Origin of the sequence: Roseomonas haemaphysalidis, from assembly GCF_017355405.1 — a bacterium.
In the GTDB taxonomy this organism is placed as follows: Bacteria; Pseudomonadota; Alphaproteobacteria; order Acetobacterales; family Acetobacteraceae; genus Pseudoroseomonas; species Pseudoroseomonas haemaphysalidis.
Map to the genome: position 1 here is coordinate 1,730,826 of NZ_CP061177.1, position 109,951 is coordinate 1,840,776.

Genomic DNA, 109,951 nt, shown 5'->3' on the forward strand with positions numbered 1-109,951 from the left:
GCTCCCAGGACAGCGCGCCGCCCAGCTGCCGCTCGCCCGCGCGCAGCCGCACCGGCAGCAGCGGGTCGGGGTTCTCGGCCAGGCGCGGGCCGGCAAAGCGCAGCAGCGTGCCGCCGGCCCGCACCCAGCGGTCCAGCGCCTCCTGCTCGCGCCCCGTGGCCACGGGGCGGTCGGCCAGCACCAGCACGGACAACTGGCGGGACAGCAACTGCTCGATGGAGCCGGAGCGCAGCTCGGCCGTCGGCTCCAGCGCGCGCTGCAGGTAGTACAGGGCGCCAATCAATGGCGTGTCCGTGCCGGCCTCCGTGGGGCCGATCAGCCCGACCGGGCGGCGGCGGAAGCGCTCGTCCAGCAGCACGCTGGTGCCGGCGCTGTCCTCGCCGTCGAGATCGAGCCGCACCACCTGGTTGCGGATTTCCAGCGGCAAGGGCAGGGCGACCTCCCCCGCCGTGGCGCCGGCCGGCAGGTCGATCGCGGCGGATGCCAGGGCACGGCCGTCGCCGGTGCGGGCCAGCACGGTGGCGGAGCCCGCCAGCGCGGCCGGTGTCTGGCGCAGGGCCAGCAACAGCCGGTCCGGCTCGGCGCGCGGCGGCAGCAGCAGGCGGGTGGGGCGGCCCTCGGCACGGGCCAGGGTCAAGGGGCCGGCGGCGGCCAGGGCCTCGGCCAGCGGGGCGCTGTCGGCGCCGATGCCGTCCGCCAGCCAGAGCGGCGACAGCGGGCCGGGATTGGCCTGCCGCCACGCCTGGAAGCCGGCCAGCGCGGCGGCGCGGTCAGTGGCCCAGGGCCTGGGGCGCAGGGCGGCCAGGCGGGTGCGCAACGCTTCCGCCGGCATCACGGCGCTGGGGCGGGGCGGCTCGGTGGCGGCGGCGGTCAGCAGCAGGGCGGCGCGGCGGCCCTGGCGGGCGGCGCCGTCCAGTGCCGCCTGGGCGGTGGCCATGCGGGCGGGCCAGTCGGCGGCCGAGGCCCAGCCGTCATCGACCACCAGCAGCAGTGGGCCTTCCCCGGCCGTGCCCGCTCCCGGCCCCCAGACCGGGCGGGCCAGCCCCAGCACGATCAGCGCCGCCGCCGCCAGCCTGAGCAGCAGCAGCCACCAGGGCGTGCGGCTGGGCGTCTGCTCCGGGGCCGGCAGGTCGCGCAACAGCCGCACGGCGGGAAAGGGCTGGCGGCGCGGCGCCGGCGGCGTGACGCGCAGCAGCCACCAGATGGCGGGCAGCAGCGGCAGCGCCAGGAGCAGCCAGGGAACCACGAAGCCGAGCGGGCCGAGTTGCAGCATGCGGGGCGCGGCCTATGCCGGAGACAGGGATTGCCACAGCGCCAGCAGCGCCCGTTCGGGCGGCGTGTCGGTGCGGTGGGTGGTGAAGCGCCAGCCGGCGGCGGCGGCGATGGCGGCAAGGCCGGCGCGGTGCGCGGCCAGCCGTTCGGCATAAAGCGCGCGGATGCCCTCGGTGCGCGGCAGCAGCACCGCCTCGTCGCCGCCCAGGGCTTCAAAGCGGATGCGGCCCTGGTAGGGCAGGGTTTCCTCTGCCGGGTCCAGCACCTGCACCAGCTGGCCGGAGACGCCGCGCGCGGCCAGGGCCGCGACAACGGCGCGCGTGTCTTCCAGCGGTGCCAGGAAATCGGACAGCAGCACGGCGCGGGCGTGGCGGGGCAGGCTGTCATCGGCGGCGGGGGCGGTGTGGCGGGACAGTGCCTCGGCCAGCGGCGGCAGCACGCCGCGCCCGGCCCAGGCGCGTCGCTGGCCCAGCAGCCGCACCCGTTCGCCGCCGCGCAGGAGCAGGGAAGCCAGCGCCAGCAGCAGCAACTCGGCGCGCTCGCCTTTTTCGGGCTGCCCCTTGGCGGAAGCCCAGCGCATGGTCTGGCCGGAGTCGCGCCACAACGCCACGCTTTGCGCCGCTTCCCATTCGGTTTCGCGCACGAACAGCCGGTCGGACTTGGCGCTTTGCCGCCAGTCCAGGCGGTTCAGCGCATCGCCGCGCGCATAAGGGCGGAACTGCCAGAAGGCATCGCCCTGGCCGGCGCGGCGGCGGCCGTGCACGCCTTGCATGACCGTGGCCGCCACCCGCTCGGCCGCCACCACCAGCGGCGGCAGCCGGGCGCCTAACGCCTCGGCGCGAAGGGCGGCGTCAGCCAAGGCTGGCCTTCAGCGCCCCGATCACGTCAGGGAGCCGCACGCCATCGGCGCGGGCGGAGAAGTTGAGCGCCATGCGGTGGCGCAGCACCGGCTCGGCCAGCGCGATCACGTCCTCCACGCTGGGGGCCAGGCGGCCATCCAGCACGGCGCGCGCCCGTGTGGCCAGCATCAGCGCCTGGGCGGCGCGCGGGCCCGGGCCCCAGGCCAGGTGCTGCTTGACGGCAGGCAGCGCGCCCGTTTCCGGCCGCGCGCCGCGCACCAGCTTCAGGATGGCGTCCAGGACCTGCTCGCCCACCGGAATGCGGCGGATCAGCGCCTGGGCGGCCAGCAGCTCGGCGGAGGTCAGGGCGGGGCGGGCGCGGGCCTCGGCAGCACCCGTGGTGGCCAGCAGCATGGCGCGCTCGGCCGCCTCGTCGGGGTAGGACACCTCGACCTCCAGCAGAAAGCGGTCCAGCTGCGCTTCCGGCAGCGGGTAGGTGCCTTCCTGCTCGATCGGGTTCTGCGTCGCCAGCACGTGGAAGGGGGCGGGCAGGGGATAGGTGGTGCCGCCCATCGCCACCTTGCGCTCCTGCATCGCCTGCAACAGCGCGGACTGGGTGCGGGGCGAGGCGCGGTTGATCTCGTCGGCCATCAGCAGCTGGCAGAACACCGGGCCCTGGATGAAGCGGAAGGCGCGGCGGCCGCCTTCGCCTTCCTCCAGCACCTCGCTGCCCAGGATGTCGGCGGGCATCAGGTCGGGGGTGAACTGCACGCGGCTTTCCGCCAGCCCCAGCACGGTGCTCAGCGTTTCCACCAGCTTGGTCTTGCCCAGGCCCGGCACGCCCACCAGCAGCACGTGGCCGCCGGCCAGGATGGTGATCAGCACCTGCTCCACCACCTCGGGCTGGCCGAAGATCACCTCGCCCACGGCGGCCTTGACGCGGGCCAGCCGCGTCCCCAGGGCTTCCACCTCATTCACCAGGATGGTGGGATCAATCGGCTCCGCCACTTCAACCATGCCGGTCGGGCTCCTTATATAGCCTGGATATGGGACGCCGGCCTGTTTCCGCCAGCCGATCCCGATCCAGGAGCGAGACTTGGAAAGCGTATGACCAGTGGCCGCACGGACAAAGCATTGAATGCGATGCAACAGGAGGACGTGATGCCCGCCGATTGCTGCCGGCCCCAGGCCACCGACCCTTGCGGCATGCCCGCCGACCGCAAGGCCCTGCCCCTCGCCGGGCTGCGGCCGGGCAAGCGCTCCGGGCCGCCCGGGCCGCGCCATGACTGCGGCCCGCTCGGCATGCGCATCGCCAAGGACGGGTCCTGGCACTACCGCGGCAGCCCGATCGGCCGGAAGGAGCTGGTGTGCCTGTTCGCTTCCGTGCTGAAGCGCGAGGCCGATGGCAGCTACTGGCTGGAAACGCCGGTCGAGCGCGGCATGGTCGACGTGGAGGACGTGCCCTTCGTGGCGGTGGAAGTGTTCTGGGACCAGTGCGCCGGCCGGCAATGCCTGACCTTCCGCACCAACCTGGACGAGATGGTCACCGCCGACCACGACCACCCCATTCGCGTCGCCATTGATCCCGAAACGCGCGAGCCGCGCCCTTATGTGTCCGTCCGCCCGGGGATCGAGGCGCGCATCAACCGCGCCGTGTTCTATGAGCTGGTCGCCCTGGCCGAGCCCGAGACGGTGGACGGCCGGGATCTGCTGGGCGTGTGGAGCGAGGGCGTCTTCTTCCCCATCGACGACGCGCCCACCCGCAAGCCCACCCGCCGCCGGGTGAGCATTCCCCGTGCCGCCGCCGTCGCCGAGCGACCCGCCGCGAAGTGAGTCCCGCCACCACGGCATTGTCGGCCGGGGACCTCGCTGCCCGGTTGACCGATCCCCTTCGGCTGGCCCGTGCCGACGCCACGGAAACCGAGGGCTGGGACAGCGGCGGACCTTTGCGGGACGCCGCCGTGCTGGTGCCGCTGGTGCTGCATCCGGAGCCCACCGTACTGCTGACGCTGCGCACCACCAAGCTGTCGTCCCACGCCGGCCAGGTGGCGTTTCCCGGCGGCCGGATCGAATCCGGCGAAAGCCCGGAACAGGCGGCGCTGCGCGAAAGCTGGGAGGAGGTGGGCCTCGGCCCCGCCTTGCCGCAGGTGCTGGGGCGCTTGCCGGATCACCTGACCGGCACCGGGTTCCGCATCACCCCCGTGCTGGCGCTGCTGCGCCCGCCGCTGCAGCTGATCCCGGAGCCGGGGGAGGTGGAGCTGATCTTCGAATACCCGTTGTCCCGCCTGCTGGACCCGGCCTTGCCGCAACAGCAAAAGGCCCGCTTCCGGGGTGCGGAGCGGGCCTTCTGGGTTTGGCCGCATGAGCGGCACTACGTCTGGGGCGCCACCGCCGCGATCCTGCGCAACTTGGCGCTGGTGCTGCGGTAGCACGCCCCGCCGTGCATCAGAGGATGCGCAGGCGGCCCAGCACGTAGCCGATGGCGGCGCCGATGAACACGGCGGTCAGCGGCTGCTCGCGCACGCTGTCGGCCAGCTGGCCCAGCGCGTTCTCGGTCTGGCCCTGCGCCTGGTTGTACATGCCACGCGCCTGGGTGTTGCGGTCGCCGGTCAGGCCACCGACGGCCTCCTGCACGCGCCCGAAGGCGTCGCGGGCGGTGCCGGTCACGCGGTTTTCGTCAGCCATGGGGGTTCTCCTGTCTCGATGCCGGCGTGCCGCCGGCCTGCCCCCCATCAACGCCGCGATTCCGGATTGGATGCGGGGCCGATTGCGCTGTTTCTTTCCGCATGCTGCCTTGCGCCGCCATGACCGATCCCACGCCCGATCCCCCTGCATTCCACATCGCGCCGCCTGCCTGGCTGGGCGAGGGGGCGCCCGCCGCCGTGCTGGCGGCCTTGCCCGGCGCACGGGTGGTGGGCGGCGCGGTGCGCGACCTGCTGGCCGGCCGCGCGGTGCAGGACGTGGATGTCGCCGTCGCCCTGCCGCCCGAGCAGGCGGCCGCGCGGCTGCGCGAGGCCGGGCTGAAGGTGTTCGAAACCGGACTGGCGCATGGCACCGTCACCGCCGTGCTGCTGCACCAGCCGGTGGAGGTCACCAGCCTGCGCCGCGACCTGCTGACCGATGGCCGCCATGCGGAGGTGGCCTGGAGCACCGACTGGCGCGAGGACGCGGCGCGGCGCGACTTCACCATGAACGCGCTGTCGATGGATGCCACCGGGCAGGTCTGGGATTACTTCGGCGGCCGCGCCGACCTTGCCGCCGGGCGGGTGCGCTTTGTTGGCGACCCGGCGACGCGCATGGCGGAGGATTACCTCCGCGTGCTGCGCTTTTTCCGCTTCCAGGCGCGCTACGGCCAGGGGGCGCCGGACCCGGCGGCGCTGGCCGCCATCCGCGCCGCGGTCCCGGGCCTGGCCCGGCTGTCGGCCGAGCGGGTCTGGATGGAACTGAAGCGACTGTTGCAGGCACCCGATCCGGTGCCGGCGGTGGCGCTGATGCGCGACACCGGCGTGCTGGCCGCCGCCCTGCCCGAAGCCGCGGCGGACGAGGCGGCATTGCGGCGCCTGCCCGCCGATGCCGGCCCCCTGGCACGGCTGGCCGCCCTGCTGCATCCCGACACTGATGCCGCGGCGCTGGCCCGGCGCCTGCGTTTCTCGGCACAGGAAGACACCGTGCTGCGCCGCCTGCTGGACCCCGCCTTGCGCCCCGAAGCCGGCCTCGACGGCGCCGCCCTGCGCCGTTGGCTGGCCGAGGCCCCCGCCGGACTGGAAACCGACCTCGCCAACATGGCCGAGGCCGCCGATGGCCAGGACCGCGCCGCGCTGCGGGCGCGCATCGCCGCCACGCCGCGCCCGGTGTTTCCCCTGCAGGGACGGGACGCGCTGGCCGCCGGCATTCCGCCTGGCCCGGCGGTGGGGCAGGCGCTGGGGCGGGTGCGGCAATGGTGGCTGGACGGCGGATGCGTTGCCGGCGTGGCGGAATGCCGGGCGCAGTTGCCCTGAGGGTGCGGCAACGAAAGCGCCTGGCCCTCCAGATCTCTCGGGCGCGTATCCACCACGCCATTCCGGGGCGTGAGCACGCCTCCGTGTAACCGGCGTGGTGTGACCATCGTCGGGTCCGGGTGTTCCTTGGCATGAACCCCCGGACAGAAAGCCGATCCATGCCGCAGGACCCGCGTACCGCCTATCCGCAGCCGCCCTATTCGGACGCCAAGCAGGCGCCCCCGGGCGACACCGCCGCCATGAACCCGCAGCCTGACCACGGCGAAACCAGCTACAAGGGCAGCGGCCGGCTGGCCGGCAAGGTGGCGCTGATCACCGGCGGTGATTCCGGCATCGGCCGCGCCGTCGCCATCGCCTATGCGCGAGAAGGGGCGGACGTGCTGATCTCCTACCTCGACGAGCATACGGACGCCGAGGAAACCGCCCGCTGGGTGCGCGAGGCCGGCCGCAAGGTGGTGCTGGCGCCCGGTGACATCACCGACCCGGCGCATTGCCGCGCGCTGGTGGAGCGCACCGTGTCGGAACTGGGCGGCATCCACATCTTGGTCAACAACGCCGCCTTCCAGCGCACCCATGAGTCGATCGAGGAGATCAGCGACGAGGAGTGGGACACCACCTTCCGCACCAACATCCACGCCCAGTTCTACCTGTGCAAGGCGGCCATCCCGCGCATGCAGCCGGGTGCGACCATCGTCAACACCACCTCGATCAACGCCAAGACACCCTCGCCCTCCTTGCTGGCCTACGCGACCACAAAGGGCGCCATCGCCAACTTCACCGCCGGCCTCGCGCAGTCGGTGGCGGAAAAGGGCATCCGCGTGAACTGCGTGGCACCGGGGCCGATCTGGACGCCGCTGATCCCCTCCACCATGCCGGCTGACGAGGTGAAGGACTTCGGCGCCACCACGCCGCTGGCCCGCGCCGGCCAGCCGGTGGAGCTGGCACCGGCCTATGTGCTGCTGGCGTCCGACGAATCCTCCTACATGACGGGCGCGCTGATCCCTGTGACGGGCGGCAAGCCGATGCTGTGAGGGGAAGGAGGCTGGGGGAATGAATTCCCCAGACCCCCATCTTCTTTTTGACCTGCCGTTGGTCCCGTGGGTGTCCGCCTTGCGCTTCGGCGGCACCGGTCAGCGGGCAAACTCTTTCGGATCGAAACAAAAGAGGTGGGGGTCCGGGGGAGAATTCATTCTCCCCCAGTTCCACGCTCCGCCTTCCGGGTTACGATTCCACCGGCAAACACCGGATGGGCTGACCGATGACGCTTGCGATGAGCTGGGACGAATGGGCGCGCCATGACGCGGTGGCGCTGGCCGGCAGGGTCCGCGCCGGCGAGGTGACCGCCGCCGAGCTGGCCGCCCAGGCCGCCGCCGGCATTGCTGCCCTCAACCCCACGCTCGGCGCCGTGGTCGAGGTCTTCGAGGACGTGGTGGCCGACCCGTTGCGGGACGGCATGGACGCCGATGGCGCCTTCGCGGGCGTGCCCTACCTGATGAAGGACCTGGGCCCGACGCTGGCCGGGCGGCTGCAGGAGATGGGCTCCCACCTGATGCGCGGCACCCGCGCGGCGGCGGACAGCCATCTCACCGGCCGTATCCGCAAGGCCGGCCTGAACGTCATCGGCCGCAGCACCACCCCGGAATTCGGCTGCTGCTCTTCCGCCGAGAACCCGGCGATGTATGTGACGCGCAATCCCTGGGACGTGGCCTACACCACCAACGGCTCTTCCGCCGGCACGGCGGCGGCGGTTTCCGCAGGCGTGCTGCCGATCAGCCACGCGACGGATGGCGGCGGCTCCATCCGCATTCCCGCAGGCGCCACGGGCAATATCGGGCTGAAGCCCTCGCGCGGCGTATTCTCCATCGCACCCTACGCGTCCGACCTGACGGGTCTCGTCTCCATCCAGGGCTGCCACAGCCGCACGGTGCGCGACACGGCGCTGTTCGTGGACCAATGCCGGGGCGGCGCTCCCGGTGAGTTCATGCCCTACTGGACCACGCCCGAACCCTATTCCGAGCTGATCCGCCGCGACCCGGGCCGGCTGCGCATCGCGCTGTCCCATGAATGGGGCGACTACCGCGCCACGCCGCATTTCGTGGCGGAGCTGGAGCGGGTGGGCAAGCTGCTGGAGGGCCTGGGCCACCAGGTGGAATGGGCGCTGCCGGCGGTGGATTTCCGCGCCGCCTTCGCCGCCCAGACCACCTGCTACATCAGCAACTTCGCGCAGACGGTGAACAACCTGATCGCCGCCAAGGGCCTCGACCGCCCGCCCGCCGATCTGGTGGAGCCCATCAACATCCGCATCTGGGAAGCCGGCATCAACACCAGCTTCACCGAGCGCGCGCAGATGCAGGCGGTGTTCAACAAGACCTCCCGCGACTTTGGCGCTTTCTTCGAGGACTGGGACATCATCCTGACGCCGATCACCGCCCTGCCGACGCCCAGGCTCGGCACTACCGAATACCTGACGATCAGCGACAACCCCGATATCTACGACTGGTTCGGCAACCTGTGGCGCAACTTCGCCTATACGCCGCTGTCCAACCTGTGCGGCATTCCCGGCATCTCGCTGCCGCTGGGCTGGCAGGACAGCGGCCTGCCGCTGGGCATCCAGGCGCAGGCCCGGCAGGCCAATGACGGGCTGCTGCTGCAACTGGCGGCACAGATCGAGCGCGCGATCGGGGGGCGGTGGAACGATGGCCGCCGGCCGGGGGTGCATGTGGCGGCGTAGGAGAAGGCCAGGGGAAGGAATTCCCCCGGACCCCCATCTTTTTTCTGATGTGAAAGAAAAAAAGGGCGCGCGGGTGGAACCCGCGCGCCCTTTTCAAAAAAATCACTGTTGCAAGCTGGATTGTTTCAGCCCGGACCCAGACCCGGAAAAATGAAAGAAGGGGGCCTGGGGGAATTCATTCCCCCAGCCTTGCTGGCTTTCAGTGCCCCGCGTTCTCGCCCGAGAAATCCGGCGCCTGCAGCCCCGACGCCTCGACCTGCTCGGCCAGCAGCTTCTTCAGTCGGTCCAGCCCTTCCTCGGTCTTCGCCTCGGCGCGGGCCACCAGCACCGCCTGGGTGTTGGAGGCGCGCAGCAGCCACCAGCCGTCCTCGGTCAGCACGCGCACGCCGTCCACGTCGTTGACATTGGCGCCGGACGCCGCGAGGCGGGCCTTCACTTCCTGGATCACGCCGAACTTGCGCTCGTCCGCGCAGTTGAATCGCAGCTCGGGGGTGTTGAGCACCTTGGGCAGCGCGTCGCGCATCTGGGCCAGGCTCTCGCCGGCGCGCGCCACGATGCCCAGCAGGCGGATGGCGGCGTAGGGCGCGTCGTCGAAGCCATACCACTTGTCGTTGAAGAAGATGTGGCCCGACATCTCGCCGGCCAGCGGCGAGCCGGTTTCGGCCATCTTGGCCTTGATCAGGCTGTGGCCGGTTTTCCACATCAGCGACTGGCCGCCGGCCTTGTCCACTTCGTCGAACAACACCTGGCTCGCCTTGACGTCGGCGATGATGGTGCCGCCCGGGTGGGCCTTCAGCACGTCGCGCGCCAGCACCACGAGAAGCTGGTCGCCGAACAGCATGTTGCCCTCGCCGTCCACGGCGCCGATGCGGTCGGCGTCGCCATCGAAGGCGATGCCGAGGTCGGCGCCCTGCTTGGCCACCTCGGCGATGATCTGCTCGAGGTTCTTCAGTACGGTCGGGTCGGGGTGGTGGTTGGGGAAGCGGCCGTCGATCTCGCCGTTGATGACGGTGTGCTTGCCGGGCAGCTTGGCGACGAGACGCTTGGTGATCTCGGCGCCCGAGCCGTTGCCGGGGTCCCAGACCACGTTCAGCGCGCGGTCGCCGCCGTCGTAGTCCTTGAGCAGGCGGGCGACATAGGCATCCGACACGTCCACCTGGGTGGAGGAGCCGGAGGCCTCGGCCACCACGTCGCCGCTGGCCGCCATCTGGCCGATCTGCTGGATCTGCTGGCCGAAGAACGGCTTCTTGCCCAGCATCATCTTGAAGCCGTTGTAGTCCGGCGGGTTGTGGCTGCCGGTCACCATCACGGCGCCGTCGGCCTTCAATTCGTAGGAGGCGAAGTAGAGCATCGGCGTGGGGCCGCAGCCGATGCGCGCCACTTCCAGCCCGCAGGCCACGAGGCCGGCGACCAGCTGGGTTTCCAGCTCGGGCGAGGACAGGCGGCCGTCATAGCCCACTGCCACCTTCCGCCCGCCCTGCTTGGCCACGATGCTGCCGAAGCAGCGGCCGATGGCGAAGGCATCCGCGCCGGACAGCGTCTGGCCGACAATGCCGCGGATGTCGTACTCGCGCAGCGAGGTCGGGTGGAAGTCGTGGCGGAAGGCTGTCATGGGAATCAGTTGTCCTGTGGTCGTGTCTTAGAAATCAGGGGCGGCCGATGGAGGAATAGCTGAAGCCGGCCTCGCGCATCTGGGCGGGGTCCCAGACGTTGCGCAGGTCGCAGACCACCTTGCCCTTCATCGCCGCGCGCAGCTTCTCGGGCGACAAGGCGCGGAACTCGTTCCATTCGGTGATCAGCATCACCGCATCGGCGCCCTGCACCGCGTCCATGGCGGAGCTGGCGAAATGCAGATCGGCCGGCAGCACCTGCCGCGCGTGGCCCGGCTGCGGGTCGTAGGCCCGCAGCTTGGCGCCGGCGGCGATCAGCGCGGGAACGATCACCAGCGAGGGCGCGTCCCGCATGTCATCCGTCTCGGGCTTGAAGGTCAGGCCCAGGATGCCGATGGTCTTGCCCGCGACCGAGCCACCCAGCGCATCGATGACGCGCTGCGCCATCTGCTCCTTGCGGGTGTCGTTGGCGGTGATGGTCTGCTCGACGATGGTGACGGGCGCGCCCAGCTCCTGCGCCGTGCGGGCCAGCGCCAGCGTGTCCTTGGGAAAGCAGGAGCCGCCGTAGCCGGGGCCCGCGTGCAGGAACTTGCGGCCGATGCGGCCATCCAGCCCCATGCCGCGCGCCACGTCGTGCACGTTGGCGCCGGCCTTTTCGCACAGGTCGGCCATCTGGTTGATGAAGGTGATCTTCACCGCCAGGAAGGCGTTGGCCGCGTACTTGATCAGCTCCGCCGTTTCCAGCGAGGTCTGCACCACCGGCGTCTCGATCAGGTAGAGCGGGCGGTACAGGCGCTTCAGCACCGCCGCCGCGCGCTCCGACTCCACGCCGATCACCACGCGGTCCGGACGCATGAAATCGCCGATCGCGCTGCCTTCGCGCAGGAACTCGGGGTTGGACGCCACCTCGATCTGCCCGTCGGGGCGGGCGTTGCGCACGATCTCCTCGATCTTGCGGCCGGTGCCGACGGGTACGGTGGACTTGGTCACCAGGACCAGCGGGCCCTCGGCTGCCTTGGCCACCTGCTCGGCGGCGGCGAAGACGTAGGTGAGGTCGGCGTGGCCGTCGCCCCGGCGCGTCGGCGTGCCGACGGCCAGGAACACGGCGTCGGCGCCGCGCATGGCTTCCTTCAGCTCGGTGGTGAAGGTCAGGCGACCGTCACGGGCGTTCTCCTCCACCAGCCGGTCGAGGCCCGGCTCGTAGATGGGGATACGCCCCTGCTTGAGGGCCTCGATCTTGGCCGGGTCGGTGTCGACGATGCAGACATCGACGCCGAACTCGGCAAAGCACGCACCTGAGACGAGGCCGACATAGCCGGCCCCCAGCATCGCAATCCGCATGTCGAATAAGCCTTACACGTAGCGGGGCAGGAAGCCGCGCACGGCTTCCGCAAGGTCGGGGCGGGCCAGCGCGAAGGCCAGCTGCGCCTCCAGGTAGCCGATCTTGTCGCCGCAGTCGAAGCGGCGGCCTTCGTAGCGCAGCCCATGGAAGGGCTGGGTCGGGATCAGCTTGGCCATGGCGTCGGTCAGCTGCACCTCGCCGCCGGCACCCTTTTCCATCAGGGCCAGAAAGGGCACCACCTCGGGCATTAGCACGTAGCGGCCGATGACGGTGAGGTTGGACGGCGCCTTGTCGACCGGCGGCTTTTCCACCAAGCCCTTGACGGACACCAGCCGGCCCTTGTCCTCGGCGATGTCCAGCACGCCGTACTTGTTGACGCGCTCCATCGGCACTTCCTCGATGGCCACCACGTTGCCACCGGTTTCGCGGTAAGCATCGGCCAGCTGCTTGGTGCAGGACACCTCGCACTGCATCAGGTCGTCGGGCAGCAGGATGGCGAAGGGGTCGTCGCCGATAAAGGTGCGGGCGCACCAGATGGCGTGGCCGAGGCCCATGGGCACCTGCTGGCGCACGGTGGAGATGGAGCCGGGGGCCACGGCCTGGGCATGCAGCTCGGCCAGCTCCTTGTCCTTGCCGCGCTCCTTCAGGGTGCGCTCCAGCTCGTAGGCCACGTCGAAATGCTCGACGATCGCGGTCTTGCCGCGGCCGGTGACAAAGCAGAACTGCTCGATGCCGGCGGCGCGCGCCTCATCGACGGCATACTGGATCAGCGGCTTGTCGACGACCGGCAGCATTTCCTTGGCCAGCGCCTTGGTGGCGGGCAGGAAGCGCGTGCCAAGGCCGGCAACGGGCAGCACGGCCTTCTTCAGCGGTTTCGTCACCGGGGCTGGTTCCTCTTCGTCACTCTGGTCGGTCGTCGGCCATTCACCATGCCGGGGCGGCAGGATTATGGCCGGCGCCAGCATTGCCACGCGGGCGGGGCAGGGGCAATCGCCACGTGGGCTCGGGACGCGCCGTCAAGAGGTGAATTTTACGCGGGTGGCGCCATAACCACGGCGATCACTCGCCAAGCAGCAGGTCGCGCGCTTGGTTCAGCCGGGCGGCCTGCCCCGGGTCGCCGCCATGGTCGGGATGCGCGGCGCGCATCAGCCGGCGGTGCGCCGCGCGAATCTCGGCCGGGCTGGCGCCTTCAGAAAGCTGCAGCAGGGCCAGGGCTGCGGCGCGGGCCGTGGCGGCGGGCGACATCGGGTCCGGCGTGACCCGCCAATGCGGCGCCGTGCGGTCCAGCCAGCTTTCCAGCAGGGGCACGCTTTCCGGGTCGGCGGCATGGCAGGCGGCCAGTAATTCGCGCGCTTCCTGCAGCGACAGCTCGGCCAGCTCCCGCCCGGCCATCGGCCCGGCCAGCACGCGGCCGGACAGGGTGCCGCTGGCCGGGTCCAGCCGCATGGCCAGGGTGGCGGTGGTCAGGGTGGTGGCGGCGTCCCCGGCCGGGGCGGCGGCGGCGAAGCGCCGGCGCGCCCAGCGGCGCCGCAAGGCGGGCCACAGCCAGGGCAGCACCGGCAACAGCAAGCCCAGCAGGGCCGCGCCCCGGCCGCTGGCCACCAGCAGCACCACGCCAATGAGCGCCAAGCCCGCCACCAGCCACTTGGCCCCCTGCTTCACCCGCGCCACGCCGGAATGCGCGAAGGCGTGCAGCAGCCAGCCGATCGCCGCCACCACGGCCAGGCCGCCCAGAAACCAGCTCACGCTCCCGGTGCCGGCAACTGCGCCAGCAGGGCCCGCGCGCCCGCCGTGTCCAGCCGCGCCAGCGCCGCATGGCCGCCCGCCGCGAAAGCGCCCACAGCCCGCAGCAGGTCGCGCAAGGCCGCCGCGCTGCCAGCGCCGAACGGCGCGTGCGCACCACCCGAAAGCCGCGCCAGCTGCCGCATCACCGTGCCCGCCGTCGGGTCCGAACCTTCCTGAAAGGCGAAGACCGGGGTGCCGCGCACGCCCAGCTGTCCAGCCAGGTGGCACAGGGTGTCGGCATCCTCCTCCACCGCGTCGCCCACCAGAACCAAGGCATGCAGCCGCGCCCTGGCGGCCTCGTTCACCGCGTGCCGCAAGGCGCGTTCCAGCTGCGTGCGGCCGCCCAGGCAGGTCACTTCCGCCATGCGGCGCGCCAGCGTGGCGGCATCGGCGATAAAGGGCGTCGCGGCGAATTCACCGAAGCCCCGCCAGTAGGCCAGGCTGACTTCCAGCCCGCCCAGCCCGGCGGCGGCCTGGAACATCTCGGTTTGCAAATGGCTGGCCAGGTCCCAGCCCGCCTGGCGGCTGGCCGTGGCATCGACGGCGAACAGCAGCCGCCCCGGGCGATGCGCCACGGGGCGCAGCGCGGGCACCGAATCGGCCTGCTTCAGAAAGGCCGCGACGGCGGCGGTGACGGGCTTGGCCGGAAGGTTCGCCATGATGGCGGAGACATGGCGATGCGGGGTGGGGGCGTCCAGGGTCCGCAAAGCGAAGGCGGAACCGGAAGCCCCCCCCGGGCCTCAGTTCCCGCTGGCCGGCCCTGCCACCTGCGTCACCGCCAGGGCCGTGAGGTTGGCGATGCCGCGCGCCGTGACGCTGGGCACCAGCACATGGATGGGCTTGCGCATGCCCAGCAGCACCGGCCCGAGCTGCAGGCCGTCGCCGGTGGCCTTGACCAGGGAATAGGCGATGTTGGCGGCATCCAGGTTGGGGAAGACCAGCAGGTTGGCGCCTTCCGTCAGCGGGCTGTCCGTCACCTGCCGCTCGCGCACCGCCTGCACCAGCGCGGCGTCGGCGTGCATCTCGCCATCCACCTCCAGCGCGGGGTCGGCGGCGCGGATCAGCCGCAGAGCCTCGCGCATCTTGCGGGCGGAGGGGGCTTGGCTGGCGCCAAAGGAGGAATGCGACAACAGCGCCGCCTTGGGCGCCAGGCCGAAGGCGCGCACCTGCTCGGCCGCCAGCAGCGTCATCTCCGCCACCTGCTCGGCCGTGGGGTCCACCAGCAGGTGGGTGTCCACGAAGAACAGCGTGCCGGCGGGCAGGATGACGCTGGTCAAGGCGTAGACGCGCTTCACGTCGTCGCGCTTGCCGATCACGTCATAGGCCTGGTGCCATTGCCGCATCCACTCGCCCAGGCCGCCGACCAGCGCGGCGTCCACGCGGCCGGTTTCCAGGAGCAGGGCGGCGGCGGTGGCGGGGCGGGTACGCACCACGCGCTCGCAGCTATCGGCCGGCACGCCGCGGCGGGCGACCTTGGCGCGGTAGACCTCCGTCAGCTCCGCCAGCAGGGCGGTGTCCTCGGACGGGTCCACGACCTTGACGCTTTCCGTCAGGTCCATGCGCAGGCCCATGGCGCGGACCTTGCTCTCGATCACCTCGCGCCGGCCGATCAGCACGGGCTCGGCCAGCTCGTCGTCCAGCACGGACTGCACGGCGCGCAGCACCCGCTCGTCCTCGCCCTCGGAATAGGCGATGCGGCGCGGCTGCTTTTTGGCGGCGAAGACCACCGGGCGCATCAGGTCGCCGGAGCGGTACACGAAGCGCTCCAGCACCTCGCGATAAGCGGCGAAGTCCTCGATCGGGCGGGTGGCGACGCCGCTGTCCATGGCGGCGCGCGCCACGGCGGGGGCGATCTCCAGGATCAGCCGGGGATCAAAGGGCTTGGGGATGATGTAGTCGGGGCCGAACACCGGCGCGTGGCCGCCATAGGCCGCCGCCACCACCTCCGACGCCTCGATCCGTGCCAGGCGCGCGATGGCCTCCACGGCGGCGACCTTCATCGCCTCGTTGATGGTGGTCGCCCCCGCGTCCAGCGCGCCGCGGAAGATGAAGGGGAAGCACAGGACGTTGTTGACCTGGTTGGGGTAGTCCGACCGGCCGGTGGCCACGATGGCGTCCGGCCGCACGGCGCGCACCGCCTCCGGCAGGATCTCCGGCTCCGGGTTGGCCAGCGCCAGCACCAGGGGCTTGGGCGCCAGCAGCGGCAGCCACTCGGCCTTCAGCACGCGTGGGGCGGACAGGCCCAGGAACACGTCGGCGCCGGGCAGCGCGTCCTGCAGGGTGCGTTCCGTCGTGTCGCGGGCGTAGCGGTCCTTGTAGGGGTCCATCAGCTCGGTGCGGCCGGTGTAGACCACGCCCTTGATGTCGCAGACCGTGATGTTCTCGCGCTTGGCGCCCATCTCAACCAGCAGGTTGAGGCAGGCCAGCGCCGCCGCGCCGCCACCGGAGGTGACGATCTTGGCGTCCGCCAGCTCCTTGCCCTGCACCAGCAGGCCGTTGCGCACGGCGCTGGCCACGATGATGGCGGTGCCGTGCTGGTCGTCATGGAAGACGGGGATGTTCATCCGCGCCCTGAGCTGCTCCTCGATCACGAAGCACTCGGGGGCCTTGATGTCTTCCAGGTTGATGGCGCCGAAGGAGGGCTCCAGCACCGCCACGGCGTCGATGAACTTCTGCGGGTCGCGCTGCTCGACCTCCAGGTCGATGGAATCGATGCCGGCGAACTTCTTGAAGAGCACCGCCTTGCCCTCCATCACGGGCTTGGAAGCCAGCGCGCCAATGGCGCCGAGGCCCAGCACGGCGGTGCCGTTGGTGATCACCGCGACCATGTTGCCGCGGGCCGTCATCTCGTAGGCGGCCTGGGGATCGGCGGCGATCGCCTCGCAGGCGGCGGCCACGCCGGGGGAATAGGCCAGCGCCAGGTCACGCTGCGTCGCCATGCGCTTGGTCGGCTCGATGCTGAGCTTCCCAGGCCGCGGCAGGCGGTGATAGTCGAGCGCGGCTTTGCGGAAGTCTTCGTCCATCGGGCACCTGCTGAAGCCCCGGGACCGGGATCTAGCGGGGCAAGGATGGGAAATATGCGGCCAAGAAGATTCGAACTTCCACGGGGTTGCCCCCACCAGCACCTCAAGCTGACGCGTCTACCATTCCGCCATGGCCGCATACGGGTTAGTCAACGGTAGGCGGCGGGCTATACCGCAGCTTTCCCCCCGCATCAACAACCCGACCGAGCATGACCGACGATAATCTCACGCAAACGCTTCCGCTGCTCGACTGGCGGGTTGAGGACGGGCTGACCGACTACCCCGCCGCCCTGGCCGCCATGGAAGCGCGCATTGCCGCCATCCGCGCCGGCACGGCGACGGAGCAGGTCTGGCTGGTGGAGCACCCGCCCACCTACACCGCCGGCACCTCCGCCACGCCGGAAGGGCTGGTGGATGCCCGCTTCCCGACCTTCAAGGCCGGGCGGGGCGGGGAATGGACCTATCACGGCCCCGGCCAGCGCACCGGCTACGTGATGCTGGACCTGACCCGGCCGCACGGCCGCGTGCCCGCCCGCGACATCCGCGCCTTTGTGCAGGCGCTGGAGGAATGGATGATCCGGACGCTTGCGCGCTTCAACGTGCGGGGCGAGCGGCGCGAGGGCCGCATCGGCATCTGGGTGGCCGACCCCAAGCGCGGCGGCGAATCCAAGATCGGCGCCATCGGCGTGCGGGTGACGCGCTGGGTGAGCTGGCACGGCATCGGCCTGAACGTGGAGCCCGACCTGTCGCATTTCGGCGGCATCGTGCCCTGCGGCATCCGCGAGCATGGCGTCACCAGCCTGTGGGACCTGGGCGTCACCGCGACCATGGACGAGGTGGACGCGGCGCTGAAGGGGTGCTGGGACGAGGTGTTCGGCGAGGGCTGACCGGCGGGCGGCGCCTTCCCCCCCTGGCCGAGCCCGCGCATCCGGTGCCATCCTTTCGTTCGAGGAAACACCACAAGGACGACCCGCCGCATGACCACCGACCCGCGCTTCGACGCCGCCGCCATGCGTGCCTTCGCCACCGACCTGTTCGCCGCCGCCGGCATCGCGCGCGGCAAGGCGGCGGTGATGGCGGAGATCCTGGTGGAGGCCGACCTGCTGGGCCACGTCACGCACGGGCTGGCGCTGGTGCCGAAATACCTGGACGACGTGCCCGGCGGCATTCTGGCCCGTGACGGCGAGCCGGAGGTGATCTCCGACCGCGGCGCCTGCGTCGCCTGGAACGGCCACGGGCTGCCGGGGGCCTGGCTGGTGACGCGCGCGCTGGATCTGGCCTTTGAGCGGGTGGCGCAACACGGCACGGTCAGCATCGCCATCGCCGAAAGCCACCACATCGGCGCGCTGGCCGTATACCCGCTGCGCGCGGCGGAACGCGGGCTGCTGGCCATCCTGCACAGCAGCGCACCGGGCAATGGCAGCGTCGCGCCCTTTGGCGCGCGCACCGGCGTGCTGGCGCCGGACCCGGTGGCGGCGGCCTGGCCCACCGGCGGGGACCCGGTGGTGCTGGACATCAGTGCCTCCATCACCACCGCCAACCTCAGCGCGCGCATGGCCAAGGAAGGTGCGCAGTTCGAACATGAATGGCTGCTGGATGCCGAGGGCAACCCGTCGCGCGACCCGGCGGTGCTGGGGCAGGGCGGCACCATCCTGCCGACCGGCGGGCTGCATCATGGCCAAAAGGGCTATGCCCAGGCCCTGCTGACCGAGGCCCTGACCCAGGGCCTGTCCGGGCGCGGCCGCAGGGAGGGCGCGGCGGGCATGCGCGCGGCGCTGTTTCTGCAGGTGATCGACCCCGCCGCCTTTGCGGGGCTGGACGCCTTCCAGGCACAAACCGGCCACACGGCGGCGGCCTGCCGTGCCGCGTCGCCACGCCCGGGCTGGCCCGCCGTGCGCCTGCCGGGCGAAAAGGGGCTGGGGCTGCGCCGCGCCGCACTGGCCGGGGGCGTGCCGCTGGCCGAACGCATCACCGCGCCGCTGGCCGAGCTGGCGGCGAAGCACGGCCTGAGCATGCCGCAGCCGATGTCATGATGTGAGGAGAGCCGGATGGTGGGCGCGACAGGGATTGAACCTGTGACCTTCCCCGTGTCAGGGGGACGCTCTCCCGCTGAGCTACGCGCCCATCCGGCAGGGCGCGGTCTCTAGCGCGGCGGCGCGCGGCGGGCAAGAGGCCGTCGCACCGGAATCGTATGCGGCGCGGCGTGACAAGAACGTGACTCTCTGGCTTGATCGGGCCGACCCATGGACCTTCCGCTTTCCACCCTCGCCGAGGCACAGCCCGGCCCCGTCTCGCTCCGCCGCCCGCCCCGCCAGACGGCGCCGGTGGTCTTCGCCTCGCCGCATTCCGGCCGCTGCTACCCGGCCGAGTTCCTGGCCGAAAGCCGGCTGGACGCGCTGGCCGTCCGCCGCTCGGAAGACAGCTTCGTGGACGAGCTGTTCGCCGCCGCGCCCGAGCATGGCATGCCGCTGCTGGCCGCCACCTTTCCCCGCGTCTATTGCGATGCCAACCGCGAGGCCTGGGAACTGGACCCGGCGATGTTCGATGGGCCGCTGCCGCCCTGGGTGAACAGCGCCAGCCCGCGCGTGGGCGCGGGACTCGGCACCATCGCCCGCATCGTCGCCAATGGTGAGCCGGTGTACCGCAGGCGCCTGTCCTTTCCGGCGGTGGAAAGCCGCATCCAACGGTGCTGGCACCCCTACCACGCGGCGCTGCGCCGGCTAATTGAGGAAACCCGCGCCGAGTTCGGCTGCTGCCTGGTGATCGACTGCCATTCCATGCCGACGCACCCTCTGCTCGGCACCCAGATGCCGGACATGATCCTGGGCGACGCGCACGGCACCGCCTGCGCGCCGCGCGCCGTGCGGCTGGTCGAGGAACACCTGGGGGAGCGCGGCTACCGCGTCCGGCGCAACGACCCCTATGCCGGCGGCTTCGTGACCCGCCACTACGGGCGCCCGCGGGAACAGGTGCATGTGCTGCAGATCGAGCTGGCGCGCGCGTTGTACATGAACGAGGCGACCATCGAGCGGGTGCCCGGCATGGCGCGGCTGCAGGCGGACCTGGGCGGCCTGATCGCGGCGCTGAGCGTGACGGACTGGTCGTTCCTGCGGGCCTAGGACCACGCGGCCCCCGCCTTCCGTCAGCGCCGGTTGTGCGGCATCGGGCGCATTGGCCTGCCGGGCCGCGGGCAAAAAAAAGGCGGTGCCGAAGCACCGCCGAGTTTAGGGAGGAAACGTCCAAGAAAGACAACAACTCAGCGTACTGGGTTGCTGCGAGACGAAACATACGCATCTGTTCATACGTGCGCAAGCGGAATTTCGCGCTGCAACACAAAAAACGGATGTGCCCAGCGCAGGGCGGCCCGGTGTTTCCGCATACCTTCAGGTGATATTCCGGCGCCCAAACGCAACAAACCCCGCCAAAGGCGGGGTTTGCGTATACATGCCCAGGATGCAGGCAGGTATTTTATGCCGCAATTGCGTCCTCAGCCGTCAGGACGCTGGCGGCGGCATTCACCACGGAAGCGACGCGCACGGCGGCCTGCACCTGCTCGGTCGTCACGCCGCCGTGCTTCACCACCTTCTCGTGGCTTTCCATGCACATGCCGCAGCCGTTGATGGCCGACACGGCAAGCGACCAGAGCTCGAAGTCGACCTTGTCGACGCCCGGCTTGCCGATGACGTTCATGCGGAGCTTCGCCGGCAGGGTCGCGTAGTCGCCGCCCACTAGGTGCACGAAGCGGTAATAGACGTTGTTCATGCCCATGATGCCGGCGGCGGCCTTGGCCGCCGTCAGCGCCTCGGCCGACAGCTTGGGACCGAACTCGGCGACGATCGCCTTGATCACCTCGGCATTGCCGGTGGCCATGGCGCTGGCCACGAAGGTGCCGGCGAGCTTCTGCTGGTCCAGCACCGGCTCGGTCGCCAAGCTGCCCAGGTTCAGCTTCAGGTCTTTGGCATATTCGGGCAGGCGGTTGCGCAGGGCGTCCAGCGACATGCGAAGGGGTGCTCCGGTCAGAAGGGGGGGGCGAATCGAAAGGGGCGGCGCAAGGCCGCCGGGCGCAGGGAGCGCCAGAAAAGCCCGGCGGGGCAGGGCGCCCCGCCGGAAGCCGCCTCAGGCGGCCTGGAACAGCTCGTCCGGCTTCAGGGTGTCGCTGCCCTTGGTCCAGTTGCAGGCGCACAGCTCGTCGGTCTGCAGCGCGTCCAGCACGCGCACCACTTCCTGCGGGTTGCGGCCGACGTTCAGGCCGTTCACCGAAGCCCACTGGATGATGCCGTCCGGGTCCACGATGAAGGTGGCGCGCAGGGCGACGCCCTCGTTCTTGTCCAGGATGCCCAGCGCCGCGGACAGCTCGCGCTTGGTGTCGGCCAGCATCGCGAAGGGCAGGTCGTTGATGTCCTTGTTGTGCAGGCGCCAGTTCAGGTGGACGAACTCGCTGTCGGTCGAGGCGCCGTAGACCACCGCGTCACGGTCGGCGAACTCGGTGTTCAGCTTGCCAAAGGCCGCGATTTCGGTCGGGCAGATGAAGGTGAAGTCCTTGGGCCAGAAGAACACGATCTTCCACAGCCCGGCGTCGGACTCGCTGGTCACCTCGGTAAAGGACTTGCCAGGACCTTCCAGACCCTCGGGGCCGCCCTTGACGGCGGTCAGCTTGAAGGAGGGGAACTTGTCGCCAACGGTCAGCATGGTCTTATCCTTCGAAAGGCGCGGTTCAATAAGCATAAGCGACAGGCCAAGCCGAAGCTTTGCCCACCGGCAGTGGAATTATGGTGTGCAGTGCACACATGTGCCAATGAATTGTTTTCGATAAAACGAGTGGCCCTGTCGATGACCCCGCTGCCCAGCCCGCAACAGCTGCGATACCTCGTGGCGCTCGCCGACCTCGGTCACTTTGGCCGGGCGGCCACCGCCTGCGCTGTCACCCAGTCCACCCTGTCCGCCGGCATCATCGCGCTGGAACGGCAGCTCGATGCCGCGATCCTGGAGCGCGGCCCGGCCAAGCGTCCGGTATTCACGCCGCTGGGGCTGGAGCTGGTGGGGCGCGCCCGGGCGGCGCTGTCCGCCCTGTCGGCGATGGCGGAAACGGCCGCGGCGGCGCGCGACCCCCTGACCGGCCCTTTGCGGCTTGGCATCATTCCCACCATCGGCCCGTTTCTGTTGCCGCGGCTGATGCCGGCGCTGCGGCGCGCCTTTCCCCGCCTGCGCCTGTGGCTGCGCGAGGACCTGACCGACCGCCTGGCCGAGGACCTGCAGGGCGGCCGCCTGGACCTGCTGCTGCTGGCGCTGCCAGCCATGCTGCCGGACGTGGAAACGCTGCGCATCGCCGACGACCCCTTCGTGGCCGCATTGCCGCCGCAGCACCGGCTGCTGGACCGCTCGCCCCTGCCGCTGGCCGACCTGGGCGGCGAGCGCCTGCTGCTGCTGGAAGACGGCCATTGCCTGCGCGACCAGGCGCTGTCCGCCTGCGCGCTGCCCGGCGCGGGCGTGGGCGATGCCTTTGCCGCCACCAGCCTGCACACGCTGGTGCAGATGGTCGCCGGTGGCCTGGGCGTGACGCTCTTGCCGCGGCTGGCGGTGGCGGGCGGCGTGGCGCAGGGCACCCCGGTGGTGCTGCGCCCGGTGGAGGCACCGTCTGGGCAGGTGACCGGGCGCACGCTTGGCTTGGCGTGGCGCGCCCGCTCGCCCCGAGCGGCGGAATTCCGCAGTCTGGCGCCGGTGATCGGGGATGCCATCGCCGCCGTCGCGTGACATCGCGCCGGCCCTGGCCCGCCAATCGCGTGGCGGGGATGCCCCCGGGGCGTGGCCATGCCGGCTTGTGGTTGACAACCGGTCCCCCACCGCCTAAAGCCCGCCCCCTCGCGACGAGGTTGGACATGAAGATCCGTAACAGCTTGAAGTCTGCCAAGACGCGCGACAAGAACTGCGTGGTGGTCCGCCGCCGTGGCCGCTTGTACGTGCTGAACAAGAAGAACCCCCGGATGAAGGCCCGTCAGGGCTGATTCCAGCGATCTTCTGGCAAGAAAGGCGCCCCGGGTTTCCCGGGGCGCCTTTTTTGCGTTCTGGACGCCGCCGGCCGCCGGTCGCATCTTCCCTGGCAAAAGGGAGAGCGCCGCGATGATCGAACTGCCCGCGCCGGACCGCGCCGTGCTGGCGCGCCGCGACTCCATTCTGGCGGAGCTGCGCGCCATCCTGCCCCCCGGCCCGCGCGGCGAGGCGGTGATCGGCGACCCCACCCGCCTGAAGCCTTATGAAACGGACGGGCTGAGCGCCTATCGCCAGCCGCCGCTGGCCGTGGTGCTGCCGGAAACCACCGAGCAGGTGGCCGCCGTGCTGCGTTATTGCCACGAGAACCGCATCCGCATCGTGCCGCGCGGCGCCGGCACCAGCCTGTCCGGCGGCGCCCTGCCGCTGGAGGACGGCATCGTGCTGGGCCTGATGCGCATGAACCGCATCCTGGAAGTGGACTACGCCGACCGGCTGGCGGTGGTGCAGGCGGGCGTCACCAACATCGGCATCACCCAGGCGGTGGCCGATGACGGGTTCTTCTACGCGCCCGACCCGTCCAGCCAGCTCGCCTGCATGATCGGCGGCAACGTCATGATGAATTCGGGCGGCGCGCATTGCCTGAAATACGGCGTCACCGCCAACAACCTTCTGGGCGTGACGCTGGTGACCATCGAGGGCGAGGTGCTGCGGATCGGCGGCGACCACCTGGACGCCGCCGGCTACGACTGGCTCGGGCTGATCACCGGCAGCGAGGGGCAGCTCGGCATCGTCACGGAAGTGACCGTCCGCATCCTGCGCGCGGCGGAAGGTGCGCGCGCCATGCTGGCCGCCTTCCGCTCCAACGAGGTGGCGGGGCAGGTGGTGGATGCCATCATCGCCAGCGGCGTGATCCCGGTGGCGCTGGAATTCATGGACCGTCCGGCGATCCATGCCTGCGAGGCCTTCGCCCATGCCGGCTATCCGCTGGATGCGGAGGCGATGCTGATCGTCGAGGTGGAAGGCAACCAGGCGGAACAGGACTTCCTGCTGGGCAAGCTCAAGGCCATCTGCGCGCGCTTCGACCCCATCTCGCTGCGCGTGGCGGAAACGGCGGAGGAATCGCTCGCCATCTGGAAGGGCCGCAAGGGGGCCTTCGGCGCGGTCGGCCGCATCAGCCCGGATTATCTCTGCATGGACGGCACCATCCCGACTGGCGAGCTGCCGCAGGTGCTGCGCCGCATCGGCGAGATGAGCGAGAGCTACGGCCTGCAGGTCGCCAACATCTTCCATGCCGGCGACGGCAACCTGCACCCGCTGATCATGTTCGACGCCAACGACCCCGACAGCTTCCGCCGCGCCGAGGATTTCGGCGCCGACATCCTGAAGCTCTGCGTCGAGGTCGGCGGCTGCCTGACCGGCGAGCACGGCGTGGGCGTCGAGAAGCGCGACCTGATGGGCGTGCAGTTCGAGGCGCACGAGCTGGAGCAGCAGCGCCGCATCAAGGCGGCCTTCGACCCCGCCTGGCTGCTCAACCCCGCCAAGGTGTTTCCGCTGGCCGGCAACGCGGCGCTGGCCCGGTGAACCTCCGACCGAGCGACGAGGCCGGGGTGGTGGAGGCGGTGCGCGCGGCGGTGGCCGACCGCGCGCCGCTGGCGGTGCAAGGCAACGGCACCAAGCGCGGCAGCCTGCGCCCGGTGCAGGCGGCGCGAACGCTGTCCACCGCCGGGCTGTCCGGAATCACCTTGTACCACCCGGCCGAGATGGTGCTGTCCGCCCGCGCCGGCACCCCCATCCCGGAGATCGAGGCCGCGCTGGCCGGGCACCGGCAGATGCTGCTCGCCGAGCCGCCGGACTTCTCCGCCCTGCTGGGCACCACGGCGCCTGCCACGCTGGGCGGGCTGGTGGCCGCCAACCTGTCCGGCCCGCGCCGCATCTTCGCCAGCGGCGCCATGCGCGACCACGTGCTGGGCGTGCGCGCCGTGACCGGCCATGCCGAGGTGGTGCGCTCCGGCGGGCGGGTGCACAAGAACGTCACGGGGCTGGACCTGTGCAAGCTGCTGGCGGGCAGCCACGGCACGCTGGGCATCCTGACCGAGATCACGCTGAAGGTGGCGCCGCGCGCCGAGGCCGGCGCCAGCCTGCTGGTGGCCGTGGCGTCGCTGGAGCAGGGCGTGGCGGCGCTGTCCGCCGCCCTGGGCAGTCCCTTCGGCGTCACCGGCGCGGCGCTGCTGCCCGGGGCAGGGGGCGCTGCCGCGCTGCTGCGGCTGGAGGACTTTGCCGAGTTCCTGCCGCACCGCGTGGCCGCCCTGCGCCGCGTGCTGGACCGCTTCGGGGCCATCGAGGTGCTGGACGGCGAGGCCTCCGCCGCCCGCTGGCGCGAGGTGCGCGACGCCCGCCCCCTGGCGCCGCTGGGGGCGGAGGAAGCGCTGTGGCGCCTGTCCGTGCGCCCGCAGGCCGGGCCGGGGGTGGCGGCGGCGCTGGCCGAGGGCTTCGGTGCCCGGCTGCTGCTGGACTGGGGCGGCGGGCTGGTCTGGGCCGCCGGCCCCGCGACACAGGCGGCGCATGCCACGGTGATGCGGGCCGCCGCCGCCGCGCGCGGCACCTTCACCCTGTTCCATGCCCCCGACGCCCTGCGCGCCGCCGTGCCCGTGATCCCGCCCGAGCCCGCCGCGCTCGCGGCCATCGGTGCCCGCGTCAAGGCGGCGATGGACCCGGCCGGCGTGCTGAACCCGGGGCGCATGCGCGCCGGCGCCTGACCTCAGCGCAGGGCGCGCGCCAGCCGCAGCCCGCCGGCGGGGCCGTGCGGCACGCGGCGCAGCGCGGCGTGGCGGCTGGCCTCGGCCGGGCCGCCCAGGGTGGCGGCGGCGCCGGCGGCATCCTGCAACGGCAGGGCGCGCGGCGTGGCCGGCGGGGGCGCCGCGATGCGCCCGGCGGGGGAAGGGGTGTCGCGCATGGCTCGGTCCTGCACAGGCCCCTTTTGGGCGGATCGTTCAGGCCCCTTCCTGCCTTTCTCCGGTTAATGGGCGGTAAGCGGTCGTGGCATCTTGCGCCGCCCCGCCGGCCCGCCCAGGCTGATCAAAGGGAGAACGACGGGATGCAAACCCAATTCAGCGCCGCGCAGCTGGCCGACCCGGACACGCGCGAGTCCAACGCCATCCTGCGCAGCTGCGTGCATTGCGGCTTCTGCACCGCCACCTGCCCGACCTTTGTATTGCTGGGCGACGAGCTGGACAGCCCGCGCGGCCGCATCTACCTGATCAAGGACATGCTGGAAGGCGGCGGCCCGGCCACGGAGCCAGTGGTGCGGCACGTGGACCGCTGCCTGTCCTGCCTAAGCTGCATGACCACCTGCCCGTCGGGCGTGAATTACATGCACCTGGTGGACCACGCCCGGAAGCATATCGAGGAAACCTACGTCCGCCCCTGGCCGGAACGCATGCTGCGCCGGCTCCTGGGCACGCTGCTGCCCCACCCCGGGCGGTTCCGCCTGGCGCTGCGCGGCGCCGCGCTGGCCCGGCCGTTGCGCGGCCTGCTGCCCGCCGGGCCGCAGATCTTCCGCCGGCTGCGGGCGATGCTGGACCTCGCCCCCGCCGCCCTGCCACCCGCGCCGCGGCCCGGCCCCCAGGTGCACCGGGCGCAGGGCCAGCGGCGCGGCCGCGTGGCGCTGCTGTCCGGCTGCGCCCAGACGGTGCTGGCGCCGTCCATCAACGATGCCACCATCCGCCTGCTGACCCGGCTGGGGGTGGAGGTGGTGGTCAGCCCCGGCCAGGGCTGCTGCGGCGCGCTGAACCACCACATGGGCCAGCACGACCCGGCCATGCGGCTCGCCGCCGCCAACATCGCCGCCTGGACGCGGGAGATGGAGGGCGAGGGGCTGGACGCGGTGGTGATCAACGCTTCCGGCTGCGGCACCACGGTCAAGGACTACGGCTTCATGTTCCGGGAGGCGGAGCCGGCGCTGGCGGCGCAGGCGGCGGCGGTGGCGGCCCTGGCCAAGGATGTGTCGGAAGTGCTGGTCCGCTTCGGCTACGCCCCCAGCCGCCCGGCGCCAGGGCTGGAGGTCGCCTACCATGCCGCCTGCTCGCTGCAGCACGGCCAGAAGATCACCGCCGCGCCCAAGCAGCTGCTGCGGCAGGCGGGCTTCGCGGTGCGCGAGCCGGCGGAGGCGCATCTCTGCTGCGGCAGCGCCGGCACCTACAACCTCCTGCAGCCCGAGATCGCGGGGCAGCTCCGGGAGCGCAAGCGGGCCAGCCTGCGGGCCACGGGTGCCGCGGTGGTGGCCAGCGGCAACATCGGCTGCCTGACGCAGCTGGGCGGCGCCGATGCCATGCCGGTAGTGCACACGGTGGAATTGCTGGACTGGATGGCGGGGGGGCCGGAGCCGGCGGCACTGGGCGCCACGGCGCCCTAGAAAGCGGGCCGCGCCTCGCCGCCCAAAACCATACCGGCCATCCGCGCGTTGCTGCCCGCCACCAGAAAGGGCAGCCCATGGCCAGCGCGAATCGCCCACGCGGCGGAACCACCCCCGCACCGACCGCGGAAACCCGCGCCTTTCTGGTCGAGGTGCACGGGCGGCTGTGCCGCACCTACCACTGCCCGATCCCGTATTTTCATGAACTCGACCCCCTGGACGAGCTCGTGTCCTCGCTGCTGTCGCATCGGACGAAAAACGCCGACTCCGCCCGTGCCTTCGGCAACCTGCGTGCCGGTTTCACGGACTGGGAGGCGGTTCGCGACGCCCCGGTGGAGCGCGTCGAGCAGGCCCTGTCCCCCTGCACCTGGCCGGAAGCCAAGGCCCCCGCCCTGCAGCGCACCTTGCGCGAGATCACGGAACGGCAGGGCCGCCTGACCCTGGACCACCTGGCGGACATGACCGTGCCGGAGGCCCGCGCCTGGCTGGAGGCAATCACCGGCATCGGACCCAAGACCAGCGCCGCGGTGCTGAGCTTTTCCGCGCTGCACCGCCGCGCCCTGCCGGTGGACAGCCACCACCACCGCGTCGCGGTGCGGCTCGGCCTGATCCCGGCCAGCCTCGCGGTCGGGCCGTCGCACCGCGTGCTGGAGGCCATGCTGCCCGAGGAATGGGACGCCCAGCAGGTCTACGACAACCACGAGATCCTGATGTTGCACGGCCAGAAGGTGTGCCACTTCCGCAGCCCGCAATGTTCCCGCTGCACACTGCTGGACCTGTGCCCCACGGGGCGGGACCGTACGGCGGGGCAGGTCCGCGCCGCACCTACCGCTCAGGCCGGGCTGCTTTGAGGGCGCGGCGCGCCCTTCAAGGTCCGCCGGCGGCGCGCTCTTCCGTCACCACCTCGCCCACCGCCGCGGGTGCCGGCGCGAAGACGCGCAGCGCGCCGGGGCGGATGCCGTAGCGCAGCGGCGGCCGCATCGGCACCACCTCGCCATCCACGGACACGCGCATCCAGGCGGAATGGCTCTGGATCTCCGCCTCCTGCACCAGGTGGCTTTCGAAGTCGCGCTCCTCGCGCAGCCGGCCGGCCAGGGCGCGCACGGCCACCTTCAGCAGGCCCCAGGGCCGGCCGTGGCGCACCACGAACAGGCACAGCCTGCCGTCGTCCAGCACGGCGCGGGTGCCGGGGCGGGGCAGGCTGACTTCATAGGCGTTGTTGCCGATAAACAGCAGCGGAGTCCGGTAGCGTTTTTCCCAGGCTTCCGTGCGTACCCGCAGGTGCCGCACCGGGTAACGCAGCAGGACCCGCGCGCCGGCCAGCACCATGGCCGGCCACTTGCCCCAGCCGCTGCGCTCCCGCTGCCGGTCGCGGTCCGCGACCATGGTGGCGTAGAGGCCGATGGACGAGTTGTTGACGAAGACGCGCCCGTTCACCTCGGCCACGTCCACCATGCGGGTTTGCCGCGCGGCGATGACATCCACCGCGCCATCGATCTCCTGCGGCAGGCCGAGGTCCTTGGCGAAGTGGTTCAGCGTGCCCAGCGGCAACACGCCGAAGGCGACGCCGCTGCCCGCCATGACACCCGCCACGGCGCCGATCGAGCCATCGCCGCCGCCGGCCACCACGGCATCGAAATGCCGGCCGGGGCCGGCTTGGCGCAGCAGGTCGCGCGCCGTGTCCACCAGCGCCTCGCCCTTCACCATGTGCAGGTCGGCCTCGATGCCATGCCGCGCAAAGGCGGCGGACAGGGCCGGGCGCGGGTCCCGTGCCTGCACGGCGCCACCGCCGGCATTGAGGATGACGGCGAGCCGCAGCGGCGCGGCCGGGCGCGGTTCGTCGCTGGGCTGGGGCAAAGGGTGGCTCAGGTCTGCTTGAAGATGATGCCGTTGAGCGTGCGGCAGGCGGCGACCACCGCCACCAGCCACAGGCCCTGCACGATCATGCCCCCCGGCGTCAGCACGTAGCCGGCGGCGACCAGCCGGGTGGGAACGGCGGCGACCATGGGCTGCATTTCCGCCGGCACCGGCAGCGCGGCGATCACCTGCAGCGCCGCCCACCACAGGGCCCCCAGCATCAGCAGCAGCGGCGCGGCGATCTCCGCCAGCAGCTCCACGAAGGTCAGCCCGAAGCTGACGAGGCCCCAGAAGGCCACGCCCAGCGCCTTGAGGGCCACGCGGAACCAACGGTCGCCGCCGCGGCGCTCCTCCAGCCCGAAATCATCATGCCTGGAATAGCCGGACATCGCACCGCTCCCCGTTGCCCGCCCTGAATAGCGGATGGGGGCGGTTCTGGACATGCGGGAATCACGCGAACGGCCGGGGGAGGGGCCTCCTCCGGCCGTCCGGGCCGGTCAGCGCGGCTGCTGGATCGCCGACAGGCGCCAGCTGCCACCGTTCTGACGCACAAAGGTCCACAGCTCGGCACTGGTCTGCCGGCGCTGCGGGTCGCCTTCCACCACGGCACCGGTGGACAGGTCGCGCGTCACGTCCACCATGCTGAAGCGCATCGCGACGGTGGCGAACTCGGCGCTGCCTTCGCGCCATGCCTCGGACAGGTCGCCCTGCTCCAGCCGCACGTCGCTGGTCATGTTCTGCCAGTTGCGCGCCGCGAGGTCGCGCAGGTCGCCGGCGAAGTAGCTGGCCATTTCCGGCGTGGCCAGGCGGCCGATCGCCGCCTCGTCCCGCCGCGACCAGGCGGCGTTGACGTCGCGCAGCAGCCCCTCGAAGGCCTGGAAGTCGGCGGGGCCGACCTGCACCGGCACGCCGGCGGGCGCGCGGCCACCCCCCAGCCCGGCGGCGGCCGCGGGATTGCTGGCCTGCCGGGCATAGGGGCCGGCGGCGGCGTCGCGCGGCATGGCGCCGGGGTTGGGGCCGCCCGCCATGGCGGGCTGGCTGCGGTTGCGCACCAGCTTCATGACGAAGCGCACCAGCAGCACCACCAGCCCGATCTGCAGCAGCAGGCCCAGCAGGCCGCCAAAGCCGCTGATGCCGCCGAACATGCCGTTGCCGAACAGCATGCCGCCCAGGCCGACGCCGATCAGGCCACCCATCAGCCCGGCGCCAAAGCCGCCGCCGAACAGCCCACCGCTGCGCGCGGGCGCCACGGCGCCGGGCGAGGCCGGGCGGCTGGGCTGGGTCATGGTGCGGTCCATTGGGCGCGCGCCGCTGTCCGGGATGGTGCGGGTGCTGGGCGGCGGGCTGTAGGTGCGGGCGCCGCGGCTGCCGGAGCTGAAGCCGCCGCCGGGGCGCGCATCGGCCATGGCGGGGGCCAGCACCAGGGCCAGCGCGGCGGTGGCGGCCAGCAACCGACCGGCGAGGGGCTTCGAGGAACTGGAGCGCGGCATGGTTTCTCTCCGGATTGTCATGATTTCTCCATGCCTATATAGGGAGCCCGGGACCCCAAGCCAATGCATCCGGCGCCCCCGCTTCAAACGGGCAGCCCGGCCCAGGCCAGGGCGAGCCCCGCCAGCGCCGCCACCAGCAGGCAGGCCACGACGCCCAGCCGCAACCCGAACAGGCACGCCGCGGCCAGCCCCACCAGCAGCACCGCCGGCCCGTCCAGGCTGCTCCACACCGGTAGCTCCAGCGACAGCGGCCCGATGCCGGCGGGCCGCACCGCGCGAAACAGCACCCGCAGCCCGAACCACAGCGCCAGGTTGGCGATCACGCCCACCACCGCCGCCGTCACGCCCGCCAGGGCACCGGACAGGCGCGCGCTGTTCTGCAGCCGCTCGATCCACGGCGCGCCCAGGAACACGAAGGCGAAGCAGGGCGCAAAGGTGACCCACAGCACCAGCAGAGATCCCAGCATCCCGCCGGCGACGCCGCCCGGACCGGCCGCCGCCCGTGCGCCGGCCAGAAAGCCGACGAACTGCAACACCAGGATCAACGGCCCCGGCGTGGATTCCGCCAGGCCCAGGCCGGCGAGCATCTCCTGCGCCGTCAGCCAGCCGTGCAGCCGCACCGCGTCCTGCGCCACATAGGCCAGCACCGCGTAGGCGCCGCCGACCGTGACCACCGCCATCTTGGAAAAGAACACCGCGATGTCGGCAAAGGCGGCGGGGCCGGCGGCCAGCAGCAGCGCCACGGGCAGCAGCCACAGCAGCAATGCCAGCAGCCCGGCGCGGCGGGCACCGGCGGCCAGCCGGGCGGCGCGGGCCGGCTCCGCCGCCAGCACGGCGTCGATCAGCTCGGGGGGGCCATCATCGGCCGTGGCGGCGGAGCGGTTCAGCCCGGCGGGGGCCAGCAGCCCCGCCAGTGCCGCCACGGCCACCACCAGCGGAAAGGGCAGCGCCAGCAGAAACAGCGCCGCGAAGGCCGCCCCCGCCAGGCACCATGCCAGCGGGCCGTGCAGCGCCCGGCCGGCGAGGCGGACCAGGGCCTGCAGCACCATCACCAGCACCGCGCATTTCAGCCCGGCGAACAGCGCCGCCACCGCGGGCAGCGTGCCCAGCGTGGCGAACAGGACCGACAGCGCCAGCATCACCGCCGCGCCGGGCAGGATGAACAGCAGCCCCGCCACCAGCCCGCCGCGCGGGCCATGCATCAGCCAGCCCAGATAGGTGGCGAGCTGCTGCGCTTCCGGCCCGGGCAGCAGCGCGCAGAAATTCAGTGCCTGCAAGAAGCGCCGCTCGCCGATCCAGCGACGCTGTTCCACCAGCTCGCGGTGCATCAGCGCGATCTGCCCGGCCGGCCCGCCAAAGGACAGCAGGCCGATGCGGGCCCATACGCGCGTGGCCTGCGCCAAGGTCGGCAAGGTGGGGGGCGGCGTGTCGGTCATGCGGCGGCTGTTCCCGGCTCGCCGCGAATCGCAGAGCGGCGGCCGGCAGGTTGGCGTTCCCGCCGGCCGCGTCAACCGCGCCGCGTCACCCCAGGCGCAGGCGCAGCGCGTTGCGGATGTCGGCCTGCGAATACGGCTTCTTGATCACCACCGCCCGGCGGAAGCGCTCGGGAAAGGCGCCCGCCTCGCCATAGCCGGTGGCGAAGATGAACGGGATGCCGCGGGCGATCAGCGCGTCCGCCACGGGAAAGCTGTTTTCCCGGCCGAGGTTCATGTCCAGCAGGGCCAGGTCCGGCGCCTGCCGGGCGATGATCTGCAGCGCCGCCTGCACGCTGGAAGCCACCTCCACATCCGGCACGCCCAGGCGCCGGCACTGGTCCTCCGCATCCATGGCGATCAGCAGGTTGTCCTCGACCAGCAACAGGCGGGACGGCAGGGGCACCGCCTCCTGCTCCGGCGCGGCCTCGGCCTGCGGGGCGGGGGCGGGCTCGTCCGGGGCATCCTGCACCTGCACCGCCGGCAGCACGAAGCGGGCCTGCAGGCCGCCCAGCAGGTAATGCAGCTCCGCCTCGCCCTTCAGGTCGTGGGGAATGGCGCGCTCGATGATGGTGCTGCCGAAGCCCTTGCGGTTGGGCACGCGCACCGGCGGGCCGCCTTCCTCCACCCAGCGGATCTCCAGGTCGTCGTTCGGCAGCCGCTGCCAGTGGATCCGCACGGTGCCGTGGCTGTCGCACAGCGCGCCGTACTTGGCGGCGTTGGTCATCATCTCATGGACCACCAGGGCCAGCGTGGTCTGGGCCGCCGGCTCCAGCAGCACCGGCGGGCCGGACAGGATCACCCGGTCGGCCTTGGCTTCCAGGTAGGCGGCGGCCTCGGCCTGCACCAGGTCGGCCAGCGGGGCGGGCTGCCAGTTGTCGGCGGTGATCTGGTCGTGCGCGCGGGCCAGGGCCTGGATGCGGCCGCCGATCATGGTGGCGAACTCGTCCACCGAGCCGGCATGGCCGCGGCTTTGCCCCACCAGCCCGCGGATCAGGCCCAGGATGTTGCGCACCCGGTGGTTCAGCTCGGCGATCAGGATTTCCTGCCGCTCCTGCGCCACGCGGCGCTCACGCTCCGCGAGGTCGGACAGCTGCAGCACCACTTCCAGCAGGGTGATACGCAGGCGCTCGGCCAGCTGCAGGTCGCTCTCGCTCCAGGGGCGGGACTGGCCTTCCACCGTTTCGCGCCAGGCGGCGAAGCTTTTGCGCGGCGTCATGCGGATGCCGTTGGGGCCGAGGCCCACGGGCTTGTGCGGGTCGCCCGCCCAGGTCACCGAATGCGCCAGCTGGCGGCGAAAGAACACCAGGTAGTCGCGGGGCCCGCGCGACAGCGGAATGGCCAGGATGCCCGAGGCACGCTCGGCATAGTCCTGCGCCGCCGGCAGCGCGTCGCCCAGCCGGTGCGTGCAGAAGATGGTGCCCGATGCTGTGCGGTTGAGAAAGCGCACCAGGGCGGCGAATTCCTCCGTGCTCGGCGTGTGGCCGCGCAGCGCGGTGCCGTCGGCGCTCCACAGCCCGATGCCGTCGCAGGGGATCACCTCGGCCAGGGTGTCCAGGAACTCCGCCAGTCCGCGCGTGCCGGGGCGCATGGCGCCGAGCGCCGCCATCAGGCGGTTGTGCACCTTGGTGGCCTCGGCCGCGCGTGCCAGCTCGGCTTCGCGCTCGCGGCTTTCCAGCTGCAGCGAAAACACCTGGCCGAACAGCTCGCAGGCGGTGCGGCGCTCGAAGCTGACGCGCAGCTTTTCCGTGTGGTGGCAGGCGATCAGCCCCCACAGCTTGCCCTTGCGCATCACCGACACGGACATGGAGGCCGCGACGCCCATGTTCTTGAGGTACTCGATGTGCATGGGCGACACGCTGCGCAGCACGCTGAGCGACAGGTCCAGCGGCTGGTCGCCAGTGTTGGGCGCCGACAGCACGGGCACCGGCACGGCTTCCACGTCGGCGATCAGCCGCAGCCAGTTGCGCTCGTACAGCAGCCGCGCCTGCTTCGGGATGTCGGAGGCCGGGAAATGCAGCCCCATGAAGGAGTCCAGGAAGCTGGCCACCGACTCGGCCACCACCTCGCCGGTGCCGTCCGCATGGAAGCGGTACAGCATGACCCGGGAAAAGCCGGTCAGCGCGCGCACCTGGCGCACCGCCTCGCGGCACAGGGCGTCCGCATCCTCGGCCTGCTGCAGCCGCGCCATCATGCCGCGCAGCGTGCTGCCGGAATCCAGCCCGTCGTCCAGCTCGGACGGCTCGCCCTCGATGACGATCAGGTCGTCCGAGATATGGATGGCGAGGTCGTAGGGCACGCCGTCGGGCTGCAGCGACAGGCGGAACAGCCGCTCCAGCGCCGAGGGGCCGCGCAGCATGTGCAGCCGGCCGCCGATCTCGTGCATCGTGTCGTGGCTGAACAATTCGGGCAGGGAGGCGCCGATCACCTCCTCCACCGGGCGGCCGAGATGCGCGAGCACGTTGGCGGATGCGCGGCGGATGCGCCAGTCATGCGTCATGGCCAGCAGAAAGCCGATGGACTGGACGGCGCCGAGCTGGTGGATCGGCTCGCGGTCGCAATTGGTCAGGTCCACGGGCTGGCGCAACTCGTGGCCCGACGGCAGGAGGGTCAGTCCATCAGACATGGGCGGCGTCAATCCCCGGTTCCCGCGGTGGGCATGGCTCGGCGGACAGGGCCGCCTGAAAAGCGTCAAAGGCGGCCAGCGCGCCGGCGGCGGCATCCGGCCACAAGGCACGGTCGGCCAGCCGGCCTTCCAGCACGGCCAGGAAGTCCGGCCAGGACGCGCGATGCGCCAGATAGGCGCGCGGCAGCGCCCCGCCCACCTGGCGCGCCAGCATGCCGTTGCCGAAGCGCGAGCCTTCCAGCACGTAGGCGGCGCCCAGCAGCGCGGCGTCGCCGTCCGGCAGCGACACCGGCCCGGGCGGCGGGGGCGGCGCGTCCAGCCCGTCGAGGTCCGCCGCCAGCGCGGCGCGGCGGCTGCGCCCCGGCCAGTCGGGCAGCAGCGCGGCGATGCCGCCGGCTTCCAGCGCCTGCTCCACCGGCGCCAGCGCGCGGGCATGAGCGCGCAGAAAGCGGCGGTAGCCTTCGGGCGTGTCCAGGCTGTGGCTGCCCCCCAGCGCGTCCACGGCCGCATGGCGGGGCGCCGTGGCTTCGCGCAGATACCAGCGGATGCCGCGCTCGGCCGCTGCTGCGGGGGGCGGAGTGGGGTGCCGGGTGCCGACGTCGTGGGTCAATGGCCGTGGTTTCTCCATGCGGGGCGCGGGGCGCACCCGAAGGACATAGCGATCCGATTGATCATATTTAGGGCAAACTCGCGCCAAAGCCGAGAACTGCCACGTTCAAATCTGCCATGCCCGTCGCCATGTTCCGGATGGACGGCGCCGCCGGGGGGGCCGGCCAGGGCCTGCAACCCATGGCGCGCCATGGCATTCACTCCCCCGGTAATCGGAACTCTCATGGCCCTGCTGCTCAACATTCTCTGGAATATCCCTGGCCTCGGCTTCCTGACGGCGCTGATGTGGCTGGCGGCGGCCCTGGTCATGGCCATCACCGTGATCGGCCTGCCCTGGGCCCGCGCCTGCCTGACCCTGGCCGGCTATTCCTTTCTGCCCTTCGGCAACACCATCGTCACGGCCGAGGAGCTGACCGGCCGCCCGACGCTGGGCACCGGTCCGCTGGGCTGGCTGGCCAACATCATCTGGTTTCTGGTGGCCGGCATCTGGCTTTGCATCGCCCACCTGACCCTGGCGGGCGCCTGCGCCGTGACCATTGTCGGCCTGCCCTTCGCCTGGGCGCACCTGAAGCTCGCCGCCGCGTCGCTGGCGCCGGTCGGCAAGCGGTCGGTGCCCAATGCGGTGGGCGAGGCGATCGCCGCCGGCCATGGCCGGGCCGCGCTGGACCGTTCGCGGCGCTGAGCATGTCGGGCACCGACGTCCTGATCATCGGCGCCGGTGCCGCCGGCATCGCCGCCGCGCGCGCCTTGCGGGCCGCCGGCGTATCCTGCCAGGTGCTGGAAGCGCGGCATCGCCCCGGCGGGCGCGCCGCCACCGACACCGCCACGCTGGGTGCGCCCTTTGATCTCGGCGCCACCTGGCTGCATGCCGCCAATCGCAACCCGCTGCGGGCGCTGGCGTCCGGGGCGGGGATCGAGCTGTTCGACCACGGCACCGCCCGCGTGTCCGCCTGCTTCGAGGATGGCCGCCGCGTCGGCCCGGCGGCGATGGCGGAATACGATGCCACCTGGGAAGGGCTGCAGTCCCGCCTGCGCGGCGTGGAACTGCGCCCGGGCGACAGCGCCGCCGACCTCGCGAACCGCGCCGGCTTTGGCGCCGGGCACTGGGACGCCACGGTGCTGCACTGGGAAGGGCCGGTGATCTGCGGCGCGCCCATGGCCGAGATGGACGCCCGCGACTACCTGGACACCCAGCTGGAGCCGCCGGACCTGCTGCCCCGCCAGGGTGCCGGCACGCTGCTGGCGCGGCTGTGCGAGGGGTTGCCGGTCGCCTATGGCGCTGTTCTCCGGCACCTGGACTGGTCCGGGCCGCGCATTGTCGCGGAAGGCGACTTCGGGCGCGTGGAGGCCGCCGCCTGCATTGTCACGGTGCCGACCGCCGTGCTCGCCGCGGAACACATCCGCTTCACGCCCGCGTTGCCCGCCGACACGCTGCAGGCGATCCATGACCTGCCCCTCGGGTTGCTGACCAAGGTCGGCCTGAAGGCGGCGGGCGACGACCGGCTGGAACTGCCCGCCTTTGCCGGCATCGAGCGCCACGTGTCGCGGGAAGGGGAGGCGGCGCTGACCGCCGTCGCCTGGCCCTTCGGGCACGACCACCTGATGGGCTTTGTCGGTGGCCCCGCCGCCTGGGCCCTGGCCGGGGCCGGGGCGGCGGCCACGGTGGATTTCGCCTTTGCCGAGCTGTCCCGCAGCTTCGGCGCCCGCGCAGCCCGGGCTTTGCGGCGTGACGGCGCGCTGGTCAGCGACTGGGCGGAGGATCGGTTCTCGCTCGGCGCCTACAGCCACGCGCGGCCGGGCCGGGCGGCGGCGCGCGGCATCCTGGCGCGGCCGCTGGCCGGCGGGCGGCTGTGCTTCGCCGGCGAGGCATGCCACCCCACGCTGGCCGCCACGCTGGGCGGTGCCTGGGAAAGCGGCGCGGCGGCGGCACGGCAAGCCTTGCCCCTGCTGAACAAAAGTAGCATGGCGTGAAAATTGCGGGGGGTGACCTGGCCCCGGCCAAGGGGCTATTGCGCATCGCGATGACCTGGCACAGCCGATGACCGAGCCGGCCGAGGACCCCACCTGCACGCGGGATGGCGACCGCCTGTTGCTGCGCGGCGCCCTGACCACCGAGCGCCTCGGCGCCGTGTGGGACCGCGTGCTGCGCGAAGCGCAGGGGGCCGCCGCCGTGGACCTGTCGGGCGTGTCGGCGCTGGACACCAGCGGCGCCGCCCTGGTGCTGGCCGCTGCCGGCGCGGGCGGGCGCATCGAAGGCGGCGAGCAGGGCGTGGACGCGGTGCTGCAGCGCGCCCGCGCGGCGCTGGAAGGGCCGCGCCCGGCACCGCCCGGCAAGGGCCTGTCCCTGGTCCCGGCCCTGGGCGCCTGGGGCGTCGGGCGGGTCAAGGCGGCACGCGACGGGCTGGGCTTTATCGGCGAGTCGCTGGTGCTGTCGCTGGCCGTGCTGCGCCACCCGCGCCGGCTGCGGCTGGCCGACGTGCTGCGCCACCTGGACGAGGCGGGGCTGCGCGCCTTTCCGCTGGCCATCCTGCTGGGCACGCTGATCGGCGTGATCCTGGCCTTCCAGTCCTCGGTGGCGATGCGCCAGTTCGGCGCCGAGATGTATATTCCCGCCCTGGTGGGCGTGACGCTGATCCGCGAGCTGGGGCCGCTGATCGCCGCCATCATCCTGTCCGGCCGCACCGGTTCCGCCTATGCCGCCGAGCTCGGCACCATGACGGTGAACGAGGAGGTGGACGCCCTGAAGATCATGGGCGTGGAGCCGGTGGCCATGCTGGTCCTGCCGCGCCTGCTGGCGGCGATGCTGGTGATGCCCGTGCTGGCGCTGGTGATGAACCTCGCGGGGCTGATCGGCATGGGGCTGGTGATGGCCAGCCTCGGCTTTTCCTCCTCCATGGTGATCAACCAGCTGCAGAACTGGCTCAACCTCGGCGCCCTGGCCGGCGGCCTCGGCAAGTCGGTCGTGTTCGGGCTGGCGATCGCGGGCATCGGCTGCCGCGCCGGCCTGTCCGCCGGGCGCGGGCCACGCGCGGTGGGCGACGCGGCGACGGCGGCGGTGGTGGGCGGCATCGTGTCCACGGTGGTGCTGGATGGCATCTTCGCCGTGGTGTTCTACCGGCTGGGGTGGTGAACATGGCCGACGACCAGCAAACCCCGCGCCCCGGCGGCGCCGTGCCGGACGACCGCGCGCGGGATGCCCCGGCCGCGCCGGCGCAGGATGCCGCCGCCCCCGCCGGAACGCCGCAGGGCGACGCCGCGCCGGACGTGCACCGGCGCGAGGTGCGCGACCCGGTGGTGGAAGCCGAGGGCATCGCCATGGCCTTCGGCTCCAACACGTTGTTCCGTGATGTCAGCTTCGGTGTGGAGCGTGGCGAGGTGTTCGTCATCCTCGGCGGCTCGGGTTGCGGCAAGTCGACGCTGCTGAAGATGCTGATCGGCTTGTACGAGCCGACGGCCGGCCGGTCGCGCATCCTGGGCCAGGACCTGCACGCGGCGGAAAGCGACGCGCGCCGCGCGCTGCTGGCGAAGCTCGGCGTGATGTGGCAGTCCGGCGCGCTGTTCGGCTCCATGACGCTGCTGGAAAACGTCATGCTGCCGCTGGAGGAGCACACCCGCCTGCCGCCCGCGGCGCGCGAGGAGGTGGCCCGCGTGAAGCTCGGGCTGGTCGGCCTGTCCGACGCCGCCGACCGCCTGCCGGCCGAGATCTCCGGCGGCATGGCCAAGCGCGCCGGCATCGCCCGCGCCATGGCGCTGGACCCGCGCGTGCTGTTCCTGGACGAGCCCTCGGCCGGGCTGGACCCGATCACCTCGGCCGGGCTGGACCAGCTGATCAAGGACCTGGCGCGCGACCTCGGCACCACCTTCGTGGTGGTGACGCACGAGTTGCAAAGCATCCTGGCCATCGGCGACCGCTGCATCATGCTGGACAAGCAGGCCAAGGGGATGATCGCCGAAGGCGACCCCCGCGAACTCCGCGACCACGCGACGCACCCCACCGTGCGCGCCTTCTTTCGCCGGGAGGCGATGTAACCATGGCGAAATCCCGCAGGCTTTACGTGCGCGTCGGCCTGCTGCTGCTGGTCGGCATCCTGCTCGGCGTCGGCTTTCTGCTGTTCCTCACCGCCGGTCGGCTGAACAAGTCCGCCGAGATCGCCGAAACCTATTTCAGCGAAAGCGTCACCGGCCTGGAAGCCGGCGCGCCCGTGCGCTACCGCGGCGTGCGGATCGGCCAGGTGGCCGAGATCGGGCTGGTCAATGCGGAATACCGGCCGGACAGCCGCAGCCAGGCGGCGGCGGCCTTCCAGCTCGTGCTGGTGCGCATGGCGATCGACCCGGTGCGCGCCACCATGCGCGATGCCTCCGAGTTGCAGCGGGCGGTGGACAATGGCCTGCGCGCGCGGCTCGCCAGCGCCGGCATCACCGGCGGCTCCTATGTGGAGCTGGATTTCGTGGACCCCGCCCGCTACCCGCCGCGCGAGGTGCCCTGGCAGCCGGCCTACCCGGTGTTGCCCTCGATGCCCTCCACCGTGGCGCAGGTGCAGAACGCGGCCGAGCAGCTGCTCACCCGCGTGCAGGATGCACCGATCGAGGAAATCCTCAACAACGTCGCCTCGCTGACCGGCGCGCTCAGCGGGCAGGCGGGGGAGAACGGCGATCTGGCCCGCACCATCCGCGAGGCGGCGGAAACCATGGCGGCGCTGCGCCAGATCGTGTCCGGCTCCGACCTATCCGCCACGCTGAAGGAGCTGCGCGACGTCGCGGGCAACCTGAACAGCTTGACCGGCGGGCCGGAGGCACGGCGCACGCTGGCCAGCATCTCGGGTGCCGCCGACGGCTTGCGCACCGCCATGGCCCGGCTGCCGGCGGCGATCGAAAGCCTGGAGCGCACGTCGCGCGCCGCGCGCGGCGTGACGCAGGACACCAATGCCGACCTCGCCCCCATCCTGCGCGACCTGCGCGCCGTGGCCAGCAACCTGCGTGACACCACCGAGCTGCTGCGCCGCGCGCCGGGCCAGGCCATCCTGGGCGCGCCGCCGCCGCGCCCCAACCGTTGAGGTGCCCATCATGAAGCGTCGCGGCCTGCTGCTGGCCCTGCCCATCGCCTCGCTCGCCGCCTGCGGCAGCGTGCTGCCGGACCGGCCCTACATCGAAACCAAGCGCTTTCCGCTGCTGGCGCCGCGCCCCGTCTCGGCCCCACGCCGCGCGGCCGGCAACCGCGTGCTCCTGGTGCGCCTGTTGCGCGCGGCGCCCGGGCTGGAAACCCGTGGCCTGCGCTCCATCCGCCCGGACGGCACGGAAAGCGTCGACTTCTATGCCGAATGGACGGCGCCGCCGGCCGAGGTGGCGGAGGAAGCGCTGCGCCGCTGGCTGTCCGCGTCCGGCCTGTTCGGCGGCGTGGTGGCGCCCGGCAGCCGCGCCCGCAACGATTTCGTGATGGAATGCGAGCTGACGGCCCTGGTGGCCGACCCGCCGCGGCGCGAGGCGCGGGCGGGGCTGTCCGCCATTCTGATGCGCGAGAACGGGGGCGAAACCCGCCTGCTGACCCAGCTGGCGGTGACCGGCACCGCGCCGCTGCCGGCCCCCGCCGCCGACGGCACCCTGCCGCCCGAGGTGCTGGCGGCCGGCATGAACGCGGCCTTCGCCGCGGCTCTGGGGGCCCTGGAGAACGGCATCGCCGGTTACATCCGCTGACGCGGTGGGTGTTCAGGTGGCTGTGATTCCGGTGCCCGTCCGCTCAGTCATCGCAGCCTCGTGAAGGCCGCTTCGGAAGGCCGTTAACCGCTCCTTCAACTCTGTCGCGCTAGTCTCAAAACAGAGACGAAACGGTGCTTTGCCCCATGGTGTGGGACGGGCGGCAGTGACGAGGGTGCGATGCGGAACACGCAATGCGGCCGGTCCCTTTCCGGGGCCGACGCCTGGGACGAAGTCTGGGATGACTACGAGGCGCGCCAGCAGGCCGCCGCTCCCGCCGCGTCGCCGGTGGCCGCCCGGTCGCCGTCTGCCGCGCAGGCCCGGCACGGACGCGGCCTGCTGCCGGCGGCGACGATGGGGGCGGCGTTCCTGCTCGGGTGCCTCGCCGGCTCCGTCTGGCCGGTCCTGTCCCTGGTCAGTCAGGTGATGCGCGACGACGTGCCGGCCGTGCTGGGCGTGCTGGATGCCGGGCCGGCGCACGCCGTGTTGCGCCAGCAGCTGCGCGCCCATGCCGGGCTGCCGGCCGGCGACGGCGGCGATGCGGCGGCGCGCATGCTGGCCGGCATGGCCGATGCCATGGCCGACGACCTCGCCGCCCCCGGCGCGCTGCGCCGCATGGTGGCGGTGCGCAACGGCGCCATCGACCCGCACACCGGCGGCATCCGCAGCCCGGCGGCGGTGGCGTTGCCCCGGCTGGCCGCCGATGGCGGCATGGCGGTGACGCTGGCCCCGGCGCAGGGTGGGGGCGGGCTGCGGCTGCAGCTGGCCTTCAACGCCGGCGGCTGGCAGGCCCGCTCGGTCACGCTGCTGGACCCGCCCGTGCGGCCGGACGCGGCGCGGCTGGCGCTGGCCGGTCCCGGCGCCGGCCGGCGCCAGCCCCGCGCCTGATCCGCGCACCCGCTTGCCCGCTCCGGACGCCCAGGGGATAAGCCGGGACCGCAGCCGGGCAGCAGGATACCGCGAGCATGACGATACCGACCGACCTCGAGATCGCCCGCGCGGCCACGCTGCTGCCGATCCGCGAGATCGCGGCGCGCGCCGGCATCCCCGAAGAGGCGCTGGAACCCTACGGCCGGCACAAGGCCAAGGTGAGCCTGGACTTCGTGGCCGCCCGGCGCGCCGAGGGCCAGTCCGGCAAGCTGGTGCTGGTCACCGGCATCAGCCCCACCGCGGCGGGCGAAGGCAAGACCACCACCACCATCGGCCTGGGCGACGCGCTGAACAGTCTGGGCGCCCGCGCGATGATCGCGCTGCGCGAGCCCTCGCTCGGGCCGTGCTTCGGCGTCAAGGGCGGCGCCACCGGCGGCGGCCACGCCCAGGTGGTGCCGATGGAGGAGATCAACCTCCACTTCACCGGTGATTTCCACGCCATCACCTCGGCCAACAACCTGCTGGCCGCCATGGTGGACAACCACCTGTACTGGGGCAACGAGCAGGGGCTGGACGCGCGCCGCGTGGTGTGGCGCCGCGCGGTGGACATGAACGACCGCGCGCTGCGCTCCGTCACCGCGGCGCTGGGCGGCGTGGCCAACGGCTTTCCGCGCGAGGATGGCTTCGACATCACCGTGGCGTCCGAGGTGATGGCGGTGTTCTGCCTGTCGCGCGACCTGGCGGAGCTGCAGCAGCGCCTGGGCCGCATCGTGGTCGGCTACCGGCGGGACGGCAGCGCCGTCACCGCGCACGACCTGAAGGCCGACGGTGCCATGGCGGCGCTGCTGCGCGACGCGCTGGCGCCCAACCTGGTGCAGACCCTTGCGGGCTCCCCGGCGCTGGTGCATGGCGGGCCCTTCGCCAACATCGCGCATGGCTGCAACAGCGTGATCGCCACGCGGCTGGCGCTGGACCTGGCCGATGTGGTGGTGACCGAGGCGGGCTTCGGCGCCGACCTGGGCGCCGAGAAGTTCCTGGACATCAAGTGCCGCCAGGCGGGCCTTTCGCCCTCGGCCTGCGTGGTGGTGGCCACGGTGCGGGCGCTGAAGATGCATGGCGGCGTCAGCAAGGCGGCGCTGGGCACGGAGGACGTGGCCGCCGTGTCGCGCGGCACCGCCAACCTGCGCCGGCACGTGGAGAACATGCAGAAGTTCGGCCTGCCGGTGGTGGTGGCGCTGAACCGCTTCACCAGCGACACCGCCGCCGAGATCGGGGCGGTGCGGGACGCGATGCGCGCCCTGGGCGTCGAGGCCATCCTGTGCACCCACTGGTCGGATGGTGCCGAGGGCGCCGCCGACCTCGCCCGCGCGGTGCAGGCGCTGATCGCCGGCGGCACGGCGGATTTCGCGCCGCTGTACAACGACCACCTGTCGCTGGCCGGCAAGATCGAGACGGTGGCGCGCGAGATCTACCACGCCGCCTCCGTCAGCATTCCGCCGCCGGTGGCCGCCAAGCTGCGGCGCTTCGAGGAAGCGGGCTTCGCGCATGTGCCCGTGTGCATCGCCAAGACGCAGTATTCCTTTTCCGCCGACCCGGCGCTGCTGGGCGCGCCGGAAGGCCATGTGCTGCCGCTGCGCGAGGTGCGGCTGTCGGCCGGCGCGGGTTTCGTGGTGGCCATCGCGGGCGAGATCATGACCATGCCCGGCCTGCCGCGCCGCCCGGCCGCCGAGGGCATCGGCCTGGACGCCCAGGGCCGCATCGACGGGCTGTTCTGACGGCATGGTCGCGGCCACGCCGGACCTGTTGCTGCGGCAAGGGCTGGCCTGCCACCAGCGGGGCGACCTGCAAGGGGCCGCGGCGCTGTACCGCCAGGTGCTGGCGCTGCGCCCGCGGGACGGCAACGCCCTGAACCTGCTGGGGCAGCTGGCCCGCGCAGGGGGCGACCGCGATGCCGCCCTGCGGCTGACCGGACAGGCGCTGGCCACCCAGCCGGATGCACCGGTGTTTCTGGCCGCGCATGGTGCCGCCCTGGCCGAGGCAGGGCAGTTGCCCCGCGCCGAGCAGGTGTTGCGCGCCGCCGTGGCCGCCCGCCCGGCCGACGTGGTCAGCTTGCGCAACCTGGGGCAGGTGCTGTCGGTGCGAAACCGGCCCAGCGAGGCGCTGGCCCCGTTGCGGCAGGCCGCGGCGCAGGCGCCGGGCGATGCCGCCGTGCGGCTGGCGCTGGCGCATGCCCTGCGCGAATCTGGCCATGCCGCCGAAGCCGTGGCCGAGGCCCGGCTGGCCGCGGCGGACCCCGGGCTGGCGGAGCAGGCGGGCTTTCTGCTGGCCGCCCTTGGCGCCGCCGACGCGCCCGGCCGCGCCCCCGCCGGCTATGTGCGTGACCTGTTCGACCAATACGCTCCGCGCTTCGACGACGCGCTGCAGGGCCTGGGCTACCGGACCCCTGCATTGCTGGCCGAGATGCTGGCGCAAGCCGGGGCGCCGGGTGGCCAGGCGGTGCTGGACCTCGGCTGCGGCACCGGCCTGTCCGGCATGGCGCTGGCGCCCTTCGCGGCGCGGCTGGTGGGGGTGGACCTGTCGCCCCGCATGCTGGATGCCGCGCGGGCGCGGGGCCTTTACCACGCGCTGCATGAGGCCGACCTGCTGGACTTCCTGCCGGGCCACCCGGGGGGCTTCGGCATTGTCGCGGCGGCGGACGTGCTGAACTACCTGGGCGACCTGTCGGCCGTGCTGCCGCTTCTGGCGGCGGCGCTGGCACCCAGTGGTCTGCTGGCCTTCAGCCTGGAACGCGGCGAGGACGCGCCGGGTGCCCCTGCCGCCGTTCTGGGCCCGGGCCTGCGCTTCCGCCACAACCCGGCAGCGCTGCGGCCACTGGCCACGGCCAGTGGCCTGCATCTCCTGGAGGAGCGCGCGGTGGTGCTGCGGCAGGAGCGGGGGGCGGCGGTGGACGGGCTCCTGTGGTTGTTCCGCCGGCAGTGACCGGCCGCGCGCGCCCCACGGCTTCAGCCTCCGTTAAGGTCCTGCGGCGCACATAGGGCGGCCGCGGTGTCGCGGCGCACGTGCCGCCCATCACGGAGAACCGTACCCGAACCCTTCAGAGAACGGCGACCATGCCGCAGCCGGAAAGCCATGATCGCATGACCACGCTCGTCCTCGAACTGCGCCCTGGCGACTTACTGATCGTCAATGGCGCGCCGATCCGCTTCCGCAACCGGGCGCGAGTGGAGCTGACCAACCGGGCGCGCTTTCTGTTCGGCAAGCAGGTGCTGAGCCCGGACACGGCGACCACGGAAGCGCGGCGGATCTACCTGGCGCTGCAGACCGCCTATATCGGGCAGGACGAGGAGCGGGCCGGTGGTCTGGACGAGGCGCGGCAGCGCGTGGCCGCGTTCATGGAGTCGGGCGCGCCCGAGGCATGGCGCCTGATGCTCCGGCGCGCCCTGGAGCAGGCCGAGGCCGGCGACCACTACCAAGCCATGAAGCTGGCGCGGCGGGTGATCCGGCAGGAAGAGGACGAGGAGGCCGTCGCGGCCCCCTGAACGGCGCCTTGGCAAGGCCCGACTTGAACGCTCAGCCCGATGGGCTTATAAATCCGGGGAGACAGATTGCGAGCGATTCTCAATTCAATCGCAACGCAGGAGAATTCTGGATGGGCAACGACTTCAGCCATATCACCCGCCGGTGCGAGCGGGCGGTGGTGACCGCCTACCGCGAGCTGCGGGAAACGGGCAATGACGACCTGTCCTCCTTCCGTGCCTGCACCGCCCTGTATCGCATCCACCACCCCGAATCCTCGGTGAACGAGGCGCGACGGCTGGTGTCCGAATGGATCGACCACCACCTAGTGCGCGGCGAAACGACGCCGACCGATGGCTGCGAGTGCCCCTGAGCCCACGGCGCAACTGACAGGAAAAAGGCCGCCCCCCGCCGGGGCGGCCTTTTTCATGGGCTGCCTCAGCGGCGCCCGACCTCCGGGTTGAAGCGGATACCAGGACGCGCGAGCCCGCCGGCGATGCCCACCGGCGTGCCGTCCGCCCGCCAGCAGGCGGCGCCTTCCAGCAGGCCGCCGGGCAGGAAACGGATCGCGCCCATGCCGCCGCCGATGTGCTTGGGCCGCACGGTCTGGTGGCCGCGGGCCTTCAGGCCGGCCTCGGCTTTGGCGGAGATCGCCGGCTCCAGCTCCAGCGTATGGCCCTGGGTCCAGATGCGGGGCGCTTCCACCGCCTGCTGCAGGGTCATGCCGTGGTCGATCAGGTTGATGATCGCCTGCATGGCGGAGCCGAAGATCCGCAGCCCGCCCGGCAGGCCCAGCGCGAAGGCGGGCGCGCCGTCCTTCAGCACGATGGAAGGCGCCATGGAGGTGAACACCCGCTTGCCCGGCGCCACGCTCAGCGCCGTGCCCGGGTGCGGGTCGAAGTTGAACATGTAGTTGTTGGCGATCAGCCCGGTGCCGGGGATCGAGAAGCGGGCGCCGAACAGGCTGTTGATGGTCTGCGTGGTGGCGACCACGTTGCCCTGCGCATCGGCTACAGTGACATGGGTGGTGTTGGCCGACTCGGCCGGCGGCACGCCCGGCGCCCAGTCCCGCGCCGCCTGCGGGTCGATCAGCGCGCGGCGCTCGGCGGCATAGTCGCGGGACGTCAGGCGCTCCACCGGCACCTTCACGAAGGCGGGGTCGGCGGTGGCCACGGCGCGGTCGGCGAAGGCCAGCTTCAGGCTTTCCGCCAGCAGGTGGATGGTGTCGGCGGTGCCGCTGCCCAGCGCGCCGAGGTCGAAGCCTTCCAGGACGTTCAGCATCTGCGTCATGTGCACGCCGGAGGAGGCGGGCGGCGGCGGCGCCAGCACCTCGAACCCCCGGTAGTGGCCACGGATCGGCGCCCGTTCCACCACCTGGAAGGCGGCGAGGTCGTCCAGCGTGATCAGCCCGCCGCTGGCCGCCATGTGCGCCGCCAGCGCCTGCCCCAGCGCGCCGCCATACAATGCGGAAGGCCCCTCGGCCGCGATCAGCCGCAGGCTTTGGCCCGCCTCGGGCTGCCGCAGCAGGCTGCCCACCGCTGGCGGCGCGCCGCCGGGCAGAAAGGTGGCGGCAAGGCCAGGGTCGCGCGCCAGGTCGGCCGCCGCGTCGCCGATCGCGCCCGCCAGGTAGTCGGTGACCCGGAAGCCTTCCTCGGCGGCGCGGATCGCCGGTCGCAGCACCTCGGCCAGCGGCATGGTGCCGTGCGCGGCCAGGGCGTGGCACCACCCGGCCAGCGCGCCCGGCACCGCCATGGCCAGCGGGCCGACCTTGTTTTCCAGCCCCTCGGTTTCCTGGTAGTCGGGCAGGGTGTCGCTGACCGGGCGGTATAGGTCCGGTCGCGCCGCGCCGGGGGCGGTGGACAGCCCGTCCAGCACCAGATGCCGCCCGTCCGCCAGCCGCAGATGCGCCACGCCGCCGCCCAGCGGGCCCACCATCATTGGTTCCACGATGCTCAGCGTGAACAGCGCGGCGATGGCGGCATCGATGGCATTGCCGCCGGCCAGCAGCATTTCCGCCCCCGCCCCCGAGGCGACGGGGTGGTTGGTGACCACCATGCCCCGGCTGCCCTGTGCCGGCTGCTTCTCCAGGGGAAAGGGGCTGCCGGCACGGGCGGTCCAGTCGGTCATGCGGAAGGCTCCAGAACTGCTTCGGGCCTCAGATTCCCGCCGCCGCCGCGGATTGTCCACCCGCCGCCGTCCGGAAAACCGGTCGCGGCGCTGGCGCGGCGCGCCGAGTTGCGGCAGACACGGCGGCTTATCGGCATTTTCCAGTTGGGACGGCATCCATTGCAGCAAGGCGGCAGCGAGGACGGGCAGGCACAGGCGGGCTTGGGGCCGCAGGACACGCCGGGCACGACGCTGCCGGCGCTCCTGGAAGCCCTGGCGGCGACCCTGCCGGATGCGCCCGCGCTGCTGTGCCTCAGCCGGCCGCCGCTGTCCCGCGCCGCGCTGGGCGCCGCCGCGCGCCGGGTTGCGGAAGGGCTGGTGTGCCAGGGTGTCGGCCCCGGGGACCGCGTGGCGCTGCTGCTGCCGCCGCGCCCGGAAGCCGTGGTGCTGCTGCTGGCGCTGGCGCGGCTCGGTGCCACCGCGCTGCCGCTGGACCCGCGCCTGGGGGCCGAGGAGATCGCCACGCTGCTGAGCCGTGGCCGCGCCGCGCTGGTGGCGGTGGCCTGGGGCGGCACCCTGCCGGCGCGGCTGGCGCTGGCGATCGGCGCCGGGCGCGGGCCGCTGCGCGGCGTGATCGGCCTGGATGCCGGCGGCGAGGCGGCGCTGGCCGGGTTGCCCGTGCTGCCCTGGAAAACGCTGGACGCCATGCCGGAACATGCCGGCGATCACGGCACCGCCGGCAGCGCGCTGCTGGCGCTGCCCGCCGGCGGCGATGCCCTGGCGATCCACGCCCAGGGCGCCGTGGCGCTGCATGCCGAGGCGGTGGCCGCGGGCCTTGGCCTGGATGCCGCCGCGGGCCTGCTGCTGTGGTTGCCGTTGCTCAGCCCGGATGGCCTGGCCGCGGCCTTTGCCGCGCTGCTGTCCGGTGCCCGCCTGCTGTTGCCGGAAGACGACGTGGCCGCCGACAGCTTGGCACGTGCCCAGGCCGCCACCCACCTAGTGGCCCTGCCGGCACAGCTGGAGGCGATGGAGCCGCTGGCGGCCCGCCGCCCCTATGCCATGCTGCGGCTCGCGGCCGCGCCGGGGCCTGCGCGGGCTCCCACCCTGGCGGCCCGGGAATTCTGGGGCACGGCGGAAACCCAGGGCGTGTTCGCCCTGCGCGAGGAGCAGGGCTTCCGCCCGCTGCCCGCCGCCGTCCTGCACGACGCCGAAACCCTGGCCGTGACCGCCGCCACGCTGCCCGGTGGCACCTTGCTGCTGGGCCTGCCCGTGTCGCTGGCGGGCGGCTGCTTTGTCCCGGCCGGACCGCGCCGCGACGGCCTGCTGTGCCACGACGGGGTGGCCGTGTCGCCCGCCGCGACGGCCGCCTTTCTGCGCCGCCAGCCAGGCGTCGCGGCGGTGTGCATGCAGGACGGGCTGGCCGCGACGATCCGGCCCGTGGCGGGCGGGGCGCTGTCGGTGGAAGCGCTCCAGGCGAGCTGCGCGCAATGGCTGGGCGAAGCCAGCCGGCCCTCGCGGTTGACGCTGGCCGAGCCGGTGGCGCTGGAAGACGAGGCCGCTGCCTGAGCAAGGGCAGGCGGCCCCCCGGCCCGGCACGCCTGAAACGCGGTTTCGCCATGACCGTCCGGCCGGTAGCGGGCCGCGCTGGCCGGGCGTAACCTTGGCGCGTGCCCAGCGACGCCCTTCCCCCCGACTCCGCCCCGCCCATCGCCCGCGACCCGGACCCCCGGGTGGTGGCCGCCATCGTCGCCAGCGCGCTGTTCATGCAGAACCTGGACAGCACCGTGGTGGCGACCGCGCTGCCATCCATGGCGCGGGACCTGGGGGAGGACCCGCTGACCATGGGGGTCGCCATCACCTCCTACCTGGTGGCGCTGACGGTGTTCATCCCGCTCAGCGGCTGGATGGCGGACCGCTTCGGGGCCAAGCAGGTGTTCATGGCGGCGATCGCCACCTTCACCGTCGCCTCAGCGCTGTGCGGCATGTCGCAGGGGCTGCTGGAGATGGTGGGCGCGCGGGTGCTGCAAGGCCTGGGCGGTGCCATGATGGTGCCGGTCGGGCGGTTGTTGCTGTTGCGGCGGGTCAAGAAGGACGAGCTGCTGACGGCCACCACCTGGCTGTCCATGCCCGCCCTGCTGGGCCCGGTGATGGGCCCGCCGGTGGGCGGCTTTCTCACCGACCTCGTGTCCTGGCGCGCGGTGTTCTGGATCAACCTGCCCGTCGGCGTGGTGGGGCTGCTGCTGGTGTGGCGCCTCATTCCCACCTTGCCCAAGAGCCTGCCGCCGCCGCCGGACGTGCCGGGGCTGGCGCTGGTCGGCACCGCGCTGGCCTGCCTGATGTTCACCTTTGAAACGCTGGGCCGTGGGCTGGTGCCGCGCTTCGTGCCGGAAGCCGTGCTGGTCGTGGGGCTGGTGCTGGGCACGCTGGCGGTGCGGCACTGCCTGCGGGTGCCTAACCCGGCGATCGACTTCTCGCTGCTGCGCACCCCGTCGTTCAGCGTCACGGTGACCGCCGGCACGGTGTTCCGGGTCGGGGCGGGCATGGTGCCCTTTCTGGTGCCGCTGGCCCTGCAGATCGGCTTCGGCAACAGCGCGTCGCAAAGCGGCATGATCAGCTTCGCCACGGCGCTGGGCGCCTTTGTCATGAAGCCGATGGCGCAGTTCGCGCTGCGGCTGGCGGGCTTTCGCAACGTGTTGATGTGGAACGCGGTGGCGGCGGCCTTCAGCGTCGCGCTGTGCGCGGCCTTCCGCCCCGGCTGGCCGGTGGCCGCGCTGTTCGCCACGCTGCTGTTCGGCGGGCTGTGCCGCAGCCTGTACTTCACCACCACCAACACCCTGGTCTACGCCGAGGTGCCGCACGCCAAGCTTTCCGCCGCCACCAGCTTTTCCAGCACGGTGCAGCAGCTGTCCATGGCGCTCGGCGTCGCCGTGGCGGCGGCGGTGCTGCAGGCCAGCGTGACGCTGGGCGGGCGCGGGGGGCCGGCGCCGGTGGATTTCTCCGCCGGCTTTCTGATCGGCGCGGCGCTGATGCTGTTGGCGGCGCCGCTGGCGCTGCGGCTGCCGCCGGAAGCGGGGGAAGGGATCGTCACGGGGCGGCGGCGCGGCTGACGCCGTGGCCCGGGTCACGCCCCCGGGCCCCGCCGCAACGGCTCCGCCAGACCATGCCCGAAGGCCGGGGCAGCGCGGCGCCCTCGGCCCTTATTCCGCCGGCTGCGCCGCCGCGGCCGCCGGCCGCTGCCGCGTGAAGCGGCGGGACAGCCCCTCGAAGGCCAGAAACAGCACTGGCGTCACGAACAGCGTCAGCGCCTGCGATACCGCGAGCCCGCCCAGCACCGCGAGGCCGAGCGGCTGGCGCAGCTCGGCGGCGGTGCCCCAGCCCGCGGCGATCGGCACGATGCCGGCGGCCGCCGCCAGCGTGGTCATCATGATGGGGCGGAAGCGTACCACGCTGGCATGGCGCACCGCGGTCAGCGGGTCGTCGCCGGCCCGCTGCCGTTCCAGCGCCACGTCCACCACCATGATCGCGTTCTTCTTGACCAGCCCGATCAGCAGCAGCACGCCGATGATGGCGATGACCGACAGGTCCAGGTCGAACAGCCACAACGTGGCCAGGGCGCCCACCGTCGCGGCCGGCAGGCCGGACAGGATGGTCAGGGGGTGGACCAGCGATTCATAGAGCACGCCCAGCACCACGTAGACGATCAGCACCGCCGCGATCAGCAGCATGCCCTGGCCGGTCAGCGCCTGCTGGAAGATCTGCGCCGTGCCCGCGTAGCCCGACACGATGGTCGGCGGCAGGCCCAGCTCCTTTTCGGCGGCGGAGATGGCATTGGTGGCCTGGCCCAGCGCCACGCCGGGGGCGGTGTTGAAGCCGATGGTGACCGCCGGCAGCTGGCCCTGGTGCGCCACCGTCAGCGGGCCGACGGTGCGGGTCAGGTTGGCGATGCCGGCCAGTGGCACCAGCCGCCCGGTGGAGGAGCGCAGGTAGATCTTGGACAGCCCGGCCTCGTCCTGCTGGTCGCGCGGCAGCGCTTCCAGGATCACCGAATAACTGTCGGAGGCACCGAAGATGGTGCTGATCTGCCGTGCCCCGAAGGCCGAGTACAGCGCCTGCCGCACCTGATCCACCGACACGCCGAGCGAGGCGGCGCGGTCGCGGTCCACGTTGACGGACAGGATGGGAGCGTTCAGCTGCAGGTCGGTGTTGACGTCCTGCAGCCCGGGCAGGCGGCGCAGCGTCGCCTGCATGCGCTCGGCCCAGGAATACAGCTCGTCCGCCCGCAGGCCTTGCAGCGTGTACTGGTACAGGGTGCGCGACTGCCGGGCCCCGAAGTTCAGGTTCTGGATCGGGTTCAGGTAGACGCGCATGCCGGGGATGCCGGCGGTCTGCCGCCGCAGCTGCTGCAGCACCTCGGTCACCGCCGGGCGTTCCTCACGCGGCTTGAGCTGCACGAACATGCGGCCCTGGTTGCTGGCATTGCCGGTGCCGCCGCCGATGGAGGCGTTGACCAGCTCCACCGCCGGGTTCTGCCGGATGATGTCGGCGACCCGGGTATGGCGCGCCGCCATGTCCTCGAAGGAGGTGTCCTGCGGCCCTTCGGTCGAGACGCTGACCAGCCCGGTGTCCTCCACCGGGAAGAACCCCTTGGGAATGATCACCGCCAGCCAGACCGACAGCCCGACGGACACCACAAAGGCGAGCCAGACCACCGAGCGCCAGCGCAGCGACAGGTCCAGCAGCCAGGCGTAGCCGCCTTCCACGGCGCGGAAGCCGCGTTCCAGAAAGGCGTCAAAGCGCGAGGGCTTGCTGTGCGCGGGCAGCCGGCTGGCCATCAGCGGCGTGAGCGTGAGCGACACCACGCAGGAACACAGCACGGCAAGGCTGACCGTGGCGGCGAAGGCGTTGAACACCCGGCCCACCACGCCGCCCATCAACAGGATCGGCAAAAACACGGCGATCAGCGACAGGGTGATGGAGATGATGGTGAAGCCCACCTCCTTGGCGCCGCGGATGGCGGCGGCCATGGGGGCCATGCCTTCTTCCATATGCCGGACGATGGCTTCCAGCATCACGATGGCATCGTCCACCACCAGCCCCACGGCCAGGGTCAGGCCCAGCAGGGTGATGTTGTCGATGCCGTAGCCCAGCGCATACATCAGCCCGAAGGTGGCGGCCAGCGACAGCGGCACCGCGATGCCGGGGATGATGGTGGCCGAGATCTTCCGCAGAAACAGGAAGATCACCAGCACCACCAACCCGATGGCGATCAGCAGGTGGTGCTGCACGTCGGACACCGCGTGGCGGATGGATACCGAGCGGTCCAGCATCACCGTCACCTCGGCGCCCGGCGGCAGGGCGGCGGACAGGCCCGGGATGGCGGCCAGCACGCCATCGACCACCTGCACCGTGTTGGCGTCCGGCTGCCGCTGCACCGCCAGCGTCAGGCCGCGCGTGCCGTTCAGCCACGCGGCCTGGCGGTTGTTCTCCACCCCGTCCTCGACGCGCGCCACGTCCTGCACGCGGATCGGCGCATTGGGCCGGCCGCCGATCACCAGCCTTTGGAACTCGGCGGCGTCCTGCAACTGGTCGTTGGCGCGCAGCGTCAGCGCCTGGCGGGGGCCGTCCAGCGTGCCCACGGGGGTGTTGCCGTTGGCCGCCGCGATGGCGCGCTGCGCCTCGTCAAAGCCGAAGCCCAGGGCAGCCACCCGGTCCGGGTCCAGCTGCACGCGCACGGCGTATTTCTGCTCGCCATAGGTCAGCACCTGCGCCACGCCCGGGATGCGGGACAGCGCGGGGGAGATGATGACGGCCGCGATCTCGTTCAGCCGGTACAGCGGCACGTCGCCGCCGCGCAGGTTCAGCAGCACCACCGGCGCGTCGGCCGGGTTGGTTTTGCGGAAGGACGGCGGCGTGGTCATTTCCGCCGGCAGCCGCCGCTGGGCGCGGGACAGCGCCGACTGCACGTCCAGCGCCGCCGCGTCGATCGGCCGGCCCAGCACGAACTGCAAGGTGATCTGCAGCGTCCCCTGGCCGCTGATCGAGGACATCTGGTCGATGCCCGCGATGGTGGAGAACTCGCGCTCCAGCGGCAGGGCCACCGAGTTCGCCATGGTTTCCGGACTGGCACCGGGGAAGGTGGCGGACACCGTGATCACCGGGAAGTCGACGCGCGGGATGGCGGCCACCGGCATCTGGAAATACGCCACCGTGCCGGCCAGGATCGCGGCCAGCGACAGCAGCAGCGTCATCACGGGCCGGCGGATGCAGAGTTCCGAGATGGTCATGCGCTCTGCCTAGCTTTGCGGGCGGTTGGGGGCGGGGGGGCGCTCCACGACGCGGGCGCCATCGGACAGCACCTGCGCGCCTTCGATGACCACCTTGTCGCCGGCCTCGATCTCGGCCTTCAGGACGGCACGGCCGGCGACCACGCGCTCCAGCTGCACCGCGCGGCGGCGGGCGCGGCTTTCGCCGTCCACCACGTACACGTAGCGGCCCTGGCTGCCGGTCTGCACGGCCTGCACCGGCACGCTGAGGGCCTGGTCCTCGGTGCGCGGCACCAGCACGACATTGACGTACTGGCCCGGCCAGAGCTGGTTGTCGGGGTTGGGAAAGCGCGCCTTCAGGGACACGGTGCCCGAGGTGCTGTCCACCTGGCTGTCCACGAAGAACAGCTCTCCCTTGACCGGGTTGTGCCGGTCGCTGGGCGAACGCGCCGTCACCACGGGCCCGGCGCCGCCGCCGGCCCGCGCCATCGCCTCCTGCACCTCCGGCAGCCACCGCTCGGGCACGGAGAACTGCACCTGCACGGGGTCGGTCTGGGTGATGGTGGCCAGCACGGTGCCTTCGCTGCCGCGCACCAGGTTGCCGGCGGTGATCGGCAGAGCGCCGAGCCGGCCATCGGCCTCGGCGCGGATGGTGGCGTAGTCGAGGGTCAGGCGGGTTTGCGCCATCACCGCCTCGGTCGCCTTCAGGTTGGCGTCGGCGGTGGCGGCATCGGCCTGCGCCTGCTCGAAGCGCTGGGTGGCGGCGAAGCCCTCGCCGCGCAGCGAGGCGTAGCGGCTGGCATCCGCCCGGGCCCGGGCGGCAATGGCGCGATCCCGCGTCGCCTGTGCTTCTTGCTGCGCGAGCAGGGCCTCGGCCATGCGGGTATCCAGGGTGAACAGCACCTGGCCGCGTTTCACGCGCTGGCCCTCGGTGACGTGCAGCTCGCGGATCTGTCCGTCCACCCGGCTGCGCACGGACACGGTGTTCTCGGCCACCACCGTGCCGTTGGCCGGAATTTCCAGCGGCACCGGCCCCCGCTGCGCCGGGCTGGTGACCACCGGCAGGCCCTGGGCCGCCCCGCCCTGGTTGGCCGGGGGCGGTTGCTGGGCGGAAAGCAGGGCCGGAAACGCAGAAAGGCCGGCGCCGATCATGGCAGCCAGCAGGGGAGTCAGCGCGCGCGATGCCTTCATGCCTGATCGCATACGCAGAGTCAGGCCGGCAGCATAGGCGCCGTTACATTGCGTTACCATTTCGCCGCCGTACGGAACACAAGCGGCTGTTCCGCAGGCATGACATGCCGGTCATGTCGCGCCAACAGAAAAACCGCGAAGGGCGGACCGGAACCGGCCCGCCTCGCGGTCATCGGCGCAACGGTACCGCCGGCCGGGGCCGGCGGCTGGCTTCAGAAGCCTTCGCGCTCCAGACGCTTGCGCTCCACCTTGCGGGCGCGACGGACGGCCTCGGCGGCCTCGCGGGCGCGGCGCTCCGACGGCTTCTCGTAGTGGCGGCGCAGCTTCATCTCGCGGAAGACGCCTTCGCGCTGCAGCTTCTTCTTGAGGGCCTTGAGGGCCTGATCGATATTGTTATCCCGAACGACGACCTGCACGCTGTGCGGTATCCTCTATGCCTGTGCCCGGCAGCCGATGAATGCCGGATTGAATGCGAACAGCACGGGGCGGCCGGCGGTGGCCAGCTCCGTGCAGGGCCACGCTGTTAGCACGCTCCGCGCGGCAAGGAAAACCCCTTCCGGCACCACAGCCCCGGCAAATGCGGTGCCGGCCCGAGTCGCGAGGCCGAATTCCGCCCCCGGCGTTTTCCGCCTAGGATAAGGCATGGCCATCCTGAAGATCGCCCGCATGGGCCACCCCGTCCTGCTCCGCCGCGCCGACCCGGTGCCGGATGCCCGCGACCCGGACATCCGCCGGCTGATCGCCGACATGGGCGAAACCATGCTGGACGCCGCCGGACTCGGCCTCGCGGCGCCGCAGGTCCATGTGCCGCTGCGCCTGTTCGTGTGGCGCGACGGCGACCGCGTGCGCGCCCTGGTCAACCCGGCGCTGACCCTGCTCGGCCCCGCGGAGGCCACCGGCTGGGAAGGCTGCCTGTCGATCCCCGGTCTGCGCGGCAACGTGCCCCGCGCCGCCCGGCTGTTGTTTCGCGGCCAGGACGAAGCAGGCGATGCGGTGGAGGGCGAGGCGGAAGGGATGGCGGCCCGCGTGATGCAGCACGAGGTCGACCACCTGGACGGCGTGCTGTACCCGATGCGCATGACCGACTTCACGCAGTTCGGCTTCAACGAGGAACTGGCCCGCAGCTCCACCGCCGCCGCCGCGGCCATCACCGCCGCCCGGGAGCGCTCCGCATGAACGACGAGGACCCCATGCGCGACGCCGTGCTGCGCGCCATGTTGCCGCATGTGGCACGGCTTGGCTGGACGCCGGCGGCCCTGTCCGCCGGGCTGCGCGACGCCGGCCAGCCCGCCGCGGCGGGTGCCGGCCTGTTTCCGCGCGGCATGCCGGGGGTGGTGGCGCAGTTTGCCATGCTGGCGGATCGCGAGATGGTGGCCGCCGCCGGGCCGTTGGAGGGTTTGCGCACGCCGGCCCGCATCCGTGCCCTGATCCTGGCCCGACTCGCCTGGCTGGAGCCATGGCGGGATGCGGAGCGCCGCGCCGTGGGCTTGCTGGCGCTGCCGTGGAACGCCGCCGCGGGGGGTGCCATCCTGGCGCGCACCGCCGACAGCCTGTGGCTGGCGGCCGGCGACGACTCCACCGGCTTTTCCCGGCACAGCAAGCGCGTGACGCTGGGCAGCGTTTACGCCGCCACGCTGGCCTTCTGGCTGCGCGACCCGGCGCCGGCCCCGGGCGCCACGGCCGCCTTTCTGGACCGCCGCCTGGACCAGGTCGCGCAGCTCGGCCGGCGACTCCGCCGCACGACTTGAAGCGTGGTCTCGGCAAATGCCAGCAAGCCACTGTGCCCGCTGAGTTTGCCGCAGGTTTGCAAGCCGTCGCAACCGCGCACGAAATGGTGTAAAGAGCCGCGCGGGGGACGTGTTCCACCGAATGCTCGCCACCGTTGGGGGATTTAGGTCGCGATGAAGCTTGTTCGAATCATGACCGCCGGCTTGATCGCCGCCGGGTTTGCCACGCCGGTCCTGGCGCAGTCCTGCCTGCAGCCGGCCGAGCGCACCGGCATCGAGGTCCGCGCGCTGCAGAGCCAGCTGATGGTCGCGGCCTTGGCCTGCAACAAGACCAACGATTACAACACCTTCGTGACCCGCTACCAGCGCGACCTGGGCGAGGCCTACAAGGCGGTGACCAACCACTTCAAGCGCGTGCACGGCGCCGTGCAGGGCCAGAAGCAGCTGGACATCTTCATCACCCAGCTGGCCAACGCGCAGTCCCAGGACGGCATCGACCAGGGCTCCACCTTCTGCCAGAACGTCACGCCGCTGTTCCAGCAGTCGCTGGCGCAGAACACCAGCATGGCGCAGCTCGCCAGCATCTCGATGCAGAGCAACGTCGTGGTGCCCTATGAGCTGGACACCTGCACGGGTGCCACCGCCGCGCCGGTGCGCGAAACGCCGGCGGCGACCCGCCGTGCCGCCCCGAGCCGGGCACGCACCGCCAGCCGCTGACGCTGCCAAGGCAGCCGGGGGAAAACGAGACAGGGCGCCGTGAGGCGCCCTTTTTCATGGCTGCGGCGGCGACATCGCCGCCGGATGCGCAAAAAAAAGGGGGAGGCGCCTTGCGGCACCTCCCCCATTCTTTTTCCAGGCCGAAAGGAAGGCCGGGGCCTTCCCCCGTCCCGCGCGATCAGCGCAGGACGATCTCGACGCGGCGGTTCTGCGGCTCGCGCACGCCGTCGGCCGTGGCGACCAGCGGACGGCTCTCGCCGAAGGCCTGCACGGTGATGGCGGAGCGCTGGATGCCCAGGCGGCCCAGCTCGGCGGCGACGGCGTCGGCGCGGCGCTGCGACAGGCGCTGGTTGTACTGCGGCGAGCCCGAGCGGTCGGCGTGGCCGGCCACTTCGATGCGGGTCGTCTGCGTACGGCCGGCGTTCTGCGCGGCTTCGGCGATGATCTGGCGGGCGCGGTCCGTCAGGTCGGCGCGGTCGAAGTCGAAGAACACCAGGTAGGTGCGGGCGGGCGCCGGCGCGGCGGCGGGCGCCACGGCGACAGGCTCGACCACCGCCACCGGGCGCGGCGCGTTGAAGGCGTAGCGCAGGCCGATGAAGCCGGAGTGGTTGAAGTTCTCCGAGTCGAACTTGGTGCGCGTCACGGCGCCCGTGCTGGACTGGCTGCTGCCATCGAAGGAGGGGTCGAGGGTGGCGAAGAAGCGGTACTCGGCGGTGATCGCCAGGCCGGGGACGGCGGCGATCGGGAAGGCCAGGCCGGCGATGCCCTGGTAGGCGAAGCGGCCATCGGTGTCATCGATCGACACCGAGCGGCCGATCTGATTGCCGCGGTAGAAGCGCGAGCCGACGTTGTCGTAGTCGGTCCAGGCGTAGCCGACGCCGCCACCGATGTAGGGGACGACCAGCGGGCTGAAGTTGAAGTCGTACAGGACGTTGGCCATCGCGCCGTAGGTGCGGGCGGTGCCGGAGATGCCCGGCAGGCGGCCGCCGGCGGCGTCGATGTTGTTGACGTCGTTCTGGCGGTAGTTGCCCTCGATCTCGGCGCGCAGGCCGTTGCCGAAGCCGTAGCCGACCGAGATGACGCCGCCGAAGCCGTCGTCGAACTCGGCGCTCGCCTTGCGCTGGTTGTTGAAGGCGCCGGCCGCGAAGTTGCTGCCCGAGGTCAGGTCGGCGTCCTGGGTGTAGTTGTAGCCGGCGCCGGCGCCGACGTAGACGCCGGTCACGGGCTGGGCCTGGGCGGCGAGCGGCAGAGCCAGCACGGTCGCGGCCAGAAGAGCCTGCTTGAACTTCATTGTCTTTCTCCTCGATCCACCAGAGGCAATCCGCAGCGCTCAACCTTCCGGGTGGAACGGGCGCGGCGTGCAGCATGGATTAGCATTCATTGCGCCGCGCCGCATTAACCCCCTGATCGTTTCCCCCTCACTGTGTCGTTGGAGCCACAGGGGGGGTGGGGCATTTTGGTCACAGCCTTGAGAGCAGCAGCGCTTCCGCTTCGGAGGCCAGTGTTTGCAGGGGGAAAAGCCGGTTGGCATGGCCCATCTTGCGGCCTTCGCGGGCTTCCGCCTTGCCGTAGAGGTGCACGGAAACCTCGCTCTCCGCCAGGAACCGGGGCAGCTGCGCCATGCCCGCCGGACCGACCAAATTGCGCATGATGCAATCCGAATGTCGCTGCGTGCTGCCCAGCGGCAGTCCGGCAACGGCGCGGACATGCTGGTGGAACTGGCTGGACTGGCAGGCATCCTGGGTCCAGTGGCCGGAATTGTGCGGCCGCGGCGCGATCTCGTTGCCCAGCAGCGTGCCGTCCGGCAGCAGGAACAGCTCCACCGCCAGCACGCCGACCAGCTCCAGCGCCGCCGCCACGCGGGCAGCGTGGCCGCGTGCCGCCTCGGCCACCGCCGGCGGCACGCGGGCGGGGGCGAAGGACAGGTCGAGGATGTGGTGCGTGTGGCGATTCTCCACCGCGTCATACACCGCCGTCTCGCCGTCCAGCCCCCGCGCGGCGATGGCCGACAACTCCTGCGCGAAGGGCACGAAGGCTTCCAGGATCAGCGGCCGTGGGGACAGGCGTTCCCAGGCGGGGGCGATGTCGGCGGCATCGCGCAGCACCGCCTGGCCGCGGCCGTCGTAGCCGAGCCGCGTGGTCTTCAGCACCGCGGGCAGGCCGATGCGCGCCACGGCGGCATGCAGCTCCGCTTCCGTGGTCACGGCGGCCCAGGGGGCGACCGGCACGCCGGCCTCGCCGAAAAACGCCTTTTCCTGCAGCCGGTCCTGGCACACCGCCAGCGCCTTGGGCCCGGGGCGGCAGGGCTTCAGCGGCGACAGGATCTCCAGCGTGCGGGCGGGGACGTTCTCGAACTCGAAGGTCACCACGTCCACGGCGGCGGCGAAGCGGGCCAGCGCCGCCTCGTCCTCATAGGCGGCGACGGTGCGGGCGGCCGCGACCTGCATGCCGGGTTCGCCATCGCCGGGCGCGTAGATATGCGCGCGGAAGCCCAGCTCGGCGGCGGCCAGCGCGGACATGCGGCCGAGCTGGCCGCCGCCCAGGATGCCGATGGTGCTGTTGGGCGGCAACGGGCTCACGCCGGGTTCTCCGCCACCGACTCGGTCTGGGTGTCGCGGTGGCGTTCCAGCCGCAGGGCGAGCTGCGCGTCGGTGGTGGCCAGCATGGCGGCCGCCAGCAGGGCGGCGTTGACCGCGCCGGCGCGGCCGATGGCCAGCGTGCCGACCGGGATGCCGGCGGGCATCTGGGCGATGGACAGGAGGCTGTCCATGCCCTTCAGCGCGTGGCTTTCCACCGGCACGCCCAGCACCGGCAGGCGCGTCAGGGCGGCCACCATGCCGGGCAGGTGGGCGGCGCCGCCCGCCCCCGCGATCACCGCCCGCAGGCCGCGCGGCGCGGCGGCGCGGGCGTATTCATACATGCGGTCCGGCGTGCGGTGGGCCGAGACCACCTTGCATTCATGCGCGATGCCGAGGGTCGTCAGCATCTCGCTGGCGTGACGCATGGTGTCCCAGTCCGACCGGCTGCCCATGATGATGCCGACCAGCGGCGGCGTGGCACCATCGGTCGCGATGGGGGCGGGGATGTCGGTCATGCGGATATCCTGCGGGACGGCGGGCTGCTCCAAGCGGCGGCTGTGCCGCGCCAGGGCCCGAAAGTCCAGCCTCCATCAGCCGCGCGGACGCGGCCTCAGGCGATGATGTCGGGCACCAGGCGGCTTTCCAGCCAGGCGACCTCGTCCTTCAGCTTCAGCTTCCGCTTCTTCAGGCGCTGCAACTGGAGCTGGTCCATGGGACCGTCCTCCATGCGCGCGATCACGGTATCCAGGTCGCGGTGCTCGCTGCGAAGCTCGTGCAGGCGACGCAGCAGGCTGTCTCGATCGGCCAGCATCAGGCGGCATTACTCGACGGTTATGAGTCGCATCGGAGGGGACAAACGCCATATCATGGCCGGGCGCCGCCGCCCAGCCGCCTCTCGCACCCGCGGTGCAGGATGCCACGCGGGGCAGGGTTGCGGTCGCGGCAGCGCCGCCGGAACACGGCCGCGGACCGCCATGAAACCCATGGCGGGGGTCGCGCGGTTGATGTCCCGGGACCATCAACGAGTGGAGGATCAAGCGTGATCGCAACGCAGCAGCCCCGTCTCAACAGCCTTCAGGACCGGCACGCGAGCCTGGACCGCCAGCTGGCCCAGGAAGGCCAGCGCCCGGCGCCGGATGCCGCCACCCTGGCCAAGCTCAAGGTCGCCAAGCTGCGGCTGAAGGAAGAGATCGAGCGGCTGCGAACGTCGCGCTGAGGGCAGGGCCCTCAGAGGAAAGCCCCGCGCGGCCTTGCGGCCGGCGGGGCTTTTTCATACCCGGGCGAAAGCCAAGCCTCAGGCGGCCGTCTCGTCCTCGTCCAGCGGCGCCGGCGTCGCGGCCGGGTTGCCGCCGGCGGCGATCACGGCGGCGTTGAGGTCGCCCTGGCTGCACAGGCCCAGGATCACCGGGTCACGCGGCTTGATGTTGGCGCTGTTCCAGTGGGTACGGTCGCGCACCTTGGCGATGGTATCCTTGGTGGTGCCCAGCAGCTTGCCGATCTGCGCCTCGGTCAACTGCGGGAAGTTGCGCAGCAGAAAGGCGATGCCGTCCGGCCGGTCGTTGCGCTTGGACACGGGCGTGTAGCGCGCGCCCTTGCCGCGGCCCTTGGGCTGGGGCACGGCGGAGGGCAGCAGGCGCAGGCGGGCGTCGGGGTCGGCCTCGCAGCGGGCGATCTCCTCGCGCGTCAGCTGACTGTTCTGCACCGGGTCGTAGCCGACGATGCCCTGCGCCACCTCGCCATCGGCGATCGCCTGCACCTCCAGCGGGTGCATGCCGACGAAATCGGCGACCTGGGTAAAGGACAGGGACGTCTTCTCGATGAGCCACACGGCGGTGGCCTTCGGCATCAGCGGCAGGGTCATCGGAAACCTTATGGATGCGGCGTGGGGGCGGAGGCGCGCTCGCCCCGTTTCCGCCTGCATATAGAGAGCGCGGGGGAGGGGGTCAAAGGTTGGCACGGCCGCGTGGAACTGGCAGGCCCCCCATTCGTTGCGGAACGGTTGGATCAGAAGGGGCTGGCGCCATGATGACACGCAAACTCGCGACGGTATTCGGCGGCGCCGGCTTTATCGGCCGGCAAGTGGTGCAGCGCCTGGCCCGGCTGGACTACGTGGTGCGCGTGGTCGGCCGCAATCCGGAGGCCATCCGCTCGCTGATGACCGTGGGCAAGGTGGGCCAGATGGTGCCGCTGTCGGTGGACCTGCGGGAGGATGCCGGCATCGCCCGGGCGGTGGATGGCGCGCAGGTGGTGGTCAACCTGGTGGGCATCCTGGCCGAAAAGCACAAGGGCGACTTCCGCCGGCTGCAGGGCGAGGTGCCGGGCCGCATTGGCGCCGCGGCCGCCGCCGCCGGCGTGCAGCGGCTGGTGCAGGTTTCGGCCATCGGCGCCGACCCGCAGGGCCCCAGCGAATATGCCCGCAGCAAAGCGGCGGGGGAGGCGGCGCTGCGCGCGGCGTTTCCCGATGCCGTGGTGCTGCGGCCTTCCATCGTGTTCGGGCCGGACGACGACTTCTTCAACCGCTTCGCCGGCCTGGCGCGGATGCTGCCCTTCATGCCGGTGGTCAAGGGCGACACCAGGTTCCAGCCAGTTTACGTGGGCGACGTGGCGGACGCCGTGCTGGCGGCGCTGCAGCAGGACGACGTAGCTGGGCGGACCTTTGAGCTGGGTGGCCCGCGCGTCGCTTCCTTCCGCGAATTGATGGCGCTGGTGCTGGACGCCACCGGGCGCCACCACCGCCTGGTGTCCATGCCGGACGGGCTTGTCCGGCTGATGAGCCGGCTGCCCGGCGGCCCGTTGACGCCGGACCAGCTGGCGCAGCTGTCGCGGGACAATGTGGTGGGTGCCGGCATGCCGGGGCTTGCCGACCTTGGTATTGAGCCCACCAGCATGGAAGTGGTCGTGCCGTCCTACCTGTCCCGGTTTCGCGTCGGCGGGCAGCATCGCAGCCTGATTCCGCAGTAAGGTCCGGATCGGCCTCATTTTCTGGGCGAAATACCGGGGATGATCCTCGCCTGGCCAGCTGATACGGAAAATAAGTAAGTATTGCTGTCTTATTGTTAAGATAAGACTGGCAGCGCCGCCTGGGCGGTGCTTATGCTGCGCGCAGGCCGGTGAAAGCCCGCCTGCCGGATTGGCGTTCCTGCCGCTTGCCGCCCGGCCCCTGATGAACGCCGATCCTGTTTTCTTCCTGCCCCGGGGAGCCTTTCGCCATGGCCGAACGCATGCTGCAATTCGTGCGGCTGTCCCAGCAGACGCCCGACAAGCGCGACGCGGCCGAGCGACGCGATGATTTCGGCGAGATCTACCAGCGCTTCACCGCCGAGCGGGCGGCCGAGCAGTCGAGCCGTTGCAGCCAGTGCGGCGTGCCCTTCTGCTCCGTGCACTGCCCGCTGAACAACAACATCCCGGACTGGCTGAAGCTGACCGCCGAGGGGCGGCTGGAGGAAGCCTACGAAATCTCCGCCGCCACCAACACCTTTCCCGAGATCTGTGGCCGCGTCTGCCCGCAGGACCGCCTGTGCGAAGGCAACTGCGTGATCGAGAAGGGCTTCGACAGCGTCACGATCGGCGCGGTGGAAAAGTACATCACCGACACGGCCTGGGACATGGGCTGGGTGAAGCCGCCAACGCCGAAGCAGGAGGTGAACCGTTCCGTCGGGATCATCGGCGCCGGCCCGGCGGGGCTGGCGGCGGCCGAGCGGCTGCGGCTGCGCGGCTGGAAGGTCACGGTCTATGACCGCTACGACCGCGTCGGCGGGCTGATGATCTACGGCATTCCCAACTTCAAGCTGGAAAAGGACGTGGTGCTGCGCCGCCATGCGCAATACGCCGAGGCCGGCATCGAGTTCGTGCTGAACTGCGCAGTCGGCCAGGACGTCACGCTGGACGAGCTGCGCCAGAAGCATGACGCCGTGCTGATCGCCACCGGCGTCTACAAGGCACGCGACATCGGCGCCGAGGGCGCCAACTTTTCCGGCATCGTCCCCGCGCTGGATTACCTCACCGCCTCCAACCGCGAAGGGCTGGGCGATGCCGTGCCGGAGTTCGAAAGCGGCGCGCTGAACGCCAGCGGCCGGCGCGTGGTGGTGATCGGCGGCGGCGACACCGCCATGGACTGCGTACGCACCGCCATCCGCCAGGGTGCTGCCTCCGTCACCTGCCTGTACCGCCGCGACAAGGCCAACATGCCGGGCTCCCTGCGCGAGGTGAAGAACGCCGAGGAGGAGGGCGTGCGCTTTTCCTGGCTGTCGGCGCCGGAAGGCTTCGAGGGCGATGCCGAGGGTGCCGTCAGCGGCGTGCGTGCCGTGCGCATGCATCTCGGCCTGCCGGACGCCACGGGACGCCAGCAGGTGGAGCCGATCGCCAATGGCGGCTTCCTGGAGCCCGCCGACCTGGTGATCAAGGCGCTGGGTTTCGATCCGGAGGATTTGCCGACCATGTTCAAAGAGCCGGCGCTGACCGTGTCCCGCTGGGGCACGCTGAAGGTGGACCGCCGCAGCATGATGACGGGCGTGCCCGGCGTCTTCGCGGCCGGCGACATCGTGCGCGGTGCGTCCCTGGTGGTCTGGGGCATTCGCGACGGGCGCGACGCGGCGGACCAGATCGAGAAATACGTGGCCGCCCGCGCCGCCACCCCCGCCCTGGCGGCCGAGTGATGCGCGCGCCCCTGATCGCCCTGCTGGGCGCGGCGCTGCTGGCCGGCCCGGTTCTGGCGCAGCCCAGCCAGTTCCGCACCCCTGCCACGCCCACGCCCACGCCCGCGGCGCCCGCGACCCCGGCCGCGCCTGCCGCCGCGACGGAGGAAAGCCGCGCCGCGGCGCGCGACCTCATGGCGCTGCTGAATACCGACGCGCAGTCCGAGCAGATGATGACCGCCGTGTCCCACCAGGTGGCCACCGTCCTGGCGCAAAGCAGCGGCAAGCCGGCGGCCGAGGTGATCGCCATCATCGACGAGGTGCTGATGCCGGAGTTCCGGCAGCGCATGCCGGAGTTGCGCGACTTCACGGTGGATCTCTGGGCCACGCAGATGACCGCGCCCGAGCTGCGGGAGCTGAAGGCCTTCTATGAGACGCCGCTGGGCCGCCGCCTGCAGCAGGTAACGCCGACCGTGGCCGCCGCTTCCGCCGCCTTTGGCATGAAATGGGGCCAGGAGGTCGCGCTCAGCGCCCTGGCCAAGCACCGCGAGACGCTGCGCGCCCGCGGCCTGAAGATCTGAGGATCGCAGCATGACCGACATCGTCGAGCCCGGCGCCGCCTTCGCCGAGACCTATGCCCGCAACGCAGCGCTCCTGGCGGGCGATGCGCATCTGGACGTGACCGAGCACGATGCCTGCGGCGTCGGGCTGGTGGCCGCGCTGGACGGCAAGCCCCGCCGCGACGTGGTGCAGGCCGGCATCGACGCGCTCAAGGCGGTGTGGCACCGCGGCGCCGTGGATGCCGACGGCAAGACGGGCGACGGCGCGGGCATCCATGTGGAGATCCCGCAGGACTTCTTCGCGGAAGTGGTGGAACGCGGCGGCGACCGGCTGCGCCCCGGGCGCATCGCCGTCGGCATGGTGTTCATGCCCAAGACCGACCTCGGCGCGCAGGAGCGCTGCCGGCAGATCGTCGAGACCGAGATCCTCAACGCCGGCTACAACATCTACGGCTGGCGGCAGGTGCCGATCGACATCGCCTGCATCGGCGAGAAGGCCAATGCCACGCGCCCCGAGATCGAGCAGATCCTGATCTGGGACCCCGAGCAGCGGGATGCCGATACCTGCGAGCGGGACATGTACGTGATCCGCCGCCGCATCGAGAAGAACGCCATCGCGGCGCAGGTGCCGGAGCTGTACCTGTGCAGCCTGTCCGGCCGCTCGGTGATCTACAAGGGCATGTTCCTGGCGGAGAACCTGACCGACTTCTACCCCGACTTGGTGGACGAGCGCTTCATCAGCCGCTTCGCGATCTACCACCAGCGCTATTCCACCAACACCTTTCCGACCTGGCGGCTGGCCCAGCCGTTCCGGATGCTGGCGCATAACGGCGAGATCAACACCGTCCACGGCAACGTCAACTGGATGAAGTCGCACGAGACGCGGCTGTCGCACCCGCTGCTCGATGCCGTGATGGAGGACATCAAGCCCGTCGTGCAGGCTGGCGGCTCGGATACCGCGACGCTGGACAACGTGTTCGAGCTGCTGGTGCGCGCGGGCCGCGACGCGCCCATGGCCAAGGCGATGCTGATCCCGGAAAGCATCGGCTCCAACGCCATCATGCCGCAGGCCCACCAGGACTTGTTCATGTATTGCAACGCGGTGATGGAGCCGTGGGACGGCCCCGCCGCCATCGCGGCGACCGACGGCCGCTGGGCCATCGCGGGTTTGGACCGCAACGGGCTGCGGCCGATGCGCTACAGCATCACCGCCTCCAAGCTGCTGATCGTCGGTTCCGAGACCGGCATGGTGAAGGTGCCGGAAAGCGAGGTGCTGGCCAAGGGCCGCCTCGGCCCCGGGCAAAGCATCGCGGTGGACCTCGACACCCAGCAGTTCTTCACGCCCGACCAGGTCAAGGACTTGCTCGCCGCGCGCAAGCCCTTCGGCGACTGGGTGAACCGCACCACCAAGATCGACGGCATCGTCCGCAACGAGGTGGATGAGCGCGCCTTGCTGGAAGGCGAGGCGCTGCGCCGCCGCCAGCTTTCCATGGGCTTCACCATGGAGGACCTGGAAACCATCCTGCATCCGATGGTGGAGGAAGGCGCCGAGGCCATCGGCTCCATGGGCGACGACACGCCCATCGCCGTGCTGTCGCAGCACTACCGCGGCCTGCACCACTTCTTCCGGCAGATGTTCGCGCAGGTCACCAACCCGCCGATCGACAGCCTGCGCGAAACGCGGGTGATGACCATCAAGACGCGGCTCGGCAACCTCGGCAACATCCTCGACGAGGACCCGACGCAGTGCGACATGCTGCAGCTGGAAAGCCCCGTGCTGAGCAATGCCGAGTTCGAGGCGATGCGCGGCTACATGGGCGCCACCGTCTGCACCGTGGATTGCACCTTCCCTGTCGCTGACGGCGAAGCCGGCCTGCGCCGCGCGCTGGAGCGCATCCGCCGCGAGGCGGAGGAGGGTGTCCGCTCCGGCTGCGCCCACGTCATCCTGACGGACGAGGCGACCGGCCCCGAGCGCGCCATCATTCCGATGATCCTGGCGGTCGGCGCGGTGCACACGCACCTGGTCAAGAATTCGCTGCGCACCTTCACCAGCCTGAACGTGCGTGCCGCCGAATGCGTGGACGTGCATTACTTCGCCGTGCTGATCGGCGCCGGCGCCACCACGGTGAACGCCTATCTGGCGCAGGAAAGCATCGCCGACCGGCACCGGCGCGGGCTGTTCGGCCAGCTTTCGCTGAAAGACTGCGTCGCGCGCTACCGCAAGGCCATCGACAAGGGCCTGCTGAAGACGATGTCCAAGATGGGCATCTCTGTCCTCTCCTCCTATCGCGGCGGGATGAACTTCGAGGCCATCGGGTTGTCCCGTGCCCTGGTCGCCGAGTTCTTTCCCGGCACGCAGTCGCGCATCTCGGGCATCGGCCTGTCCGGCATCGCGCGCCGCGTGCTGGCGATGCACGAGAAGGGCTGGGGCGCCGAGGCGGCGGTGCTGCCGGTGGGTGGCCTGTACAAGCTGCGCCGGCGTGGTGAGGCGCATGCCTTCGAGGCGACGCTGATCCACACGCTGCAGCACGCCGTGGAAACCGACAGCTACCAGACCTTCAAGCGATACACGGAGCAGGTGCGCAAGCTCCCCCCCGTGGCGCTGCGCGACCTCTTGGACTTCCGCTTCGAGGGCCGCAAGCCGATCGCCATCGAGGAGGTCGAGAGCATCACCGAGATCCGCAAGCGCCTGATCGCGCCCGGCATCTCGCTCGGCGCGCTGAGCCCCGAGGCGCATGAGACGCTGTCCATCGCCATGAACCGCATCGGCGCGCGCTCCGACAGCGGCGAGGGCGGCGAGGACCCGGAGCGCGCCAAGCCGCGCGCCAATGGCGACAATGCCAATTCCTCGATCAAGCAGATCGCCTCCGGCCGCTTCGGCGTCACCGCCGAGTACCTGAACAACTGCCGCGAGATCGAGATCAAGGTCGCCCAGGGCGCCAAGCCCGGCGAGGGCGGGCAGTTGCCCGGCTTCAAGGTGACCGGCCTGATCGCCAAGCTGCGCCACGCGACGCCGGGGGTGATGCTGATCAGCCCGCCGCCGCACCACGACATCTACTCGATCGAGGATCTGGCGCAGCTCATCTACGACCTGAAGCAGATCAACCCGGATGCCACCGTCTGCGTGAAGCTGGTGTCGCGTTCGGGCATCGGCACCATCGCGGCGGGCGTGGCCAAGGCCAAGGCGGATGCCATCCTGGTGTCGGGCCACAACGGCGGCACCGGCGCCTCGCCGGTGTCCTCCATCAAGTATGCCGGGCTGCCCTGGGAGATGGGGCTGTCCGAATCCCACCAGGTGCTGCTGCTCAACCGGCTGCGCCACCGCATCAAGCTGCGCACCGACGGCGGCCTGAAGACCGGGCGCGACGTGGTGATGGCGGCGATGCTGGGGGCCGAGGAATTCGGCATCGGCACGGCGTCGCTGGTGGCGATGGGCTGCATCATGGTGCGCCAGTGCCACAGCAACACCTGCCCCGTGGGCGTGTGCTCGCAGGACGAGGATCTGCGCAAGAAGTTCACCGGCACGCCGGAGAAGGTCATCAACCTGTTCTCCTTTGTCGCCGAGGAGGTGCGCGAGATCCTGGCCGAGCTGGGCTTCCGGCGCATCGAGGACATCATCGGCCGCACCGACCTGCTGAAGCAGGTGTCGCGCGGCTCCGAGGACCTCGACGACCTCGACCTCAACCCGCTGCTGGTGCAGGCCGATGCCGGCCCTTATCCGCGCCACTGCACGCTGGAAGGCCGCAACGAGGTGCCCGAGACGCTGGACGCCGACATGATCCGCGATGCCGCGGCGCTGTTCGAGCGGGGCGAGAAGATGCAGCTCGCCTACAACATCCGGAACACGCATCGTGCCATCGGCACCAAGATCAGTTCCAAGATCACCCGCAAGTTCGGCATGAGCGGCCTGCAGGCGGGGCATCTGACGGTGCGGCTGCGCGGCTCGGCCGGGCAGTCGCTCGGCGCCTTCGCGGTGCGTGGGCTGAAGCTGGAAGTGCTGGGCGATGCCAACGACTACGTGGGCAAGGGCCTGTCGGGCGGCAGCATCGTCATCCGTCCGGCGCCGTCCTCCACGCTGGTGTGGTCAGACAACGCCATCGTCGGCAACACCTGCCTGTATGGCGCGACGGCGGGCGAGCTGTTCGCGGCGGGACAGGCGGGCGAGCGCTTCGCGGTGCGCAACTCCGGCGCCACCACGGTGGTGGAGGGCTGCGGCTCCAACGGCTGCGAATACATGACCGGCGGCGTCGCCGTGATCCTCGGCGCGGTGGGGGACAACTTCGGCGCCGGCTTCACCGGCGGCCAGGCCTTCATCTACGACGCCGACGACACCTTCGAGCGGCGCGTGAACCCGGACACGCTGCTGTGGCGCCGCCTGTCTTCCGCCCATTGGGAAGGCGCGCTGCGGGAACTGGTGCAGCGGCATGCGGCCGAAACGGGTTCGCGCCTCGCCGCGCGGCTCCTCAACGACTGGGCCTCCGAGCGCGGCCACTTCTGGCACGTGGTGCCCAAGGAATACGCCCGCTACCTGCCGCAGCCGATGGAAGACATCGCCATGGCCGCCGAATGAGCATGGCGTAACGATTGCACAGAATGCTCACGATGGCGTGAGGCTGATCTGGCGGGGGGGCGATGTGCGTGCGATAAGCGCCGCCACCCCGCAGATCCGGCCTGACGCATGCGCATCCTCTACCACCTTCCCTTGTCCCCTTATGCCCGCAAGGTCCGGCTGGCGCTGAACGAAAAGCGCATTCCTTTCGAGCTGCGGGTCGAGCGGGTGTGGGACCGGCGCGAGGAATTCCTGGAAATGAACCCGGCCTGCACGGTGCCCGTGCTGACCGAGGAAAATGGCCTGGTGCTGGCTGACAGCTACGCCATCTGCGAGTACCTGGACGAAGCCTACCCCGAAACGCCGCTGCTGGGCCGCACGCTGGGCGAGCGCGCCGAGGTGCGGCGGCTGGTCGCCTGGTTCGATGGCAAGTTCGCGCGCGAGGTCACCAGCAACCTGCTGTATGAGAAGCAGATGAAGCGGCTGATGGGGCGCGGCAACCCGGATGCGGGGTCGTTGCGCGCCGGCTACGCCAACCTCAAGCCGCACCTGGATTACCTGGGCTGGCTGGCGGAGACGCGGCTGTGGCTGGCCGGCTCCTCGCTGTCGCTGGCCGACCTCACGGCCGCGTCGCACCTGTCGTCGCTGGACTACATCGGTGACATCGACTGGTCGCTGAACGATGCCGCGAAGGACTGGTATGCCCGCGTGAAGTCCCGCCCGGGCTTCCGGCCGTTGCTGGCGGACCGGGTCAGCGGCGTGAATCCGCCGCCGCATTACGCGGATCTCGATTTCTGAGGCGCCGGCCCGGGGGGGCGCCATCTCCCGGGCCCTTCGGGGGTGACCTGATAGCCCCCCGGCTTCCACCATCCGCCAGGACCTCGCCTGATCCGGGAAGCCTTGACGCTGCCTGCAGATGCCAGGCGGCGGGATGCGAACCAGGGCAAGGGGCAGCATCCCCTGGCCACGCCCCGTTCTGTCAGCGCCGCCGTGGTGCCGCCTCGTTCAAGGCCAGGTTGCGCCGCGCCAGATCCGCCGCCGGGCTGTCCGGGGCCGCGGTCACGGTGCGCTGCCAGTCCGCCCGCGCCCCGGCGGTGTCGCCCTTCAGCTGCTTGAGGATGCCGCGTTCCAGCAACGCATCCGGCTGCCGCGGGTCCAGCGCCAGGGCCTGCTGCACCGCCTGCAGCGCATCCGCCTGCCGGTTCAGGTGGCGCAGCGCCGCGGCGCGGAACACCAGGGTATCGGGGCGCGGGGGGCCTGCCGCCAGCGCGGCGTCGAGGTCCAGCAGCGCCTCGCCGTAGCGGCCCAGGCTGGCAGCGGCGAGCGCACGGTCCACCAGCAGGGCGGGATCGGTGGGCGACAGGGTCAGCGACAGGGTGGCGGCGGCATAGGCGCGGCCCGGTTGCCCCGCCAGCGTCCAGGCCTGCACCGCCTGGGCATAGATGGCGGCGCGGGCGGCATTGCCGGCGTGCGATTCGCTGGCCAGCCGCTCCAGCCGCTCGGCGGCGCGGTCGGCCTCGCCCAGGGCCAACTGGGCCAGCGCGGTGCAATGCCGGGCGCCTTCGCCACCACCCCGGCGCTCCCAGCTTTCGGCCGCCGCAAGGGCGGCTTCCGGGTTGGTGCGCAGCAGGGCGAGGCAGGATTCGTATTCGGGGCCGCTGGCCAGCCGGGGCGGCCCGGCCGGCAAGGGCAGGCCGGGCGCGGCGTTGTCCGGGCCCCGGGCGGCTGCCGGGGGCGGCCCGGCGGGGGCGGGCTCGGCCGCCTCGGTCAAGGTCGTGGAATGCAGCCACAGGGCGAGGCCGGCGCCGGTGCCCAGCGCGGCCGCCAGGGACACGCCCAGGAGCGTGCGGCGCCAGCGGGCATGGGGAAGGGGGGCTCGCATCGCGGCACTCTAGCGGCCGGCGGCAAAGCACGCCACATCGGCGGCCATGACCTTGCACCTGCTCATCTTCGGCCTGGGCTATGCCGGCCGCGCCATCGCGGCGGAAGCCCTGGGCGCGGGCTTCCGCGTGTCCGGCACCTCGCGAAACCCTGCCGCCGCCACGGCGCCGGCGGGGGTGGAGGTGGTCGGCTTTCCGGCGGCCGCGGCGGCCATCGGCACCGCCACGCACCTGCTGAACACGGCCGCGCCGGACGAGGCCGGCGACCCGGTGCTGGCGGCGCATGGCACCGCCATCCGCACCGCGCCGCTGCTGCGCTGGGCGGGCTACATGTCCACCACCGGCGTGTACGGCGACCGCGGCGGCGGCTGGGTGACCGAAACAACGCCGCCCGCGCCGGCCCAGGACCGTTCCCGCCGCCGCATCGCCGCCGAGCAGGCCTGGGCGGAAGCTTTGGCGGGGCGCGGCGTGGCACTGGACCTGTTCCGCACCGCCGGCATCTACGGCCCCGGCCGCAGCGCGCTGGACGAGGTGCGGGCGGGCCGCGCGCGCCGGGTGATCAGGCCCGGCCACACCTTCAGCCGCATCCATGTGGAGGACATCGCCCAGGCCGTGGTGGCGGCCATGCGGGCGCCGGCCGGCGCCGTGCCCCGCGTGCTGCACCTGGCCGACGACGAGCCTGCCGAGGGCGCGGCCGTGACGGCCGAGGCCGCGCGGCTGCTGGGCGTGGCCCCGCCGCCGGCCGTGCCCTTCGAGCAGGCACTGGCCGGCATGTCGGCCATGGGCCGCAGCTTCTGGGCGGAGGACCGCAAGGTCTGCTCCGCCGGCACCCGCGCGGCGCTAGGGATCGGCTGGCGCTACCCCAGCTTTCGGGAAGGGCTCGCCGCCATCCAGCGTGCGGAACAGGCTTTCTAGCGTTTCCTCCAGCAGCAGCAGGTCCTCCGGCCGCGACAGGCGGTGGTCGCCTTCCTTGATCAGCGTGACCTGCACGTCGGCGGCATCCAGGTGGGCGGCGATGTCCGGCGCGGTGGACCAGGGCACCTCGGCATCCCGCATGCCCTGCAGCAGCCGCACGGGCCCCGCGAAAGGCAGGGGGCGGTCCAGCACCGACTGCGCCCGGCCATCGGCCAGCAGGCGGGCGGTGATGGGCACCGGCTCGCCATAGGGGCTGGGCAGGTGGGTGATGCCGTCGCGTTCCAGCTCGGCCCGCTGGGCGCGGCTGAACTCGGGCTCCATCAGCCGGTAGGTGAAGTCGGGCGCGGCGGCGATGCCGAGCAGCGCGCGCACCCGCGCCCCCCAGGCCCGCGCCAGCAGCAGCGCGATCCAGCCACCCATGGAGGAGCCGACCAGCAGCAGCGGGCCAGGGGCCTCGGCCTCGATCACCCGGGCGGCGTCGGCCGCCCAGTCGCCGATGCAGCCATCCTCGAACCGTCCGCCGCTGTCGCCATGGCCGGAATAATCCAGCCTGAGGAAGGCGCGGCCCTGGCGGGCGCAGAAGTCGCGCAGCGCCAGGGCCTTGCTGCCCTGCATGTCCGAGCGGAAGCCACCCAGGAACACCACGGTCGGCCCGGCGCCGGTGCCGGGCAGCGCCGCCCAGGCCAGCTCCACGCCGTCGCCCCGCTCCAGCCGCCCGTGCCGCTCCGCCGTCATGCGCGGGGCAGGCCGCGCTGGCGCAGGTTGCTCATCAGCGCGCCGATGCCGAAGCGCCAGGGCGGGCAGAGATCCGTCCGCTCCACCGTGTTGCACAGCGCGCCCAGGCGGGTGCTGCTGATGTGCACCACGTCGCCCGGCTTGTGCGTGAAGCCCATGCCCGGCGCGCCGCGGTCCTGGCTGGGGGAGAAGGGCGTGCCCAGGAACAGCGCGGCGCCGTCCGGGTACTGGTGGTGCGGGCCAATCATCTGCGCCACCAGGTCGGTGGGGTCGCGGCTGATGGAGCCGACCAGGCCGGATTCCGATAGGCTGAAGCCGTCCGTGCCCTCGATGCGCAGCACCGTCTCGGCTGCGCGGATGTCCTCCATCGTGAAGCCCTCGTCGAACAGGCGGATGGCAGGGCCGATGGCGCAGGCGGCGTTGTTGTCCTTGGCCTTGCCGAGCAGCAGGGCGGAGCGCCCCTCCACGTCGCGCAGGTTGACGTCGTTGCCTAGCGCGGCCCCCAGGATGCGGCCCTGGTGGTCCACCGCCAGCACCACCTCCGGCTCTGGGTTGTTCCAGGCGCTGTTGGGATGCACGCCGATCTTGGCGCCCGAGCCGACGGAGGACAGCGGCTGGCCCTTGGTGAAGACCTCGGCATCCGGGCCGATGCCGACCTCCAGGTACTGGCTCCACCAGCCGCGCGCGACCAGTGTCTGCTTCAGCGTCGCGGCTTCGGGGCTGCCGGGGCGGAGGTTGGCAAGGTCGTCGCCGATGATGCCGCGTACCTCGGCACGCACCGTCTCGGCCTGGGTGGCGTCGCCGCGGCAGCGTTCCTCGATCACCCGCTCCAGCATGGAGCGCACATAGGTGACGCCGCAGGCCTTGAGCGCCTGCAGGTCGAAGGGCGACAGCAGCGTGCCGGCGGCGAGCAGGGATTCGACGTCGCGGCCCAGCGTCTCGCCCCGCGCGGCGATGGCGGCCACCGGGTCGGGCGAAGCCAGCAGCGCGCTGGCGGTGCCGAAGGCGGGGGTCAGGTCGAAGGCCTCGCCCTTGGCCAGCCCGATCACCTGCGGCCCGTCCGCGCCCTCGATGCGGAGCACGAAGTGGCCGTCGCGCCAGTCCGGCGGCAGGGCGGTATCGAGTGGCATCGCTGACGCTCCCCAAAAAGATTTGCCCGAGGTCGTAGCGCAGCCCGATCCTGCTTGCCATCCGGGGCGCGGCGGTGAAACCATGGAAAACCGCAAGACCCGCGCGAGCCGGGCCACGGAGGGAAGCAACGATGTTCAAGATCACGCGCCGCGGCGCGTTGCAGGGTGCTGCCGGCCTTCTGGCCATGCCGGCCCTGGTGGAAAAGGCGAACGCGCAATCCGCCTTCGACTGGAAGCTGGCCCGTGGCGAGAAGCTGGAAGTCAGCCTGACCGCCAATCCGCGCTCCGTCATCCTGATCCAGAACCAGAAGGAATTCGAGGAGCTGACCGGCATCAAGGTCGGCGCCGAGCAGATTCCGGAACAGCAGCACCGGCAGAAATTCGCCATCGAGTTCTCGACCGGCCGGCCGTCCTTCGACGTGGTGGGCATCAGCCTGCATGTGAACAAGCGCCAGGTCGGCCGCGCCAAGTGGTGCGCCGACGTGCGGCCGATGATCGCCGATGCCTCGATCACCTCGCCCGACTTCGACTTCGCGGATTTCACGCCGGGTGCGGTGGCCTATTCCACCCAGCCTGACGGGCGCATGGACACGCTGCCCGAATTCGCCGACCCCTGGTTCATGTACTACAACAAGGACCTGCTGGCGGCCAAGAACATCGCCGTGCCAAAGACCTTTGATGAATTGTACACCGCCGCCAAGGCGCTGACCGACCCGTCCAAGCAGGTCTATGGCTTTGTCGGCCGTGGCCTGCGAAACGCCAACGTGGTGCTGTGGACGTCCTTTCTGCTGGGCACCCAGCAGATGGACACCATCGACAGCAACATGAAGCTGATCACCGACACGCCGGACGCGGTCTGGGCGGCGGAGATGTATGCCAAGCTGATGCGCGAATGCGCGCCGCCCGGCTCCATCGGCTTCAACTGGAACGAGTGCCAAACCAGCTTCATGCAGGGCCGTGCCGCCTTCTGGATCGACGGCCCGGGCTTCGCGGCGCCGCTGGAGGACCCGAAGCGCTCGCGCGTCGCGGGCAAGACTGGCTACGCGGTGGCGCCGGCGGGCCCGGCCAACCACCATGGCGCGCTGTTCGGCAACGGCTTCGGCATCAGCGAGATGTCCTCGCCCGCGCGCAAGAAGGCGGCGTGGCTGTACCTGCAATGGGCGACGGGCAAGGTAAACCAGGCGCGCTACCTGGCCGGCGGCGCCGGCGCGCCCGCGCGGCAAAGCGCCTTCCGCAACGAGCAGGCGATCCGCGGCGGCGTGTTCCCGCCCGACTACGTCAAGACGCTGGGCGAAGCGCTGGCCATCGCCCGGCCGGGCCTGCCGGAGATCGTGCCGGTGACAGAGTTCCGCGACACCATCGGCGCCGGGCTGACCAACCTGATCGGCGGCGCCGACGCGGCGACCGAGTTGCGCAAGGCGACGGAAGCCTTCCGCCCGGTGCTGGAAGCATCCGAACGCGCCACCTGAGGCGGGGTCCGGTGGCTTGCCGGCGTGTTCCACAAGTCACTGGACAGCGCCCCGGCCGCATGGCGCAATGACGGGCATAAGCACGACGGGGGCGCCAAGCCTCCGCGGGGAGAGAAGAGAATGTCCGAGTTCACCCGCCGCGCGGCGCTGCGGGGCGCGGCCGGCCTGCTGGCGGCGCCCGCCCTGGCCGGCGCCGCCCGCGCGCAATCAGGCTTCGACTGGAAGCGCTTCAAGGGCGAGCGGGTGGAGGTCAGCCTGGTGGCCAACCCGCGCTCCACCCTGCTGTTCCAGTACCACAAGGAGTTCGAGGAGCTGACCGGCATCAAGGTCGGCGCCGAGCAGATCCCGGAACAGCAGCACCGGCAGAAATTCGCCATCGAGTTCTCCAGCGGCAAGCCGTCCTTCGACGTCATCAACATCAGCCTGCACGTCAACAAGCTGCAGGTCGGGCGCGCCAAATGGTGCACCGATCTGCGGCCGCTGATCGCCGATGCCTCGATCACCGCGCCCGACCTGGACATGGCCGATTTCAGCCCGGCCTCGATCGCCTATGCCACCCAGGCGGACGGGCGGCTGGACACGCTGCCGCTCGATGTCGACCACTTCATCCTCTACTGGAACAAGGAGATGCTGGCGGCGAAGAATGTCGCGGTGCCGCAGACCTTTGACGAGCTGTACACCGCCGCCAAGGCGCTGACCGACCCGGCCAAGCAGCAATACGGCTTTGTCGGCCGTGGCCTGCGCAATGCCAACATGACGCTGTGGTCGTCCTTTCTGCTCGGCACGCCGCAGCGGGACATGATCGACGGCAACCGCAAGCTGATCACCGACACGCCGGACGCCATCGCCGCCACGCAGCAATACGCGCGCATCATGCGCGACTGCGCGCCGCCGGGCGTGAATGCCTTCAACTGGAACGAGTGCCAGACCACCTTCATGCAAGGCCGCGCCGCCTTCTGGATCGACGGCGTGGGCTATGCCGCGCCGCTGGAAGACCCGAAGCGGAGCCGTGTCGCCGGCAAGCTGGGCTACGCGGTGGTGCCGGCCGGCAGCGCGCACCGGCATTCCGCGTTCTTTTGCACCGGCCTCGGAATTTCCGAGGCCTCCACCCGCAAGGGGCCAGCCTGGCTGTACATCCAGTGGGTGCTGAACAAGCAGAACCAGGCGCGCATGCTGGCCACCGGCGCCGGCGCGCCGACCCGCCTTTCGCCGTTCAGCGGCGAGGCGGCGTCCAGCGGCGGCACCTTTCCGCGCGAATACTTCACGACGCTGGTGGAAAGCATCCGCATCGCGCGGCCCGGCCTGCCGGAGATCCTGCCGGTGACGGAATTCCGCGACACGATCGGGACCGCGCTGGTCAACTGCCTGGGCGGTGCCGACGCGGCTGGCGAGCTGAAGAAGGCGACGGACGCCTTCCGTCCCGTTCTCGAACAGTCGGAAAGGGCCACGTGATGTCGGCCAATACCGCGACCCTGGCACCCGCCGGCACCGCCGCCGCGCCGCGCCGCCGCAACTATGCCCGGAAATACTGGATGTTCGTCGTTCCCGCCGGGGTGGTGGTGTTCGGCGTGATCCTGTTTCCCTGGCTGTTCACCCTGTTCATGTCCACGCATGACTGGAAGATCGGCGGCGGCCACGCGTTCGTCGGCCTCGACAACTATCGCAAGCTGTTCACCGACGAGCGCTTCCTGTGGTCCATCCTGCGCACGCTGTACTTCACCGCCATGGCGGTGTTCTTTCCCATGGTGCTGGGCGTCGCCGCGGCGCTGGTGTTCAACCGAAAGTTCCCGCTGCGGGGGTTGGCCCGCACCATCTTCATCCTGCCGATGATGGCGACGCCCGTGGCCGTGGCCCTGGTCTGGACCATGATGTTCCACCCGCAGCTCGGCGTGCTGAACTGGCTCCTGTCGCAGTTCGGCATTCCGCCCAGCATGTGGGTCTATGATGCCCGCACCGTCATCCCGACGCTGGTGATGGTGGAGGTCTGGCACTGGACGCCGCTGGTGATGCTGATCACGCTGGGCGGCCTCGCCTCCCTGCCGCAGGACCCCTACGAAGCCGCCAAGATCGACGGCGCCAGTCCGCTGCAATCCTTCTGGCACATCACCCTGCCGCTGCTCGCGCCCTTCATCGTCGTGGCGCTGATCATCCGCACCATCGACGCGCTGAAGGCCTTCGACACCATCTACGTGATCACCCAGGGCGGGCCGGGCACCAGCTCCGAGACCATCAATATCTTCCTGTATCTGCAGGGCTTCGCCTACTACAACATGGGCTACGCCAGCGCCGTGGTGGTGGTGTTCTTTTCCATGATCGTGGGCCTCGCCTCCCTGCTGCTGTGGACGCGCAAGAGGGTCAAGGCATGAAGAAGCTGCTGGAGAAGCTCGGCTTCGGCGTGGCGGTGCTGTTCCTGGTGTCGCCGGCGATCATGGTGTTCCTGTGGATGCTGTCGCTGTCGCTCAAGACCGAGCTGGACAACACCGCCTTTCCGCCCGTCTTCATCCCCGACCCGCCGGTCTGGGACAACTTCATGAGCGTGTTCGAGAACAACAACTTCCTGCTGTATACTTGGAACTCCATCGTCGTGTCCTTCAGCGCCACGGCGCTGGCCATCGTCATCGGCGTGCCGGCGGGCTACGGCATCGCCAAGATGCAGGCCAACAAGGCGGCGATGCTGATCCTGATCGCGCGCATCACGCCGGGCCTGTCCTACCTCATCCCGCTGTTCCTCCTGTTCCAGTGGCTGGGGCTGACCGGCACGCTGCTGCCCATCGTCATCACCCACCTCGTCATCACCGTGCCCATCGTGGTCTGGGTGATGATCGGCTTCTTCGAGGGGTTGCCGGGCGAGCTGGAGGAAGCGGCCCTGGTGGACGGCGCCACCATCTGGCAGGCCTTCCGCCACGTCGCCTTTCCGCTGGCCATGCCGGGCATCACGGTGGCGACCATCCTGTCCTTCATCTTCTCCTGGAACAATTTCATCTTCGCCATGGTGCTGGCGGGGCGTGAGACGCGTACCCTGCCGGTGGCCGTCAACAACATGCTGACTTTCGAGCAGATCTCCTGGGGCCCGCTCGCCGCCGCCGCGCTGATGGTGACGCTGCCGGTTTTGCTGCTGACGCTGGCGGCGCAGAAGCAGATCATCGCCGGGCTGACGGCGGGTGGCGTGAAGGGGGGGTAGCGAAGGTCGGGGGAAGGAATTCCCCCGAGCCCCCATCTTTTCTTTGTCTGTTCTTCACCGGTCCTGCCGGAGCAGCGGAGCGCTCCCACGGCCACGACGTCATCCAAATCAGAAAGAAGATGGGCGTCTGGGGGAATTCCTTCCTCCACCGCCCCCAAGGCTGACAAACCCGCCCCATCGCGCTATCCCGCGCCTCATGCCCGACACCCGCCCCGCCATCCTGCAAGTGCTGCCCGCGCTCAACGCCGGCGGCGTGGAGCGCGGCACGCTGGAGATTGCCGCCGCCCAGGCCGAGGCCGGCTTCCGCCCGCTGGTCGCTTCCGCCGGTGGCCGCATGGTGGCGGAGCTGGAGGCACTGGGTGCCACGCATGTTTCCCTGCCGCTGGATCGCAAGTCACCGCTGGCCCTGTGGCGCAACGCGGCCGCGCTGCGCGCGGTGATCCGCGAGCATGGCGTGCGCATCGTCCACGCCCGCAGCCGCGCGCCCGCCTGGTCGGCGCTGCTGGCGGCGCGGCGCGAGGGCGTGCGCTTCGTCACCACCTATCACGGCAGCTACAACGAGAACTTCCCTGGCAAGCGCGCCTACAACGCCGTGATGGCGCGCGGCGACCGCGTGGTCGCCATCAGCCACTACATCGCGGAGCTGATCCGCGAGCGCCACGGCACCGACCCCGCCCGCATTCGCATCATCCCGCGCGGCGTGGACATGCGGCGCTTCGATCCGGAGGCGGTGTCGCCCGCGCGTGTCGAGGCGCTGCGCCATGCCTGGAACCTGCCCGCCGGCCGCCCCGTCTTGCTGCTGTCCGGCCGCATCAGCCGGTGGAAGGGGCAGGGGGTGCTGTTGCAGGCACTGGCCCGCCTGCCGGCCCCGCGCCCCTTCGCCATCCTGGCCGGGGACGCGGGCCGTGGCCGCTATGCCGCCGAGCTGCGCCAGCAGGTCGTATCGCTCGGCCTGCGGGATGACGTCGCGCTGCCCGGCCATTGCGAGGATTTGCCCGCCGCCTTTCTGCTCGCCGACCTCGCGCTGCACTGCTCCACCGATGCCGAGGCCTTCGGCCGCACCATCGTGGAAGCGCAGGCCATGCGCTGCCCGGTGATCGCCTCCGACCTCGGCGCGCCGCGCGAAACGGTGGAGGAAGGCCGCACCGGCTGGCGCGTCCCGCCCGGGGATGCCGCCGCGCTGGCCGCCGCCATCGCCCGCGCGCTGGCGCTGCCGGCGGCGGAGCGCGTGGCCATCGGTGAGCAGGCGCGCGCCGCGGTGCAGCGCAACTACACCACCCGCGCCATGCAGGACGCCACGCTGGCCGTGTACCGGGAGCTGCTGTGACCGCCCGCCGCATCCTGGTGATCAAGCTGGCCGCGCTGGGCGACGTGGTGCAGGCCTTCGGCCCCTTCGCCGCCATCCGGGCGCATCACCCGGAGGCGGAGATCACGCTGCTGACCACGCCGCCCTTCGCGCCGCTGCTGGCCCGCGCGCCATGGTTCGACCGCATCTGGCCGGACGGCCGCCCCGGCTGGCGCGGCCTGCCGGCCCTGGCCCTGAAGCTGCGGCGCGGTCGCTTCGACCGGGTCTATGACCTGCAGACCTCCGGCCGTTCCTCCCGCTACCGCTGGCTGACGGGCGCGGTGCCCTGGTCGGGCGTGCAGAGCCACCACGCCGCCAACCCCGCGCGCAACAGCCTGCACACGGTGGAGCGGCAGCGGGAGCAGCTGGCCATCGCCGGCATCACCGAGTTTCCGCCCCCCGCGCTGGACTGGCTGGACGACCCGCTGGAGGGCTTCGCGCTGCCGCAGCGCTTTGTGCTGCTGGTGCCGGGTGCGTCGCCCGGCCGGCCCGGCAAGCGCTGGCCCGCCGCGCGGTTCGCCGAGCTGGCGCGGCGGCTGGAGGTGCCCCCGGTGGTGCTGGGCGGCCCCGCCGAGGCCCCCCTTGCCGCCGAGATCCTCCAGGCCCGGCCGGACGGACTGGATCTCACCGGCAAGACCACCCTGGCGCAGATCGGCGCCCTGGGGCGGCGCGCGGACGCCGCCGTGGGCAACGACACCGGCCCCACCCACATGCTGGCCGCCGCCGGCTGCCCGACGCTGGCGGTGTTCGGCTCGGACAGCGACCCGGCCTTGTGCGCGCCGCGTGGCCCCCGCGCGGCCTGGCTGCGGCGGGACAGCATCGCGGCCATCCCGGCGGAAGCGGTGGAGGCGGAGCTGCGCGCACTGCTGGCCCGGACCGCCTAAGCGCCGGGCCTGCGGTCTTTCACGCCGGAACCGGCACCCGCTGCGCCAGCGGGTCCAGCAGGGCCTCGATCGCCAGCGGGTCGTCCCACTTCAGCCGGATGGTCAGCACCTTCACGCGTGAGCGGAAGGCGGGCGGGATGCGCACGAAATCCTTGGCGGTGGTGATGGGCGTGGCGCGCAGGCGGTCGGCCTCCGCCAGCAGTTCGCGCAGGTCGCCGGAGTCGAAGGGGTAATGGTCGGCATAGGGCATGCGCCCGGCCACCACGGCGCCGACCTCCTGCAAAGAGTTGAAGAACTTCCGCGGATTGGCGATGCCGCAAAAGGCGAAGACCGGTTGCCCGGCCAGCAGCTCCGCTTCCGGCCCCGGCACCAGCCGGGCGCGCAGCACGGGCAGCCCGGGCGGCAGCTGCGCCAGGGCGCCGCTCTCGTCCTCGCCGATCAGCACGGCGGCGCGGGTGCGGCTGGCGGCGGCCTGCACCGGCTCGCGCAGCGGCCCGGCGGGGATGATGCGGCCGTTGCCGAAGCCGTAGTTGCCGTCCACCACCAGCAGGGACAGGTCCTTGTTCAGGCCCGGGTTCTGCAACCCGTCATCCATGATCAGGGCCTGCGCCCCGTTGGCCATGGCGGCCTGGCCGCCGGCGGCGCGGTCGCCCGCCACCCAGGTGGGGCGGGTGCCGGCCAGCAGCAGCGCCTCGTCGCCCACGGCCTTGCTGTCGTGGCGCTCGATGTCCACCCGCACGGGGCCCTTCAGGCTGCCGCCATAGCCGCGCGTCAGGAAATGCGCGGCCACGCCGCGATGCGCCAGGCGCTGGCCGATATCCAGCGAAACGGTGGTCTTGCCCGCGCCGCCGGCGGTGGCGTTGCCGCAGCAGATCACGGGAATGGGCAGTTGCAGACCAGGGCGTGCCACGCGCCGCGCGGTGGCGGCGCCGTAGAGGGCGGCCAGGGGGGACAGGAGCAGGGGCGCGATTCCCCCGCCGTCCCCGCTCCAGAAGTCGGGGGCACGCATGAACCCGGAACCAGTCCTTCTCGTCATGAGCCGTCCTGCCTGGAACGGGCAGGAACGGATGCTCGCCAAAACAACGGCCAGAAGCCGGAAAGGCCTCTAAGCCACCGGCGGAGTGCCGGGGACGGGGGGCAACAAGCCCAGCAGCGCCTCTGCCAGATGGTCTGGCAGATGGGCGGCATTGTCGGCGACGGTGGCCGCCGCGCGGGCCATGCCGGAGCCGCGTTGGGGATTCGTTAGCACGTCGGCGACCGTTTCGGCCAGCGTTGCCGCATCGGCCACCCGGCGGGCGCCGCCGGCGGCCAGCAGGTCGTCCGCCACCTCGCGGAAATGCTCGGTGTGCGGGCCCAGCAGCACGGGGCAGCCGAGGCGCGCGGGCTCCAGGGGATTGTGCCCACCCTTGGGCACCAGCGACGCACCCACCAGTGCCACGCCGCACAGCCGGAACAGCAGCCCCAGCTCGCCCAGCGTGTCCGCCACGTAGACGGCCGTGTCGGGGCCGGGATCCTCGCCGGCGGCGCGGCGGGCGGTGGGCAGGGGCGCGGCCAGGGCGGCCACCGCCGGGCCACGCTGCGGGTGACGCGGGGCGATCACGGTGAGCAGGCCCGGCAGGCGCGACGCCAGAAGGCGGTGCGCATCCAGCACCACCTCGTCCTCGCCCGGGTGGGTGGAGGCGGCGAGCCAGGCCGGGCGGCCGCCGATCAGCCCCCGCAGCCGCGCCAGCTCCGCATCGTCCACCGGCAGCGGCTCCGCGGCGGCCTTCAGATTGCCCCAGCACACCGCCTCCCGGGCCCCCAGCCCGCGCAGCCGCGCGGCATCGTCCTCGCTTTGGGCGACCACCAGCGCGAAGCAGCGCAGCAGCCGCCGCGCCAGCCCCGGCGCCCAGCGCGACCAGACACGGGCCGAGCCGGGCGAGATGCGGGCATTGACCATGGCGGCGGGAATGCCGCGGGCGGCCAGCGCCGCGATGCGGTTGGGCCAGATCTCGCTTTCCGCGATGGCCACGGCGTCGGGGCGCCAGCCGTCCAGAAAGCGCGCCACCCAGCCAGGCACGTCCATGGGCGCGAAGCGGTGCGACACGTGCGGCACCAGCGCGGCGGGCAGCCGGCGCCGCAGCATGTCGGCCGAGGACACGGTGCCGGTGGTCACCAGCAGATGCAGCTCCGGCCGCCGCGCCACCAGCGCCGCCATCAGCGGCAACAACGACAGCGTTTCGCCGACGCTGGCGGCGTGCAGCCACAGCAGCGGGCCCGGCGGACGGGCGGCGCCGAAGCCCTGCCGTTCGCGCAGCCGGGCGGCATCCTCCTTGCCGCGCGCGGCGCGGCGGCGGAGCAGCCATGGCAGCAGGGGGGCCGCCGCCACGCCCGCCAGCCGCGCCGCCCACAGCGACACCGTCATACGCGGCGGCTCGTCACCCCGGCATCGGTGCCGGCGATCCAGGAATCGGCCAGGCGGCAGGCTTCGTTCAGCGCGGTGGTGATGATCTCGGCCCCCGCATGGGAGTCCTTGGCGTCCACCCGCACCGGCTCGCCGCAGACCAGCACGCCGCGGGTGAAGGGCAGGGGCAGCATCATGCGGTCCCAGCTCGGCAGCAGCTTGTGGCGGCGCGTGGAGGCCGCCGTCGGCAGCACCGCGATGCGCGACAGGCCGGCGATCTGGGCCGCGCCCTCGTTGGACACGCGGCGCGGGCCGCGCGGCCCGTCCGGCGTGATGGCCACGGGGCTGCCTTCGCGCAGCACCTTCAGCATCGCCCGCATGGCGGCCGCCCCGCCGCGCGAGGTGGAGCCGTGGATCATTACCAGCCGGAAGCGCGACACGATGTCGCCGATGAAGCGCCCGTCGCGGTGCTGCGACACCAGCACATGCGGCACCCAGTGCGCCGTTTCCGGATACTGGGCGTGCACCACTGTCCAGAGCATCGGCATCATCGGCAGCCGTTCGTGCCAGAAGGCGACGATCAGCGGCTCGCCGCGCCGGGCATGCGGCAGGATGTTGGCCTCGCCCACCAGCGTCCATCGCGTGGTGCGATAGCAGAAGCCGAGGTAGCGGCCGATCAGCCCCGCCAGAAAGGACTGGGTGGTGGGGTGGCGGATCAGGGAACGGAACATGCGCGGGCCATCATGACGGTGCGCGCCTAGCACGGCTTCGCGCCACCGCGAAACTCGGCGCTGGCGCGGCGCTGTGGCGCGCTTAACGCCCCGGCAACGTTTGTGTCGCAGAACGGGTCCCGATCTCCGCACCAGGGACCCGTTCGCATGGATGCCACCGCCCCCCGCCCACGCCGTGAAAGCCGCCTGTTGCGCACCCTGCGCCAGTGGCTGCGGCAGCGCCGCTACCGCCCCGAGCGGCATTACATGCGCGGCTGAGCTGCCGCCCAGCCGGCTGCGCGCTGCACAGCACCATTGTGCTGCGCTGCACACCCATTAGTCTAGCCGGCGATGCCTTTGCACACCGCCCGCCTGCCCGATGCCGCCTGACCGCCGCCGGCTGCTGTCCTACCCCATCTGTTACCTGCTGGCCGGCGCGGGAGGGGCCTTGTTCTTCTGGCTGCAAACGCCGCTGCCCTGGCTGCTGGGGGCGCTGGTCTTCGCTGCCGGCGGGCGGCTGTCCGGCCTGCCGGTGGCGGCCAGCCGCACTGCCCGCAACGGCGGCCTGCTGGTGGTGGGCTGCGCGCTGGGATTGTTCTTCACGCCCGGCGCCAGCGAGCACATCGCCCGCCACGCGCTGCTGGTGCTGGCCACCGCGCTGCTGACCCTGCTGCTCGGCGTCGCGCTGTCGCCCTTGCTGGGGCGGCTGGCGCGCCTGGACAAGGCCAGCGCCCTGTTCGGCTCGATTCCCGGCGGCGTCGCGGAGATGAGCCTGATCGGCGAGGGCTATGGCGCCCGCCCCACCGCCGTCGCCATCGCGCAGCTGCTGCGGGTGGTGGGCGTGGTGATCATGGTGCCGACCAGCTTCGCGCTGTTCGGCATCCATGGCACGGGCGGCGGCGCTGTCACGGCGGCGATGCGGGACTTCGTGCCGCTGGGCTTCGCCGCGCTGCTGGCGGCGGGCGCGCTGCTGGGCTGGGGCATGGCGCGCATCGGGGTGCGCAATTCCTGGCTGCTGGGCGGGCTGCTGTTCAGCGCCGGCATCACCGCCATGGGATACGAGGTCACCGGCGTGCCGCTGGCGCTGACCGCCGGCGCGCAGGTGCTGCTGGGCGCGCAGCTCGGCGTGCAGTTCGAGCGCGCGGCGCTGCTCGGCAGCGGCCGGCTGCTGGTGGGCTCCATCCTGCACGTGGTGCTGCTGACCGCCATCTGCACGGCGCTGGGCCTCGGCCTCGGCCATGCCTTCGGGCTGGACCCGGCGAGCATGGTGCTGGCCACCGCGCCCGGCGGCATGTCTGAGATGTCGATCACCGCCAAGACGCTGCTGCTGGACGTGCCGGTGGTGGTGGCCTTCCACCTGGTGCGGATCTTCCTGACGGCGGTGCTGGTGCAGCCGGGCAGCGTGCTGCTGCGGCGGATCGGCTGGCTTTAGCGCATATGTGCGCGGGGCGGCTGATGGCTGAAGCGGGTATCATCTTCCGGGTTGTAGCGCTCGGGGTCGAATGCCCCGCCTTGCCCGAGGCCGCCGCCGCTGGCGCTGGCCAGCGCGGCCACGACCAGCCCTGTCACAACGACGCCGATCGTCTTCCACCGATCCTCGCCGCATGCCGCGAGCGTGAGGGCCAGGGTCATCACAAGCAGACGATGCATCATGAACAGGTTCCGCCGCCTTTCGTTCCGATCCCGATCGGATTGCTGCAAGATGGCAATTCCGGGGCTGATTTGAAGCGTCAGCGTGGCAGGATGCATCGCGACCTAGTCGATGCGGCCTCAGCCCGTCAGCCCCGACGACACCGCCCCGCGCAGGTAGAAGCGCTGCAGCACCAGGAACAGCAGCAGCACCGGCGCGGTGGACACCACGATCGCCGCCTGTTGCAGCCCCTGCTGCGCCACGTCGTCGAATGCGCCGCGCAGCAGGTAGATGCCGACCGGGACCGTCTGCAAGTCGGGTGAGGCGCGCGTCACCGTCATGGTCCAGATGATCTCGTTCCACTGGTAGATGAAGATGAACATTCCCAGCGTCACCAGCGCCGGCGTCACCAGCGGCACGACGATGCGCAGCAGGATGCGAAGTTCGGAAGCGCCGTCGATCCGCGCGGCATCCAGCAATTCATCTGGCACCGCCAGCATGAACTGCCGCATCAGGAAGATGCCGTACCACGACACCGCGAAGGGCAGGATCAGCGCCAGGTAGCTGTCGAGAAAGCCGGTGCCGCCCTGGCCCAGCACGTCGTTGCCGCCGGCCAGCGGCCAGAAGCGGATGACCAGGAAGATCGGCACCACCAGCAGAAAGAACGGCAGGATCTGCGCCGCCAGCACCAGCCGGATCAGAAGAGCCTTGCCGCGAAACCGGTACTTGGCCAGCGCGAACCCCGCCATGGTGCTGGTGACAAGCTGGATGGCGGTGATGCACAGCGTGACGACGGCCGAATTGAACAGCCAGCGCAGCATCGGCAACTCGGAAAATACGCGGGCGAAGTTGTGCCAGGACGGATCGCGCGGCCAATACACCAGCGGCCGCGACAGCAACTCGGCCGGCGTGCGCAGCGCGCCGATGGCCATGTCGAGAAACGGCAACAGCATCGCCACGGCGCCGAGGGTGAGGAGCGTGTAGCGGATGATCGCGGCGGCGGGCGTGGACCTGCGGCGCATCAGCGGGTGGAAAACGGCCGGGGACAGAATTCCCCGGACCCCCTCTTCTTCTTGCCTGTCCGCGAGCCGGGCATGGGAGCGCGCCAAAGGTCCGCGACTTCCGGCGATTGCGGGTTCAGACCATGCGGCCCGGTGGAAACACCATGGGCACTTCCCCGCCACCCTGCGCCAACTGGCGGAAAAAGGATGGGGGTCCGGGAGAACGCTTTCCCCTGGCCCCGCTTCAGCACCATCTCAATCAGCATCCACGCCACCTTCCCGCAGCAGCCGCAACTGGATCAGCGTCAGCACCAGGATCAGCGCGAAGAGCACCAGCGCGGCGGCCGAGGCACGGCCCATCCGCAGGTGCTCGAAGGCCATCTGGTAGAAATACAGCGCCGTCACGTTGGTGCTGCCTTCGGGTCCGCCATTGGTCAGCAGCAGGATCAGCGCGAAGGAGCCGAGGCCGCTGATCAGGCTGGTGACGCTGGTGAACAACAGCGTCGGCCGCAGCATCGGCAGGGTGATGGACCACAGCATCCGCCACGGCCCGGCGCCATCGATCTCGGCGGCCTCGTATAGGCGCTCGTCGATCTCCTCCAGCCCGGCGGAAAACAGCAGGATGTTGTGGCCGAGGCTCGCCCAGGTGGCGATGGCGACAACGGACAGCATGGCGGTGGCGGGCGAGCCCAGCCAGTCCGGCCCACCGAGCCCGAGCAGCCCCAGCAGCCGGTTCAGGATGCCGTCCGCCGGGTCCAGCACGAACTGCCAGGCATAGGCGATGGCCACCGCGTTTGTGACCATCGGCAGCCAGTAGATGACCCGCCAGAACGCCTTGCCATGGCTGGCCGCGATGGCCCAGGCGATGCCCAGCGCCAGCGGGATGCCGAGCAGCGCGGTGCCGATGGCGAAGACAAAGGTGTTGAGCAGCGTGCGGTAGAAGACCGGGTCGGTGCCCAGCAGGTAGGCGTAGTTGGCCAGCCCCACCCAGCGTGGGGGCGACAGGAGGTTCCAGGAGGTAAAGGACAGCACCAGCGCGATCAGGCCCGGCAACAGAAAGAACACCACGCCCGGCAGCAGCGCGGGGGCCAGAAACAGCCAGGGCGTCAGGCGCCGGTTCCAGGCGGCGGCGCCGCGCCTCACATCAGCGGTCCTCGGCCAGCAGGGGGGCGAGGTCGCGCTCCGCCTGGCGCAGGGCATCGGCCGGAGACAGCGACCCGCCCCAGGCCTTTTCGATGGCCCGCCGCAGCGCCTGCTGCACCTCGCTCATGCGCTGCAGGTTGGGCAGGGCGATGGCGCGGCCGGCGGAGATGGCCTCCACGTAGGGGCGGGTGAAGCCGTCATCCAGCTCGCCGGCGGAGGCCGCGATGTCCGCCTTGCTGCCGGTCAGCCCGCCCATGCGCAGCAACATCTCGCCAACGCAGGAACGGCCGCCCCCGCGGGGCGTGTTCAGCCATTGCAACAGGGCCCAGGCGGCTTCCCTGTTGCGGCTGCGGGCATCGACGCCCCAGAAGAAGGCGTATTGGAAGGTGCGCCAGTCCGGGCCATCGGCGGGAATGGGGGCGACGCCCACCGTGTCCGCGAAGCGCTCGCCAAAGCCCTGGCGCAGCGTGTCCTTGAACCAGTTGGCGATGATGGCCATGCCCACCGTGCCGCTGGGGAAGTCGCGCACCTGCACGGAATTGGCGGTGCTGCCGTCGGCGTAGAGCTGCGCCATGCCGGTCATCACCGCCAGCGCTTCGGGCGTGTCCAGCCCGCTGGCCTCGGGCTTCAGCGGCGTCACGCCGCGCGCGGCCAACAGCGCCAGAAAGGGATGCGCCGCGTTGGCCACGGTGGGGCCGAAGGCGTAGCCGGCGGTGGTGATGTTGTTCTGCGCATTGCGCCTGGTGACCTTGGCGGCAATGGCGCGCAACTCGGCCCAGCTGCGGGGCGGCGCGTCGAAGCCGGCCTCGCGCAGCAGCTGCTTGTTGTAGACCAGCATGTAGGTGCTGATCTCGGCCGGGATGCCCCACACCTTGCCCTGCGCCCGCACGCCATCCACCGTGCTGGGCACGTAGCCGTCACGGATGAAGTCCAGCACCGCGCGCGGCGGCTCGGCCAGCAACCCGGCCTCGGTCATCTGCCCGGACCAGATGGAATACACGTTGTAGATGTCGGGCGAGGTGCCGGCGATGCGCGAGGTCATCACCGTTTGCAGGAAGTCGGCGATGGCCGATTGCTGGTAGACGATGCGAGTGCCCGGGTTCAGCCGCTCGTATTCACGGAAGCAGGCGTCCAGCGGCCGCATCTGCTCGGCGGTGTAATGGGCGGCGATGGTCAGCGTGCGCTGCTGCGCGGCGGCCGGGGCCACGAAAGCCAGCAGGGCGGCGAGCCCCCCGGCCAGAACCGATTTCCGCATCGCGCCTTCCCCCTGCTGTCACTGGCAATGCCCAGGCGGGCCATACGATGGGGAAGAAGCAAGGTCAGGGGAATGCATTCCCCTGCACCCCCCCCCTGCTTTTTCTCGCCAGACTTCCGTATCAGCCGTGGTGCCGAAGCGCCCTGGCTGAGGCGTGGCGCAGTCGTGCTTGAGAAGAAGATGGAGGTCTGGGGGAATTCCTTCCCCCAGCCTGTCCTCCGCCGGCTCAGCCCGCCAGCGTGCGCCCGGCCGAGCCGAGATCCGCGAAGGCCTCGTCCAGGCGCTTGACGATGCCCTTCTCGCCGGTACGCAGCCACTTGCGCGGATCGTAGAGCTTCTTGGTCGGCTTGCCGTTGGAGGGGTCGATCTGGTGCTTGAAGGCGACCGCGTTGGCCTCGACATAGGCGCCGACCGGCTCGGAAAAGGCGAACTGCGTGTCCGTGTCGATGTTCATCTTGAACACGCCATAGGACACGGCCTCGGTGATCTTCGCCTTCTCGGAGCCCGAGCCGCCGTGGAACACCAGCGCCATCGGCTTGTCGCCGCCGCCGAACTTGGCGGCAACGGCTTCCTGCGAGGCCTTCAGGATTTCCGGGCGCAGCTTGACGTTGCCGGGGGCGTAGACGCCGTGCACGTTGCCGAAGGAGGCCGCCATGGTGACGTGGCCGATCGGCGACAGCACTTCCCAGGCCTGCAGCACGTCCTCGGGCTGGGTGTAGAGGTGGGCGCTGTCGGCGCTTTCCTCCAGGTCGTGGCCGACGCCGTCTTCCTCGCCACCGGTCACGCCCAGCTCGATCTCCAGGCTCATGCCCAGCGGCGCCATGCGCTCCAGCACCGTCTTGCATTCGGCGATGTTGACGTCGAGCGGCTCGGCCGACAGGTCGATCATGTGGGAGGAGAACAGGGGCTGCCCGGTTTCCTGCTTGAACTTCTCGCCGTGGTCGATCATCGCGTTGACCCAGGGCAGCAGGCTGCGGTCGGCGTGGTCGGTGTGCAGCACCACGCAGATGCCATAGGCGGCGGCGACGGTGTGGACATGCTTGGCGGCGGAGACGGCGCCCAGCACGCGGGCGGCCGCGGCATCGGGGCAGCCCTCGCCGGCGAAGAAGCGCGCGCCGCCGTTGGACAGCTGGATGATGACGTCGGACTTGTTCTTGGCCGCGGCTTCCAGCACCGCGTTGATGCTGTTGGTGCCGACGACGTTGACGGCCGGCAGGGCGTAGCCGCCGTCGCGGCAGGCTTCCAGCAGGGTCAGGTAATCCTGGCCCGTGACGACGCCGGGCTTCAGCTTGGCGCGGGTCTGGTTCGGCATGTCGTTCATGGTGTCGTTTCCCAGCGAAGGAGGGCGGTTCTTGCCGCGGCAATATACGGCATCGGGCACGGGAGGGCACCCGGGACGGCGATGCTCCTGGCCGGGAAACGTGGTGAAATTCCGGCGACGGCCACGCGGGCCGGCGCCGCTAGGGCCGCCAGGCCCGGTGATACGGATGCCCGGAGCGGATCGCCTGCGCCCTGTAGAGCTGTTCCGCCAGCATCCCGCGCACCAGGAAGTGCGGCCAGGTCATCCGCCCCATGGAAAAGCGGAACTCGGCCCGCGCCAGCACGGCGGGGTCCAGCCCTTCCGCGCCGCCGATCAAAAAGGCGACCGCGCGGCCGCTTTCCTCCCACCGCGCCACCAGCGCCGCCAGCTCCTCGCTGTCCGGAGTGGCGCCGCCGAGGTCCATGGCGACAGCCAGCGCGCCATCCGGCAGGGCGGCCAGCAGCGCCGCACCTTCCCGCCGGCGGATCTCGGCCGCCGAGCCCCGGGCCTCCGGGATCTCCTTCACCGCGAGCGGCGGGCGGAGGCGGGCGTTGTGCTGCGCGAACAACGCCGCCTCCGGCCCTGGCTTCAGCCGGCCGACGGCCAGCAGCAGCGGCGCCCGGCTCAGTTGGCGTCCTCGTCGCCGGGGGCGATGTTCTCGTCCTCGATGTGGATGCCGTCGTCGCTGAGGTCGATCACGTCGTCCTCGAACTCGCCGGACAGGTCCTCGTCATCCGACTGCTCCGGCTCGTCGTCGAAGTCGGAAGCGACGGGGGCGGCGATCGGCGCGTCCTCGTCCAGCGGGCCATCGGTCGGGCTGTCGGGGCCCCACATCTTTTCCAGCCGGTAGTTGGCGCGCGCCTCCGGCCGGAACAGGTGGATCAGCAGGTCGCCGGCATCCAGCAAAACCCAGTCCGGCGAGGCCTCGGTGCGGATGCGCTTGGAGCCGAGCTCATAAAGCGCCTTCTCCACCTTGGCGGCCATGGCGTTGATCTGCCGCTCCACCAGGCCGGTGGCGATGATCATGCGGTCGGCGAAAGAGGCGCGGGTCGCCACGTCCAGCACCTGGATGTCCTCGGCCTTGTCATCCTCCAGGCTGGCCACGGCGGCGGCCACCAAGCGGTCGATCTCGGGCGGCGACAGCTTCTGGCGCGGCACCTTGCCCTTGGCCTTCTTCAGCTTGGCGGGCTTCGCGGCCTCCATGTTCTCCGTCCGCGCGGCACGGCTCTCGGCGGCGGAACGCGCGCGCGCGGCGGCCTCGGCCTGCGCCTTGGGCATGGTGGCCGCGGTCTGCTTGGCGGCCGCGCGGGCCACGGCACTGGGGCGGGCGGTGGCGGCGCGGGCCGGCTTGCTGGCGCGGGCGGGCTTGGCGGGGCCGTCCTCGCGCGGGGTGCGCACGGCGCTGCCGGCGCGGGTTGGCCGGGCCGAGGCCTTGCCGGTGGTCGCCTTGGCCGCGGGCTTGGCGCGGGTAGTGGCCGGCTTGCTGCCGGGGGCGGCCTTGCGCGGCGCCTTGTCGGCGGTGCGGGACGGGGTGGAACGCGGGGTGATGGCGCGCGCCTCGGGCTTCTTGCGCGCCGGCGCCTCCGCCTTGGCGGCGGCCGCGGCCCGCGCGGCGCGCGGCACGCCCGGCTCGGCGGCGGCCGCGCGGGCAGGGCGGGCGGCGGCGGCGGGCTTGGCGGTGCGCAGCGTCGCGGCCTTGCCCGGCACGCGGGGGGTGGCGGCGGCCGGCTTGCGGCGTGGTGCGTCGCCGTCAGGGGTCTTGGGGGTGCGGGCCATTCGGGCGTCCTTCGGGATCTTCGTGCGGGGCGTCGTGCAACTGTGCAGCGGTGTATGGCGCGGGTGGGCGGTGCCTCGCCAGCACCGATTCCCCTGCGTGGTCAATGCGCCGCCGCTCATGGCCGTTGCCGGCGCGGATGGCGGTGGCGCTGGCCGGATGCTCGCGCGCCGGGATCAGCGCCCAGGCCGGCAGGTCGTCCGGCGGGCGGGCCAGCAGCGCGCCGGGGTGGTGGCGGGCGTGGCGCAGCCGGTGGGCGGCGGCGCCGTGCAGCGCGCGGCGCGTCCAGTTCGGGCGGGGCAGCACGGCCACGGGGGTGTGCGACACCAGCTCGCGCCAGCGGCGCCAGCGCGGCAACTGCCACAGGTTGTCCGCCCCGATGATCCACACAAAGCGCGCGCAGGGAAAGCGCCGTGCCAGCTTGCGCAGGGTCATGGCGCTGTAGCGCTCGCCCAGCGCCGCCTCGATGCCGGTGGCCAGGATGCGCGGCGGCTGCGCCATGCGGCGGGCCGACGCCAGCCGCTCGGCAAAGGGTGCCATGCCGTTCTTCGGCTTCAACGGATTGCCGGGGCTGACCAACAGCCACACCTGGTCCAGACGCAGGGCGCGCAGCGCCATGCGGGCCACGTGCCGGTGGCCTTCATGTGCCGGGTTGAAGCTGCCGCCCAGCAGGCCGATGCGCAGGCGGCGCCGGTCCCCGTGGGGGCCGGGTTCGAAAGGCGGGCGCAAGCCGGCTAGGGCCGGGTCTGGCCGGTGCCGAGCACCTGGTAGCGATAGGTGCAAAGCTGCTCCAGCCCCACCGGGCCGCGCGCATGCATGCGGCCGGTGGCGATGCCGATCTCGGCGCCGAAGCCGAACTCGCCGCCGTCGCAGAACTGCGTGGGCGCGTTCCACAGCGAAACGGCCGAGGTGGTCTCGTCCAGAAAGCGCCGCGCCACGGCGGCATCTTCCGTCACGATGGATTCGGCGAACTCGGTGCCGAAGCGCCGGATATGCGCCAGCGCACCCTCCACGCCATCCACCACCGCGACGCTGAGCACGGCATCGAGCCATTCCGTGCCGAAGTCGGCCTCCGTCGCGGCCGGCAGCTCGGGCAGGATGGCGCGGGCGCGGGCATCGGCACGGAAGTCGCAGCCCAGCGCCCGCAGGTCGGTGACCAGCAGGGGCAGCAGGGCAGGGGCGATGGCGGCATCCACCAGCAGCGTTTCGGTGGCGCCGCAGATGCCGGTGCGGCGCATCTTGCCGTTGGCCACCACGGCGCGCGCCATGGCCGGGTCGGCCGCGCCATCCACGTAGACGTGGTTCAGCCCCTCGGCATGCGCCAGCACGGGCACGCGCGCTTCGCGCATCACCCGCGTCACCAGCCCCTTGCCGCCGCGCGGGATGATCAGATCGATCTGCCCCGAGGCCGCCAGCATGGCCCCCACAAAGCCGCGGTCCTGGGTGGGGGCGGTCTGCACCGCCGCTTCCGGCAGCCCGGCCTCCCGCAGGCCCTGCGCCATGCAGGCGCGGATGGCGGCGGAGGAGCGCGCGCTTTCGCTGCCGCCGCGCAGCAGCACGGCCGAGCCCGCCTTGAGGCACAGCGCGCCGGCATCGGCGGTGACGTTGGGGCGGCTCTCGTAGATCATGCCGATGACGCCGAGCGGCTGCGCCACGCGGCGGATCACCAGCCCGTTGGGCCGGGTCCATTCGGCCAGCACGCGGCCCACCGGGTCCGGCAGGGCCGCCACCTGCTCCAGCCCCTGGGCCATGCTTTCCACGCGGGCGGGGTTCAGGGTCAGCCGGTCGCGAAAGGCGGGGGCGAGGTCGGGGTGGGCCGCGAGGTCGGCGGCATTGGCGGCCAGCAGCGCGTCCTGCCCGGCGCGCAGCGCGGCGGCGGCGGCGCGGAGCGCGGCGTCCTTGGCCTCGGCCGGGGCCCGGGCGAGCAGCGTGGCCGCGGCGCGCGCGGCTTCGGCGACCGCCTGCAACTGCCGGGCGATGGGGTCGGCGATGGCGTTCAATGGCCCGTCCTTTCCAGCAGCACCAGATCGTCGCGGTGGACGATCTCGTCCCGCCCGCGCCAGCCCAGGATGGTTTCGATCTCGTCGGAGCGGCGGCCGGCGATCTGCCGCGCGGCCTCCGAATCATAGGCGGACAGGCCGCGCGCCAGCTCCTGCCCCGCTTCGTCGCGCACCGCCACCGGGTCGCCGCGGCCGAAGCTGCCCTCGACGCCGCGGACGCCGGCGGGCAGCAGCGAGCGCCCCTGGCGCAGGGCGCCGGCCGCGCCCGCATCGACCCGCAGCACGCCGAGCGGCGCGAGGCTGCCGGCGATCCAGCGCTTGCGGGCCGTGCGGCCTTCCGGCGTAGGCAGGAACCAGGTGCAGCGGGCGCCGTCGCGCAGCGCCGCCAGCGGGTGCATCGGCTCGCCCAGCGCGATCGCCATGGCGGTGCCGGCACCGGTCGCGATGCGCGCCGCGATCAGCTTGGTGCGCATGCCGCCGGAGGAATAGCCGGGCGGCGGCTCGCCCCCCATGGCCATGATCTCGTCCGACAGCCGCTCGACCACCGGCAGGTGCTGGGCCTCGGGGTCGCGGCGCGGGTCGGCGGTGTAGAGGCCATCGATGTCGGACAGCAGCACCAAGACGTCGGCCTGGATCATCTCCGCCACGCGCGCGGCGAGGCGATCGTTGTCGCCGAAGCGGATCTCGGCCGTGGCGACGGTGTCGTTCTCGTTGATCACCGGCACGCAGCCGAGGTCCAGCAACGTGCCCAGCGTGGCGCGGGCATTCAGGTAGCGGCGGCGGTCCTCGCTGTCTTCCAGCGTCAGCAACAGCTGCGCGGCATTCAGCCCGTGCGCGGACAGCGCGGCCTGCCACGCGCCGGCGAGCCGGATCTGCCCCACGGCGGCGGCGGCCTGCTTTTCCTCCAGCCGCAGCTTGCGCTTGGTCAGGCCCAGCGAGCGGCGCGCCAGCGAAATGGCGCCGGACGACACCACCACCACCTCGGCGCCGCCCGCCCGCAGTGCCGCGACATCGGCGGCCACCGAGGCCAGCCATGCCTCGCGCGGTGCCGCCGTATCCGGGTCCACCACCAGGGCGGAGCCGATCTTCACGACGACGCGGCGGGCGGTGGCGAGCGACGGGGTCATGCGCCCGCGGTTTCCTCGCGGTGGCGGTACACGCTGTCCGCCAGCTCGCGCAGCGTGTCGGGCACGCCCTCGCCGGTGACGCCGCTGATCAGCCGCACGGGGCGGCCGATGGCGCGCTCCAGCGCCTTGACGCGGCTGGAGCGCGCCTGCGGCGTCATGGCGTCGGTCTTGTTCAGCGCCACGATCTCGCGCTTGTCCACCAGCCCGCCGCCGTATTCCTCCAGCTCCGCCCGCACGGTGTGGTAGGCGGCGACCGGGTCCGGCTGGCTGCCGTCGATCAGGTGCAGAAGCACCGCGCAGCGCTCCACGTGGCCGAGAAAGCGGGTGCCGAGCCCGGCACCATCCGCCGCGCCCTCGATCAGCCCGGGAATGTCGGCCAGCACGAACTCCTCGGTGGCGTTCAGCCGCACGACGCCGAGCTGCGGGTTCAGCGTGGTGAAGGGGTAGTCGGCGATCTTGGGCCTAGCTGCGGAGGCAGCGGCCAGAAAGGTGGACTTGCCGGCGTTGGGCAGGCCCAGCAGCCCGGCATCGGCGATCAGCTTCAGGCGCAGCCACACCCAGCGCTCCTCGCCCGGCCAGCCCTTGTCGGCGCGGCGGGGGGCACGGTTGGTGCTGGTCTTAAAATGCGCGTTGCCGTGGCCGCCGTCGCCGCCCGTGCAGATGGTGGCGCGCTGCCCGGCCTCGGTCAGGTCGGCCAGCACGGTTTCCTTGTCTTCCGCCAGGATGACGGTGCCGACAGGCACCTTCAGGATCACGTCGTCCGAGCCCGCGCCGGTGCGGTCCGAGCCCGCGCCATTGCCGCCCTTGCGGGACTTGAAGTGCTGCGCGTAGCGGTAGTCGATCAGGGTGTTCAGCCCCTCCACCGCTTCCGCGATCACGTTGCCGCCCTTGCCGCCGTTGCCGCCGTCCGGGCCGCCGTATTCGATGAACCGTTCGCGGCGAAAGGCGATCACGCCGTCGCCGCCGTCGCCGGCCTTCACCCAGATCTTGGCTTCGTCGAGGAACTTCATGGTCTGGGCTGGTCCGGAAAAGGGCTGGAACGCAAAAACGGGAGCCTCGCGGCCCCCGTTTGCGTCAGTCGTGTCGAACTGGTCGCGGGCGCGAGGTTACTCGGCGGCCTGCGGCAGCGGCTCGACGGAAACGTGTACGCGGCCTTCGGCGCGGCGGGTGAACTTCACCTTGCCCTCGATCGCGGCGTGGATGGAGTGGGTGCGGCCGCACAGCACGTTGTTGCCCGGGACCATCTTGGTGCCGCGCTGCGTCACGATGATGTTGCCGGCCAGCACATGCTCGCCACCGAACTTCTTGACGCCGAGGCGCTTGCCGGCGGAGTCGCGGCCGTTGCGGGAAGAGCCGCCTGCCTTCTTATGTGCCATGGGGAGTGTCTCCTATCAGGCCGCGTTGATAGCGGAGATGCGCAGGACGGTCTGTTCCTGGCGGTGGCCGTTCTTGCGGCGGCTGTTCTGGCGGCGGCGCTTCTTGAAGATGATGATCTTCGCGCCGCGGTTCTGCTCGACCACGGTGGCGGTGACGGTGGCGCCGGCGATGGTGGGGGCGCCCAGCGTCAGGCCGGCGTCGCCGCCGATGGCGAGCACGTCCTGGAAGGTCACGGTCGCGCCGGCTTCGGCTTCCAGACGCTCAACGGTGAGCACCGCGTCGGGGGTGACGCGGTACTGCTTGCCGCCGGTACGGATCACTGCGTAGGTCATGGTTCGCCCTGAAGCTGTAGCCTGGCCGGCCAGAGAAGAATATGAAATCCAAACGGCCGGACAACGGCCGCCGGCGGAACGCGGGTCCCGCCGGAGAGGAGGGGCGTATAACGCTGCGCACGCGCCAGAGTCAACGTTGCCGCACCGATTCCTCGCCCCGGCGGCGCGCCGCCCCATTGCATGACGCGCGGCGCGCCCTTATACCGCCCGCCACCTGACGACCCAGGGACCCCACGGAGAGGTGGCAGAGTGGTCGATCGCGTCGGTCTCGAAAACCGAAGTAGGTGCAAGCCTACCGTGGGTTCGAATCCCACCCTCTCCGCCATGGTCCACGGCGCAAGGCTCGCTGGAAACGGCGCCGCCGCCGGCCCGGGCCGCGCCTAGGCGGCGCGCACCTGCCGCAGGAAGTCCCGCACCGACCCCGACAGTTCCTGCACCTGGCCGTTCAGCGCGCGCGTTTCCTGGTCCACCTCGCCGGTCATGCGATGGCTTGTTGCGGCGGTGTCGCGCAGCCCTTCCATCTGCTGGTCCACCACCCGGTTGCCGTCCGCCGCGCCCTGCACGCTGCGCGAGATCTCCGCCGTGGCACTGCCCTGCTGCTCCACCGCGGCGGCGATGGCCGTGGCGATGTCGCCCATCTCGCCCACCGTGGTGCTGATGCTGCGGATCGCCTGCACCGCGCCCTGGGTGGCGGATTGCATCTGCTCGATCTGCTGGCGGATGTCGTCCGTGGCGCGGGATGTTTGGCTGGCCAGCCCCTTGACCTCGCTGGCCACCACCGCGAAGCCCTTGCCGCTGTCGCCCGCCCGCGCCGCCTCGATCGTGGCGTTCAGAGCCAGCAGGTTGGTTTGCCCCGCGATGTCGCCGATCAGCCGCACCACGTCGCCGATCCGCCCGGCGGCATCCGACAGCGTTTGCACCACCTGGTCCGTTTCGGCGGCGCTGCGCACGGCGCGGCTGGCGATGTCGGCCGACTGCGTCACCTGGCGCGTGATCTCGCGGATGGAGGCGGTCAGCTCCTCTGTCGCGGCGGCGACGGTGTTGATGTTCTCGCTGGCTTCGCGCGCGGCGCCGGCCGCGGTGCCCATCCGCTCGCTGGCCAGGGCAGCGGTTTCGCCCATGCCGTGCACGCTGGTGGCCAGGTGCTGGGTGGATGCCGTGACACCGTCGATCACGCCGTTCACGCCGGTTTCGAACCGCTGCGCGAAGCCGTGCATCAGGGCCCGGCGCGCGTCCTGCTCGGCCACCGCATAGGTTTCCAGCAGCACTTCCAGGTCCAGCCACGCGGCGGCGGACAGTGCCGCGGTCATGGCGGCATGCCTCCGCTGCTGCTGGCCGCGCCTCCAGCCCCAGCTTCCGGCCGGTGCCAGCCGCGCGACCACGGCGGCGGACACGGTGCGGTGGCACAGGGTCACGGCATAGGCCGGCGCGCCGTGCCGGTACAGCGCCTCGGCCAGGGCCTGCGCGGATGCGTAGAAGCCGTCGCCGAGCTCGCCGCAGATGACGCGCTCCCAATGCGCCAGGCGCGGGCCGTGCACCGCCGGCTGCTCCAAGGCGTGGCGGATTTCCGGCCAGGGGTCGAAGGCCTGGTGCAGCTGTTCCAGCAGCGCCGGCAGCGCTTGGCGGGCGAAGCCGGCGTTGCTTTGCAGCAGCCGGATGCTGTCCGGCGTCAGGCCGAAGGCGTGCAGCCGGCGGCGGTGGGCACTGTCCGACGTGTCGATCATGTGGGGTGTCTCCTGGTGGCCGGATTGATGCGCGCCAGGCCCTAACCAATTGTGAATCTGCTTGACAAATTCCGACAACTTTCCGTGTGGCTGCCCGTCCGGCCGCTGCCTCGTCGGCCGTGCATCCGCTGCACCGCGCCGCCCGTAGCATTCCCGCAAGCGGGCAGGAGACGAGCATGCGGAACGACAAGGCGCAGTGGCCTACCTCCGGGTTGCTGCGGGAGCTGAGCGCGATCGAGCAGGTCTTTGCCGACGGCAACCGCGCGGTGCGTTTGAGCGCGCTGTGCTGGATGGCCGCGGTGGTCGCCTCGCTGCCCCCGGGCAGCGGCCAGGACGCGGCGGAGGACCGGCTGTCGGCGCTGATCGCCGAGGCGGCGCTGGAGCCGCAGGCCTTGCGCGACGTGCTGGCGTTCCGCCGCCAGGGCATGCTTGCCACGCCCTGGCCCACGACGCCGACGCTGCGGCGCGGCAGGGCGGCCTAGGGCATCAGGCGGCGCAGCGCGTCCAACTCGGGGGCCGCCGCGGCGCCGGCCGCCCGCTCCACCGCGCGATAATGGCGGATCACCGCCTCACCGGCCGGCGTCAACCGCGCGCCGCCGCCGCCGGCACCGCCCGCCGCCGTTTCCACCACCGGCGCTGCAAGCCCGGCGTTGAGCGTTTCCACCAGCTCCCACGCCCGGCGGTACGACATGCGCAGCGACCGCCCGGCGGCCGAGATGGAGCCGCGCGCCGCGATCTCTTCCAGCAGCCGCACCTTGCCGGGGCCGATCCGCAACCCGCCGGGCAGGTCGATGCGCAGGCTCAGCACCGCGCCGGGGGGCGGCTGGCTCATGCGCCGGGCCCGCGCGGCGCCAGCGCCACTGACTTGACCAGCGCCCACAGCGGCTGGCCCGGCCGCAGCGACAGGCGGTGCGCGGAATCCAGCGTCACGCGCGCCAGCAGCAGGCTGGGGCCGGCGCGCAGCCGCAGCATCGCCTCGCCGGCGGCGCCCGGCTCCAGCGCTTCCAGCACCACCGGCAGGACGTTCTGCACGGACAAGCCGCGCGGCTCCTCGGTGGCCACCGCGACATCGCGCGCCCGCAGCCGCAGCCGCTGCGTGCTGCCGACCGGCGCGGGCGCCAGCGGCACCGATAGCGTGCCGCCGGGAAAGCCCAGCCGGGTGAGCTGCCGCGCCGGGTCGTGCGCCAGCACCGTGCAGGGCAGCAGCGCGCCGGCATCCCGCCGCCCGGCCAGCATGGGCAGGTCGGTGCGCGCGGCCAGCGCCTCCACCGCGCCGCTGGCCAGCACGCGGCCACCGGCCAGCAGCACCAGCGAATCGGCCAGCTGGTCCACCTCCTCCAGCGCGTGGGTGACGTAGAGCAGGGGGATGGACAGTTCCTGCCGCAGGCGTGCCAGAAAGGGCAGCACCTCGGCCTTGCGCGGTGCGTCCAGCGCCGCCAGCGGCTCGTCCATCAGCAGCATGGCGGGGCGCGACAACAGCGCGCGGCCCAACGCCACGCGCTGCTTCTCGCCGCCCGACAGCGCCGCCGGGCGGCGGGCCAGCAGGGCCTCGATGCCGAGCAGCGATACCACCTCGTCGAAGCCTGGGCCGGTGGTGCCGCGCGGCGCGCGGCGCAGCCCGTAGCGCAGGTTGCCGGAAACGGACAGGTGGGGGAACAGCCGCGCATCCTGGAACACCATGCCGCAGCGGCGGCGCTCGGCCGGCACCATGCGGCGGCCGCCATGGTCGAACAGCACGGCATCGCCCAGCGCGATGCGCCCGGCATCCGGCCGCAGCAACCCGGCCACGGCCGCCAGGATGGTGGACTTGCCGCAGCCGGAAGGGCCGAACAGCGCCGTGACGCCGGCTGCCGGCGCGCGAAAGCCGACATCCAGCGAAAAGCCCGGCCAGTCGTGCCGCAGCGCGACCTCCAGCATCAGGCGGGCGCCCGGCCGAGCATGGCCTGCATGCGCCGCCCGGCGGCATCGGCCAGCAACAGGCCACACAGCGCCAGCACCAGCGACACGCCGGCCAGCTTGGCCGCCGTCGCCTCGCCGCCCGGCGTTTGCGTCGCGCTGTAGATGGCCAGCGGCAGGGTCTGCGTGGCGCCGGGGATGTTGGAGGCGAAGGTGATCACGGCACCGAACTCGCCAAGCCCGGCGGCAAAGGCGGTGATGGCGCCGGACAGGATGCCTGGCGCGATCAGCGGCAGGGTGACGGTGAAAAAGCGGTCCAGCGGCCCGGCGCCCAGCGTGCGGGCGGCCGCTTCCAGCCCCGGGTCCACCGCGTCCAGGCTCAGCCGCACGGCGCGCACGATCAGGGGAAAGGACATCACGGCGGTGGCCAGCGCCGCGCCGCCGGTGGTGAACACCAGCCGCACCCCGAACCATTCGTTCAGCAGCGCGCCCACCGGCCCGCGCAGCCCGAAGGTCACCAGCAGCAGCCAGCCCACCACCACGGGCGGCATGACCAGCGGCAGGTGCACCAGCGCGTCCAGCGCCGCGCGGCCGGGAAAGCGGCCGCGCGCCAGCAGCCAGGCCGCCGCCACCGCCGGCGGCAGGCCGAACAGCACGGACCGCAGCGCCACCGACAGGCTGAGCCGCACCGCCTGCCATTCCTCGGGCGTCAGCCAGTCGAACAAGGGGCGGTTCCGTGCGCTGTTCCCTGCCGGCTATATCGATGCCGGGCAGGGGGCACAAGCGGGCCTCAGGGCGCCGCCACCGGGTGCAGCGGCGCGCCCGTGACTTCAAAGGCGGTGATGTTGGCCATGGTGGTTTCCGCGATGGCGGTCATCGCCTCGGCCGTGAAGAAGCCCTGGTGCCCGGTGACCAGCACGTTGGGAAAGGTCAGCAGCCGGGCCATCACGTCGTCGCGCATCACGCTGTCCGAGCGGTCCTCGAAGAACAGCCCGGCTTCCTCCTCGTAGACGTCGAGGCCCAGATGGCCGAGCCGGCCGGATTTCAGGGCCGCGATCACCGCCGGCGTGTCGATCATGGCGCCGCGGCTGGTGTTGACCAGCATGGCGCCCGGCCGCATCCGCGCCAGCGCCGCGGCGTCGATCAGGTGGTGCGTGGCCGGCGTCAGCGGGCAGTGCAGGCTGACGATGGAGGCTTCCGCCAGCAGGTCCGGCAAGGGGCAATACCGCACGCCTTGCGCCTGCAGCGCCGGGTCGGGGAAGGGGTCGTGCGCCAGCACGGTGCAGCCGAAGCCCAGCAGGATGTGCGCCGCGGCGGCGCCGATCTGCCCGGTGCCGACCAGCCCCGCGACGCGGCCGTGCAGGTTGAAGCCCAGCAGGCCGTCCAGCGCGAAGTTGCCTTCCCGCACCCGCGCATAGGCGCGGTGGATGTTGCGGTTGAGCGCCAGGATCAGCGCCACCGCGTGCTCGGCCACCGCTTGCGGCGAATAGGCCGGCACGCGCGCCACCGCGATGCCGTGCCGCTTCGCCGCCGCCAGGTCCACATTGTTGAAGCCCGCCGAGCGCAGCGCCACCAGCCGCACGCCCAGCCCGGCGAACACCTCCAGCACCGCGGCATCCACCGTGTCGTTGACAAAGGCGCAGACCGCGCCGGCGCCCCGGGCCAGCGGCGCGGTATCGGCCGACAGCCGCGCTTCCAGCCAGACCAGGTGGTGCGGCCCCGCCGCCTGCGCCAGAAAGCGGCGGTCGTAGGAGCGGGTGCTGAAGACGGCGACTTCCATGGGTGGCTTTCTCGGCTATGGCGCGATCATGCCCCGGCCAGCCGCGCCCAGCCAGCCGCACCGGGCCAGCCGCGCCGCCGGGTGGCGCGGCCGCCGCGCCGTGGCTAGCGTGGCCCGGTTCCGCCACGCGCCCGACCCGGCGTTCCCACCCTCGAACCGATCGCGAGCCACCGGCATGAGCAGCTTCCGGGATCAAGCGCGGCGAGCGCACCGGCATCCCCCGGGCGGGCGGCCCCACCGTGCCCGCGCCCATCCGCCCGCCGCCGCGGTGGTACGCGATTGCCGGAGAGCCGGCGGAGTGCGGCGGCGGCGCGAAAGCCGCAGGATGGCCCCATGAACCAGATCCGCCGCACCGCATCCGAACTCGCCGCCGCCATTCTGGCGGACCCGCGCTGGGCGCGCCTGCTGGCACGCGACGCGGGCGGGGACGGGGCCTTGTATTCGGTCAGCAGCACCGGCGTGTATTGCCGGCTGAGCTGCGGCGCCCGGCGGCCGCGCCCGGAGCATGTGCGCTTCCACGCCACCGCCGCCGAGGCCGAGGCCGCCGGCTTTCGCGCCTGCCTGCGCTGCCGCCCCGCCGGCCTGCCGGCCGTGGCGCAACAGTCGGCGCTGGTGGCCGAGGCCTGCCGGCGGATCGAGGCGGCTTCGCCGCCGCCCGAGGCCGCGGCGCTGGCCGCCGGGCTGGGCGTAAGCGTGTCTCACCTGCACCGCGTGTTCCGCGCCGTGACCGGGCTGACGCCGCGGGCCTACGCGGCCGCCCTGCGCGCGCGCCGGCTGCGCGACGCGCTGGCAGGCAGCTCCAGCGTCACGGATGCGATCTACGAGGCGGGATACGGCTCCTCCGGCCGGTTCTACGAGGCGGCGAACGCGACGCTGGGCATGACCCCCACCGCCTGGCGGGCAGGCGGGGCGGGCGAGGAGATCCGCTTCGCCCTGGGATCCTGCGCGCTGGGCGAGATCCTGGTGGCGCAAAGCACCCGTGGCCTGTGCGCCATTCTGCTGGGCGACGACGCCGAGGCCCTGCTGGCCGAGCTGCAGGAGCGCTTTCCCCGCGCCGTGCTGCTGGGCGGCGATGCCGGGTTCGAGCAGATGGTGGCGCGGGTGGTGGGCTTCGTGGAAGCGCCGGCCACCGGCCTGGACCTGCCGCTGGACATCCGCGGCACCGCCTTCCAGGCGCGGGTGTGGCAGGCGCTGCGCGACATCCCGCCCGGCCAGACGGCGAGCTACGCGGAGGTGGCGCTGCGGCTCGGCCAGCCCGGCGCGGCGCGCGCCGTGGCCGCCGCCTGCGCCGCCAACGCGCTGGCCGTGGCCATTCCCTGCCACCGCGTGGTGCGCGGCGACGGCGCCCTGGCCGGGTTTCGCTGGGGCATCGCCCGCAAGCGGAGCCTGCTGGAGCGCGAAGCCGGCTGAGGCGGTGTCCCGCCCGCCGCTCCTGTTCTAGAACGGCGGTCCAGAACAGGAGGAGCGCCCATGGCTCGCAAGCACCGAATCGCCGTCGTCCCCGGGGATGGCATCGGCAAGGAAACGGTGCCGGAAGGCCTGCGGGTGCTGGACGCCGCCGCGCGCCGCTTCGGCTTCGAGCTGTCGCTCGACCACTACGACTGGTCCTGCGAAACCTACGCGCAGACCGGCCGCATGATGCCGGAAGACGGGCTGGACCGGCTGGCCGAAAGCGACAGCATCTTTCTGGGCGCCGTCGGCTGGCCGGGCGTGCCGGACCACATCTCCCTGTGGGGGCTGCTGATCCCGATCCGCCGGGAGTTCGACCAGTACATCAGCCTGCGCCCCTGCAAGCTGATGCCCGGCACCACCTCGCCGCTCGCCAACCGGGGCCCCAGGGACATCGACTTCTATGTCGTGCGGGAAAACACCGAGGGCGAGTACTCCTCCTCCGGCGGCCGCATGTTCGCGGGCACGGAGCGGGAATTCGTGACGCAGCAAAGCGTGTTTTCCCGCCAGGGCGTCGACCGCGTGCTGAAATACGCGTTCGAGCTGGCGCAAACCCGGCCGCGCCGCAAGGTGACCAGCGCCACCAAGTCCAACGGCATCATCCACACCATGCCCTTCTGGGACGAGCGCTTCGCGGAGATGGCGAAGAACTACCCCGGCATCGCGACCGACCAGTTCCACATCGACATCCTGTGCGCCCACTTCGTGCAGCACCCGGACTGGTTCGACGTGGTGGTCGGCTCCAACCTGTTCGGCGACATCCTGTCCGACCTCGGCCCGGCGGTGGCGGGCTCCATCGGCATCGCGCCCTCGGCCAACATCAACCCGGAGCGCAAGCACCCCTCGATGTTCGAGCCGGTGCACGGCTCGGCGCCCGACATCGCCGGCAAGATGATCTGCAACCCGATCGGCCAGATCTGGTCCGGCGCCATGATGCTGGAGCACCTGGGGGAGAAGGAGGCGGCGGACGCCATCCTGCGCGCCATCGAGCTGCATCTGGCCGAGGGCGGCCCCCGCACGCGCGACCTGGGCGGCCAGGCGGGCACCGTGGATGTGGGCCGCGCGCTGGCGGAGGCGGTGGCGAACGGCGCCTGACGCGCACGGTCCCGAAGGCTACGGGCGGCCGGTCAGCTTAGGCCGGCCAGACCGGCCCGGCCGTTCAGGCCGCCTGCCAGTTGAGGCGGCGCAGCAGCCATTCGCGGTAAGCCAGCACGCCCTCGGGCGGGGGAAACAGCGCCGCCATGGCGGTGCGCGCCTCGGCGCCCACCAGCGCCAGGGTTTCCGGCATGTCGCGCGCTTCCTCCTCCTGCCAGCGCAGCGCGGCGCGGCGCCACACCGCCACCTGGTCGGCCGAGGTCAGCGCCGGCAAGACCACGGCGGCGCGCAGCCGCAGCGCCGCGAACCCCGCCTGCGCGGCGCCGAGCGCCACCGGGGCGGCGGTGGCGACGGCGCTCAGCGCCGGCAGCTCGGGGTGGTCGCGGCGGCTCGGCGTGTCCAGCTCGCACCAGGGCGCGGCGCCAAGCAGCGCCGCCTGCCGCAGGGGCGCCGCGCCGGACAGCACGATGGCATCCACCTCGCCGCGCGCCAGCGCCTGCTCGGCGGCGGGGCCGGCCAGCCCCAGCACCGGCGACGCCGGCACCTGCGCCAGGTCCAGGCCCAGCAGGGCGGCGGCTTCCGGCGCGTCCGGCCCCGGCAGGGCCAGGCGGATGGGGCGGCCAAGGCCCGCCGCCGGCAAGGGCGCGCGCCCGGCCAGCACGGCACCGCCCCAGGCGGCGCACAAGGGCAGCCAGCCTTCCACCGGGTAGCGGGCGCGGCTTTCGCCGATCAGCCGGGCATGGGCCGCGGCGCCGGGCAGCACCAGCAGGGTGCGGCCTTCGGCGCCTTCGGTGGTGGCGAAGCGGTTGGCGGCGGTCACGCCATCCGGCCCGCCGACGGCGATGCTGTGCAGCGCCACCGCGTGCGGCAGGCCGCGGGTCAGCCCGGCCGCCACGCGGGCGGCCCAAAGCGCGGCGGGCGCGCCGTCCGGGCCGGGCATCAGCAGCGTGGCGCTGTCCGCCAGCCGTTGCGCCCGCGCGCCGGGGGCGGCGAGCAGGGCGAGCAATCCGGGCAGGGCGCGGCGGGCGATCGGCATGGCCGAGACATGCCCGGCCGAAGCGGTGGAAACAAGGCGGGGCGGACTTGACGTTTTCGTAACGACTTTGCCTAACCCCTGGGCATCCGGTGCCGCATGAAGTTGCGAAAAGCGGAACCCGCCCGGCATTTCAGGAGTCGTAGGACACCAGCGCCGCGAAGGGCGCGTCCAGCCGGGCGCGGCCGCCCAGGAAGCCCAGCTCGATCATGGCGGCGGCCAGCGGCACCTCGGCGCCGGCTTCCTTGAGCAGGTGGATGCCGGCGGCCATGGTGCCGCCGGTGGCCAGCAGGTCGTCCAGCAGCACCACGCGGTCGCCGCGCTTCACGGCGTCCGCCTGGATTTCCAGCCGGTCGGTGCCGTATTCCAGCGCGTAGTTGTAGCCGATGGTGGCGCCCGGCAGCTTGCCCGGCTTGCGCAGCAGAATGAAGCCGATGCCCAGCTCCAGCGCCAAGGGCGCCGCCAGCACGAAGCCGCGGCTTTCGATGCCGGCCAGCGCCGTGGGGGCATGCGGCCGCACCAGATCGGCCAGCTGGCGGATGGCGGCGCGAAAGGCCGGGCCGTCCCGCAGCAGGGTGCAGATGTCGTAGAACAGGATGCCGGGCTTGGGGAAATCCGGCACGCCGCGGATATGCGCCTTCAGGTCGAAGGGCTCGGCGGCGGTGGCGGCGGTTCCGGTGTCGGGCATCGGCGGCTCCTCGGGCGGGGGGGCTGGTCGCGGGCGGGGGGGCTGGTCGCGGGCGGCGGGACACTAGGGCGGGCGGCGGGGCACCGCAACGCTGCCCGCCCCCTTGAGCAAGCCGCCCCGGCCTGCCAAGAGGCTTGGCATGTCCCGCACCTTGCCCGCCGTGCTGATCGGCCTGCTGTTCCTGCTGCTTTACCTGGTCCTGGTGCTGTGGCTGGGCGACTGGGTGCAAACGCTGCACTGGGCGCTGCAGGTGCCGTTCTACGTGGTGGCGGGCTTTGTGTGGGTGCTGCCCATCCGCGCCCTGATGTTCTGGGCCGCCGGCGTGCGGCGCTGACGCCGCGCCACCGGCGGCCCCCGGCGGTCAGAACACCCGGCTCAGCGTCACCATGGCGCGCGCGTCGCACAGCTTGGTGCCGGCGAAGCATTCCGCCTTGGACAGACTGGTATCGTAGTAGCCCACCGTCAGCGTGATGCCCGCCACCACCTCGCGCGACACGGCGACGGACCAGTTGGCGTAGTCCGGCGCGCCGTAGCGGGGGTTGCGCTCGATCCACTGGTAGCCGAGGCGCCCGTACAGGCTGAAGTCGCCCGGCAGGGTGACGTCCGCGCCGCCTTCCAGATACACGGCGTTGCCGCTTTCGAAGTAGAAGTTCGGGGAATAGGCGGCGGTGCCGACGAACTTCACCGGCCCGGCCGTGTAGCTCGCCTTGGCCAGCGCCTCCACGTAGTTGTAGTCGAACGCGCCGGGCGCGGCATCATAGCCGGGGTAGGTGTAGTAGATGCCGCCGAGATCAAAGGTCGCGGCGCCCAGCGCGAAGCGGTAGCCGGCCGCGAGATCCAGCTCCTGCCGCGCGTTGCTACCGGGAAAGGATACGTTGCTGGCGAAGGCGCCGATATACACGCCGCTGTCGTGCTGCAGGTCGATCGTGCCCTGCACGGTGGGCCGGTTGCGGTTCTGCGAGATGCCGCGGAACAGGTAGTCGGTGGACAGGCTGGGCGTCACGGTCAGCGTCAGGCCACTGTCGCCGAGCGGCATCTGCGCCGCCGCGGGGGTGGCCAGGGCCGCCAGGCCGAGCATGGCCAGCGCGGCGAGGGCGGGCAGCGGAATTCGCGTCATCGGGGTGATTCCTTCCGCCGGCCATCCTGCGTGGCCGGATCGCGGCGGAAGCCAAGCAAGACCCGTGCAAGTTCCCGGCAAGGACCGGGCGACCACGGCGAAAGGGCATCAGGGCGCGGCGGCGGGCGGGCATGAAAAACCCCGCCTCACGCGGGGTGAGGCGGGGTTGGCTGCCCATCCGGACCGATTGGTCGGAGCGAGAGGATTCGAACCTCCGGCCCCTGCGTCCCGAACACAGTGCTCTACCAGGCTGAGCTACGCTCCGTTGCTCCGGCTGGGCAGGCGCGGCTTTTATCCCCGCGCGCCGGGGTCGGCAAGTGGGGGTCGGCAATAATCGGCACGCGGCGACGGTGAATTCTGCGCTGCGGCCGGCGGGCGCTTCGTGCCACGCTGGGGCGCCGCGATTCGCGGAAAGACGGAGAAACCTGCATGACTCGCATGGTGTGGATGGCGGGGCTGCTGGCCCTGGGGCTGGGCGGCACGCTGGCGGCCGGCACGGCCGGGGCGCAGACCGACCCCGTGGCCCAGCGCCGCGACGAGATGAAGCGCCTGGGCGCGCATCTGGAAGCCATCAAGAAGATCGTGGATGCCGGCGAGCCGGTGGGGCCCATCGAGGCCCGGGCCGAGGAGATGCGCGGCTATTTCGCCACCCTGCCCACCCTGTTCCCGCCCGGCAGCACCGAAGGCAGCAAGGCGCTGCCCGCCGTGTGGAGCGACCGTGCGGGCTTCGAGCAGGCGGCAGCCAATGCCACGGCGGCCGCGGCCAAGCTGGCCGCCGCCGCCGGCAGCAACGACGCCGCCGCGACGGCCACGGCATTCCGCGAGGTGGCGGGCAGCTGCGGCGCCTGTCACCGCAATTTCCGCGGCCGCTAGCCCAGCCGGCTGACACCCCACACGGCGGCGGCCACCACCGCCGCCCAGCCCAGCGCCCGGCCGGCGGGCGCCATGCGCGGCGCCCGCCGGGCGGCTTCCGCCGGCAGGCGCTTGCGGCCCGTCAGCATGGGCCGCACCAAGTCGTGCCGCTTGACCAGCGCGTACAGCAGCACGACCGCCACATGCAGGCCCACGGCGGCCAGGATCAGGTTGAAGTTCCAGATGTGCAGCCCCGTGGCGCGGTCGCTGGTGTCGCCCGACACCAGATGCGCCAGCGGGCCGCGCGTCAGCACCTGGTCGTCGGCCAGCAGGCCGGTGCCGACCTGCAGCAGCAGCAGGCCCAGCAGCACCAGCACCATCCAGCCGCCGGCGGCGTTGTGGCCCACCTCGGTGTCGGGCTCGCGCCGGGGAAAGTGGCGCAGGTGCCGCAGCGCCGCCAGCGGCGAGCGCAGGAAGTGCCGGAAGCGCGCGCTGTCCGAGCCCCACAGCCCCCAGCCGACGCGAAACACCAGCAGCCCCAGCGCGCCGTAGCCGCTGAGCAGGTGCAGCTCCATGCGCCCGGTGTCCGCCGACCACCAGGACAACCCCAGCAGCCCGGCCAGCCCCCAGTGCACCAGCCGCACCCAGGGGTCCCAGATGCGCACGCTCAGCGTGGCGGAGGTCGGATCGGGCGGTGCGGCTGGCATGCGGGCTCCTTGGGGCAGGGGCGGCGAATCGCGGCAACCCACAGCATGCCCCGGGCCGGCTGCGCTGCGAACATGCTTGCGGGCCGGACGCGCCCGACGCATGGTTTGCCCCTTCGTGAAGGTAAGATTACGTCAAAATGACCGGTCAAAGGGGGATGTGGCTGGGGCTCGGTGGGCTGGCCGGCGTGGCGGTGCTGGGCGGTGCCGCCCTGTGGTGGCGCCAGCCGGCGCCGCCCGCCGCGCCGGAGCCGGCCGTGGCCGCCTTGCCGCGCCCCGTCACCGGGGCGCCGCCGGCCGCCGAGCCCGAGGCGCCGCGCTTCGACGTGGCGCGGGTGGGCGCCCAGGGCGCCGCCGTAGTCGCCGGCCGCGCCGCACCGGGCGCCGAGGTTTCGCTGCGCGACCAGGACCGCGAGCTGGGCCGCGCCCGTGCCGATGCGCGCGGCGAGTTCGTGATCCTGCCCACCGAGCCCCTGGCCCCCGGCCCCCACGCGCTGACCCTGCGGACCCGCGACGCCGCTGGGCAGGAGCGGCAGGGAAGCGAGGAGGTGGTGGTGCTGGTGCCGGATGCGGCGCGCCCCGGCGA

General features: G+C 71.8%; 106 protein-coding genes and 4 tRNA genes (2 of these 110 only partly in view). 51 read left to right on the top strand and 59 right to left on the bottom strand.

From position 1 onward, the window contains the following. The 3 genes in view from IAI59_RS23330 to IAI59_RS07960 are tightly spaced (at most 12 nt apart) and all read right to left on the bottom strand, a layout consistent with a single transcriptional unit that may run on beyond the window. Positions 1 to 1,273, bottom strand: the start of a protein-coding gene (locus tag IAI59_RS23330; RefSeq protein ID WP_207416721.1) for a DUF4159 domain-containing protein. Its footprint begins 1,421 nt before the window's first position; 1,273 of the gene's 2,694 nt are visible here — the first part of the coding sequence; it begins with the start codon at positions 1,271 to 1,273; its stop codon lies off the left edge, out of view. Positions 1,274 to 1,285: 12 nt separating this feature from the next. Then, positions 1,286 to 2,131, bottom strand: a complete 846-nt coding sequence (locus IAI59_RS07955; RefSeq protein WP_237180628.1) for a DUF58 domain-containing protein — start codon at positions 2,129 to 2,131, stop codon at positions 1,286 to 1,288. Next, the gene (locus tag IAI59_RS07960; protein ID WP_207416720.1) at positions 2,124 to 3,128 is read right to left on the bottom strand and encodes an AAA family ATPase; all 1,005 of its coding nucleotides are present in this window, start codon (positions 3,126 to 3,128) and stop codon (positions 2,124 to 2,126) included. Before IAI59_RS07960 ends, IAI59_RS07955 begins: the two co-directional genes overlap by 8 nt. A 126-nt stretch (positions 3,129 to 3,254) precedes the next feature. On the opposite strand from IAI59_RS07960, the gene IAI59_RS07965 reads away from it, so the two are divergent. Together IAI59_RS07965 and IAI59_RS07970 are read left to right on the top strand one after the other, a co-directional pair. Beyond that, the gene (locus IAI59_RS07965; protein ID WP_237180627.1) at positions 3,255 to 3,944 is read left to right on the top strand and encodes a DUF1285 domain-containing protein; all 690 of its coding nucleotides are present in this window, start codon (positions 3,255 to 3,257) and stop codon (positions 3,942 to 3,944) included. A 44-nt stretch (positions 3,945 to 3,988) separates the two neighbouring features. Next, positions 3,989 to 4,540, top strand: coding sequence for a CoA pyrophosphatase (locus IAI59_RS07970; protein WP_237180626.1), 552 nt, complete (start codon positions 3,989 to 3,991; stop codon positions 4,538 to 4,540). 16 nt (positions 4,541 to 4,556) lie between these two features. Here IAI59_RS07970 and IAI59_RS07975 read toward each other — a convergent pair whose 3' ends face one another. After that, a complete protein-coding gene (locus IAI59_RS07975) occupies positions 4,557 to 4,796 on the bottom strand; it encodes a CsbD family protein (protein WP_207416718.1) in 240 nt (79 codons plus the stop codon). Positions 4,797 to 4,915: 119 nt separating this feature from the next. Between IAI59_RS07975 and IAI59_RS07980 the strand changes: the two genes are divergently transcribed. From IAI59_RS07980 to IAI59_RS07990, 3 genes are all read left to right on the top strand, one after another. After that, positions 4,916 to 6,109 (top strand): CCA tRNA nucleotidyltransferase, encoded by a 1,194-nt coding sequence (locus IAI59_RS07980; protein ID WP_207416717.1) that lies wholly within the window; start codon positions 4,916 to 4,918, stop codon positions 6,107 to 6,109. A gap of 158 nt (positions 6,110 to 6,267) precedes the next feature. Then, complete coding sequence (locus IAI59_RS07985) at positions 6,268 to 7,140, top strand: SDR family oxidoreductase (RefSeq protein WP_207416715.1); 873 nt, start codon at positions 6,268 to 6,270, stop codon at positions 7,138 to 7,140. Between the two features lie 227 nt (positions 7,141 to 7,367). Beyond that, the gene (locus IAI59_RS07990; protein ID WP_207416714.1) at positions 7,368 to 8,840 is read left to right on the top strand and encodes an amidase; all 1,473 of its coding nucleotides are present in this window, start codon (positions 7,368 to 7,370) and stop codon (positions 8,838 to 8,840) included. Between the two features lie 199 nt (positions 8,841 to 9,039). On the opposite strand, the gene pgmG is transcribed toward IAI59_RS07990, so the two are convergent. The 7 genes from pgmG to IAI59_RS08025 form a co-directional block, all read right to left on the bottom strand. Continuing rightward, on the bottom strand, positions 9,040 to 10,452 hold the full coding sequence (pgmG, locus tag IAI59_RS07995; protein ID WP_207416713.1) for a phosphoglucomutase/phosphomannomutase PgmG: 1,413 nt from the start codon (positions 10,450 to 10,452) through the stop codon (positions 9,040 to 9,042). A gap of 34 nt (positions 10,453 to 10,486) precedes the next feature. Next, complete coding sequence (locus IAI59_RS08000; RefSeq protein WP_207416712.1) at positions 10,487 to 11,791, bottom strand: UDP-glucose dehydrogenase family protein; 1,305 nt, start codon at positions 11,789 to 11,791, stop codon at positions 10,487 to 10,489. 12 nt (positions 11,792 to 11,803) lie between these two features. Then, on the bottom strand, positions 11,804 to 12,673 hold the full coding sequence (galU, locus tag IAI59_RS08005; RefSeq protein ID WP_207416711.1) for a UTP--glucose-1-phosphate uridylyltransferase GalU: 870 nt from the start codon (positions 12,671 to 12,673) through the stop codon (positions 11,804 to 11,806). 178 nt (positions 12,674 to 12,851) lie between these two features. Continuing rightward, complete coding sequence (locus tag IAI59_RS08010; RefSeq protein WP_207416710.1) at positions 12,852 to 13,538, bottom strand: J domain-containing protein; 687 nt, start codon at positions 13,536 to 13,538, stop codon at positions 12,852 to 12,854. Then, on the bottom strand, positions 13,535 to 14,236 hold the full coding sequence (locus IAI59_RS08015) for a vWA domain-containing protein (protein ID WP_207416709.1): 702 nt from the start codon (positions 14,234 to 14,236) through the stop codon (positions 13,535 to 13,537). The genes IAI59_RS08010 and IAI59_RS08015 overlap by 4 nt, the downstream gene beginning before the upstream one ends. 81 nt (positions 14,237 to 14,317) lie before the next feature. Further along, positions 14,318 to 16,600 carry an NADP-dependent malic enzyme gene (locus IAI59_RS08020; protein ID WP_207416708.1) on the bottom strand — a complete coding sequence of 761 codons (2,283 nt, stop codon included), beginning with the start codon at positions 16,598 to 16,600 and terminating at the stop codon, positions 14,318 to 14,320. Between the two features lie 55 nt (positions 16,601 to 16,655). Beyond that, positions 16,656 to 16,738, bottom strand: a tRNA-Leu gene (locus IAI59_RS08025). A 71-nt stretch (positions 16,739 to 16,809) separates the two neighbouring features. Here IAI59_RS08025 and lipB point away from each other — a divergent pair. After that, positions 16,810 to 17,487 (top strand): lipoyl(octanoyl) transferase LipB, encoded by a 678-nt coding sequence (gene lipB / locus IAI59_RS08030; protein ID WP_207416707.1) that lies wholly within the window; start codon positions 16,810 to 16,812, stop codon positions 17,485 to 17,487. Between the two features lie 90 nt (positions 17,488 to 17,577). Beyond that, positions 17,578 to 18,633, top strand: coding sequence for an Ldh family oxidoreductase (locus tag IAI59_RS08035; RefSeq protein WP_207416705.1), 1,056 nt, complete (start codon positions 17,578 to 17,580; stop codon positions 18,631 to 18,633). 16 nt (positions 18,634 to 18,649) lie between these two features. On the opposite strand, the gene IAI59_RS08040 is transcribed toward IAI59_RS08035, so the two are convergent. Beyond that, positions 18,650 to 18,724 (bottom strand) — tRNA-Val (locus IAI59_RS08040). Between the two features lie 119 nt (positions 18,725 to 18,843). Between IAI59_RS08040 and IAI59_RS08045 the strand changes: the two genes are divergently transcribed. Continuing rightward, positions 18,844 to 19,719 carry an N-formylglutamate amidohydrolase gene (locus tag IAI59_RS08045; RefSeq protein ID WP_207416703.1) on the top strand — a complete coding sequence of 292 codons (876 nt, stop codon included), beginning with the start codon at positions 18,844 to 18,846 and terminating at the stop codon, positions 19,717 to 19,719. 349 nt (positions 19,720 to 20,068) lie between these two features. On the opposite strand, the gene ahpD is transcribed toward IAI59_RS08045, so the two are convergent. Together ahpD and IAI59_RS08055 are read right to left on the bottom strand one after the other, a co-directional pair. Next, entirely contained in the window at positions 20,069 to 20,599 is a 531-nt protein-coding gene (ahpD, locus tag IAI59_RS08050; protein WP_207416701.1) for an alkylhydroperoxidase, AhpD family, read from the bottom strand. A 117-nt stretch (positions 20,600 to 20,716) separates the two neighbouring features. After that, complete coding sequence (locus tag IAI59_RS08055) at positions 20,717 to 21,289, bottom strand: peroxiredoxin (protein WP_207416698.1); 573 nt, start codon at positions 21,287 to 21,289, stop codon at positions 20,717 to 20,719. Between the two features lie 141 nt (positions 21,290 to 21,430). Here IAI59_RS08055 and IAI59_RS08060 point away from each other — a divergent pair, with 141 nt between their 5' ends. The 4 genes from IAI59_RS08060 to IAI59_RS08075 all read left to right on the top strand — a co-directional run bounded on the left by IAI59_RS08060 (position 21,431) and on the right by IAI59_RS08075 (position 25,344). Then, positions 21,431 to 22,351, top strand: coding sequence for a hydrogen peroxide-inducible genes activator (locus IAI59_RS08060; RefSeq protein WP_207416696.1), 921 nt, complete (start codon positions 21,431 to 21,433; stop codon positions 22,349 to 22,351). A 125-nt stretch (positions 22,352 to 22,476) separates the two neighbouring features. Then, positions 22,477 to 22,602, top strand: coding sequence for a type B 50S ribosomal protein L36 (gene ykgO, locus IAI59_RS08065; protein WP_007003646.1), 126 nt, complete (start codon positions 22,477 to 22,479; stop codon positions 22,600 to 22,602). A gap of 115 nt (positions 22,603 to 22,717) precedes the next feature. Then, the gene (locus IAI59_RS08070) at positions 22,718 to 24,169 is read left to right on the top strand and encodes an FAD-linked oxidase C-terminal domain-containing protein (RefSeq protein ID WP_207416694.1); all 1,452 of its coding nucleotides are present in this window, start codon (positions 22,718 to 22,720) and stop codon (positions 24,167 to 24,169) included. Next, positions 24,166 to 25,344 (top strand): FAD-binding protein, encoded by a 1,179-nt coding sequence (locus IAI59_RS08075; RefSeq protein ID WP_207416692.1) that lies wholly within the window; start codon positions 24,166 to 24,168, stop codon positions 25,342 to 25,344. The genes IAI59_RS08070 and IAI59_RS08075 overlap by 4 nt, the downstream gene beginning before the upstream one ends. 2 nt (positions 25,345 to 25,346) lie before the next feature. Here IAI59_RS08075 and IAI59_RS08080 read toward each other — a convergent pair whose 3' ends face one another. After that, entirely contained in the window at positions 25,347 to 25,541 is a 195-nt protein-coding gene (locus tag IAI59_RS08080) for a hypothetical protein (RefSeq protein WP_207416691.1), read from the bottom strand. A 141-nt stretch (positions 25,542 to 25,682) separates the two neighbouring features. Here IAI59_RS08080 and glcF point away from each other — a divergent pair, with 141 nt between their 5' ends. Together glcF and IAI59_RS08090 are read left to right on the top strand one after the other, a co-directional pair. After that, positions 25,683 to 26,999 (top strand): glycolate oxidase subunit GlcF, encoded by a 1,317-nt coding sequence (gene glcF, locus IAI59_RS08085; RefSeq protein ID WP_207416690.1) that lies wholly within the window; start codon positions 25,683 to 25,685, stop codon positions 26,997 to 26,999. A 77-nt stretch (positions 27,000 to 27,076) separates the two neighbouring features. Beyond that, positions 27,077 to 27,850, top strand: a complete 774-nt coding sequence (locus IAI59_RS08090; protein ID WP_207416689.1) for an endonuclease III domain-containing protein — start codon at positions 27,077 to 27,079, stop codon at positions 27,848 to 27,850. 16 nt (positions 27,851 to 27,866) lie between these two features. Here IAI59_RS08090 and IAI59_RS08095 read toward each other — a convergent pair whose 3' ends face one another. The 6 genes from IAI59_RS08095 to IAI59_RS08120 all read right to left on the bottom strand — a co-directional run bounded on the left by IAI59_RS08095 (position 27,867) and on the right by IAI59_RS08120 (position 35,054). Next, positions 27,867 to 28,856, bottom strand: a complete 990-nt coding sequence (locus tag IAI59_RS08095; RefSeq protein WP_237180625.1) for a diacylglycerol/lipid kinase family protein — start codon at positions 28,854 to 28,856, stop codon at positions 27,867 to 27,869. Between the two features lie 8 nt (positions 28,857 to 28,864). Beyond that, positions 28,865 to 29,245, bottom strand: a complete 381-nt coding sequence (locus IAI59_RS08100; RefSeq protein WP_207416688.1) for a hypothetical protein — start codon at positions 29,243 to 29,245, stop codon at positions 28,865 to 28,867. Positions 29,246 to 29,353: 108 nt separating this feature from the next. Continuing rightward, positions 29,354 to 30,346, bottom strand: coding sequence for a TIM44-like domain-containing protein (locus IAI59_RS08105; protein ID WP_237180624.1), 993 nt, complete (start codon positions 30,344 to 30,346; stop codon positions 29,354 to 29,356). An 83-nt stretch (positions 30,347 to 30,429) separates the two neighbouring features. Further along, positions 30,430 to 31,782: a chromate efflux transporter gene (chrA, locus tag IAI59_RS08110; RefSeq protein ID WP_207416686.1), complete on the bottom strand. Its 1,353-nt coding sequence runs from the start codon at positions 31,780 to 31,782 to the stop codon at positions 30,430 to 30,432. An 85-nt stretch (positions 31,783 to 31,867) separates the two neighbouring features. After that, entirely contained in the window at positions 31,868 to 34,444 is a 2,577-nt protein-coding gene (locus tag IAI59_RS23335) for an HWE histidine kinase domain-containing protein (RefSeq protein WP_207416685.1), read from the bottom strand. After that, positions 34,437 to 35,054: a biliverdin-producing heme oxygenase gene (locus IAI59_RS08120; RefSeq protein ID WP_207416683.1), complete on the bottom strand. Its 618-nt coding sequence runs from the start codon at positions 35,052 to 35,054 to the stop codon at positions 34,437 to 34,439. Before IAI59_RS08120 ends, IAI59_RS23335 begins: the two co-directional genes overlap by 8 nt. Positions 35,055 to 35,276: 222 nt before the next feature. Between IAI59_RS08120 and IAI59_RS08125 the strand changes: the two genes are divergently transcribed. The 11 genes from IAI59_RS08125 to IAI59_RS08175 all read left to right on the top strand — a co-directional run bounded on the left by IAI59_RS08125 (position 35,277) and on the right by IAI59_RS08175 (position 45,503). Then, positions 35,277 to 35,735, top strand: coding sequence for a YccF domain-containing protein (locus tag IAI59_RS08125; protein ID WP_207416681.1), 459 nt, complete (start codon positions 35,277 to 35,279; stop codon positions 35,733 to 35,735). Between the two features lie 2 nt (positions 35,736 to 35,737). After that, positions 35,738 to 37,024: a flavin monoamine oxidase family protein gene (locus IAI59_RS08130; protein WP_207416679.1), complete on the top strand. Its 1,287-nt coding sequence runs from the start codon at positions 35,738 to 35,740 to the stop codon at positions 37,022 to 37,024. 67 nt (positions 37,025 to 37,091) lie between these two features. Then, the gene (locus IAI59_RS08135; RefSeq protein WP_237180623.1) at positions 37,092 to 38,183 is read left to right on the top strand and encodes an MlaE family ABC transporter permease; all 1,092 of its coding nucleotides are present in this window, start codon (positions 37,092 to 37,094) and stop codon (positions 38,181 to 38,183) included. A 185-nt stretch (positions 38,184 to 38,368) separates the two neighbouring features. Continuing rightward, entirely contained in the window at positions 38,369 to 39,082 is a 714-nt protein-coding gene (locus IAI59_RS08140; protein ID WP_237180650.1) for an ABC transporter ATP-binding protein, read from the top strand. A gap of 2 nt (positions 39,083 to 39,084) precedes the next feature. Beyond that, the gene (locus tag IAI59_RS08145) at positions 39,085 to 40,107 is read left to right on the top strand and encodes an MlaD family protein (RefSeq protein WP_207416677.1); all 1,023 of its coding nucleotides are present in this window, start codon (positions 39,085 to 39,087) and stop codon (positions 40,105 to 40,107) included. A 10-nt stretch (positions 40,108 to 40,117) separates the two neighbouring features. Beyond that, a complete protein-coding gene (locus IAI59_RS08150) occupies positions 40,118 to 40,744 on the top strand; it encodes an ABC-type transport auxiliary lipoprotein family protein (protein ID WP_207416675.1) in 627 nt (208 codons plus the stop codon). Between the two features lie 180 nt (positions 40,745 to 40,924). Next, entirely contained in the window at positions 40,925 to 41,632 is a 708-nt protein-coding gene (locus IAI59_RS08155; RefSeq protein ID WP_207416673.1) for a hypothetical protein, read from the top strand. Positions 41,633 to 41,715: 83 nt separating this feature from the next. Continuing rightward, complete coding sequence (locus IAI59_RS08160; protein ID WP_207417067.1) at positions 41,716 to 43,389, top strand: formate--tetrahydrofolate ligase; 1,674 nt, start codon at positions 41,716 to 41,718, stop codon at positions 43,387 to 43,389. 4 nt (positions 43,390 to 43,393) lie between these two features. Beyond that, entirely contained in the window at positions 43,394 to 44,593 is a 1,200-nt protein-coding gene (locus IAI59_RS08165) for a methyltransferase domain-containing protein (RefSeq protein WP_207416670.1), read from the top strand. A gap of 158 nt (positions 44,594 to 44,751) precedes the next feature. Next, complete coding sequence (locus tag IAI59_RS08170; RefSeq protein WP_207416669.1) at positions 44,752 to 45,153, top strand: flagellar biosynthesis repressor FlbT; 402 nt, start codon at positions 44,752 to 44,754, stop codon at positions 45,151 to 45,153. Positions 45,154 to 45,263: 110 nt separating this feature from the next. Then, the gene (locus IAI59_RS08175) at positions 45,264 to 45,503 is read left to right on the top strand and encodes a hypothetical protein (protein ID WP_207416668.1); all 240 of its coding nucleotides are present in this window, start codon (positions 45,264 to 45,266) and stop codon (positions 45,501 to 45,503) included. A gap of 65 nt (positions 45,504 to 45,568) precedes the next feature. Here IAI59_RS08175 and ggt read toward each other — a convergent pair whose 3' ends face one another. Continuing rightward, the gene (ggt, locus tag IAI59_RS08180; RefSeq protein ID WP_207416667.1) at positions 45,569 to 47,257 is read right to left on the bottom strand and encodes a gamma-glutamyltransferase; all 1,689 of its coding nucleotides are present in this window, start codon (positions 47,255 to 47,257) and stop codon (positions 45,569 to 45,571) included. 159 nt (positions 47,258 to 47,416) lie between these two features. On the opposite strand from ggt, the gene IAI59_RS08185 reads away from it, so the two are divergent. Next, positions 47,417 to 48,802 carry an AMP-binding protein gene (locus IAI59_RS08185; RefSeq protein ID WP_207416666.1) on the top strand — a complete coding sequence of 462 codons (1,386 nt, stop codon included), beginning with the start codon at positions 47,417 to 47,419 and terminating at the stop codon, positions 48,800 to 48,802. A gap of 101 nt (positions 48,803 to 48,903) precedes the next feature. Continuing rightward, on the top strand, positions 48,904 to 50,343 hold the full coding sequence (locus IAI59_RS08190) for an MFS transporter (protein ID WP_237181214.1): 1,440 nt from the start codon (positions 48,904 to 48,906) through the stop codon (positions 50,341 to 50,343). Between the two features lie 90 nt (positions 50,344 to 50,433). Here IAI59_RS08190 and IAI59_RS08195 read toward each other — a convergent pair whose 3' ends face one another. The 3 genes from IAI59_RS08195 to rpsU all read right to left on the bottom strand — a co-directional run bounded on the left by IAI59_RS08195 (position 50,434) and on the right by rpsU (position 55,106). Then, entirely contained in the window at positions 50,434 to 53,520 is a 3,087-nt protein-coding gene (locus tag IAI59_RS08195) for an efflux RND transporter permease subunit (RefSeq protein WP_207416665.1), read from the bottom strand. A 9-nt stretch (positions 53,521 to 53,529) separates the two neighbouring features. Further along, entirely contained in the window at positions 53,530 to 54,690 is a 1,161-nt protein-coding gene (locus IAI59_RS08200; protein WP_207416664.1) for an efflux RND transporter periplasmic adaptor subunit, read from the bottom strand. A gap of 212 nt (positions 54,691 to 54,902) precedes the next feature. Continuing rightward, positions 54,903 to 55,106: a 30S ribosomal protein S21 gene (gene rpsU / locus IAI59_RS08205; protein WP_007006360.1), complete on the bottom strand. Its 204-nt coding sequence runs from the start codon at positions 55,104 to 55,106 to the stop codon at positions 54,903 to 54,905. Between the two features lie 226 nt (positions 55,107 to 55,332). Here rpsU and def point away from each other — a divergent pair, with 226 nt between their 5' ends. From def to IAI59_RS08220, 3 genes are all read left to right on the top strand, one after another. After that, positions 55,333 to 55,866 carry a peptide deformylase gene (gene def, locus IAI59_RS08210; protein ID WP_207416661.1) on the top strand — a complete coding sequence of 178 codons (534 nt, stop codon included), beginning with the start codon at positions 55,333 to 55,335 and terminating at the stop codon, positions 55,864 to 55,866. Further along, positions 55,863 to 56,438, top strand: a complete 576-nt coding sequence (locus tag IAI59_RS08215; protein WP_207416659.1) for a COQ9 family protein — start codon at positions 55,863 to 55,865, stop codon at positions 56,436 to 56,438. Before def ends, IAI59_RS08215 begins: the two co-directional genes overlap by 4 nt. Before the next feature lie 171 nt (positions 56,439 to 56,609). Further along, positions 56,610 to 57,134 (top strand): hypothetical protein, encoded by a 525-nt coding sequence (locus IAI59_RS08220; RefSeq protein ID WP_207416657.1) that lies wholly within the window; start codon positions 56,610 to 56,612, stop codon positions 57,132 to 57,134. Positions 57,135 to 57,312: 178 nt separating this feature from the next. Here the strand turns inward: IAI59_RS08220 and IAI59_RS08225 are convergent, their stop codons facing one another. The 4 genes from IAI59_RS08225 to IAI59_RS08240 form a co-directional block, all read right to left on the bottom strand. Then, positions 57,313 to 58,425 carry an OmpA family protein gene (locus tag IAI59_RS08225; protein WP_207416655.1) on the bottom strand — a complete coding sequence of 371 codons (1,113 nt, stop codon included), beginning with the start codon at positions 58,423 to 58,425 and terminating at the stop codon, positions 57,313 to 57,315. Between the two features lie 169 nt (positions 58,426 to 58,594). Further along, on the bottom strand, positions 58,595 to 59,713 hold the full coding sequence (locus IAI59_RS08230) for a 5-(carboxyamino)imidazole ribonucleotide synthase (protein ID WP_207416652.1): 1,119 nt from the start codon (positions 59,711 to 59,713) through the stop codon (positions 58,595 to 58,597). Next, positions 59,710 to 60,228 (bottom strand): 5-(carboxyamino)imidazole ribonucleotide mutase, encoded by a 519-nt coding sequence (gene purE, locus IAI59_RS08235; protein WP_207416649.1) that lies wholly within the window; start codon positions 60,226 to 60,228, stop codon positions 59,710 to 59,712. The genes IAI59_RS08230 and purE overlap by 4 nt, the downstream gene beginning before the upstream one ends. Positions 60,229 to 60,323: 95 nt before the next feature. Next, positions 60,324 to 60,524, bottom strand: a complete 201-nt coding sequence (locus IAI59_RS08240) for a YdcH family protein (RefSeq protein WP_207416648.1) — start codon at positions 60,522 to 60,524, stop codon at positions 60,324 to 60,326. A gap of 228 nt (positions 60,525 to 60,752) precedes the next feature. Between IAI59_RS08240 and IAI59_RS23000 the strand changes: the two genes are divergently transcribed. Beyond that, a complete protein-coding gene (locus IAI59_RS23000) occupies positions 60,753 to 60,929 on the top strand; it encodes a YdcH family protein (protein WP_237181215.1) in 177 nt (58 codons plus the stop codon). Between the two features lie 78 nt (positions 60,930 to 61,007). Here IAI59_RS23000 and IAI59_RS08250 read toward each other — a convergent pair whose 3' ends face one another. Further along, the gene (locus tag IAI59_RS08250) at positions 61,008 to 61,574 is read right to left on the bottom strand and encodes a DUF1013 domain-containing protein (protein ID WP_207416646.1); all 567 of its coding nucleotides are present in this window, start codon (positions 61,572 to 61,574) and stop codon (positions 61,008 to 61,010) included. 161 nt (positions 61,575 to 61,735) lie between these two features. Here IAI59_RS08250 and IAI59_RS08255 point away from each other — a divergent pair, with 161 nt between their 5' ends. The 5 genes from IAI59_RS08255 to fzlA all read left to right on the top strand — a co-directional run bounded on the left by IAI59_RS08255 (position 61,736) and on the right by fzlA (position 70,254). Next, a complete protein-coding gene (locus IAI59_RS08255) occupies positions 61,736 to 62,674 on the top strand; it encodes a complex I NDUFA9 subunit family protein (RefSeq protein ID WP_207416645.1) in 939 nt (312 codons plus the stop codon). A 248-nt stretch (positions 62,675 to 62,922) separates the two neighbouring features. Beyond that, positions 62,923 to 64,368: an NAD(P)-dependent oxidoreductase gene (locus IAI59_RS08260; RefSeq protein WP_207416644.1), complete on the top strand. Its 1,446-nt coding sequence runs from the start codon at positions 62,923 to 62,925 to the stop codon at positions 64,366 to 64,368. After that, positions 64,368 to 64,928, top strand: a complete 561-nt coding sequence (locus IAI59_RS08265) for a DUF2059 domain-containing protein (protein WP_207416643.1) — start codon at positions 64,368 to 64,370, stop codon at positions 64,926 to 64,928. The genes IAI59_RS08260 and IAI59_RS08265 overlap by 1 nt, the downstream gene beginning before the upstream one ends. Positions 64,929 to 64,938: 10 nt before the next feature. Further along, entirely contained in the window at positions 64,939 to 69,477 is a 4,539-nt protein-coding gene (gene gltB, locus IAI59_RS08270) for a glutamate synthase large subunit (protein ID WP_207416641.1), read from the top strand. A gap of 108 nt (positions 69,478 to 69,585) precedes the next feature. Next, positions 69,586 to 70,254, top strand: a complete 669-nt coding sequence (fzlA, locus tag IAI59_RS08275) for an FtsZ-binding protein FzlA (RefSeq protein WP_207416639.1) — start codon at positions 69,586 to 69,588, stop codon at positions 70,252 to 70,254. Between the two features lie 181 nt (positions 70,255 to 70,435). Here fzlA and IAI59_RS08280 read toward each other — a convergent pair whose 3' ends face one another. Then, positions 70,436 to 71,338 (bottom strand): tetratricopeptide repeat protein, encoded by a 903-nt coding sequence (locus tag IAI59_RS08280; RefSeq protein ID WP_207416637.1) that lies wholly within the window; start codon positions 71,336 to 71,338, stop codon positions 70,436 to 70,438. A 46-nt stretch (positions 71,339 to 71,384) separates the two neighbouring features. Between IAI59_RS08280 and IAI59_RS08285 the strand changes: the two genes are divergently transcribed. Next, positions 71,385 to 72,251, top strand: coding sequence for a Rossmann-fold NAD(P)-binding domain-containing protein (locus IAI59_RS08285; protein WP_207416636.1), 867 nt, complete (start codon positions 71,385 to 71,387; stop codon positions 72,249 to 72,251). Here the strand turns inward: IAI59_RS08285 and IAI59_RS08290 are convergent. Continuing rightward, a complete protein-coding gene (locus IAI59_RS08290; RefSeq protein WP_207416635.1) occupies positions 72,177 to 72,986 on the bottom strand; it encodes an alpha/beta hydrolase in 810 nt (269 codons plus the stop codon). The genes IAI59_RS08285 and IAI59_RS08290 overlap by 75 nt on opposite strands. After that, positions 72,983 to 74,116, bottom strand: coding sequence for a fumarylacetoacetate hydrolase family protein (locus IAI59_RS08295; protein WP_207416634.1), 1,134 nt, complete (start codon positions 74,114 to 74,116; stop codon positions 72,983 to 72,985). Before IAI59_RS08295 ends, IAI59_RS08290 begins: the two co-directional genes overlap by 4 nt. A gap of 131 nt (positions 74,117 to 74,247) precedes the next feature. On the opposite strand from IAI59_RS08295, the gene IAI59_RS08300 reads away from it, so the two are divergent. The 6 genes from IAI59_RS08300 (at position 74,248) to IAI59_RS08325 (ending at position 80,995) form a co-directional block, all read left to right on the top strand. Continuing rightward, positions 74,248 to 75,585: an ABC transporter substrate-binding protein gene (locus IAI59_RS08300; protein ID WP_207416633.1), complete on the top strand. Its 1,338-nt coding sequence runs from the start codon at positions 74,248 to 74,250 to the stop codon at positions 75,583 to 75,585. Between the two features lie 120 nt (positions 75,586 to 75,705). Then, positions 75,706 to 77,037, top strand: coding sequence for an ABC transporter substrate-binding protein (locus tag IAI59_RS08305; protein ID WP_207416632.1), 1,332 nt, complete (start codon positions 75,706 to 75,708; stop codon positions 77,035 to 77,037). Further along, positions 77,037 to 77,951: a carbohydrate ABC transporter permease gene (locus IAI59_RS08310; RefSeq protein ID WP_237180621.1), complete on the top strand. Its 915-nt coding sequence runs from the start codon at positions 77,037 to 77,039 to the stop codon at positions 77,949 to 77,951. Before IAI59_RS08305 ends, IAI59_RS08310 begins: the two co-directional genes overlap by 1 nt. Next, positions 77,948 to 78,766, top strand: a complete 819-nt coding sequence (locus IAI59_RS08315; protein ID WP_207416630.1) for a carbohydrate ABC transporter permease — start codon at positions 77,948 to 77,950, stop codon at positions 78,764 to 78,766. The genes IAI59_RS08310 and IAI59_RS08315 overlap by 4 nt, the downstream gene beginning before the upstream one ends. Before the next feature lie 196 nt (positions 78,767 to 78,962). Then, complete coding sequence (locus IAI59_RS08320) at positions 78,963 to 80,093, top strand: glycosyltransferase family 4 protein (RefSeq protein WP_207416629.1); 1,131 nt, start codon at positions 78,963 to 78,965, stop codon at positions 80,091 to 80,093. Next, entirely contained in the window at positions 80,090 to 80,995 is a 906-nt protein-coding gene (locus IAI59_RS08325) for a glycosyltransferase family 9 protein (RefSeq protein ID WP_207416628.1), read from the top strand. The genes IAI59_RS08320 and IAI59_RS08325 overlap by 4 nt, the downstream gene beginning before the upstream one ends. Positions 80,996 to 81,014: 19 nt before the next feature. Here IAI59_RS08325 and lpxK read toward each other — a convergent pair whose 3' ends face one another. The 3 genes from lpxK to IAI59_RS08340 all read right to left on the bottom strand — a co-directional run bounded on the left by lpxK (position 81,015) and on the right by IAI59_RS08340 (position 84,109). After that, the gene (lpxK, locus tag IAI59_RS08330; protein ID WP_207416627.1) at positions 81,015 to 82,004 is read right to left on the bottom strand and encodes a tetraacyldisaccharide 4'-kinase; all 990 of its coding nucleotides are present in this window, start codon (positions 82,002 to 82,004) and stop codon (positions 81,015 to 81,017) included. Between the two features lie 96 nt (positions 82,005 to 82,100). Further along, positions 82,101 to 83,399: a 3-deoxy-D-manno-octulosonic acid transferase gene (locus tag IAI59_RS08335; protein ID WP_207416626.1), complete on the bottom strand. Its 1,299-nt coding sequence runs from the start codon at positions 83,397 to 83,399 to the stop codon at positions 82,101 to 82,103. Then, on the bottom strand, positions 83,396 to 84,109 hold the full coding sequence (locus IAI59_RS08340) for a lysophospholipid acyltransferase family protein (protein ID WP_207416625.1): 714 nt from the start codon (positions 84,107 to 84,109) through the stop codon (positions 83,396 to 83,398). The genes IAI59_RS08335 and IAI59_RS08340 overlap by 4 nt, the downstream gene beginning before the upstream one ends. Positions 84,110 to 84,467: 358 nt before the next feature. On the opposite strand from IAI59_RS08340, the gene IAI59_RS08345 reads away from it, so the two are divergent. Beyond that, complete coding sequence (locus IAI59_RS08345; RefSeq protein ID WP_207416624.1) at positions 84,468 to 85,520, top strand: AbrB family transcriptional regulator; 1,053 nt, start codon at positions 84,468 to 84,470, stop codon at positions 85,518 to 85,520. Here IAI59_RS08345 and IAI59_RS08350 read toward each other — a convergent pair. The 13 genes from IAI59_RS08350 to rplU form a co-directional block, all read right to left on the bottom strand. Next, complete coding sequence (locus IAI59_RS08350) at positions 85,517 to 85,741, bottom strand: hypothetical protein (protein ID WP_207416622.1); 225 nt, start codon at positions 85,739 to 85,741, stop codon at positions 85,517 to 85,519. The genes IAI59_RS08345 and IAI59_RS08350 overlap by 4 nt on opposite strands. A 117-nt stretch (positions 85,742 to 85,858) precedes the next feature. Then, a complete protein-coding gene (locus IAI59_RS08355) occupies positions 85,859 to 86,740 on the bottom strand; it encodes a carbohydrate ABC transporter permease (protein ID WP_207416620.1) in 882 nt (293 codons plus the stop codon). A 234-nt stretch (positions 86,741 to 86,974) separates the two neighbouring features. Continuing rightward, complete coding sequence (locus IAI59_RS08360) at positions 86,975 to 87,862, bottom strand: carbohydrate ABC transporter permease (protein ID WP_207416618.1); 888 nt, start codon at positions 87,860 to 87,862, stop codon at positions 86,975 to 86,977. A gap of 1 nt (position 87,863) precedes the next feature. Then, positions 87,864 to 89,117 (bottom strand): extracellular solute-binding protein, encoded by a 1,254-nt coding sequence (locus IAI59_RS08365; protein WP_207416617.1) that lies wholly within the window; start codon positions 89,115 to 89,117, stop codon positions 87,864 to 87,866. 226 nt (positions 89,118 to 89,343) lie between these two features. After that, positions 89,344 to 90,438, bottom strand: a complete 1,095-nt coding sequence (gene fbaA / locus IAI59_RS08370; RefSeq protein WP_207416616.1) for a class II fructose-bisphosphate aldolase — start codon at positions 90,436 to 90,438, stop codon at positions 89,344 to 89,346. 139 nt (positions 90,439 to 90,577) lie between these two features. Then, entirely contained in the window at positions 90,578 to 91,027 is a 450-nt protein-coding gene (locus IAI59_RS08375; protein WP_207417063.1) for a 23S rRNA (pseudouridine(1915)-N(3))-methyltransferase RlmH, read from the bottom strand. 14 nt (positions 91,028 to 91,041) lie between these two features. Continuing rightward, complete coding sequence (gene rsfS, locus IAI59_RS23425) at positions 91,042 to 92,193, bottom strand: ribosome silencing factor (protein ID WP_336512468.1); 1,152 nt, start codon at positions 92,191 to 92,193, stop codon at positions 91,042 to 91,044. Then, entirely contained in the window at positions 92,168 to 92,920 is a 753-nt protein-coding gene (locus IAI59_RS08385) for a nicotinate-nucleotide adenylyltransferase (protein ID WP_207416615.1), read from the bottom strand. Before IAI59_RS08385 ends, rsfS begins: the two co-directional genes overlap by 26 nt. Before the next feature lie 5 nt (positions 92,921 to 92,925). Further along, a complete protein-coding gene (locus IAI59_RS08390) occupies positions 92,926 to 94,191 on the bottom strand; it encodes a glutamate-5-semialdehyde dehydrogenase (RefSeq protein ID WP_207416614.1) in 1,266 nt (421 codons plus the stop codon). After that, the gene (gene proB / locus IAI59_RS08395; RefSeq protein WP_207416613.1) at positions 94,188 to 95,318 is read right to left on the bottom strand and encodes a glutamate 5-kinase; all 1,131 of its coding nucleotides are present in this window, start codon (positions 95,316 to 95,318) and stop codon (positions 94,188 to 94,190) included. The genes IAI59_RS08390 and proB overlap by 4 nt, the downstream gene beginning before the upstream one ends. Beyond that, positions 95,315 to 96,328, bottom strand: coding sequence for a GTPase ObgE (obgE, locus tag IAI59_RS08400; protein WP_207416612.1), 1,014 nt, complete (start codon positions 96,326 to 96,328; stop codon positions 95,315 to 95,317). The genes proB and obgE overlap by 4 nt, the downstream gene beginning before the upstream one ends. A gap of 96 nt (positions 96,329 to 96,424) precedes the next feature. Continuing rightward, the gene (gene rpmA / locus IAI59_RS08405) at positions 96,425 to 96,694 is read right to left on the bottom strand and encodes a 50S ribosomal protein L27 (protein ID WP_207416611.1); all 270 of its coding nucleotides are present in this window, start codon (positions 96,692 to 96,694) and stop codon (positions 96,425 to 96,427) included. 15 nt (positions 96,695 to 96,709) lie between these two features. After that, complete coding sequence (rplU, locus tag IAI59_RS08410; protein WP_207416610.1) at positions 96,710 to 97,027, bottom strand: 50S ribosomal protein L21; 318 nt, start codon at positions 97,025 to 97,027, stop codon at positions 96,710 to 96,712. A 235-nt stretch (positions 97,028 to 97,262) separates the two neighbouring features. Here rplU and IAI59_RS08415 point away from each other — a divergent pair. After that, a tRNA-Ser gene (locus IAI59_RS08415) sits at positions 97,263 to 97,352 on the top strand. A 55-nt stretch (positions 97,353 to 97,407) separates the two neighbouring features. Here the strand turns inward: IAI59_RS08415 and IAI59_RS23340 are convergent. Then, positions 97,408 to 98,751: a globin-coupled sensor protein gene (locus IAI59_RS23340; protein ID WP_207443848.1), complete on the bottom strand. Its 1,344-nt coding sequence runs from the start codon at positions 98,749 to 98,751 to the stop codon at positions 97,408 to 97,410. Between the two features lie 176 nt (positions 98,752 to 98,927). Here IAI59_RS23340 and IAI59_RS08425 point away from each other — a divergent pair, with 176 nt between their 5' ends. Further along, the gene (locus tag IAI59_RS08425; RefSeq protein ID WP_207416102.1) at positions 98,928 to 99,233 is read left to right on the top strand and encodes a hypothetical protein; all 306 of its coding nucleotides are present in this window, start codon (positions 98,928 to 98,930) and stop codon (positions 99,231 to 99,233) included. Here the strand turns inward: IAI59_RS08425 and IAI59_RS08430 are convergent. From IAI59_RS08430 to IAI59_RS08445, 4 genes are all read right to left on the bottom strand, one after another. Beyond that, positions 99,230 to 99,583, bottom strand: a complete 354-nt coding sequence (locus IAI59_RS08430) for a winged helix-turn-helix domain-containing protein (RefSeq protein WP_207416103.1) — start codon at positions 99,581 to 99,583, stop codon at positions 99,230 to 99,232. The two genes, IAI59_RS08425 and IAI59_RS08430, sit on opposite strands and share 4 nt — an antisense overlap. Continuing rightward, positions 99,580 to 100,668 carry a molybdenum ABC transporter ATP-binding protein gene (gene modC, locus IAI59_RS08435; RefSeq protein ID WP_207416104.1) on the bottom strand — a complete coding sequence of 363 codons (1,089 nt, stop codon included), beginning with the start codon at positions 100,666 to 100,668 and terminating at the stop codon, positions 99,580 to 99,582. Before modC ends, IAI59_RS08430 begins: the two co-directional genes overlap by 4 nt. Continuing rightward, positions 100,668 to 101,372 carry a molybdate ABC transporter permease subunit gene (modB, locus tag IAI59_RS08440; RefSeq protein WP_207416105.1) on the bottom strand — a complete coding sequence of 235 codons (705 nt, stop codon included), beginning with the start codon at positions 101,370 to 101,372 and terminating at the stop codon, positions 100,668 to 100,670. Before modB ends, modC begins: the two co-directional genes overlap by 1 nt. Before the next feature lie 65 nt (positions 101,373 to 101,437). Continuing rightward, a complete protein-coding gene (locus IAI59_RS08445; protein WP_207416106.1) occupies positions 101,438 to 102,427 on the bottom strand; it encodes a 2-hydroxyacid dehydrogenase in 990 nt (329 codons plus the stop codon). A 333-nt stretch (positions 102,428 to 102,760) separates the two neighbouring features. On the opposite strand from IAI59_RS08445, the gene ada reads away from it, so the two are divergent. Then, the gene (gene ada, locus IAI59_RS08450) at positions 102,761 to 103,837 is read left to right on the top strand and encodes a bifunctional DNA-binding transcriptional regulator/O6-methylguanine-DNA methyltransferase Ada (RefSeq protein ID WP_207416107.1); all 1,077 of its coding nucleotides are present in this window, start codon (positions 102,761 to 102,763) and stop codon (positions 103,835 to 103,837) included. A gap of 60 nt (positions 103,838 to 103,897) precedes the next feature. Continuing rightward, positions 103,898 to 104,971: a tartrate dehydrogenase gene (locus IAI59_RS08455; protein ID WP_207416108.1), complete on the top strand. Its 1,074-nt coding sequence runs from the start codon at positions 103,898 to 103,900 to the stop codon at positions 104,969 to 104,971. 64 nt (positions 104,972 to 105,035) lie between these two features. Here IAI59_RS08455 and IAI59_RS08460 read toward each other — a convergent pair whose 3' ends face one another. Together IAI59_RS08460 and IAI59_RS08465 are read right to left on the bottom strand one after the other, a co-directional pair. Next, a complete protein-coding gene (locus IAI59_RS08460; protein WP_207416109.1) occupies positions 105,036 to 106,007 on the bottom strand; it encodes a hypothetical protein in 972 nt (323 codons plus the stop codon). A gap of 130 nt (positions 106,008 to 106,137) precedes the next feature. Further along, a complete protein-coding gene (locus tag IAI59_RS08465; RefSeq protein ID WP_207416110.1) occupies positions 106,138 to 106,692 on the bottom strand; it encodes an adenine phosphoribosyltransferase in 555 nt (184 codons plus the stop codon). 139 nt (positions 106,693 to 106,831) lie between these two features. Between IAI59_RS08465 and IAI59_RS08470 the strand changes: the two genes are divergently transcribed. Next, complete coding sequence (locus IAI59_RS08470) at positions 106,832 to 107,026, top strand: DUF2842 domain-containing protein (RefSeq protein ID WP_207416111.1); 195 nt, start codon at positions 106,832 to 106,834, stop codon at positions 107,024 to 107,026. Between the two features lie 27 nt (positions 107,027 to 107,053). Here the strand turns inward: IAI59_RS08470 and IAI59_RS08475 are convergent, their stop codons facing one another. Both IAI59_RS08475 and IAI59_RS08480 read right to left on the bottom strand, forming a co-directional pair. Next, positions 107,054 to 107,809, bottom strand: coding sequence for a TorF family putative porin (locus IAI59_RS08475; RefSeq protein ID WP_207416112.1), 756 nt, complete (start codon positions 107,807 to 107,809; stop codon positions 107,054 to 107,056). A 188-nt stretch (positions 107,810 to 107,997) separates the two neighbouring features. Further along, a tRNA-Pro gene (locus tag IAI59_RS08480) sits at positions 107,998 to 108,074 on the bottom strand. Between the two features lie 164 nt (positions 108,075 to 108,238). Between IAI59_RS08480 and IAI59_RS08485 the strand changes: the two genes are divergently transcribed. Next, positions 108,239 to 108,682: a cytochrome c gene (locus IAI59_RS08485; RefSeq protein WP_207416113.1), complete on the top strand. Its 444-nt coding sequence runs from the start codon at positions 108,239 to 108,241 to the stop codon at positions 108,680 to 108,682. Here IAI59_RS08485 and IAI59_RS08490 read toward each other — a convergent pair. Further along, on the bottom strand, positions 108,679 to 109,368 hold the full coding sequence (locus IAI59_RS08490; RefSeq protein ID WP_207416114.1) for a cytochrome b/b6 domain-containing protein: 690 nt from the start codon (positions 109,366 to 109,368) through the stop codon (positions 108,679 to 108,681). The two genes, IAI59_RS08485 and IAI59_RS08490, sit on opposite strands and share 4 nt — an antisense overlap. A 137-nt stretch (positions 109,369 to 109,505) precedes the next feature. On the opposite strand from IAI59_RS08490, the gene IAI59_RS08495 reads away from it, so the two are divergent. Continuing rightward, positions 109,506 to 109,951 carry the 5' portion of an Ig-like domain-containing protein gene (locus IAI59_RS08495; protein ID WP_207416115.1) on the top strand. The gene runs 529 nt beyond the window's last position, so only the first 446 of its 975 coding nucleotides appear in the window; its start codon is at positions 109,506 to 109,508; its stop codon lies off the right edge, out of view.

Excerpts from the sequence above, each read along its gene's own strand:
- IAI59_RS07975 (WP_207416718.1), bottom strand. The coding sequence starts at position 4,796 with ATGGCTGACGAAAACCGCGTGACCGGCACCGCCCGCGACGCCTTCGGG.
- IAI59_RS08155 (WP_207416673.1), top strand. The coding sequence starts at position 40,925 with ATGCGGAACACGCAATGCGGCCGGTCCCTTTCCGGGGCCGACGCCTGG.
- IAI59_RS08305 (WP_207416632.1), top strand. The coding sequence starts at position 75,706 with ATGTCCGAGTTCACCCGCCGCGCGGCGCTGCGGGGCGCGGCCGGCCTG.
- IAI59_RS08350 (WP_207416622.1), bottom strand. The coding sequence starts at position 85,741 with ATGATGCATCGTCTGCTTGTGATGACCCTGGCCCTCACGCTCGCGGCA.
- IAI59_RS08355 (WP_207416620.1), bottom strand. The coding sequence starts at position 86,740 with ATGCGCCGCAGGTCCACGCCCGCCGCCGCGATCATCCGCTACACGCTC.
- IAI59_RS08090 (WP_207416689.1), top strand. The coding sequence starts at position 27,077 with ATGGCCAGCGCGAATCGCCCACGCGGCGGAACCACCCCCGCACCGACC.
- IAI59_RS07960 (WP_207416720.1), bottom strand. The coding sequence starts at position 3,128 with ATGGTTGAAGTGGCGGAGCCGATTGATCCCACCATCCTGGTGAATGAG.
- IAI59_RS08250 (WP_207416646.1), bottom strand. The coding sequence starts at position 61,574 with ATGACCCTGCCGCTGATGCCGAAGGCCACCGCCGTGTGGCTCATCGAG.
- IAI59_RS23335 (WP_207416685.1), bottom strand. The coding sequence starts at position 34,444 with ATGTCTGATGGACTGACCCTCCTGCCGTCGGGCCACGAGTTGCGCCAG.
- gltB (WP_207416641.1), top strand. The coding sequence starts at position 64,939 with ATGACCGACATCGTCGAGCCCGGCGCCGCCTTCGCCGAGACCTATGCC.
- IAI59_RS08260 (WP_207416644.1), top strand. The coding sequence starts at position 62,923 with ATGGCCGAACGCATGCTGCAATTCGTGCGGCTGTCCCAGCAGACGCCC.
- IAI59_RS08455 (WP_207416108.1), top strand. The coding sequence starts at position 103,898 with ATGGCTCGCAAGCACCGAATCGCCGTCGTCCCCGGGGATGGCATCGGC.
- IAI59_RS08460 (WP_207416109.1), bottom strand. The coding sequence starts at position 106,007 with ATGCCGATCGCCCGCCGCGCCCTGCCCGGATTGCTCGCCCTGCTCGCC.
- fbaA (WP_207416616.1), bottom strand. The coding sequence starts at position 90,438 with ATGAACGACATGCCGAACCAGACCCGCGCCAAGCTGAAGCCCGGCGTC.
- IAI59_RS08055 (WP_207416698.1), bottom strand. The coding sequence starts at position 21,289 with ATGCTGACCGTTGGCGACAAGTTCCCCTCCTTCAAGCTGACCGCCGTC.
- IAI59_RS08035 (WP_207416705.1), top strand. The coding sequence starts at position 17,578 with ATGACCACCGACCCGCGCTTCGACGCCGCCGCCATGCGTGCCTTCGCC.
- IAI59_RS08100 (WP_207416688.1), bottom strand. The coding sequence starts at position 29,245 with ATGTCCGGCTATTCCAGGCATGATGATTTCGGGCTGGAGGAGCGCCGC.
- IAI59_RS08240 (WP_207416648.1), bottom strand. The coding sequence starts at position 60,524 with ATGCTGGCCGATCGAGACAGCCTGCTGCGTCGCCTGCACGAGCTTCGC.
- IAI59_RS08490 (WP_207416114.1), bottom strand. The coding sequence starts at position 109,368 with ATGCCAGCCGCACCGCCCGATCCGACCTCCGCCACGCTGAGCGTGCGC.
- IAI59_RS08295 (WP_207416634.1), bottom strand. The coding sequence starts at position 74,116 with ATGCCACTCGATACCGCCCTGCCGCCGGACTGGCGCGACGGCCACTTC.
- IAI59_RS08135 (WP_237180623.1), top strand. The coding sequence starts at position 37,092 with ATGACCGAGCCGGCCGAGGACCCCACCTGCACGCGGGATGGCGACCGC.
- IAI59_RS08425 (WP_207416102.1), top strand. The coding sequence starts at position 98,928 with ATGCGGAACGACAAGGCGCAGTGGCCTACCTCCGGGTTGCTGCGGGAG.
- chrA (WP_207416686.1), bottom strand. The coding sequence starts at position 31,782 with ATGACCGACACGCCGCCCCCCACCTTGCCGACCTTGGCGCAGGCCACG.
- IAI59_RS08195 (WP_207416665.1), bottom strand. The coding sequence starts at position 53,520 with ATGACCATCTCGGAACTCTGCATCCGCCGGCCCGTGATGACGCTGCTG.
- IAI59_RS08430 (WP_207416103.1), bottom strand. The coding sequence starts at position 99,583 with ATGAGCCAGCCGCCCCCCGGCGCGGTGCTGAGCCTGCGCATCGACCTG.
- IAI59_RS08020 (WP_207416708.1), bottom strand. The coding sequence starts at position 16,600 with ATGGACGAAGACTTCCGCAAAGCCGCGCTCGACTATCACCGCCTGCCG.
- IAI59_RS08320 (WP_207416629.1), top strand. The coding sequence starts at position 78,963 with ATGCCCGACACCCGCCCCGCCATCCTGCAAGTGCTGCCCGCGCTCAAC.
- IAI59_RS08285 (WP_207416636.1), top strand. The coding sequence starts at position 71,385 with ATGACCTTGCACCTGCTCATCTTCGGCCTGGGCTATGCCGGCCGCGCC.
- IAI59_RS08445 (WP_207416106.1), bottom strand. The coding sequence starts at position 102,427 with ATGGAAGTCGCCGTCTTCAGCACCCGCTCCTACGACCGCCGCTTTCTG.
- ada (WP_207416107.1), top strand. The coding sequence starts at position 102,761 with ATGAACCAGATCCGCCGCACCGCATCCGAACTCGCCGCCGCCATTCTG.
- IAI59_RS08070 (WP_207416694.1), top strand. The coding sequence starts at position 22,718 with ATGATCGAACTGCCCGCGCCGGACCGCGCCGTGCTGGCGCGCCGCGAC.
- IAI59_RS08345 (WP_207416624.1), top strand. The coding sequence starts at position 84,468 with ATGCCGCCTGACCGCCGCCGGCTGCTGTCCTACCCCATCTGTTACCTG.
- rpmA (WP_207416611.1), bottom strand. The coding sequence starts at position 96,694 with ATGGCACATAAGAAGGCAGGCGGCTCTTCCCGCAACGGCCGCGACTCC.
- proB (WP_207416613.1), bottom strand. The coding sequence starts at position 95,318 with ATGACCCCGTCGCTCGCCACCGCCCGCCGCGTCGTCGTGAAGATCGGC.
- rsfS (WP_336512468.1), bottom strand. The coding sequence starts at position 92,193 with ATGGCCCGCACCCCCAAGACCCCTGACGGCGACGCACCACGCCGCAAG.
- IAI59_RS08145 (WP_207416677.1), top strand. The coding sequence starts at position 39,085 with ATGGCGAAATCCCGCAGGCTTTACGTGCGCGTCGGCCTGCTGCTGCTG.
- IAI59_RS08225 (WP_207416655.1), bottom strand. The coding sequence starts at position 58,425 with ATGAAGTTCAAGCAGGCTCTTCTGGCCGCGACCGTGCTGGCTCTGCCG.
- IAI59_RS08280 (WP_207416637.1), bottom strand. The coding sequence starts at position 71,338 with ATGCGAGCCCCCCTTCCCCATGCCCGCTGGCGCCGCACGCTCCTGGGC.
- IAI59_RS08465 (WP_207416110.1), bottom strand. The coding sequence starts at position 106,692 with ATGCCCGACACCGGAACCGCCGCCACCGCCGCCGAGCCCTTCGACCTG.
- IAI59_RS23340 (WP_207443848.1), bottom strand. The coding sequence starts at position 98,751 with ATGATCGACACGTCGGACAGTGCCCACCGCCGCCGGCTGCACGCCTTC.
- pgmG (WP_207416713.1), bottom strand. The coding sequence starts at position 10,452 with ATGACAGCCTTCCGCCACGACTTCCACCCGACCTCGCTGCGCGAGTAC.
- IAI59_RS08165 (WP_207416670.1), top strand. The coding sequence starts at position 43,394 with ATGGTCGCGGCCACGCCGGACCTGTTGCTGCGGCAAGGGCTGGCCTGC.
- lpxK (WP_207416627.1), bottom strand. The coding sequence starts at position 82,004 with ATGCGTGCCCCCGACTTCTGGAGCGGGGACGGCGGGGGAATCGCGCCC.
- def (WP_207416661.1), top strand. The coding sequence starts at position 55,333 with ATGGCCATCCTGAAGATCGCCCGCATGGGCCACCCCGTCCTGCTCCGC.
- IAI59_RS08215 (WP_207416659.1), top strand. The coding sequence starts at position 55,863 with ATGAACGACGAGGACCCCATGCGCGACGCCGTGCTGCGCGCCATGTTG.
- IAI59_RS07985 (WP_207416715.1), top strand. The coding sequence starts at position 6,268 with ATGCCGCAGGACCCGCGTACCGCCTATCCGCAGCCGCCCTATTCGGAC.
- IAI59_RS08000 (WP_207416712.1), bottom strand. The coding sequence starts at position 11,791 with ATGCGGATTGCGATGCTGGGGGCCGGCTATGTCGGCCTCGTCTCAGGT.
- IAI59_RS08200 (WP_207416664.1), bottom strand. The coding sequence starts at position 54,690 with ATGAAGGCATCGCGCGCGCTGACTCCCCTGCTGGCTGCCATGATCGGC.
- IAI59_RS08365 (WP_207416617.1), bottom strand. The coding sequence starts at position 89,117 with ATGCGGAAATCGGTTCTGGCCGGGGGGCTCGCCGCCCTGCTGGCTTTC.
- IAI59_RS08015 (WP_207416709.1), bottom strand. The coding sequence starts at position 14,236 with ATGGCGAACCTTCCGGCCAAGCCCGTCACCGCCGCCGTCGCGGCCTTT.
- rplU (WP_207416610.1), bottom strand. The coding sequence starts at position 97,027 with ATGACCTACGCAGTGATCCGTACCGGCGGCAAGCAGTACCGCGTCACC.
- modC (WP_207416104.1), bottom strand. The coding sequence starts at position 100,668 with ATGCTGGAGGTCGCGCTGCGGCACGACTGGCCGGGCTTTTCGCTGGAT.
- IAI59_RS08105 (WP_237180624.1), bottom strand. The coding sequence starts at position 30,346 with ATGCCGCGCTCCAGTTCCTCGAAGCCCCTCGCCGGTCGGTTGCTGGCC.
- ykgO (WP_007003646.1), top strand. The coding sequence starts at position 22,477 with ATGAAGATCCGTAACAGCTTGAAGTCTGCCAAGACGCGCGACAAGAAC.
- IAI59_RS07965 (WP_237180627.1), top strand. The coding sequence starts at position 3,255 with ATGCAACAGGAGGACGTGATGCCCGCCGATTGCTGCCGGCCCCAGGCC.
- IAI59_RS08470 (WP_207416111.1), top strand. The coding sequence starts at position 106,832 with ATGTCCCGCACCTTGCCCGCCGTGCTGATCGGCCTGCTGTTCCTGCTG.
- IAI59_RS08340 (WP_207416625.1), bottom strand. The coding sequence starts at position 84,109 with ATGTTCCGTTCCCTGATCCGCCACCCCACCACCCAGTCCTTTCTGGCG.
- IAI59_RS08045 (WP_207416703.1), top strand. The coding sequence starts at position 18,844 with ATGGACCTTCCGCTTTCCACCCTCGCCGAGGCACAGCCCGGCCCCGTC.
- IAI59_RS07990 (WP_207416714.1), top strand. The coding sequence starts at position 7,368 with ATGACGCTTGCGATGAGCTGGGACGAATGGGCGCGCCATGACGCGGTG.
- IAI59_RS08220 (WP_207416657.1), top strand. The coding sequence starts at position 56,610 with ATGACCGCCGGCTTGATCGCCGCCGGGTTTGCCACGCCGGTCCTGGCG.
- IAI59_RS08130 (WP_207416679.1), top strand. The coding sequence starts at position 35,738 with ATGTCGGGCACCGACGTCCTGATCATCGGCGCCGGTGCCGCCGGCATC.
- ahpD (WP_207416701.1), bottom strand. The coding sequence starts at position 20,599 with ATGTCGCTGGACGCCCTGCGCAACCGCCTGCCCGAATATGCCAAAGAC.
- IAI59_RS08335 (WP_207416626.1), bottom strand. The coding sequence starts at position 83,399 with ATGACGGTGTCGCTGTGGGCGGCGCGGCTGGCGGGCGTGGCGGCGGCC.
- IAI59_RS08125 (WP_207416681.1), top strand. The coding sequence starts at position 35,277 with ATGGCCCTGCTGCTCAACATTCTCTGGAATATCCCTGGCCTCGGCTTC.
- purE (WP_207416649.1), bottom strand. The coding sequence starts at position 60,228 with ATGACCGACATCCCCGCCCCCATCGCGACCGATGGTGCCACGCCGCCG.
- IAI59_RS08300 (WP_207416633.1), top strand. The coding sequence starts at position 74,248 with ATGTTCAAGATCACGCGCCGCGGCGCGTTGCAGGGTGCTGCCGGCCTT.
- IAI59_RS08475 (WP_207416112.1), bottom strand. The coding sequence starts at position 107,809 with ATGACGCGAATTCCGCTGCCCGCCCTCGCCGCGCTGGCCATGCTCGGC.
- IAI59_RS08170 (WP_207416669.1), top strand. The coding sequence starts at position 44,752 with ATGACCACGCTCGTCCTCGAACTGCGCCCTGGCGACTTACTGATCGTC.
- IAI59_RS08485 (WP_207416113.1), top strand. The coding sequence starts at position 108,239 with ATGACTCGCATGGTGTGGATGGCGGGGCTGCTGGCCCTGGGGCTGGGC.
- IAI59_RS07980 (WP_207416717.1), top strand. The coding sequence starts at position 4,916 with ATGACCGATCCCACGCCCGATCCCCCTGCATTCCACATCGCGCCGCCT.
- glcF (WP_207416690.1), top strand. The coding sequence starts at position 25,683 with ATGCAAACCCAATTCAGCGCCGCGCAGCTGGCCGACCCGGACACGCGC.
- IAI59_RS08060 (WP_207416696.1), top strand. The coding sequence starts at position 21,431 with ATGACCCCGCTGCCCAGCCCGCAACAGCTGCGATACCTCGTGGCGCTC.
- IAI59_RS08080 (WP_207416691.1), bottom strand. The coding sequence starts at position 25,541 with ATGCGCGACACCCCTTCCCCCGCCGGGCGCATCGCGGCGCCCCCGCCG.
- fzlA (WP_207416639.1), top strand. The coding sequence starts at position 69,586 with ATGCGCATCCTCTACCACCTTCCCTTGTCCCCTTATGCCCGCAAGGTC.
- obgE (WP_207416612.1), bottom strand. The coding sequence starts at position 96,328 with ATGAAGTTCCTCGACGAAGCCAAGATCTGGGTGAAGGCCGGCGACGGC.
- ggt (WP_207416667.1), bottom strand. The coding sequence starts at position 47,257 with ATGACCGACTGGACCGCCCGTGCCGGCAGCCCCTTTCCCCTGGAGAAG.
- IAI59_RS08265 (WP_207416643.1), top strand. The coding sequence starts at position 64,368 with ATGCGCGCGCCCCTGATCGCCCTGCTGGGCGCGGCGCTGCTGGCCGGC.
- IAI59_RS08315 (WP_207416630.1), top strand. The coding sequence starts at position 77,948 with ATGAAGAAGCTGCTGGAGAAGCTCGGCTTCGGCGTGGCGGTGCTGTTC.
- lipB (WP_207416707.1), top strand. The coding sequence starts at position 16,810 with ATGACCGACGATAATCTCACGCAAACGCTTCCGCTGCTCGACTGGCGG.
- IAI59_RS08255 (WP_207416645.1), top strand. The coding sequence starts at position 61,736 with ATGATGACACGCAAACTCGCGACGGTATTCGGCGGCGCCGGCTTTATC.
- IAI59_RS08310 (WP_237180621.1), top strand. The coding sequence starts at position 77,037 with ATGTCGGCCAATACCGCGACCCTGGCACCCGCCGGCACCGCCGCCGCG.
- IAI59_RS08175 (WP_207416668.1), top strand. The coding sequence starts at position 45,264 with ATGGGCAACGACTTCAGCCATATCACCCGCCGGTGCGAGCGGGCGGTG.
- IAI59_RS08150 (WP_207416675.1), top strand. The coding sequence starts at position 40,118 with ATGAAGCGTCGCGGCCTGCTGCTGGCCCTGCCCATCGCCTCGCTCGCC.
- IAI59_RS08290 (WP_207416635.1), bottom strand. The coding sequence starts at position 72,986 with ATGACGGCGGAGCGGCACGGGCGGCTGGAGCGGGGCGACGGCGTGGAG.
- IAI59_RS08140 (WP_237180650.1), top strand. The coding sequence starts at position 38,369 with ATGGCCTTCGGCTCCAACACGTTGTTCCGTGATGTCAGCTTCGGTGTG.